Origin of the sequence: Chitinophaga polysaccharea, from assembly GCF_007829335.1 — a bacterium.
In the GTDB taxonomy this organism is placed as follows: domain Bacteria; phylum Bacteroidota; class Bacteroidia; order Chitinophagales; family Chitinophagaceae; genus Chitinophaga; species Chitinophaga polysaccharea_B.
Genome location: NZ_VIWO01000001.1, coordinates 1499460 through 1614802, shown reverse-complemented (window position 1 = coordinate 1614802; position 115343 = coordinate 1499460). Strand labels below are relative to the sequence as shown.

The following is a 115343-nucleotide window of genomic DNA, read 5'->3' as shown; positions in this document are numbered from 1 at the left end:
AGGATCAACAGCGTATACAACAGCAACAGCAGCAGCAACAGGAAAGGGTAAGACAGCAACAACAGGAACAACAGCGTATACAGCAACAACAACAACAACAACAACAACAACAACAACAACAACAACAACAGGAAAGGGTAAGACAGCAACAACAGGAACAACAACGTATACAGCAACAACAACAACAGCAGGAAAGAGTAAGACAACAGCAGCAACAACAACAGGAACAACAGCGGGTGCAAAGGGAACAACAGCAACAGCAACAGCAACAACAACGTCAGCAGGAGCAGCAGCAAAGGCAGCAACAACAGCAAGGTGACAGGCCTTCACGTGTAGGATAACGCTGCAGCTGGCAACATAAAAAAGTCATAATACTTGCCAAATATACATCGTCCGTTGACGTTACCTGATAAAAGACCGTCTCTGTTTATGAGGCGGTCTTTTTTTTATGCGTTATAAAAGAGCGCACTTGTTGTTACTGGTTATATATGTATTGATACAGCTGTGATTTAATCTTGCTAAAACTCATTGTTTCGGGAGAGAGTCCTTTATACATGATACGGAGTTCCAGTGGTGGAAATTGCGGATAGTAAGCTGGTTGCTGGTAACGATCCGGGAACGTCTGATAGCCCAGCCGTTCATAAAAATTAATTCTACGTATGGCCGGTGTCGTTACCGGAGGTTCTACTTCCAATACAATTACCTGTAATTGTTTTTCGAGCAACTGCATTACCTGCGTACCGGCGCCACCGCCCCTGGCGCTGGGGTGAACAGCAAAATGTTCTATAAAGTAAAAATCGGGGAGTTGCCAGTAAAATACGAAGCCGGCAAAAGCGGCATTACTGGTGATGCGCAACATCCGGAGGCGGTCTGCAGCGATTAGTTGCTCCTGCAGGGGCCAGGGTCTTCTTTCCTCCAGTGGAAATGCTTCGTTGTACAGGTCTTTCATGGCATCATCGGCCATGGCAACAGGGGTAAGCTGGATCATGCCGCGAAGTTAGTGATTATCCTTCTTTACAGTGGGCACACATTCAAATGGATCGGGGTTACCGGCAGGAAGGGGCTTATCGGCCGCCCAGCAGAAGTTCATGGGCTGGCTGGTAATGCTCACCAGTTTCACTTCTACCTTACTTCCCTTGCGGCTATTGGAAGCAGTGATACTACGGCTGCTTTTTTCGGAAATGTTATTGATGGTATACTGTTCTGTTTTGAAGATTTCATTGTTATTGCGCATGTACAGCACTTTTACCACCACGTTGTCGAGGGGATACTCTGTTTGATTACGTACCGTAATGGTGAGGTTTTTAATGCCTCCCAGGAAACCGGTATGGTAGTCGCCTGCCGTTGCGGCGATAAACTGTTGCCAGTTGCGGCGGTAGTAGGCACGGCGCTCGATAAATTGTCCGCTTACCCGTTGCTGCAGCTCCTGGTGACTGTTGATCTGCTGGCTCACGGCGCCGGCCTGCTCGAGGCTTTGGCGGAGGGTCCGGTTTTCATTCCATAGCCGCTGGTTTTCAGATAATACTTTACGTACATGCCGCTGTTGCTGGCAGTAGCCCAGGCTGAATATGACGACTAACAGCAGTATAATAGCGGGATAGATATAAGCTTTTTTCATCCCTGAAGCGAGAGAAAAAATAGTGCCAACTGAGTTTTTATTACATTTGTACAAATGGTCACAATGCAATTGATTATTGTAAACAATGAACAGACAGCCCGGCAATTTCTGGAAGTACATGTATTACTGAATAAAGACGTGGAAGGATGGATAAGGCCGCTGGATAAAGATATCAACTCGGTGTTTGACCGGGAACGTAACAAAGCTTTTCGTCACGGGGAATGTGTGAGGTGGATTTTAAAAGATGGTAATGGTCAGTTAATTGGCAGGATGGCCGCATTTGTCAGTAAAAAATATAAGAATAAGGGAGATGAATGTCCGGTAGGTGGTATCGGGTTCTTCGATTGTATTGATAACCAGGAGGCAGCTAACCTGCTTTTTGATACCGGCAAACAATGGCTGCAGGAGCGCGGCATGGAGGCCATGGATGGTCCCATCAACTTTGGAGAACGCAACAACTGGTGGGGATTACTCACGGAAGGCTATTATGAGCCGCTGTATGCCATGAACTTTAACCCTCCTTATTACGTTCGCCTCTTTGAGCAGTATGGATTCCAGGTATTTTTCCACCAGATTTGCTACGGGATGAAAGTAGCGGATACTCTGCAACCCAAGTTTTACGACCGCCATGCCGCCATTGCTGCTGATCCGGCATTTAAGGCGGTACATCTCAGAAAAAACGATTTGCGGAAGTTTGCAGAAGATTTCTGTACAGTATATAATAAAGCCTGGGCCAAACATGGTGGTGGAAAGGATATGGGCAAAGCGCAGGCAATTGCGCTTTTCAAGCAGATGAAGCCATTACTGGATGAAAAAATCGCCTGGTTTGTATACCATCAGGAGGAACCCATTGCTATCTGGCTTAACCTTCCCGATCTCAATCAGTATATTAAACTTATGAACGGGAAATTTGGCCTCTTGCAGAAGCTCAAATTCCTGTATCTGAAACAGATGGGGTATTGCAAAAAAATGACCGGGATTATTTTCGGGGTGGTACCGGAATTCCAGGGCAAGGGCGTGGATGCGTTTACTATTGTGGAAGGAGCCAAATTAATTCAAAGTGGCGCTGTTAAATATGTGGATTATGAAATGCAGTGGATAGGCGATTTTAACCCCAAAATGCAGAATGTGGCGGAAAGCCTGGGAGCTTCCCCCTCCCGGCAATTGACCACTTACCGTTACTTATTTGACCGGAGCAAGCCTTTTCACCGGCATCCAATAATTGGATAATATTTCTGGTGCAGGAGCAAGCTCCTGCATCCTTTTTACACTCAACCCCGTCGCATAATCCACTATTAGTCAATACAGTAATGGATTTCGCTTACCTGCGCTGGTAGCCAGTAGTGGATGAAACACCAATAAATTTATGAATATTCGATACATTTAAATCCCTTTTAGAGTCTAACCTGACATTTCGTTATGACCAACTTATATCCTGAGTGTCCGGAAAATGCGGATCTGGCGCTCATTGAACCCACGTTATTGTTTAGGCAACAGGTAATGAAAGCCATCAGCTACGTTGTTCTGTTTTTTATACTTTACGTGGTCTTATTGTTGGCAGCCGTAGCCCTGGCTGTTGGTTGTATATCAGGGGGGGTGATGTTATTCCGCCATCGTCCTGGCTGGCTTACAGGCATCATAGGACCTGGTCTTATGTTGCTGGGGGGAATGGTATTATTTTTTCTCATTAAATTTCTTTTCAACAAACGGCAGGCTGCAAATCCTTACCGTACACAGATTTTTGCAGATCGTCATCCCCGGTTATTCGACTTCATTGCGCAGCTGGTAAAGGATACGCGCATTCATCTTCCGAAAAAAATATTTGTGGTGCCGGATATGAATACTACGGTATTCTATGATTCCAATTTATTCAGTTTACTCTGGCCGGCTCCGAAAAACCTGGAGATTGGTTTGGGGTTGATCAATAGTGTGAATATCAGTGAATTTAAAATGTTGCTGGCGCATGAATTTGCCCATTTTTCCCAGAGAAGCATAAAGCTCGGCAGCTATATTTATGCACTGAATAAGCGCTTGTATACAATGCTTTATGAAAATGAGCAGTGGGATGAAATAGCCATGCGCTGGAGTAACGGCAGTAGTTTACTGAGTTTTTTCGCGCATATCACCACGCGGTTACTAACGGCGATGCAGTTTGTATTGCGGAAAATATATTCACTGATTAACCGCCGTTACCTGGAGCTGAGCCGGGAAATGGAATTTTATGCCGACCAGGTAGCTGTGAGCCTCACCAGTACGGCCACTGCTGTCAGCAGTTTACGCCGGGTAGAAATGGGAAGTTATTGCCTGGATCATTGTTTTCATAAACTCCCGGAATTGGCGGAGAAGGGCGTACGTTTTTCCAATATTTTCTCCGTACAGCAGGCATTGCTTTGTTATTACAGCCAACAGCATCAGTTGGCGCTGGACCCTGCGGGGCTGCCTGTCATTACTGATCATTACTTTCAATCGTTTCTGAAAAGCCGGGTACAGCTGCGGGAACAATGGACCTCCCACCTTTCGCGGGAAGCCCGGGAGGCGCATTATGTACAGGCTGCCGTATCCTGTAAGCCAACAGGGCATAGTGCCTGGGCGTTATTTAATGAACCGGAAGTCCTGCAGGAGCAGATGACGGAGCTATTGTATCATCAAACCGTACCTATGCCGGCGGATACATTTGACCTGGTTACGCCTGCCGCCTATATTGCGGAGCTGTCACAACACCACCGGCTATACGAATATCCCAAAGCATTTAATGAGTATTATGATAACCGGCCATTTAACGATATAGCAGTAGACGACACTATCTTATTATCCCGGGAAGAGATGGCGCAAACACATCTTGGAGATATATACCATCCGGATATTATTGCCAGGATGCGGGCATTTTACCGGGACCGACAGGATGCCGAAACCTTGCAGGCCATCAGTACCGGCCAGTTCCAGACCCGTTACTTTGAGTTCGACGGGCAGAAATACAGTACTGCCAGGGCCCGGCAACTGGCCCGTATGCTTACCGCGCATGTATGCGCAGAAGCTGATTGGTTGAAAAGCCACGACCGGCTTGCCTTCCGTTACCATTATAGCACTGCGCTGCAAAAAGGCCCTGAAGTGGCGGCTCTTTTGCTCGAAAAATACCGGGAAGTACTGGCTTATCAACAGATGGGGCATCAATTAAATGACCAGGTATTCCGTATTATACATTGCATCAGCCAGTTGTTTAACAGCCAGGAGCAGAACCTGGCCTCACTTCCCCCCCTCTACCAGGAACTGTCGGCCGAATGCTGGAGCTTCCGGCTTCTGACGGAAAACATCCGTCAATCGGCCTTGTATAGTGCCTTCCCGGAAGATATGGAGGAGAAGCTCCGGAAGATCCGGCAGCAGGACTGTAACTTTATAGAAGATATGATTCCCGACTATGGTGCCATGCAGGAGCTACATGAAGTGAGTTCCGAGATGATGGAATATTATAATAATGGAATCATATTATTAAAAAAGTCATATCTGGAATTCATTTTAACTTTAATACCGGGGGAATAGGTTGTCCTGGAAGCGCCGTTGCTGCTGTGCATTTTTCTCTTACTGAATTTGTGCGTATTTTCGGCGCTCGCGAACGCGTAGCAGTCATATGGAGAATTTTATCGTTTCAGCCCGTAAGTACCGTCCACAGAACTTTTCAACGGTTGTAGGACAAGCACATATTACCACCACACTCAAAAATGCCATTCGCAATAACCAGCTGGCGCACGCCTTCCTGTTTTGCGGGCCCAGGGGAGTTGGGAAAACTACCTGTGCGCGTATCCTGGCGAAGACTATTAACTGCGAAAACCTGCAGCCGGATGGAGAAGCCTGTAACGAATGTCATTCCTGTAAGTCGTTTAACGAAGGGAGTTCCTTCAATATCCATGAGCTGGATGCTGCTTCCAACAACTCGGTCGACGATATCCGTACGCTGGTAGAACAAGTACGTTTTGCGCCGCAGGCCGGGAAATACAAGATCTATATCATAGATGAGGTACACATGCTCAGTTCTTCCGCATTCAACGCGTTTCTGAAAACGCTGGAGGAGCCGCCTTCCTATGCTATATTTATCCTGGCTACCACCGAAAAGCACAAAATCCTTCCTACGATCCTGAGCAGATGCCAGATCTTCGATTTCAAGCGTATTACCATACAGGATACCGTAGACCACCTGCAGGAGATCTGTACTAAAGAGCATATCCAGGCAGATACGGATGCCCTGCATTTAGTAGCGCAGAAAACGGATGGCTGTATGCGTGACTCATTGAGTACGTTGGATAAGATTGTGAGCTTCACCAGCGGGCATTTGACTTACCAGAATACGCTGGAGCACCTGAATATACTGGACTACGATTATTTTTTCCGGGTAATGGGCGCTGTTTTACAACAGGATATCGCCAATGCCTTATTAATATATGATGAAATTTTGCAGAAAGGGTTTGAGGGAGATAATTTCCTGAACGGGTGGGCGGAATTTTTACGCAACCTGCTGCTCTGCAAAGACGAAAAGGCGCTCCACCTGGTGGAAGTATCCGGCAACCTGAAAGACCGTTATAAACAGCTTTCCGGTCAACTGAGTCCCGCTTACCTGATTACCGCGCTGCACCTGCTCAACGACACAGAAATCAACTACCGGATGGCGCGCAATAAGCGTCTACATGTGGAAATGGCCTTAATTAAGCTGTGTTACCTGCAGCAAGCTGTTACCCTAGTGAGCGATGATACTACCGGAGAGGTAGCAAAAAAAAAACTAGTCCCTGATGGTACTGCACCACAGAAATTGCGGGCGCCTGGCGCCCAGCCGGTTACTGCCAAAACAATAACGGAAAAACCAGCTACCGTGGCGAGTATCCCGGCGGGGCCTGTGGCAACAGCGCCACCAGTGGCTGCACCGGCACCAGTTAGCCCAGCACCAATCGCAGCAACACCTACGGCTATACCTACTCCTTCACCAGCGCCAACACCTACCCCGGTAGCGACGCCGATCGCAACAACTGCACCGGTAGCAAGTACTCCGGTAACAGCACCTCCGGTAGCGGCTCCCGTGGCCAAACCAGTTGAAAGCACTACTTCCGCCGCCACCTCCAGTAAATTAACTGGACTGGCAGCAATGAAAGAGGCGATGGCGGCCAAGCAACAGGGAAATACGCAGGTACAGTCTACCCCACTGACCATGGGGGCTATCCATGTATATTGGGAAGAATTTATTGATCAGTACCGCCAGGCCAATAAAATGACGGTAGTAAGTAACCTGGCCCTTGCCCAGCTCAAGTTACTGGGTACTGAGGAAGTGGGGATTGTGAGCCGGAATATCGTGCAGTTCAGGTTTATGGAAGAGGAGAAGCTGGTGATTGCAGAATTCCTGAAAAAGAAATTTAACAACCCGGCTATTGTGCTTACCCTGCAGCTGGACGAGAGCCAGCAGGTACAGGATATTGGTCCGGCTCCGCTTTCCAGCCGGGAGCAATTTCAGCAGATGGCTGAAAAATACCCGATTGTAAAAGAGCTGAAAGACAGACTTAATATGGAGCTGGATTTCTAGGGAAATGCATATAATTAAATATTAACGATAGATAGACATTTTTAAACAGTTTACACTTCCTTCTTTGCGTTTTTGCGCAAAAACATGTAGGTTTGAACAAAATTTTGAATAAAACACTATGGCAGAAGTTATCAGAATGCCCCTTTTGAGTGATACGATGACGGAAGGGGTGATTGCGGAATGGCATAAAAAGGTGGGCGATACAGTAAAAGCAGACGATGTTATAGCTGAAGTGGAAACGGATAAAGCAACGATGGAGGTGATGGGTTATGTAGAAGGAACCCTCCTGTACATTGGTGTAGAAAAAGGGAAAGCAGCTAAAGTTAACGGAATTATTGCCATTGTAGGTAAACCGGGAGAAGACTATAGTTCTCTGCTGGAGGACAAAAAAGAAGCGACTGCTGCTGCTCCTGCACCGGCTGCCGCGGCACCTGCACCACAGGCTGCTCCCGCTGCTGCTGCACCAGCTGATGATGCTGCGTTGAAAGAAGCACTGAAGAATGCCACTGTTATCCGTATGCCACTGTTGAGCGATACCATGACAGAAGGTAAAATAGTTGCCTGGAACAAGAAAGTAGGCGACGTAGTAAAAAGTGATGACGTGCTGGCAGAAGTGGAAACCGACAAGGCTACCATGGAAGTAATCGGTTATGCCGACGGTACTTTATTATATATTGGTGTTAAAGAAGGGGATGCTGCCAAAGTTAACGGCATTATCGCCATTGTAGGCAAGGCTGGTACCAGTGTGGATGCGATCCTGGCGGCTGAAAGCGGCGCTCCGGCCGCAACTGCTGCTGCTCCTGCTACCCAGAACGGCACTACCGCGGCACCTGCACCACAGGCTGCTCCTGCTGTTGCCAATAATACAGACGGTCGTGTGAAAGCTTCTCCACTGGCTAAAAAGCTGGCAGAGGAAAAAGGTATCGATATCAGCCAGGTACCTGGTAGTGGTGATGGTGGCCGTATTGTAAAGAAAGATGTGGATAACTTTGTTCCTGCGGCGAAAGCGGCTCCTGCCGCCCAAGCTACTGCTGCTCCTGCAGCTCCGGCCTTCGTACCTGCTGGTCAGGAAGGTTTCACCGATGTTCCGCTGACCAAAATGCGCCAGGTAATTGCCAGACGCCTCAGCGAGAGCAAGTTTAGCGCTCCTCACTTCTATCTGAAGATAGATGTAAACATGGATAAAGCCATGGACGCGCGTAAAGCAATCAACGAAATTTCCCCTGTTAAGATTTCCTTCAATGATATGGTGATCAAGGCATCTGCCATGGCACTGCGTCAGCATCCGGATGTAAACAGCAGCTGGATGGGTGATTATATCCGTCAGAACCAGCATATCCATATCGGTTCTGCCGTAGCGATTGAAGATGGACTGATTGTTCCGGTAATCCGCTTTGCTGATCAGAAAACACTGAGCCAGATTGCTACCGAAGCAAAAAGCCTGTACGACAAAGCCAAGAACAAAAAATTACAACCACAGGAATTCAGCGGTAATACTTTCAGCATCTCCAACCTGGGTATGCTGGGTATCGACGAATTCACTGCGATCATCAATCCGCCGGATTCAGCGATCCTGGCAGTAGGTGGTATCAAGGAAACTGCCGTTGTAGAGAAAGGACAGATCAAAACTGCCAACATCATGAAGCTGACCCTGAGCTGCGACCACAGAAGTGTGGATGGAGCCGTGGGCGCCCGTTTCCTGGCTACCCTGAAAGGGTTCCTGGAAAACCCGGTAACGATGCTGGTATAATCGAAATAATAAGCTATACAGGAAGGCGGAGCATATGCTCCGCCTTTTTTATTCTTTCTCCCCGTCATAGACACGTAAAAATGTTTCACTATCTTTTGAAAGTTCAAAAACATGACATACATTTGGCTTTGTAAATTGTCAAACGCTATAAAAACAACACGTTCATGAACTTACCGGAAGCAAAAGCACAGTTTATTCAAACCTGGGGATCTTTAGGCGCACAATGGGGTATTAACCGCACCATGGCCCAGATTCACGCGTTATTACTGATTATGCCGGATCCGTTGAGTGCAGATGATATCATGGAGCAGCTCAATATTTCCCGGGGAAATACCAATATGAACGTCCGGGAGTTGATTAACTGGGGCCTGGTAGAGCGTATCCTTATTCCCGGTGAAAGGAAGGAGTATTTTGTAGCAGAAAAAGACATCTGGAAAGTAGCCACTTATATTGCCCGCGAAAGAAAGAAACGCGAACTGGATCCCATCATGAAAGTGCTGCAACAGCTGCAGCAGGCCGAAGGCGACCCCAAAGACAAGGAAATGAAAGCCTTCAAAGACTCTATCTCCAATATTACCAAGTTTGCCCAGCAAACCGATAAAACCATCAGTGCGTTTATCAAATCGGAAGAAAGCTGGTTCTACAGCAGCTTGTTGAAACTCATCAAGTAATTTTTTTGTTTCAATATTTCAATTTTTTTTGAAAATTCTGAATTAACAGAAATTAAAATAAGACCCCAAAGAATATTGTTCCGGAGCAACTGCCCCTAAAATAAACACCATGGAAAATAAGCGTATTGTTATTGCCGCGGGTACTAGTTTCATTGGTAAAAGCCTGGCCGCCTGTTTTGGAAAACATAACGACATTATCATTCTTACCCGGCAAGCGCGCCCGGCAATAGGCCGTATCAGCTATATACAATGGGATGGCAAAAACCCCGGCGCATGGTGTGAAGCGCTGGAAAATGCCGACCTGCTTATTAATCTCACAGGAAAAAGTGTCAACTGCCGGTACAATACCACTAATAAACGCATCATCGTGGAGAGCCGGATAAACGCTACGCGGGCGCTGGGAACGGCTGTACAGACATTAAAAAATCCGCCGGCCGTATGGATCAATGCCAGCAGCGCTACCATTTACCGGCATGCGGAAGACCGGCCCATGAATGAATTTAACGGGGAGATAGCAAACGATTTCTCTGTGCAGGTATGTAAACAATGGGAACAGGCATTTAATGATATTATGCTGCCGCGTACACGAAAAATCATTCTTCGTATAGGCATTACCCTGGGCTGGGAAAACGGCGGCGTTATGCAGCCTTATCTACGGCTGGTAAAATTCGGACTGGGCGGCTACCAGGGCCGTGGCAGGCAAATGTATACCTGGATCCATATTACTGATGTATGCCGGATGATGGCGTGGCTATACGAAAACGATCATAGCGAGGGCGTGTATAACTGTACAGCGCCTTTTCCTGTTACCAACCAGACATTTATGAAAACATTGCGGGAAGCTGCTTCTCACCCCTTTGGATTGCCGGCGCCAACACCCCTGCTGAAAATAGGTGCAGCATTGATAGGCACAGAAACGGAATTATTACTCAAAAGCAGGTGGGTACTACCCAGCCGGGCTTTGCAGGAGGGGTTTGTTTTTGCCTTTCCGGCTGTAAAAGCTGCCTGTGAAGATATCCTGGCCCATTTGCCCCGGAGCGCTTACCACTTGTACTTAAATACGTACATTAGCTGTATGGACACCAACAATGATAAAAAATTTACGGTAGTACTGGGCGCCTCGCCCAACCCGGAAAGATATAGTAATATGGCGGTTAACCGGCTTACCGCCAAGGGACACCCGGTGGTGGCTATCGGAAACCGTGCTGCCCAGATAGGCGATATCCCGGTTATTACGGCCCACCCGGCACTGGAACAGGTAGATACGGTTACTTTGTACCTGAATCCTGTCATTCAGCGGGAATATTATGATTATATCCTGCAGTTGCATCCCAAGCGCATTATTTTTAACCCGGGCGCCGAAAACCAGGAACTGGCGGACATTGCCAGGGAACATCAGATAGAACCGGTGGAAGCGTGTACGCTGGTTTTACTAAGCACCGGACAATTTTAATTTCATCTCTCCCAATCTTCTTCTTTTATTAATACCAGCTGTTAAGTAATGCTAACAGCTTTTTCGTATATTCGTATCTACTGCTTTTATCCCCAATGAACGCATCCCATATTGTTTGACCCCGTTAGCGCATGGCATTACTTCATCAGGCAGGCATTATAAGCATTACTCAAGTTGCATGTTCACCCTTTAACTATACATTTATGCAATGGAGAAGATTTAATGGAGAGGTTATCCACCTTCCGGTTAAGGAAGAAGTAAGACAAGCCATTGTTCGCGAAACTGCCAAGGGGTTTCGTCTGAAAGTGTGCATTGGTACTGATTCCCAGGTAAAAGGACTGGATACAGAATTCGCTACGGTGATCGTTTTCCTGAGAGAAGGTCACGGCGGATTTATGTTTATCCACAATGAAAAAACAAAGGACCGCTATTCTATCAAAGAACGCATGCTGGTGGAAGTAGCCAAGAGTATTGAGATTGCGTATGAGCTGTGCGACCTGTTTACAGAATATGATGTAGACATGGAAGTACATGCCGATATCAATACCAATCCTCAGTTCAAGAGCAACCTGGCTTTACGGGAAGCAATGGGCTATATCCTGGGTATGGGCTTCGCTTTTAAAGCAAAACCGGAAGCCTTTGCCAGCAGCAGCTGCGCCAATAAGATAGTGAACTAAGGCAGCCTGTTTTTTGTACCTCTCTCAAATATGATTAATGACGTGTTATCACGTCAAGTGGCTTTTTCTCCCCCTATCGAGCTTAAATCCTTCCTCAAAAGCTGTAACATTTCCACTCCTTTCACCGCTCTACAAACGATCCAATAGTTTCTATCAACCACTATTTATCGTCAATTTCCCTGTATGAAAAACAAATATTACTTCCTCCCTTTACTGCTATGTCTTCTTGCCATAGCCTGCAGCAAAAAATCTACGCCCCCGGAAGGCGTAGAAGGAAAATGGTTGCTTATCAAAGCCGAAGGCGGTATATCCGGAAGTGAGCATGAAATCACCAACCGGCAGGAAGCGATTTTTGCCCATGATACTTTCCGGCTCGTCATCAACGGTCTACAGGTAAGGGCTACTCACTACCGTCTGGAAACGGCACCTGGCGATAATACCTGGAAGCTCATTACCAACGACAGCACCATCACGAATTACATCACCATAAAACCATATGCGCTCGTATTCACCGATGATATAGTCGATGGCATGACGCTGACTTATAAAAGAGAGTAAGCAAATACTCTTTAAAACGAATAAAGGCCCCCCGCTGACAGCGAGGAGCCCTTTGTTTATTTACAGCATGTTTACTAATCTTTCAGCAACCACATCACGCTATTCACATTGTCACTTCCACCAAACTGCCGCTGGACGGCAGCATCCATATTGGCATTGTTGAAACTCAGCTCATTGGCCGGATATAACCACCTTACCGGGAACTGGGTGGTAGGAGTATTCAGGTTGGTAGTTGCATTCAGGATAAATACAGGATAACCGGTGCGTCTGTGTTCATACCAGGCATTATAGTTACTTCCCTGGAGGAAGCCGGCCAGGTATTTTTGCAGGATAATCTGCTGGAGTTGCGTATCCCCACTACCTGTCAGCGCTACTGACGTTATATAAGTCTGGATATAATTATCATCTATTTTCATGTTGTGATGATAATCTTCCAGGTCGGGCGTATAAGCAGCGGTAAATTTCATAGCGCTGGTAATACCTGCCGCATAGTAGGTTTGTGCCGGGGCAGTGGAAATCCAGCCGCGCAACGCCGCTTCTGCCAGCACAAACTGCAATTCAGCATAACTGAAAAGACTTACCGGCTCTGCATTCACCAGGTTTACATACCGGTTGTTCAGGTCTGAATAGTCTTTACCCACCCGCATAGTTTGCAGCGCCGGGAAGGCGTTGGAAGGCTCTGCTCCTACATATGCATCCCAGTCGGTCATCAGTTTACCTGCGGCAATTTTTACCGGGGAAGGTTTGGCGTAATAGAATAGACGGCGGTCCTTCATGGCTTTCAGCGGATCTATTAACGTAGCAGAAAGCATGGTGTAATTTGATTTTACAAAGGAGTTACCGGAACCGGCGGGGACGTCTGACCAGGGGTAGTTCTGACCGGCAGCCGCTGTATAGGTAAGGGCAAAATTATCGGCGTACGAGCGCATTAACGGCCGGTTGGCCACGATGTCGTTGAACCGCGCTATCACCTTTAAATCCGGGTCATTCGTTTTCCTATACAGGTTCATAAGCACATGCAGCTCAAAGCTGTTGGCGAGCCGGCGCCAGTTGTCGGCTTCTCCCGCATAAATGGGATCGCCGGCAAACTTCTTCCCTTCTGCCAACAAGATATTGGCACTATCCAGTTCATTTAATATCCCCAGGAACACGTCCTTCTGTGTATCATATGCCGGTTGAATGATATTGGACGATTCGCCCTTCCCTGCCTGGGAATAAGGAATATCCCCTACCTGCATGGTGGTTTGGAAAAACTGCCAGGCCCTGATAAAGTGTCCAAGGCCACTGTAGGATTTTCTCAACCCGTCGTCTTCTGCGTAAGCAAGCATAGGTGGGATGTTGCGCAGTTGCAGCAGGCGATCGAAATTGGCTCTTCCGAATTTATTGTATTGGAAGCTCTCCTGGCCTTCTCCCCAGGTGAGGTATTTGCCCAGCAGATAGGGCTGCATGAATCCTTTCGTAGAACTGATGCTGGACCTGGTAATATTCAGGATCATGCCGGTGGCCAGCATGCCCGAAGTTACCTGTGAAGTTTGGTTAGGATCCGTATTGATTTTATCGAATTTGGAGCAGCCAGCCAGCAGCGTTATTGCTCCCAGGGGTACTGTTAATATATTTTTCAGTGAATAATTTTTCATGAGCATTGCTTTGACAGTAAAAGATTAGAACCCTACTTTAAAATTGACACCTATCAGACGCTGTGAAGGCGAGTTGAGGTTTTCATCATCTACATCGGGATCAGAGAATTTGAATTTGGTAAAGAGGAACAGGTTCTGGGCAATTAAGGATACAGACGCATTCTTAATCCCCGTTCTTGCCAGGGTAGTTGCCGGGAAACGGTATCCTACGGATAGTTCACGGATTTTAACAAATGATTTTTTCTGGATGCCTCTGTCTCCTCCCCTGAAATTCTGCGCATAATCCTGGTAAGATACTTTGGTATCGTTTTCTGCATACTGACGGGTATCGCTGGTAATGTGGCCGAAGTTGTCGTAAGCAACCGTACCTGACACTACTTTCACACCTTTACCCACATAATTGGTTAAACCATTTACTACTTCGTCGTAGCGGTATTGGTTATCGGATTCAGGATTGGTACCGGAGTCCCACATCTTATCGTATACATAATTGTACATCAGACCGCCGATACGCCCGTCGATATTGAGTCCTATGGTAAAGTTGCGGATCTGGAAAGTATTGATAAGACCGAAGCTGAATTTTGGATCTGTATAACCAAACACCTGTTCGTAATCGCTTTCCACCGGCATACCATTGCTATGAATGATATTACCATTCGGATCTCTCAGCCAGTAGTAATCGGTTAATGCATCCAGTCGGGCATTTTTATTCACCCAGGGCTTTTTAGGAGAATATACATCGTCCAGGTTTACGTAATAACGGTGTTGGTTTGACCAGTTAACAGTAGATACCCATTGGAAGGCTTTTCTCTGGATGACTGTACCGCTGAGGGTTACTTCTATCCCTTTTCTCACGTAAGTTTCACCGGTATTGATGAGGGTATTGTCGAATCCTGATGAGCTGGAAATAGGGACAAATTTCTGTTGGTTATAATAGTATTTATTGAAGTAGGCTACGTCTACATTCAGGCGCTTCTTAAACAGGTAAGCCGCGGTACCGATTTCCCAGGTACGGAAAGAGCTGGGCAGTATGCTGGCGCCCTGTAATTTGCTGGAATAGCTGGCAGAATTGGCGCCATTCCACGCACCCGTAGTGGTGCTATACAGGCGGTTGATATCATAAATATCAGCAGGCGTTTTAAAGGTAGCCCATGAACCTCGTATTTTCCACATATCAGTGAAGGCGGGCATCTTAAATATTTCAGACAATACTACGCTGGAACCAATAGAGGGATAAAAATAGGAGCGGCTTGCTTTAGGTTGGGTAGAGTTCCAGTCGTTACGCCCGGTAGCATCCAGGAACACAATGTTTCTCCAGCTAATAGCAGCCCGGCCAAATAAGCTGTTTACCTGTTTGCTTTTGTAAGACGGGCTAAACGTAGGTGCTTCTACAGATCCGTTCAGCGAAAAATAGGTAGGTGATACCAGCCCGTTTTTGGTGCTGGCTATTAAACCTTCATTTACAAAGTAGTAAATAGTTCCACCAGCCATACCTTCTACATTCCAGTCACCCAGTTTTTTGCTGTAGCTCAATATCGCATCGTTGTTGATACTCCAGCCCCATGTATTATTAATGTTGTATAATCCTTTTGCATTCCATCCGCCGCGGGTAGAATAAATATTGGCAGTAGGGTTGGTTTTTGTTTCTTTATTACTGTATACATCGTAGCCGATACGTACCAGGAGGCTGAGATCTGAGTTAAATTTATAGTTACCTGTGAGGCTTGCATTCGTGGTATTTTGCTGGATAGCGTCCAGTTTTTCGTAGGCAATCAGGTAAGGGTTGTCGTACCAGTTGGTGTACATCCAGTTCTGGGTTTTGTTAGGCACCTTCCAGTAGTCACGGTACTGGCGGATATCGTATTCTGCGCCGGTCCACATGGTGAGCTGGTAAATATATCCCTGGTTGCCGTAACCTGAACCCCAGATTTGTGGCGACATGCGTTTACTTACGCCCATGTGGCCTTCGAGAGTAAATTTTTCTGTAGCCTTCAGTTCTCCGCCGAGGGTGAAGTTGTACATATTCATCTTGGCATTGGGAAACTGGCCTTTGTTGTAGATATGGTTGAGGGAAGCGCGGAAGCTACCATACTTCCCGCTCTGTGCCACATTGATGTTGTTGTTGGTGATGAGTCCCAGCTCCATGAAATTCTTCAGGTTATTTTTACCGATAGAATTCAATGGCCGGTTATCTTCAAATTGTTTGGTTTGCGGATTCCAGTCTCTCGCGGTATTACCTGCGTCCAGCCGGGGTCCCCATACATAGTCATTATCAATTTTCCCGTTCTGACCGCGGCCATAGGAGGATTGGGTTTTAGGAATGGCAAGGAAGCCGCTTTGCAGCATGGTGGTACTGTTTACATTCACCGTTAACCCGGTACCGGATCCTTTTTTGGTGGTGATCAGGAGTACGCCGCCGGTAGCGCGGGAGCCGTACAATGCAGAGGCGGTGGGGCCTTTGAGCACATCGAGGCTTTCGATATCATCGGCGGGTACATCGCGGAGGGTCATGTTGGCATAGGGTACGCCGTCTATTACCAGCAGGGCATCTTCTCCCCTTAGCTCCACTTTAGGTTTGGCGAAGAATTCGGTAGAGTTTTTAATAACGAGGCCGGATACCTGTCCGGTGAGGGAGGTAGCCATATCCACGCCTTTTACGGTTTGGATGGCATCTCCTTTTACTTTTTGCACCGCATATCCGAGGGATTTCTCCTGGCGTTTGATACCGAGGGCAGTTACTACTACCTGGTCGATGTTGATGGCCTGGTCGTTGAGTACTATGTTCACTGCCTGGGAGCCTCTTACGATATATTCTTTAGGTGTATATCCCATAAGGCTGAACACCAGTACATCGCCATCCTTTACGTTGTCGATGGCAAAGCGACCTTCTTTGTCGGTGACGGCTCCTTTACTGCTTCCCTTCACTTGTACTGCCACACCGGGCAGGGCATTACCGAGCGAGTCTCTGACAGTGCCTTTGGTTACCTGTTGTTGTATTACGTCTGCCACATTGGTAGTGATGGTTTTGGTATCGCCGGCTACTTCAGCTTTCAGGACATACAGTTTTCCATTTATTTTTTTGCAGACAAGGCCGAGCGGCGCTATATATTTATTCAGGCTTTCTTCAATATTATCGGCCTGAAAACCGCTGAGGTTCTGCATTACAACGCTTTTATCCCTGAGCAGGGCGGCATTGTAGCTAAAGCGTACATCAAATTTCGCTTCGAGTTCATTGATTACAGTAATCAGTGGCCGGGTTGCCGGGGTGGTGTTGTGAACAGCTGCTTTTGCTATCTGTGCTGTTGACCATTGCAGGCAGCACGACAAAGCAGTCACCATTATCAGTGGGTAACTGATTGAACGCATTCTTTTCATAACTAATTTTGGTTGTCTTTTTTAAAAGCTTTTGTTCTTGATGTAAATACTCTTTTGTTGCAAATCGATTTTTAAATTAAAGGACTGTTCAATGGTGAGGATAGCCTGTCGTAAGTTATCTGTAGGCAGATAACCGGTAAATAACAGGTTTTCCTGGATGGCGTTTTCAAATGCTACATTGTATCCATATTGTTCACCTAATTGATGCATTACCAGCTTCAGTGATTCGTTTTTAAACGCCATCAGGTTGTACTTCCACGAGGTGTGAAACAGGGTGTCTACTTTCTCGGCCGAAAGTACCCGGGTGTTGGCATCGAAACTGGCCATTTCTCCGGGCTTCAGTTGCAGGGCTACCGGTTTGTGTGCATTCGCTGCTTTTACGCTGACACTCCCTGCATTCAATACCACGGCGGTATGGGTTTCTTCCGTATTTACGTTGAAAGCGGTGCCCAGTACTTGTATATCTACTCCGTTGGAAGCATGTACGGTAAAGGGATGCGTGGCCTGTTGCTGTACATTGAAAAAGGCTTCTCCCTGCAGCCATACCTCACGTTTCCCGGCACGGCCGTTTGTGAAAGCTACCCTTACCCGGCTATGTTGTTTGAGCTGGATGGCAGACCCGTCTTTCAGTTGAATCGTTTGTACGTAGTGCGTATTGTTGACAAAATATTGTTGCTGGTCTCTTCTGTTATAAAAAAACAGTACCAGGGACGCGATACCGATCACCGGTACCAGGGCAGCAGCTATCCTGAACCCGTTTCTCTTCCACAGTGGCACAACGGGTGTTTGATCCGTTTGCCGCAGGATGTTGTTCCATACCCTGTCGGCTTCACTGGCAGGCATCAGCAGTTTATTTCCTGTGTCCGACAGGTCTTCCACCGCAGGGAATTCTTCTGCTGAAGGGTTGTTTCCCAGCCACGTTAGCAATTGCAAACGCTCTGCTGGCGTACTTTTCCCTTCCACCATTTTTTTAAACAGGAATTTAATACTGTCCTTATGCTCCTCCATTGTTCCTCGTTGACATACTATTAATACGATTGGGAAATCTCCAAAGACGATCCGGTAAAAAAATTTTTTTTTAGTGGGTGTAGATGTGACAAAAGATGGCCAGTAATATAGAGATATCGGCGTGCTGGTACAGGTAATGCCGTACGAAGCGGGAAGCTTTTACCAGCTGATCCCTGACGGTGTTGATGGAAATGCCCAGCTGGTCGGCAATTTCCTGGTTGGTGAGTCCCTGCACCTTGCTCATCCTGAAAATCAGCTGGCGTTGGGCGGGCAGGCAGGAGATGGCTTTCATTTTGATGGCCTCGAGCTGGCGGGTGTACAGGAGGTCGTCCATAGCGCCCCTGGTATCTTCCGTATACAATTGTAAAAAGTGTTCCCGGAAATGCTGGTCATGTACCGCTTTGCGCAGGTAGTCAAATATATAATTGCGGGCGGTAGTAAAAAGGTAGGCTTTCAGCGATAAGCCGGGATCCAGTTGATCGTGTTTTATCCAGATCTTCATAAATACCTCCTGTACGGCATCTGACGCCACTTCCGGCAGTCCGCACAGTTTGAGGGTATAACCATAAATGGTATCCCGGTATTTTTCATACAATGCCTGGAAGGCTTCCTGATCTCTCTCCAGTATTCCTTTACACAGTATTTCATCTGTAGTATCAGACATGCCAACAAGTATTTGGATAAATAAAGCGTCAATATTAGCAAGACAAGATCAAATATAAATAAATATCGGAGAGAGGGGGAAAATGTATTGTTAGCCTGCAATGGCCCGGAACTGGGCATTTAGTTCGTCGATATAGGTAAGGATCGCATCTCTTCCTGTTTTCTTCACTGTGGAGGTGACAAAGTTGGGAGGGAGGAATTGCCAGGTTTCCCTCATTTTCTGGAGGAATGCTTTCACGTTGCGGCTTACTTCCGCCTGGGTGCTTTTATCGGCTTTGGTAAACACGAGGCTGAAGGGGATGTTCCATTCGCCCAGCTGGTTGATGAAGTCGATATCGATTTTCTGGGGGGCATGGCGACTGTCTATCAGTACGAAAACGCTGACCAGGTTGGGGCGTTTGCGCAGGTAGTTTTCGATCATTTGCTGCCATTGGCGGCGTTGCGACATACTTCTTTTAGCGAAGCCATAGCCCGGAAGATCCACCAGGTACCATGATTTATTGATGATAAAATGGTTAATCATCTGTGTTTTACCGGGTGTACCGGAAGTTTTGGCTAATTTTTCATTGTTGGCCAATACATTAATCAAAGAAGACTTACCAACATTAGACCGGCCGATGAATGCATATTCGGGCCAGGTTGGAGTGGGGCATTTTTCCCAATCGGGGCTGCTGATAAGATATTCTGCTGACTTAATAACCATATTGTTAAATTGCTTTATTGCATTAAAAATTGCCGTATCTCTGTATTTGTATACTGTCACATGACCACATTTCTTTAACTTTGCGCACTATGTCAGAAAATGCAAATGTTCAGAAGATCGTTCCCTTTGAAGGGTCAAAATTAAGCAAGAAGGAGCAGATAGCGACTATGTTTGATGATATTGCTTATCGCTATGACTTTCTCAACCACTTTATGTCGCTCGGAATCGACATTATCTGGCGGAAGAAGGCGCTTCGCTACCTGAAGGCTATTCAGCCCAAATTGATGCTGGACGTGGCAACTGGTACCGGCGACTTTGCCATAATGGCTGAAAAGCACCTGCACCCGGAAAAAATTGTGGGGATAGATATTTCTGAGGGCATGCTGGCACATGGACGGGAAAAAATAGACAAACTGGGTCTTAGCGACAAAATTACCTTGCAAAGCGGCGACAGTGAGACAATAAGTTTTCCTGACCAGACGTTTGATGCCATAACAGTGGCTTTCGGTGTACGTAATTTTGAGCACCTGGAAAAAGGGCTATCAGAAATGTACCGTGTATTGAAGCCGGGAGGTAGATTGGTGATCCTGGAGTTTTCGAATCCTACAGTTTTTCCTATTAAACAATTATATAATTCGTATTTTCGCTATATTACTCCTCTGATCGGGAAATGGATAGCCAAGAGCCAGGCGGCTTACAGTTATCTGCCAGAATCCGTGAAAGCGTTTCCGCAGGGTGAAGCAATGCGAACCATATTAACCAATACCCGTTTTCAGGCCGTTACATGCAAAACGCTTACATTCGGCATATGTTCTATCTACTGCGCTACGCGCTGATATTCATCTTATTGATCGGGATGCTGCCCGCGAAAGCGCAGCAAACCAATCTGAATATGTTGGAACACGATGCAAAACCCTATTACTTTGGCATTACGCTGGCCGCCAACCAGTCGGCTTACAAGCTGGAGCACTCTCCTGCTTTTTTAGCCACCGACTCTATTATGGTGGCCGAACCCATGAAAACAATGGGATTCAACCTGGGATTGCTGGCAAATGCCAGGCTCAGTGAGCATTTTGACCTGCGCTTTAACCCGCAGCTGATCTTTGCCTCCAAAAACCTGTACTACCGTGAAACCTATCCCAAGTCGCAGGACACTGAAAAGAAGATAGAATCCATCCTGCTGAGCTTTCCCTTACAAATTAAGTTTAAATCCGACCGTATCGGCAATATGCGTGTATATACCATTGCCGGCCTTAAATACGATTACGACCTGGCCTCCAATGCCCGCTTACGCCGGGCGGAAGACCTGGTAAAAGTGAAAAAAAGCGACTATGGCTATGAGGTAGGTGCCGGGTTTGAGTTTTACTTCGAAAGCTTCATCTTTGCACCTGAATTTAAAATCAGCAATGGTTTTGGCAACGTACATGTGAAAGACCCTAACCTGCGCTACTCCAACGTAATAGACAGGCTGCAATCCCGCATGATCGTGTTTTCCATACATCTTGAAGGATAATTTTTCTACCTTTGCGGCATGCAAAACTACCTCATCAGGAATATCGCCGTGGTTAACGAAGGACGCACCACGGTACAAGATGTATGGATCAAGAACAGCCGCATTGAAAAAATTGCGCCCAACATCACCATTAGCGGCCAATACACAGAAATTAACGGAGAAGGAAAACACCTGTTGCCGGGCGTTATAGACGACCAGGTACACTTCCGGGAGCCCGGCTTAACACAAAAAGCCACCATTTATACCGAAGCCCGCGCCGCCGTAGCCGGTGGCACCACCAGCTTCATGGAGATGCCCAATACCAAGCCAGCCGCCCTTACACAGGAACTGCTGGAAGATAAATACACCATTGCCCAACAACATTCACTGGCTAACTACTCCTTTTTTATGGGAGCTGCCAATGATAATGTAGAAGAAATCCTGAAAACAAACGCCAAAAAAGAGAGCGTTTGCGGGGTCAAAATATTCATGGGATCCTCTACCGGCAATATGCTGGTGGACAACTACCTTACACTGGAAACCGTTTTTTCCAACAGCGAACTACTGATTGCGACCCACTGCGAAGATGAAAAAATCATCCGTGCCAATATGGAAGCTTTCCAGCGGGAAAAAGGCGACCAGCTCACCGCTGCCGACCACCCGCTGATCCGTAATGTGGAAGCCTGCTTCGAGTCATCGCTGGTAGCCATCCAGTTTGCACAGAAACACGATGCCCGCCTGCATATCCTGCATATCTCCACTGCCCGGGAACTGCAATTATTCGGTAACATGCTGCCCCTGGCTGAAAAGAGGATTACCGCAGAAGTATGCGTACATCACCTCCATTTCACCGCAGATGATTACGCCGAATACGGCAACCTGATCAAATGCAATCCCGCTATTAAAGCACCGGAAAATAAAACCGCGCTCTGGCAGGCACTCCTGGACGACCGGCTGGATATTATTGCCACCGACCATGCCCCGCATACCTGGGAAGAAAAGCAACAGCCTTACCTGCAGGCTCCATCTGGCGTACCATTGGTACAACACAGCCTGCTGCTTATGCTTGAACATGCCCGGCAGGGAGATATCAGCATAGAAAAAGTGGTGGAGAAAATGAGCCATGCACCTGCCATCTGTTTCCAGGTAAAAGAAAGAGGATTTTTGAGAGAAGGCTATTTTGCTGACTGCGTTATCGTAGATCTGCAGGCCCAAACCAGCGTGAATAAAGAGAATATATTCTACAAATGCGCCTGGAGCCCGTTTGAAGGACATACCTTCCCCGCTGCGATCACCCATACCTTTGTAAATGGTCACCTGGCTTATACCAACGGTGTTTTCAACGAAAATATACTGGGTCAACGGTTGGCGTTCAGCCGCTGATAAAAGCAGAAGGCATAAAGCGGAAAGCAAAAAGCCATTGTAGCGAATGATGTAAACGGGTATAAAACCCCATCGATTATCCACTGCAATGACTTTTTGCTTTCCGCTTTTCTTTCTTATGGAATTTTTCTATCCTTGCATCTTCCACCGTATATTCACTAAAACGATGCTGCATGCAACTGGACAAAACATCCTATTACGACCTGTCTATTTTTAATCGCGACGAAGAATTTTCCCTATTCCACCGGCTCGATTTTACCACTACTTCCGGTGGCCGTGAGTACATGCGGCAACTGTTCAGCAACCCGCTGCAAGACATCCAGTCGATTGAAAACAGGCAAAGAGCGCTGCAATACATCCTGGAAAAAGAAAATAGCTGGCCTTCCATTATCTCCAATGGTACCGTAGTAGTGGTGGAAAACTACATGGAAGCACAGATTGAACCTATTTCCAATACCGAAGGATTGGCATTGTATATACAGGCGGTGATCAACAAAACGCTGTATGCACCTGACTTTGGCTTTATTAAATTTTCATTTACCCAACTGGTGAACCTGCTGAAAGGATTCCGTTCCTTCATCAATGTATTCAATGCCGATGATACCCCTAAAATCTTAAAAACCTTACTGGACCGGGCGCAGCATCTATTGAGCAAAAAAGATTTTTACGAGATCCTGAAAGCAGATGAAGAAGGTACCCTGAATTTTATTGGTATACTCCGTTATGATAACTATATCCGGAAGCGGCATAAAAAAGTGATCCTGGAGCTGGTGACCCTCTACCAGCAACTCGATGCTTTTTACGCCATGGCCAAGGCTATCCGGCATTATAAACTGGAGTTTCCCCGTTTTTCTGCCAGCAGCCGCCCGGTGGTCAAAGCCACACAGCTTTATCATATTATTTTACAGGAGCCGGTAGCCTATGATGTGCAGCTGGATGAAGCCTCGCATTTTATGTTCCTGACGGGCGCCAATATGGCTGGTAAAACCACGTTTATCAAGGCGGTAGGAGTAGCCGTTTTCCTGGCGCATATTGGAATGGGCGTTCCGGCGCAGCAAATGGAGCTCAGCTTCTTCCACGGCATCTTCAGCAACATACAGGTACAAGATAATATTTTCAAGGGCGAGAGCTATTTCTACAGCGAAGTACAGCGCATCAAAAATACCATTCTACAAATCAGCAATGGAAAGAACTGGCTGGTATTAATTGATGAGATGTTTAAAGGCACCAACGTAGAAGATGCCCGGAACTGCTCCCTGGCCGTTATCCGGGGATTATTACAGAGCACGAACTGTCTTTTTATTTTATCCACCCATTTGTACGAAATAGCAGAAGATCTGCAATCGGAGCAGCGTATCCAGTTTAAGTATTTTGAATCTACCGTTATTGATGATGACCTGCATTTTACTTACCAGCTGAAAGATGGTATTGCCAAAGAGAAGATCGGCTACCTGATTCTGAAGAGAGAGAAAGTACTGGAGCTGCTGTCGCAAATCCGTTAAGCTACCGTTGCTGCCAAAGTTGTATATTCGCGATCATTGTTAACCCAATATCCATATGATTGTTAAAACCTTTGGCAGCGCCATTCAGGGAGTGAATGCCATCACCATTACCATAGAGGTAAATGTATCTTCACAGGGAAATAAATTATTTATCGTTGGGCTACCGGATAATGCCGTTAAAGAGAGTGAGCAGCGTATTGAGTCGACCATTCAGTGTATGGGGCTGCGCATGCCCCGTACCCGCACGGTGGTGAATATGGCGCCGGCAGACATCCGCAAGGCCGGCGCCGCCTACGATTTACCTATTGCCGCCGGCATTATGGCTGCTTCGGGGCAGCTGCCTGCCGAACAGCTGGATCGGTTCCTGATGATGGGCGAGTTATCGCTCGACGGCACCATCCAGCCTATCAAAGGCGCGTTGCCGATGGCGATACAGGCGCAGCAGGATGGTTTTCAGGGCTGCATACTTCCCCGGCAGAATGCCCGGGAAGCCGCCATGGTACGCGGGCTACAGATATATGGCGTTTCGCACATTGCAGAAGCCATACAGCTTCTCACCACGCCGGGAAGCCTGGCGCCGGTATTACCTGAGCAGGATGATTTTTACCGGAGCCAGGATATTTTCGACGTAGATTTCAGCGATGTAAAAGGGCAGCAATCTATTAAGCGGGCATTGGAAATAGCCGCTGCCGGCGGGCATAATGCTATATTGATAGGTCCTCCCGGCGCCGGTAAAACCATGCTGGCCAAACGATTGCCTACTATCCTCCCGCCACTCACCCTGCAGGAAGCACTCGAAACCACTAAGATCCATTCAGTAGCGGGAAAATTGCCGGCTCATACCGGGCTTATTATTCATCGCCCGTTCCGGTCGCCGCATCATACCATCAGCGATGCCGCGCTGGTAGGCGGTGGCAGCATTCCCCAGCCCGGAGAAATTTCGCTGGCGCATAACGGCGTATTATTCCTGGATGAACTACCGGAATTTAAGCGCAAAGTGCTGGAAGTGATGCGGCAACCCGTGGAAGAAAGAAGGGTGACCATTTCCCGGGCACGCACCGCCATTGATTTTCCCGCCAGTTTTATACTGATTGCTTCTATGAATCCGTGCCCCTGCGGTTATTTCAATCATCCTGAAAAAGAGTGCAGTTGCGCATCGGGGCAGGTACAGGACTACCTGAATAAGGTATCGGGTCCTTTGCTGGATCGTATAGACTTACACGTAGAAGTAACGCCGGTAAAATTTGCCGACCTGAGCTCCACACACCGGGCAGAGAAAAGTACGTATATCCGTGACCGTGTAATTGCCGCAAGGGCTATCCAGGCAGCGCGATTTGCCGCTTATGAAGGCGTGTATTGCAATGCCCAGATGCATAGTTCACTGCTGTCGGAGGTATGTGTGATCAGCGAGCAATGCCGGGAGCAGTTGGGGCGGGCTATGCAGCAGCTGAAGTTGTCGGCACGGGCTTACGACCGGATACTGAAAGTGAGCAGAACAATTGCAGACCTGGAAGGCAGCAACAGTGTAACGTCGGCACATATGGCGGAAGCCATACAGTTCAGGAGCCTTGACCGGGAAGGATGGGGTAACTAAGAGCTAGATATTCAGTTCTTCCTTATAGTTTTCGCTCAGTTTTTTCTGTAGTTCAGCCGGCACGGGGGCATATTCTGCGAAGTGCGACCGGAGCTTTGCCTTGCCTTGTGTAACATTGCGCAGGGCGGCAAACAGCTTATCGATTTCGGCCTGCGGCGTACGGGCTTTAATGACCTGGTATCCATTCAGTGTATCCATGCCTGTTATGATGCTGCGATGGCTTTGCAGTTCGCTCATAATATCGCCCATCATTACATCCGGAGCAGTAGCTTCGAGTTCAAATACCGGTTCCAGCAGTTGGGGGGCAGCATGGTGGAAGGCTTCGCGGAAAGCCATCATGCCGGCTATTTTGAAGGAAATATCGTTGCTATCTACCGGGTGCATTTTACCGTCGTATACGCTTACCCGTATATCGCGTACGTAGGAGCCTGTTAGCGGGCCTTCCTGCATTTTTTCCATGACGCCTTTCAGGATGGAGGGCAGGAAGCGGCTATCTATGGCGCCTCCTACGATACAGTTGTTGAATACCAGTTTTCCTCCCCAGGAAAGGGCAATTTCTTCCGTATCCCGCACTGAGTGCTCTTTATAGGGAGGCATTCCTTCGAACCAGGGTTCAATTTTAAGGAATACTTCCCCGAATTGGCCGGCGCCACCGGATTGTTTTTTATGGCGATAGGAAGCCTGTGCAGGTTTCTGGATGGTTTCGCGATACGGGATCTTCGCTGCGTGGAAAACTACCGGCATTTTATAGATGTTTTCCAGCCGCCATTTGGTAACGAGCAGGTGTAGTTCGCCCTGACCGTGAAGGATCACCTGTTTCAGTTCCCGGTTGAATTCCACTACCAGGGTAGGATCTTCCATGTGAATTTCTGCCAGCACTTCGCTGAGTTTTTCATCATCGGCTTTATTCTTTGCCTCGATGGCCACCCGTACTTTAGGCGCGGGGAAGTCGATGGGAGCTATTTGTCCACCGAAACTCTTTTCCGCCAGGGTATGATTGGTCAGGGTATTTTTCATTTTAAGGGTGCAACCAATATCGCCTGCCTGTAGCCGCTCAACGTTGTTGCGGTTTTTACCGTCGGCAATAAAGAGCTGGCTGATACGCTCAGTGGTGTTGCCCTGTTCGTTGATCAGTTCCATACCGCCTCTTACTTCTCCCGACATTACCTTAAAATAAGTGAGCCTCCCAATGTGAGGCTCCTGTAGTGTTTTGAATACGAATAAAGCGGTAGGACGGGCGGGATCGCAGGGAACGGCTTTGCCGTCGGTGGTCACCTCATCGGGCATTTCCATGGCGGAGGGGGCTACATTATCGATGAAGCCCATCAAGCGGCCACTGCCCATGTTTTTCTTTGCTGACAGACAAAACAGGGGAAACACCTGGTGGCGGAGCATGCCTATTTTGAGGCCTTTGCGGAGTTCATCTTCATCCAGGTTGCCTTTCTCAAAATATTGTTCCATGAGGGTATCATCGTTTTCCGCTGCTTTTTCCACCAGTTCGTTGTGCATTTTTTCGGCGCGTTCTTTTTCGCTGTCGGGGATGGGAAGCTTTTCGGGTTTACCTCCATTTTCGGGAAAGCGATACATGGTCATTTTCAGGAGATCGATAATGGCGTTGAAGCCAGGGCCTTGATTTACCGGGTATTGCATAACGGTAACGGATGATCCAAATGCCTGAACAGCGTCTTCTACGGCTTTATTAAAATTGGCCAGTTCAGCGTCGAGCTGGTTGACGGCGATAATCGTGGGTTTTCGGTACTTATCTACATAGTCCCAAACTATTTCGGTACCTACTTCCATGCCATATTGGGCATTGAGCAGCAGCACTGCGGTGTCGGATACCCGGATGGCGGCAATCACTTCTCCGATGAAGTCTTCCAGGCCGGGGGTATCAATGATGTTTATCTTATAATCTTTCCATTCCGTGTGCAGCAGGGTGGCATATACGGAGTTACCTCGTTCGTGCTCTATATCGTGGTAGTCGGAGATAGTATTATTTTCTTCAATACTACCGCGTTTACTGATGATGCCGGCTTCGAATAACATAGTTTCAGCGAGGGTTGTTTTGCCGCTTTTGGGTGCACCGAGAAGTACGATGTTTTTGATATGTTTTTCATCATACGCTTTCATATGTGGAGATTTATTCAGGTAAAAAATAATCGCCAATGCCTGTAGAAAAGAACTTACTATTAAGTTAACATTTTTTGACCAAAAACGCACACAACTTTCCACACATATGTGACAACATGCAGTACCTTTGCAGCTCAGGAAATTGGATATATGAAACTATTATTGCATTATTTAAAGAGATATAAATGGTTGGTCGTATTAGCCATGGCTTTAGCCAGTATTAACCAACTTTTCTCACTGATGGACCCCATGATTTTTGGGTGGATTATCGACAGGTTTGCTTCTCATCCTAAGACGACCATAAAGGGAGGAAGTATTTTCAGGCCTGAAAACGACTATTTATGGGGCGTATTACTCCTGGTATCGGCCGCCATCGGCGTAGCCATGGTATCCAGGATTGCCAAAGCATTCCAGGATTATTTTGTGAATGTGATTGTGCAAAAATTTGGCGCACAGGTATATACCGACGGGTTGAAGCACTCCCTCCGGTTACCGTACCAACAGTTTGAGGACCAGCGCAGCGGGGAAACACTGGCTATTTTGCAAAAAGTGCGGGTAGACTGCGAAAAGTTTATCACTGCTTTTGTAAACGTGCTCTTTGTATCGCTGATTGGTGTTGTGTTTGTGATGGTATACGCTACTGCGGTGCACTGGACACTCCCCTTCGTGTACCTCACCGGTTGTATTTTACTGACTGTATTGATGAGTGTATTGAGCAGGAAAATTAAGGTGATCCAGAAAACCATTGTAAAAGAAACCACCGCACTGGCGGGTTCCACTACTGAGTCGCTCCGTAACATAGAGCTGGTAAAGAGTTTGGGACTCACCCAGCAGGAAATCAGGCGTTTAAATTCTACTACCCTGAAAATCCTGATGCTGGAATTAAAGAAAGTGCGGAGCATTCGCAGTATCAGCTTTGTGCAGGGTACTTTTGTGAACCTGATGCGTTCGAGCATTTTGTTTTTGCTATTGTTTTACATTTACCGCGACACCGTAAGTATTGGTCAGCTGATGACATTGCAGCTTTATTCCTTCTTTATTTTCGGGCCGTTACAGGAGTTGGGCAATATCATTCTCAACTACCGGGAGGCACAGGTATCGTTGTTGAACTTTGAAAGCATTTTAAATACGCCGGTAGAAGAAATGCCTGCCAATCCAATCAAGGTGAATGGCATTGATGAGCTGCACTTTAAGCAGGTAGGTTTTAAACATCTTACTGCTGCATCCAAAGCGTTGGATCATGTGAATTTCTCCGTAAAAGTAGGAGAAACCATTGCTTTTGTAGGGCCTTCCGGATCGGGTAAAACCACGCTGGTAAAGCTATTGGTAGGGTTATACAAACCTAACGAAGGACATATTTACTACAATGGCGTAGATGCCAATGAGGTGGATATGGAAGACCTGCGTCACCAGGTAGGGTTTGTAACCCAGGATACGCAATTATTTGCCGGTACCATCAAAGAAAACCTGTTATTTGTAAATCCCGGCGCCAGTGACGCAGCGGTGATGGAAGCGCTGGATAAGGCTTCCTGTTATTCGTTGCTGGCAAGGGCCGACAAGGGCCTGGAAACAGTGATCGGGGAAGGCGGTATTAAAATTTCCGGTGGAGAGAAACAGCGTTTATCTATTGCCCGGGCGTTACTGCGCAATCCGCGGCTGATGGTATTCGACGAAGCTACCTCCGCGCTGGATTCCATTACAGAAGAAGAAATTACCACTACTGTAAGGGAGATCACTGCCAGCAAGCAACATATCACCGTGATGATTGCACACCGTTTGAGCACCATCATGCATGCCGACCGCATTTATGTACTGGAAAAAGGGCAGATTGTGGAATCGGGTAAGCATGAAGACCTGGTGGCCGAAAAGGGCTTGTATTACGCTATGTGGAGGCAACAGATCGGCGAACGTAAAACTGCTGCGGTATAACAGTTTAAAATAAATGGTTATTTTTGCAGTATGAGTACACAACAGCCCGGGCGGCCAAACTATTTCGTCAGCATGCTGACGATGAAGTGCCCCAGATGCAGGAAAGGACATATGTTCAGAGATCAGAATCCCTTTCACTTTAAGTTTTCGAAGATCTTTAACATGTACGATAACTGCCCGGTATGTGGACAGAAGTATGAGTTGGAAACAGGTTTCTGGTTTGGTACAGGCTATGTGAGTTACGCATTATCGGTGGCTTTCAGCGTGTTTAACTTAATCTGGTTTTGGCTTTTCTTCGGTCTTACCTGGAGGGATAACAGTATTTTTATCTGGCTGGGTGTAAATGGGGTATTGCTGGTGCTTATCCAGCCATGGCTGATGCGATTATCAAGGGCCATTTATTTATACTTCTTTGTGTATTATGATGACAGTACGGCGCAGTTAAAGCCGGATGAGCATCATCACGATCACGCTGATCACCATCATCATTAAAATATCAAAAGGAGCCAATTGACGTTGGCTCCTTTTTTATTTTTGTTTGTTGATAATTGTTTACCCTTTCCCATCCCAATCTACGATACCAGGCCTGTATAACAGGGATGCCTATACGCTGATACAGCAGGAAGCTGTAAGCTGGTTAATTTTAAAAATAGAAGCTGTCTAAAAAATATTTTTAGCGAATCGCTATTTACCTTGCTTACGTTACAATAACAATCGGCGCAACTGCTCATATACAGCAGGTTTCAGCTTTTCGGGCTGTATAAAAACAATGCCGGGTGGCTGCATGTTGATGCCGTATAGGGTTTCCATTCGTTCATAAAAAAAATCGTCGGGTATTAATACTCCGCTTTCATAACGGGCATATCGTTTACCAGGGATGCCCAGCAGGTTACTCATTTCTTGTTTTGATAGTTCAAGTGTTGTTCTGATTATTTCCACAACTTCTGATGTATTCATTTTTTGCCGGTTAAAAAATTTACAAAAATGTATACTGCTATTAATTTATCAGTACATTTGTATATTAATAATCAACTAGTTACACATAATCAAATTGACTTTCGCCATAGATTTTTGTAAATGGGATTATTAAGATAAAAATAGATTTCCTATACCGGTGATACGCCGGTAAAATGTTGAGAAGTACGAGATCAAAATGACCTCTTACGCATCACGGTTGATCTACTAAGGACTATGTGAAAAGCAACCATTATGATCAGGCAAATAAAGTTGACTGCCTGAAATATACTTGCGAAGATTCGTGAACGGCATTGGGGCCGACAAATTATTATATCTCATTTGTTTCTGTTAAGATTCAAATAAACCAGGGGGCTGTCAATCTGTGGAAAGAGCCGGCAGCCTTACCTGGTGTTTGTCTACGGGTACGACTACCCGCAGACATTTTCAAATGTAGGTATTTTTATGTTGCGAAGCTAAAAAATCTTTCTATAAATAGTTGCATATTAATACAATACGATTTAAACAAAATAATAATTTAATTATCATTCTGATCTTTAGCGTATCAAAATGAGAATTACGAATAATATAATCCTGCATTCTCTTTAATTAGATTAAACTTTTTACTAATTTGGATCCATAATCGGTCTCCTGGCCATCAACCATATCGTTTTATGGATCGCAGACAATTCCTAACCTTATCTCCTGATCGCGCAGTGCGGAATGTTACCTCATTTGCCCGTACCAGAACTGGCCTTGCGCCTTATACCGGCGCCTGGGGATCTTTACAGCAGATACATTTATTGAAACGTACCCTCTTCGGCGTTTCCCCCGGCAATATCAACACTTTCAAAAACCTGTCTATGCAGCAGGCCGTTGATACCCTACTCACTCCACAGGCAGACCCTACCCCTCCGGTGAATAACTATGGGGTTGACGACACCGGCGTAGCGCCCGGTGCTACCTGGGTAAGAGCCGCCAGGGGAGATGAAATGCTGGAAAGAAAAAGAATAGCTTCCTATAAAGCATGGTGGACTGGTCAGATGATTAACCAACCTGCCAGCATACACGAAAAAATGGTGTTGTTCTGGCATAACCATTTTGTAACGGAAACAAGTATGGTGAATGATAGCCGCTTTATTTACCAATACAATCTCACGTTACGCAAACATGCATTGGGTAATTTTAAAGCGCTTACTAAAGCCGTTACCCTGGATCCGGCCATGCTGGTATATCTCAATGGGTACCTCAATTCAAAAGGCGCCGCCGATGAAAACTATGCCCGGGAATTACATGAGCTTTTTACGGTAGGTAAAGGTCCGGATTCTCATTATACGGAAGATGACGTGAGAGCCTCTGCCCGCGTACTCACCGGGTTCCGGGTAGACAGCACCAACATTGTGAGCCTGTTTGATACTACGCAACACGATATCACCAATAAACAGTTTTCCAGCTTTTATTCCAATAAAGTCATCTCCGGAAAAACAGGTCCTGATGGTGCTACAGAGGTAGATGATTTACTCAACATTATTTTTTTACAACCGGAGGTAGCGAAATTTATTTGCCGCAAGCTTTACCGGTTCTTCGTATACTACGATATAGACCAGGCAACAGAAACCAATGTGATTGCGCCATTGGCAGACATTCTCCGTAGCAGTTTTTACGATATTAAAGTAACGCTGAATGCGCTCTTTACCAGTGAGCATTTCTTTGATCCGGCTAATATGGCCTGTCTTATTAAGAGCCCGGCCGATTTCTGCGTAGGCATTTGCCGGGAATATGGGATTGCTATCCCGGGCGACTATACGTCGCAATACAAGGCCTGGGCCTTTATACACGACAGGGCGGCTGCTATGTTGCAAAACTTTGGGGATCCTCCACTGGTAGCCGGATGGGAAGCTTACTACCAGGAGCCCGCCTTTCATGAACTCTGGATCAATACTGATACGTTACCTAAACGCAACCGCCTGAGTGATGGACTAGTGAGCAGTGGCGGCGTAGGTGGACTACGTATAGATACCCTGGCCTTTGCCGCCAGGCTCCCGCATCCGGAAGATCCGGTAGCCCTGATCAGCGACTCGCTGGACCTGCTGTATCGTGTAGGCGTTTCCGATAAGGTGAAAGATTTTCTGAAGAATACGATACTACTCTTTGGTCAAAGCCCGGACAGTAACTATTACTGGACCCAGGCCTGGAATGCCTATATCGCCAACCCCGGAGATGCTACAGCAAAAGACAACGTGCAAGGACGCCTCCAGGCGCTGTATAAATACATTATGGACCTGTCGGAATATCAATTATCCTGATAGCTGAAAAACCTTTTTATGAAAAGAAGAGACTTCCTCAAATATACAGCGCCAGCTGCTATCCTGCCTACCCTGATCAATGGTTTTTCCATTAAAGCCTTTGCCTCGTCGCCCATGCTCACCGCATTGAGTACCGGGGCAAAAGATAACGATCACGTACTGGTAATGATCCAGATGACCGGTGGCAACGATGGCTTGAATATGGTCATTCCACTCGACGTTTATGGTAAATACCAGGCGGCGCGTACTAACATTGCTATCCAGGAAGGCAAGGTGCTTCGCCTCGACAGTTACCTGAAATCCGGCCTCCACCCGGCAATGACCGGCATTCAACAATTATACAATGAGGGAAAGGTAAGCATTGTGCAAAGTGTGGGTTATCCTTCTCCCAACTATTCCCATTTCCGCGCTACTGATATATGGTTAACCGGTTCCGATTCTAATGAGATATTGACAACCGGCTGGGGCGGCCGCTACCTCGATACCCAGTATCCTGGCTTCCCGGATGGTTATCCTAACGCAGATAACCCCGATCCACTGGCCATACAAATTGGTTCTATCGTGTCGCCCGCTTTCCAGGGCGCCGGCGCCAGTATGGGTATTGCCATTACCAGTGCTACCGACTTTTACAACCTGATAGACGGCATTACAGATCCTGTTCCCAATACCAAGTGGGGAAAGGAATTGCAATATATCCGCCTGATTGCGAAGCAAACCAATAGCTACGAGCAATCTATTATGGCGGCAGCCAAGAAAGTGACCACCCAGGGCGCTTATCCGGCCAACAATGGCCTGGCAGAACAGCTGAAGATTGTTGCCCGGTTGATTGCCGGCGGACTGAAAACCAGGCTGTATATGGTGAGCATTGGCGGCTTTGACACCCATGCCAACCAAACGGAAGGCGGCGATACCAGCAAGGGAGGCCATGCCAACCTGCTGGGCGGCCTGTCGGATGCCATTAAAGCCTTTATGGACGACCTGAAAGGCCTCCATGCTTCCCGCCGCGTAGTGGGGATGACCTTCTCTGAATTCGGACGCCGTATTAAGTCCAACTACAGTATGGGCACCGATCACGGTGCTGCCGCGCCGATGATCATTTTCGGAGATTATGTAAACCAGGGCGTGCTGGGTAACTCACCGGCTTTACCAGATACCACTACAGTGATTGACAATATCCCTATGCAGTACGACTTCAGGTCTATATATGCGTCTATCCTGGAACAGTGGTTCTGCGTGGATCAAACGACCTTACAGAATATCCTGCAAAAAGATTACCAGCGTTTGCCACTGATCAGCGGGGTAGCCTGTGGTACCATTACTGGCTTACCGGATCTGAATACCGATAAGAAGCTGATCACCAATTCTCCCAATCCTTTTAATAATTTTACCACCATTACCTATATCACCGGCAGCGGCAACACTATGATCCAGGTATTTGATACCACGGGCCGGCTGATCAGTGTACCTGTTAATAAAGTGCATACACCGGGCACCTATACCTTTACTTTTGATGCCCAGTCCCTGCCCAGCGGTATTTATTATGCCCGGTTCCAAAACGGCCCTGTACAGCAGGTACGGCCTATGCTGAAGGTAAACTGACCTTATAATTAGATTAATAATGGTGCAACGGTGTTGCAAATAAATGGATTTTGCTACCTTTGCCCTTGTGTATAAGCGCTATCTACATAAAATATTAGCGATCCTTCTCCTGGGAGTATTTACTTTAAATACCATCCCGCGGGAGTTTATACATGAATTTACGGGTCACCACGACACGGTAGATGCCGTACATCAGCATGACGGGCTTAGCATTTCGGAGCAGCACCGTCACTGTGATTTTCTGCAGATAGGTATAGAACCCTATGAGCCGTTTGTTACTTATTATATAGCGCCGGTGTGGCAGGTAAACTGGATTTTTTTCCCGCTGCCGATACCTGAAACCACGCATGCTACTTATTACAATCTCACTCCCAGGGCGCCTCCGGCCGTTGCTATGCTTTAAACATGCTTTAAACAGCATGCACGTCATGATAACGAGCACCCTCGTGCTGCGTTAGTTATTCATTATTAGCAATCAGCTCTATATTTTTCAATTATGCATTATTTGCGTGTATTTATACTCGGACTCCTGGGTATAGTGCAGCTGGCGTTGCCAGCTGCCTATGCCGGTATAACGCCTGAAGAGGGATATTCTAATTCTTTATCCGGTAAAGTGGTAGATAAATTAACCCATACGCCCCTGCCGGGAGCCACTGTTTACCTGCCCGACCTGCGTGTGGGCGCGGCTGCGGATGCTCAGGGTAATTATGTGATCAAAAATCTTCCTAAAGGAAAATATGTAGTAGATGTACATTACATCGGCTATGCTGCTTATACAGAACTGGTGGTTATTTCTGGCGCTACCAACAAAGATTTTGTACTGACCGAAACCTTGATAGAAAAGAATGAGATTGTGATCACCGGGGCCAACCTCGCTACGTCAGTAAAGAAAACGCCTACGCCTATCAGCGTGATCCGCCGGGATTACCTCGATGACAACATCTCCACCAATATTATTGATGCCATTGCTAAGGTGCCGGGGGTAACGCAATTGTCTACCGGTCCGGCTATCTCCAAACCTTTTATTCGTGGGTTGGGTTACAACCGGGTGGTAGTAGTGGGCGATGGGATACGCCAGGAAGGCCAGCAATGGGGTGATGAGCATGGAATTGAGATTGATGATTACAATGTAAGCCGGATAGAAGTGCTGAAAGGTCCTGCTTCACTGGTATATGGCTCAGACGCGTTGGCAGGGGTAGTTAACATCGTTCCCCCGGCGCCGTTACCTTTAGGGCAGATAAAAGGCAACCTGGAGGCCAACTACCAGACCAATAACGGCCTGATGGCCTATCATGCCGATATAGCCGGTAATAGCAACGGCATTAGCTGGGGCGCTTATATTACCCAAAAACAGGCGCACGATTACCAGAATAAATATGACGGGTATGTATTTAATTCCCGCTTCAACAATACCAACTATGGCGCTACGCTGGGAATTAATAAGCAGTGGGGATACTCCCATCTGACTTTTTCTTCCTTTAATCAGCACCTCGGACTGGTAGAGGGAGATCGCGACAGTACCGGTAATTTTGTGAAGCCTGTGAATATTGACGGAGCAGCCGAAGAAGGACCAGTTACCAGTAGCGATCACCGGTCATATAGTATGACAGTGCCCAAGCAGCAAATCAACCACCAGAAAATAGTATGGGACAACAACCTGTATCTTAATAATGGTGGCCGTTTAGGGCTGATATTGGGTTACCAGCTGAACCAGCGCCGCGAATATGGCGATGTACTGCAACCGAATACGCCGGGGCTTTACCTGTACCTGCAAACCTTCAACTATGGCGCTAAGTATTACCTGCCGGAGATGAACGGGTGGCAAACCACAGTAGGGGTAAATGGCATGCAGCAAACCAACAAGAACAAAGGAGAAGAGTTCCTGATACCGGCGTACGACTTGTTTGACATTGGAGCGTTTGCCGTTACCAGCAAAACATTCAACAAACTGACGCTGAGTGGCGGGCTACGGTTCGACAACCGCTCCATTAACTCAAAAGCCTTGTTCCTGGGCACGGATGGTAAACCTGCTACCAGCGGAGATAGTAAATTTGATGCGTTCAAGCGTAATTTCTCTAATGTATCCGGTAGTGTGGGGCTGAGTTATGAGGCCAGCGATCACGTGGTGCTGAAGCTGAATGCAGCACGTGGTTTCCGGGCGCCGAATATTGCGGAGTTGTCGGCCAACGGCGTACATGAGGGCACTATCAAATACGAATATGGTAATCAGCAGCTGAAACCAGAGGTGAGCACGCAGGTAGATGCGGGCATCGATTTCAATACCCAGCATTTGTCTTTAACGGCGAGCGTATTTTACAATCATATCAATAATTTTATTTTCTCCCGTAAACTGTTTAATGCAGCGGGTACCGATTCTATCCCGGTGCATGATAACGATGAGGGTTTTGCGGCGTTCCAGTACCAGCAAACCACTGCCAACCTGTATGGCGGCGAAATTATGCTGGACATACATCCGCATCCGATTGACTGGCTGCATTTTGAAAATACGTTTTCTTATGTGCGGGCTACTACTGCTAACAGCAGCGACTCTACGAAATATCTGCCCAATATTCCACCGGCGCGTTGGTTATCTGAGTTAAAGGGTAAGTTTAAGAAAGTAGGTAAGAGTCCGTTACAGAACGCTTATGTGGGTGTGCAGATGGATTTGAATTTTGCACAGAACGATGTGTTTACCGCTTATGCAACAGAAACGCCCACTTCAGGTTATACGTTGTTTAATGCTGGTTTGGGATCTGATTTTGTGAATAAGAAGAATAAAACATTGTTCTCTCTTCACTTTGCGGTGAACAACATTACGGATGTGGCTTACCAGAGTCATTTGAGCAGGTTGAAATATGCTCCTGTAAATGAAGTTACCGGTAGAGCGGGGGTATTTAATGTAGGCCGGAATTACAGTGTGAAGCTGGCTATTCCAATCAATTTTAAATAAACTGTTTTTTTAAAAAGTAGAAAGCTCCCTGCTAAAAGCTGGGGGCTTTTTTTATACTGTCGGCCTGGTGGGTTGATTTCATATAGATTCCCCTGTTATTTTTTATTTTGAAAGAGAAGCTATTGGCTTGTTGGCTATTAAAGCTCACCAGGGTATCCGTTCCCGTTATAACGAGCGTTGGTGTTGGCAGCCCGGTAGTGGCGGAGTCGACGGCCCGCATATAGTTGATGAGTCGTTTTCCCTGTTGTGTAATATGGATGGTTTGCATCCCGTTGCCTGTATTGATAATCCCGGCGGTGATGCCTGCCTGTTCAAATACAGCAGTATCACTGCTGGTGTTTCCGCTTATCAGTTTAAAAGCCACCGGTTTGGGTGTTGTTTTGGCAGTAGTTGCCCGTTGCCCGCCAGTAGTGGCCTCTTCCTTGGTAGTTGTTTGTTGGCAGGCGAATAAGAAAATAGGTATCAGTAGTAAGGATCTTTGCACAATTAATTATTTGAAAAGATAAAGCTATTGATTTTTTATGGATCTGTGTGTATAGGCCCCTTAATATACCGGCTATTTATATATTGTTTATTTAAATAATATTACAATATAACAAAATACATAAGAAGAAAGGTAAACCAGGTGCGAGTCAGGCCAGGCGGGCTTGATAAATAAAATCGTTTTTGCACTATCTATTTACCACTGATATAAATATTTAGTTGAAATAATGAGAGATTTTGTAGTTTAGAGGCCTCGTTATGTAAGTGTGAAGCAAGCGTCCTGCCCGGAGGAAAAACAGTTTCCCTCAGTTTTCAAAAAATTTGGTTTTTGTTTTAAAATTTTTCTGACCACCATTGGTTCAGATTTTGGTTGAAAAAGAAAGGGGCTGTTTTCACAGCCCCATACTTTTTAACGCCAGGTTGACCTTTATAATTAACTAATATTTTCGATGATACCGGCAATGCCTTGTCCACCGCCTACACAGGCAGTCACAATACCGTATTTTTTATTCAGTCGCTTCAGGTCGCCGAGCAGCTGTACCGTGAGTTTAGCGCCGGTACATCCCAGCGGATGCCCCAATGCAATAGCGCCGCCATTGATATTCACGATGTCGGGATTGAGGCCCAACTCCCGGATAACGGCAATAGACTGAGACGCGAATGCCTCGTTGAGTTCTACCAGGTCGATATCCTGTAAAGTTTTTCCTGTACGCTGCAACACTTTAGGAATAGCCGCCACGGGGCCGATGCCCATAATACGGGGATGCACGCCGGCAGACACACATCCTACCAAACGGCCAATAGGCTTTAATCCCAGCTCGTTGACCATGCGTTCGCTCATCACTATCACGAAGGCTGCGCCGTCGGATGTTTGCGAGGAGTTGCCGGCTGTAACAGATCCTCCGGCTGCAAATACAGGTTTCAACTTACCCAGTGCTTCCATAGAAGTATCGGCGCGAGGGCCTTCATCGGTATCTACTGTATAAGTGCGTTTCTGTTTTTTTCCTTTCTCATCCACATACACTTCTTCTACAGCAATGGGTAAAATTCCCGGCTTGAAATAGCCGTTCTGAATAGCATTTAGTGCTTTCTGATGCGATTTAAATGAGAACTCATCCTGGTCCTGGCGGCTTACTTTAAACTCAGAAGCCACTGCTTCAGCGGTGAGTCCCATGCCAATATAATAATCAGGGTTAGTACTGGCCACGGTATAGTTAGGTACTGTTTTCCAACCGGCTACGGGCACCAGGCTCATACTCTCTGTACCGCCGGCAATAATACAATCGGCCATGCCCGACTGTATTTTAGCGGTAGCGATTGCGATTGTTTCCAGGCCGGAAGCACAATAGCGATTTACCGTCATGCCCGGCACATCAATGCCCAACGCTCTTACAGAAATCATACGTCCGATCTGTAACCCCTGCTCCGCTTCCGGTACCGCATTCCCTACAATCAGGTCGTCGACCCGCTTGGGATCCAGTTGTGGTACGGATTTCAGCAACCCGGTAATTACGTCAACCGCCAGATCATCCGGTCTATAAAAACGAAAACCCCCTCTTTTAGATTTGCCCACCGCGGTGCGGTATCCGGCTACTATGTACGCTTCCTGCATGAAAAATAATTTTATAATGAGCTAACGGTTAGATTATCAACATAATGGGTATTTATCCACATTTCAGCCTTTTTACCAAATTTAATTAAATTAAGTACATGAATATTCAGAAAAGATGCGTTAAATTTGCACTCTCGTTTTTAACAAAAGAACGGAAGCTGACTCCCTAGCTCAGTTGGTTAGAGCTACTGACTCTTAATCAGTAGGTCCTGGGTTCGAGCCCCAGGGGGGTCACAGGAAATAGACAAGTCTTCACAGACTTGTCTATTTTTTTACTGCTATTTATATTCCCCTTTTTCTTAATTTAGTAAGTATATACACTATCACCAGGCAACCGCCCGTTACAACTACACCCTTAAACAGTCAGTATCTTGGAACAATATGAAAAGATATATTTATACAAGCGGGTTGTAAGCGCTAAGCTATTTATCGATAAGTTTTACGCCGACAGCATCGATCTTGACGATATTGCTGATCAGGCAAATTTTTCAAAGTTCCATTTCATCAGGCTGTTCAAATCTATCTACGGCCTGACACCCAAAAACTATTTGATTCATCTCCGGATCGAAAAAGCAAAAGAATTGCTGAGAGAAGGACACTCTATTTTAGCCACCGGATTAATGGTGGGCCTGGAAAGCCCCACTTCATTTGCTGGTATGTTTAAGAAGATCACCGGGCAAACCCCTTCTCATTTTCAAAAAAGCGAAACAATTAGAAAAAATAAGATAAACGAACATCCACTACAGTTTATTCCAAACTGTTTTGCCGAAACTCACGGTTGGAAAAAATAGCAATTTTGAAGAGGTTGAAAGCCTCCGGATTCAGCATTTTTACATAAAAAATATGATTACAAAGCTTACGCACACCTGTATTTATGTTCTTAACCAGGACAGTGCATACGATTTCTATGTAAACAAGCTTGGCTTTAAAGTGCATACGGATGCTCCAATGGGCAAGGACGCGAGGTGGTTGACCGTAACGCCCCCCGAGCAACCGGAGTTAGAAATTACCCTTTTTCCTATAATAGAAGGGGCTATGTTCGACAAAGAGACTGTACAAACCATGACATCGCTCATCAGGAAGGGCACCTTCGGGGCCGCCGTATTTACCTGTAAGGATCTTCTGGCTACTTACGAAGAATTAAGAAGTAAAGGCGTAGTTTTCAAAAAGCCGCCTACAAAAGAATTTTACGGCTACGAAGCACTCTTCTTAGACGATTCCGGAAACTGGTTTTCACTGGCACAAATAAATTCCTAGTGTATGAAATCAATATTTGACAAGGAAACAAGGCAGGAGATAGTCCGGAGAATTGATTCCCTTACCAATAACAACAGCCCCCAGTGGGGCAAGATGACGGTTACCCAAATGGTAAGGCATTGCGCCCGCTGTGAAGAATATTATTATGGCAATATAAAAATCAGCCGGTCGTTGATGGGACGCATTTTTGGCAAATTGGCTATTAAGTCAATTTTAAAAGATGAACATTCCAACATCAGAAGAAATTCGCCCACTCCTCCACCGTTTAAGGTAACTGAAAACATCAGCGACCTGGACGGTGAAAAATCAAAATGGAAATTGTTGATTGAGCGTTATGATACATTTAACAGAGCCGAATTCACACATTGGTTTTTTGGTCGAATGACGAAAGAACAACTGGGGCAATTTATTTACAAACATTGCGACTATCATTTAAAACAATTTAATGCGTGAATAGACAGCACGCATGGGAAACCTCTTCCTAACCGGAAGAGGTTTCCCATTTATATCCATTGATGCCGATTACAGACAGAAAGGAACGCCAGGATAGCCGTTAGCGTTGCTGTTAACACCCATAAAAGTATTGGTCAGTATATCATAACGTGCATACTGCGTACCGTTAAAGATGTACAATTGCGGCGTAGGATAATGCCAGGTATCAACATAAGTAGCATTGAAAGTGCTGAAAGGCACACCAGGATAACCGTTTGCAATACTGTTTACTCCCATAAAAGTATTGGTCAGAATGTCGTAACGTGCATATTGTGTACCACTAAACAGATACAACTGCGGCGTAGCATAATGCCAGGTATCCACATAAGCGGCATCAATAGTTGTGAAAGGCACACCGGGATAACCATTGGTAATACTGTTAAGGCCCTGGTAAGTATTGGTCAGAATATCGTAGCGCGCATATTGATTACCTCTAAAGATATACAATTGCGGCGTGGAATAATGCCAGGTATCAACATACGTAGCATCAAATGAGCTGAAAGGCACACCTGGATAGCCATTCGAAATACCATTCAGACTTTTGTAGGTATTAGTTAACACATCATAACGCGCATACTGGTTGTCATGGAAGATGTACAACTGCGGTGTTGCGTAATGCCAGGTATCTACGTAAGTAGCACTATAACAAGAACCTGCTGCTTTAGCATTAACACCCGACTTTAATGTGATGGCTGTTTCGGTAGATAGCGGGTCTTTCATGTTACTTTTCTGACAAGACTGGTTAACGAATGCCAGGGATCCTGCAAGGATCAATACAAACAACTTTTTCATGCTTGAGGGATGGGTTTTAATGAATAAATAAACGTTTTATAGGATTATTAAATGCTACAGTAATAGGCCACATAAGGAATGCGGCATGGTTAACGCTATCATGATTTCAGTATAGCGAAACTAGCTAAAAAATCGAGATGAGAATAAAAGAATTTTTACTGGATAAGCAAAATTCCAACAAAAATATTCAACACAATATTCACAATAAAAACTCAGGTCAGATACTATCTAAAGGTTTTATTTTAGCTCCAAAATTCAGTTGTCTCACACTGGGGGGCTTGTTTTAACCAGATAATTACTGTAAAATTGCAGCACAAGGCAATGGACCTTTCAGAAGGTATCAGTATAGTCTTAAGCAGACTTATATCTAACTTCTTTTTTTGTTGATCCAAACCCTGACCTATTTTTCTCAATAAGATTTTATCACACTATTGAGTTAACCAAAAAACTGAATTTTATAACAGGAATAATGATATGCCATGACACCTTTCCCTATCTTTTTAATAAAGCTATGTACATTAAGAAGACTATTGCATAACCATCAGTTTTTCCTATAAAGCATCTTCAATCAATATAGCAACCTGCTTTATTGATAATATAGGCTTTTCCTGGGAGCTGTTATAAAACTCTTATATGACTACTGCAATGCCTGGGCATTGCAGTAGTCATAAGTCTATACTGGTCTTCCACAATTTTACATCCTGCAAGTGACCAAATAAACATTTCATTCTCTCCAAAATATAAAAGTATGCCAGATACATCTATTCCGACCTATACACGGAACATCCTAAAAATGTTTGTCGCACTTCTCACATTCTTTTCATTACTGCCGGCATCCATCAACGCACAATCCAGCCCACCACAAAGCATTGAGAAAATGATCCCGGTACCACCAAATGCAGCTGCGCTAGGCAAATATGGCGAGGTGCCGGTGGGTCTTTATACTGGTATTCCACAAATCAGTGTTCCCATTTATGAAATCCAGGCAGACGGCATCAACCTACCTATTTCGCTTAGTTATCATGCCGGAGGGGTTAAGGTGGAAGAAGTTGCCTCTAACGTAGGATTGGGATGGTCATTGAATGCAGGAGGAGTTATCACAAGAACCCAAAGAGGAAAAGACGATTTATCAGGAGGGTTCCCTTACTATACCAACGTACAGGGGTTTAATACCCTTCCCCCGGGATCTAATCAGTACGGCACGTCATTGCCCCAAACCATTGAGCGAAGAAATTACCTGTCGAACCTGGAAGGAAGCGCCAGTTATGACCTGGAACCAGATATCTTTTACTTCAATTTTGGGAACTATAGTGGAAAATTTGTCCAATATCCCGATGGAAATTTCTATGCTATTCCACAACAAAATATCAAAATCAAGTGTGAAGGAAGTGGCCGGCACCGGTGGATACTAACTACTCAGGATGGAGCACAATATGTTTTTGGGCTTTCAAAGGATAACACCATAGATGCCATTGAATATTCCGGTCCATATGCCTCCGGTGATGAAAATGAATCATCCTGGTACCTCGCGGAAATCATTACACCAAACGGCAGAAACATACGGTTTAATTACAGCAACGACCATTATTCTTTTAAAACAGTGCCTATCGTTACGAAATATATAGGAGTTTATATGTCTGGATATATCGGAACAACAGCACTCGACCAGGAATACTATACTTATCCTATTAATGAAGTGTCAGGAAAAAGGTTAAAAAGTATTGACTTCAATTATGGGCTGTTAACTTTTGATTCGGGCCTGGTGCGCCGTGACTTATATGGGACGCGGGCTATTACAGGTATTCGTATTCATTCAAAATTGAGTAGCGGCATAAAGGAAATAAAACACGTAAACCTCTATTACAGCTACTTTTCTCCACAAGGTACCAGCGATACCTCATCAGTAACAAGTGTAAGTCCTTATGATATGGAGTTGAACACGCGATATCGCTTAAAGCTTGATAGCGTAAAAGAATTTTCCGCCGACGAGAAAGATGTTCGTCCTCCTTTCTCTTTTATTTACAATACCAGTAAGATTCTTCCTCCACGTTTATCAACCTCCGTAGATCACTGGGGATATTTTAACAATAAAATAAACGACAATAAGCTTCTCCCAAGTAACTACTATATTCAGGTTGGAGGCACCTATGCTTATAATAATTTGTTAGCCAACAGAGAACCGGACGAGCAGTCTATGAAAACGGGCGTACTCACCCAGATCAACTATCCTACAGGAGGGACCACAAAGTTTACCTATGAAAGTAACAGGGCCAATGCCAAAAGATATGTTCCGCCATTTCCAACACCAGATAGTGTGATTATAGCCCCGGAACTTAAAATAGCCTCCTGCTCATTAAACGGATATGGGGATTCAAGTAATAGCGCTACTATTGAAATAAAAAATGATTCAGCAATTGTAAAATTCTATAGTCAAACATTAGATCCCCAGAAAAACTGTTATTGCAATTGTTTCAATATGGATATGGTGAATACTGCTAACAACCACCATTACACCTTCAATGTTCAACCGAGCAGTAGCCCTACAGATTACTTTGTGCAATACAAATTCAATAAAGGAACGTATAAACTATTTTTCTACAAAAAGGAGAATGAGGAAACAACAGATAATAATGGAAATATAGTTAGCTGTAATGGTATTCTAGCCAGGCTGATTGTTAAGGCACAATGGTTGGAAGATGTCAGGATAACCAACCCCGATACAATAGGAAATGTATTGGTGGGAGGGCTACGGGTAACTAAGACAGAAGATTTTGACGGTATTGACACTAATAAAACAGTTGTAAAACTGTATAATTACCAGTTATTCGATGACACTGTTTCTTCCGGCACTTTTGTCTATTTCCCCGTATACTTTTTTAAATTATTTGCCAACAAATATATGCAAGAGCAGGGGCAGGTAACAATCTTTGGCTATAGTGTGCAGGCAATATATGAAAGTACCTCCAGCTACCCACTACAGACCACCGGAGGTGGATACGTTGGGTACTCCAATGTAACGGTCACTAATGCTGACCGGTTGCTCGTTACCCAAAGCAGATCAAGATATACTTATACTTCCCCTGCCGATTTCCCCGATGAGCGTTATGACCGGTATCCTACTCGTCTTCAAGTAGATTACCCAACGGATATCGATATTGCGACGTTCAGTCGTCTATTAAAATCTACTTATCCTCCTTTTGGCTCTATGGATTGGAAAAGAGGACAACTTATACAAAAAGATGACTACCTAACTAAAGATACTGGCTTTATGCTTATTAAGCGGAGCAAAAATACCTATCAACAGTCAAATTACACCTTGGGTAGAAAGCTGGATGCAGTAGGTCTTAAATACTATAAACTATCAGGAGCTGGCTTATCTGTTTCACTCTACCTTTATAATCTATATAATACCCCTACAGATTTCCAATATTTATCCTCTTCAGATGAAATAATCTACGGTGATAACGGACAAGCTGTGACCCAACATAGCGACTATTACTATGAATATCCTGACAACCTTCTTTTAAGCAGAAGAGAAGATATCAACAGTAAAGGGGATACACTTAAGACATACTTCTATTACCCAACTAATAAAAGCGCCCTGACAGGCTTTATTACACCCGGAACAAGCGGTGCGGCAGCACTGGATAGTATGACAAAACGGAATATGATTGAGCCCGTTATATTACAACGAAAATATAATAACGGTAAGCGAACAGCAGTTCTCTTAAACAGCTATAAGTTATGGGGCGCCAATAAAAGTATAGCCGCCACGGACTCAATTAAACAGCAAATCGGCGATTTTGCTATGGAGAATACAGACTGTTTTACCAACTACGATGCCAATGGGAATATTCAGGAAGCATCCAAAGTTGGCAATACAAACTATGTGTTCATCTGGGGATATAAAGGGCAATATCCTGTTGCCAAAATTATAGGCAGCAATTATAATTCCGCCAGCCCACTTGTTAACCAAATCATGCTGGACAATGCAACAGATTACACAGATGACCAGCTGCGTACGGAGCTAAATAAACTCAGATCTGGACTACCAGGGGCATTAATATCTACCTATACCTATACACCACTGGTTGGATTGACCAGCGAAACAGACCCTACTGGTAGAACCACTTACTATCAATATGACGGTTTAGGACGCCTTAAGGTGATTAAAGATCAGGATGGTAAAATACTAAAGCAGTTTGACTATCAATACAACAAGTCTGTAACACAATAAACATTTCTCTTTCTAAAACAAATAACAAGGCCCGAATTTGGCTATCGATAGGTGAAAGACTCACATCAAAAAATGTATGTTTTTCACCTATCAATCATTCAAGGCAGTTGTAGGGAGACTATTTCCGTTCTCCCACTGCCACTCCCCATACTGCACCTAAGAAGTGATTCTTTTATTATCTTTGAATCATGCAAAACCAGGGCACCTACAACACCGGCAGCATTGCTGTTCCTGCTCCGTTTGAGGAAATATTTTCGCATTTTTATTTTGCGGAAAACAACACTGATCAGGCGGCAACTCACACGCTGCTGCCCTCCTATCAAACCATGATGGCATTTAGCTTCGGGGCGCCTATCGTGCTTACTACCCGGGAGAAAGACGAGCTGGTGATGGATACCTGCCTGGTAGCAGGACCTATTAAACAGGCATTTAACTATACGCTGTCGCCCGGCGCATCACTGCTTGTTGCCAATTTTAAAGACGATGCCTTTTCCCGTTTTTTTGGCAGCGCCGCCTTTGCCCAAAATTTTTCTACACATCCCGATACCCTGTTGCAGGACGATTGCTTTACCGTGCTATGGAAAGAGCTGTGTCATATACCAGCTACGCAGGACCGCGTAAATCACTTGTTGGCATTTTGCCAGCCGTACCTGCGTAATCGTCATCCTATCGTGGAACAAATAGCCGGTTTCTACGATCATAGCCTGAGTACCATAAAAGAGATTTCTGAAAAGAACCAGTTGTCGGAAAGATCCGTGCAAATGCATCACAAAAAACACTTTGGTTATTCCGCCAAAGAAATAGCGCGGTATCACCGCTTCCTGAAAGCCATTGAAATGATTGGGGCCAGTACCGGAAGTGACCGAAAAGTAGATTGGTTTGATATCATTGAAGGCTGCGGTTATTATGACCAAAGCCAGCTTATCCACGATTTTAAACACTACCTACATTTAAGCCCCACGCAATACCTAAAGTTTCAGCAAAGCATTTGCAGGCAGCGCGACTGATTTTCGTTTTCTTACAATTCCAGGCGGGCGTCTATCTCCATCTTTGTGTCATCAAATAACAATTAAACGTTCAAATAATGACACAAGCAAATATCCTGATCACCGGCGCCACCGGCAACGTAGGTACACAACTGATAAAAAAACTGGCAGCTTCCAATACTCCTTTTAAGGCCCTGGTACGTAATGGCGATAACAATACAGCGCTCAAAAGCCTGCCACAAGCCACTATTGTAACGGGCGACTTATCCGACCCTACTACCTTACACCACGCCCTGCAAGGCATCGACACAGCATTTTTACTTACCAACTCATCAGCGCAGGCGGAATCGCTGCAAATGAACTTTGTAAATGCAGCCCATCAGGCCGGCGTAAAACATATGGTGAAGCTGTCGCAATTTGCTGCGGAAAAACATTCCCCCGTTCGTTTCCTGCGTTACCATGCTGAGGTGGAAGCACATATCCAATCATTGGGATTCAACTATACTTTTCTCCGACCCAACCTGTATATGCAGGGACTACTAGGTTTCAAAGATGTAATGCAGCAAACGGGAAAATTCTATGCCGCAGTCGGCCATGCCGCCGTCAGCGCTGTAGATGTACGCGATATTGCAGCCGTAGCGGCAGCAGCTTTAACCTCACCGGGGCACGAAAACAAGATCTACAACATTACCGGGAGTGCGGCTATTACGCACTATGAAATGGCCGATATCCTATCACAGGTGCTGGGCACGACAATCACTTTTATTGATGTAGCGCCGGCTCAAATGGAAGAAGCGATAAGAGCGGCAGGATTTCCTGAATGGCAGGTAGGCGGCCTACTGGAAGATTATGCCCACTATTCAAGAGGGGAAGCAGCGGCTGTTTTCAATACCGTACAAGAAGTTACCGGTAAACCAGCTATCGGGTTCCGGCAATTTGCAACGGATTACAAGACCGTATTTGCATAATTACCAAGGTGGCACAGGTGTTGTGAAAAATGCAGCAACTGTGCCGCTATCGATTTCCCTTTGTCAGCTGCATAGCTGCCGGCGTTAAATAAGGATAAAACATACTGGAAAATATATCGCTGTAATGCGCAATAGCTTTACTACCCTTTAGTTTTAATGTCAGTTCGTTGTTGGATAACCAGAAATCGCCGACAATAAAAATCTGGGTAACAAATGCTTTCAATACTTCTTCCGGTAAATCGGCCCTGAATATGCCACTGGCTTTCAGTTTTTCAAAAATAGACAGGAATTCCTTCTCCCGTCTTTGTGTCAACGTCGCATAGTCCTTTTTCACCGCGGGTATCCGCAATCCTATCTCCACAAAATGTAAAAATATAAACCTGTATTTATACCCCAGCTCCAGGGAGGTAGTAACAAAGCTACGGATCATGTGCAGGTCTACCTCCTCCAATGCTTCCACACTGGCTACTATCACGTCAAAATCGGCCGACAGGCGATCGTAGAGCGTTTTAATAATCTCGTCGGTATGTTTAAAGTGATAGTGCAAATTTCCGGGGCTGATTCCCATTTTAGCGGCAATATGCCTGCTGGTAATAGTGTTAACCCCCTGGCTGTTATATAACTCCAAAGCCGTTTTTAGAATGCGCTCTTTAGTATCCATATCCAAATTTAGATGTTTGCTCCGATTTTAAAAATAATTAGTACATTTGTTCTAAATTAAAAAATATGCAAAACGAATCAAACGAACCGGTACAGGACGAAGTGCCTTTACTTAAAAGATTGAGAGGCAGCATATTCCCTATCGCTCCCGGCGATAGCGCACCCATAAAAATATTGAAGACAAGTGGATTCTACCTGTTCACCGTAATGGTACTTGTTGTTACATTACTGTTGGGCGGAGCTATTATGTTTGTTTTGTGAGATGAAAAAATTATTTGACCCCTTATTTATCACGTACGGGGCAACGTGGTGTATTATTCACCTGTGCAGGCATTTACATCAGCCTATCCCGGTATTGAATGATCATCTGACCGACCTGGTAGCAGTACCTGTCATGGCGCATTTGTCGCTTTATTTCATCCGAAGATTTATTGTAGGCAATGCCAACTATACTTATCCGCTGGGCTATTTATTGTTCATGGCTGGTTATACGGCGGTGGTGTTTGAGTGGATCATGCCGCATTTTTCCACCCGTTATACCGGCGACTGGTGGGACGTGGCCGCCTATTTCGGGGGCAGCTTCTTCTACTATTACTTTCACGGGACTCCATCCCTTCATCTATTTAAGAAACCGGTATAAAACAATGGTTGCCGCCTGGCGGCAGCAACCATTGCACCATTATTAAAATGCAGGATCCTGCGGGGTATTGGGATTATCATTCCGTTCTACAAACGGATACGGGAAGAAATTCCTCTTTCTTTCGGCTACAGGCCTGCCAAAGCGACGGCTATCTTCCAGTTCTTGCGCGCCCATAAACAATTCTATCCGGCGATGCTGAAAAATCAGGGTGAGCAGGTCCTGCTCTGAAGCAGCTACAGCCGGCGGCAGGGCAGCTCCTACGCCAAAAGGATCAGCAGCGGGCGTTTTAGTCACTACTTTATTCAACTGCAACAACCCGTTGGGCACATCATGCTGACGGGCATAACATTCTGCCTTTATCAATAATATTTCTCCCGGCAAATAAATAGGTACCGCGGTGACATTGGTCTGGAAAAAACCATTGATATTAAAATGTGGTTTTGCCGTCCTGGTAGCAATATAAAACGGTACACGTTTATCTGACAGGCTAGGCTGCAAGCCTACCGGCAATCCCATGGTAGAGTCTACCACGTTGTAGATATTATTCGTGGCGGTTACCAGGGTATAAATCGGGTTGGTAACCTGGGGATTAAATCCCAATACTGACTTTACCGTAAGATCTACTTTATTGGCTGCCGCCAGGGCGCCGGCATAATCACCGGCATATAAGGCATACCTGGCCTTCAAGGCATACAACGTATTTACAACATCCACACTGGCAGGTACATTCACCAGGAAATTACTGCCTATAGGCGTTGCCGTTACTGCGGTAATTGCATTATCCAACGTAGATGCTGCGAGGGCAAATCCCTGCTGCCCCGTAATAAAACTTACATTATTGGTAGTAGATCCGGGGGTACTGCTTCCCGCCGGCACCTGCTCCCAAAAGCTGGCCTGTACGCCGATTGCCAGTGCTTTAAAAATAGAAGCATAAGCAATGATACCGCTGGCATATCCTTTATCGGTAACAATAGTATTAGTGCGGCGCATGATGCTATCGGCTTCATAACGGATCTTATTGCTCACCGACCACAAGCCGGTAACGATTGCATTGGTATTAAGAATCTTCACGCCGCCGGCGCCTATTTGCGCTTCATCGGTATTACCCGGGTTGGTAACAAAGGTTTCCCCGGTGAGTAAACTGCCGGAAGCCACGCTGGTATATAATATCCCAATCCGGTCTTTTTCGTACCAGGCCTGCAGTCCTACGGCCGCATTGGCTAAAGCATTAGGCGTACTGTAAGCCTGTTCTGACGATGGTCCTGATGGGTCCTGGTAATCTTTCTTACAGGCAGTGATAAAACTAATGGCTACCACACCTAGCAAGCATTGTTTGATATATCGTTTCATGATGGATCTTTTAAAGTGGTTTATAATTTAAGGCGAACAGACAGGTTATAGCTCCGGGGAATAGGTACCGCACCGAAGTCGATACCACGCAGTACAGAACTTTGTCCTGCTGCGTTCAATTCCGGGTCGTATCCTTTGTAATGATCCCAGGAGATTAAATTTCTGCCGCCTAGGCTCACTGTCAGGTCGCTGATACCTTTCAGTTTACCCACGCTATAACTCAATGACAGTTCACGTAGTTTTACGAACGATCCATCATCTATTCTCCATTCCTGGATATTGTAGTTACCGGCAATAAAGCCACGTGGCAGCTGGCCCCGGTCTTCCATTTCGGCGATCTTACCATTATCTACGCCCTGCCGGGTTCGCCAGTCGGCGTTAAATACGTTCACCCCTTGTACTGCATCCACCTGTACATGCAATCCCAGCTTCTTATACTGGAAATCGCTGGTAAGGGTACCGGTGTATTTAGGGTTAGGATCGCCAATTTTTGTATTCAGCGCCGCCGCCGTGGCAGGAGGCAGCCCGGTGGCCGGGTCACGCTCTGCTGTATACGTTAATGGCGTAAGTTGCTTACCGGCTTCGGTGACAGGAATGCCTGCCGGGTTTTTCAGGATATTACCATTGGCATCGCGGGCAAAGAAGGTACCGTAGAAAAACCCGATGGGCTCACCATTGGCAATACCTACCGGCGCACCACCTACAGTGTTATATAGGATCAGCGACTGGCCAATATTTACCGCTTTATTGCGGTTATGGTTATAAATCGCGGTCAGGCTCCAGGTAAAGTCTTTCACTTTTACCGGCACCAGGTTCAACACCACTTCCAGCCCGTTGTTCTGCAGGGTGCCCACATTACTCAGGTAAAAGGAATATCCTTTGGTAGGTGCAATAGCGCGGCTGATCAGCAGATCCTCTACTTTCTTGCGATAGTAGTTAACGGATAAGGATATACGATCATTCAAAAATGACAGATCGGTACCGAATTCCAATTCCTTCTGCCGCTCTGGCTTTACATCCGGGTTGGTGTAGGTAGCGGGCGATTGGAATGCAGACGCACCAATGAACGCGGTAGCCTGGTAGGTATTATAGCGGCCGTAAGCAGGAATACCGGTCAGATTACCGGATTCGCCATAGGCAGCACGCAGTTTAAAGAGCGTCCACCATTTGCTGAGCCCGGATCTTTCCCAATAATCAGTGCCAGACAACACGTAGCTACCACTCAGTTTTGAGTAGAGCTGGTTTCTTTCATTAACACCAAAAACGGAAGAGCCATCCAAACGGAGCGCACCGGTAAGAAACAGCTGGTTCCGGTATTTAAAATTCTGCTGGATAAACTCACCGGAGATAGATACCTCTGTTCGCTGGTCAGCACCAGGAATAATGGTAGTAGCCCTGTCGGATGTTTGTACAAAAGGAGGTAATCCTCTACCCTGCTCCAAGGTATAGTGCATACGCTGGTACTGCAGGGAATATCCCAGTTGGGTCACAGAGGTTAGTTTGTCGCTGATATCCCAGTTATAGGTGGCATTTACATCATGATTAATCATGAAGGAATTGTTGTTACCTGCACTGGCATAACCATTCTGGCTTGGATCGAGATTAGGTCCTCCCCCGTAAAACCCCGGGCTTACGTTGTAGGCAAAGGCTGGCATAAACGTAGTACCTTCCTGGTTATAGTTGTCGATACCCATGCGATAGTCGACCGTGAGGTTCTTGATAGGCCGCAGTTTAATCCCCGCGCCGGCAATAACCCTTCCTACATGTTGCTGTTGTTTGAAATCCTCAATAACGGAAACAGGGTTTACGCGTCCTCTTTCCCCTACCTTCAACAACTGGCCAAATGCGTTTCGCTGTTGGATATCGTAATAGTTACCGATAATAGTGACGGAGTTCATAGGTGAATAGAAAGTATTCCCATCGGGCTTTTCATTCGACTTGCTGTACACATAGTTCAGGCTGGCGTTAAAGCTGATCCAGCTGTTGATCTCCTGGTCGAGATTGACGCGGAAGCTGTACCGGCTGAAATCTGTATTCCTGATGATACCCTGGTTATAGAGATAACTGGCGGATGCATAATATTTTGTTTTGTCTTTACCACCAGCCACAGAAATATTATTATCCGTTCCTACGCCGGTGCGGAAAATAAAGTCCTGGTAATCGTAGCGTTGTACCGGTGTGGTACTGACTACGGCAGGCGTGAGGATATTTTGTGTAGAATCGTTGGGCGAGCCACCAAACTTAGTAGGCGCCTGGTTTACATCCAGTTTCTTCCGGAGCTGGTTAACGGAAAAAGTGGTAGAGAAATTTATTACCGGCACGCCGGCACTCCCTCTTTTGGTAAATATCTGCACTACACCGGCATTCGCGCGGGAGCCATAGATGGCTGCTGCAGCAGCGCCGTTCAGCACTTCTATCCTTTCTATATCGGCAGGGTTGATATCCGCCATACGGTTTTGCCCTACGCTACCTACGAAGTTATCTCCTGTAGACCCGTTGCCGTAACTGGGATCAGCGTTGGTAACGCGGGTGGTGGAGTTGTCGATAATTACCCCATCCACGATGTAGAGCGGTTCCGTAGATCCTGATATGGTACTAATACCACGTAGTTTTACAGAGATGCCCCCGGATGGATCACCGGAGTTTTGAGAGATCTGTGCGCCGGCGGTTTTACCCTGTAATGCGGCCAGCACATTTCCGGTGCCGCCTTTGTTGATTTCATCCGCTTTCACTGTGCTGATGTAGTTGCCCAGTTGACGGCGGGTAGTACCTTCAGAAGTACCGGTTACTACTACCTCGTCCAGCTTGGATACAGAGGTAACCAGCTGTATGTTTTGCGTATAGGCCGTAGTACCTTCTACAATGACCAACACACTTTCGCGGGGCGTAAATCCAATACCGGAAAAAACAAGCGTGTAATTACCTGGTTTCAGGTTAGCATTAATGGTATACCGGCCATCTGGGTTTGTTTGGGCGCCCTGCTGGGTGTTTTTCACTACTACCGTGATACCGGGTAGCGGGGTATGCTGATCATCTGTTACCTGGCCGGAAATTTTTACCTGCCCCCATGCGGCGGCAGCCAGGAAATTAATAGCCAGGCACAGCAACAGGAACCGGCCTTTCGCCACTTTCATTAATAGAAACGTGTTCATAGAAAAATTTTAGCAGATTTATGAATGGTTGATACACACAACAGGATTGCGGGAATAACAGGCAATTGGATGCGATGTGAAGACAATTTCCGTAACAGGTGATCTTTACCATAGCCGCGGTTGATAATTTGCTGGCTGGCAATGTTTCGTTTCGTCATTATTTCAACACCTCAGCAAGGGTAGCAAAATGATAGCCCTTGCTTTTCAATGCAACAATGAGAGCAGGAAGTTTGTTGTAAAATTTATCTGACCGCCTTGGATCGGTCCCTATATGCAGCAATAATAAAAAACCGTTTAATCCTCCAGCGTGGCTACTTTCATACTGTAACACCGATCGATAAATTTCTTCAGAAGAGCGATATTTTTTCCCCATCTCCGGGTAAGTATAATCCGCATTAGACCCGGTACCCGGGGTGAAATTGACCAGCTGCAAACCTGCTGCCGACGCCCAGGCGGCAATACTGTCGTTATACCATTCGAAGGCCGGCAGGAACCAGGGAGCAGTAGTTATTCCCACCTTTTTTATGGCCGCGTAATTGGCGGAAAGGTCATCCACGAACTGTGTTTTCGTCACCAGTAAGCTATCCCGTTGTTGCCAGTCGCAGTACAATAAGTGCTGATCGCCGTGCCCGCCAAGGTAGTGCCCATCGGCTTTCAGCTGTTGAATGAGTGTTTGCATAGATGGATTCCGGTAAAATTTTCCGGTGAAGAAAAAAGCGCCCGGCACTTTCTGCTGACGCAAGGTGTTGCGTATAGCCGTTCCGCCGTCGGCAAATTCATCGCCGGTAAACACGAGTACCAGCTGCTTCCTGGAGCTATCGCCCCGTATAATACCACCATGGTCATATTGCCGCTTTCCGGCGCCTTCGCTGGCTTTGGCGGCCAACAGGTACACCAGGGAAGCGGTACCGTCCATAGTAGGTTCGTTGGTGCTATAATCGCCTGCATCATCATGGTACACGGCCAGGTTGCTCTGGAAGGCCGCATATTCATCTGGTTTTGATAGTTTGATGCCGATCAGGTTTTTGTAGATATTGGTATAAACAGGCCCATCCACAAGGCCACCGTCTACCCGGTAATGGCCAACAACTGAAAAAGACGAGTGCGGGTCTTCCGGTGTATCGCCACCGGCGGGTAACCCTCCAATCATGCTGGTACCCCAGGGATTACATCCCAGCAGCCAGTCAGTATTGGCCTGTTCCAGCGCGGAAAAAGCAGCATCGCCGGAGAGTTGCCGGTACCAGTAGCATTGAATAGCAAAAGCGGTAGTAAGGTTGTTGCTGCACCAGATAAATGGAATGCCGCGGTAGAAAGCATTTTGCCTGGCGCATTTCCACACGCTTTCGATGCCGGTTTTATAATACTGAATCAGCTGTTGCCGGGTAGTTCCTTTACTATGAGTGGCCAGGGCATAATGCCCCAGGTTAATAAACGGATACCATTGGTAGTGATTGGCAGTATCCGCTCCCAGCCAGGGAGTTACCTTTTCCTGTTGGGCATAATCCCAGGCAGCATGCTGATAGGCGGTATCGCTGGTTGTGTTGTATAAGGCTGCAGCCGCCAGCTCCATGTCGTCGGTCCAGTTGTCCTCCGCATAGATGTAAGGAGATAGCACGGAAGCAGTTTGACAAACACCCGGTTGTTGCCGCCCCATTTGCCACGCCGACAACGCCCTTGTTTTCAGCAATTGGGCATAGGCAGGGTCGGCATCTTTCAAGAGGGCGTATCCCAGCGAAAAGGCGCTGGAAAACTTACCGGCGGTAGAAGCCACACCAGTTGTCTTGTTCTTGTATTTACCCAGTCCCTGGGGCTTTCCCGAACAAAAATAAACTGGTCGCTCAAAGCCTTTTCCGTAGAAATCATCTTCGGCGGGCAGGCGCATGCCATGGTGATCGCGGTCATCGGCTACCTGGTTAAACATATAATTTTCCTGCGGATGCATTTTCAGGAGCCAGTCGAGTCCCCACCGGGCCTCATCCAGCACATCTTTCACGTGATTCGCTCCCGGGAGGCCATTGGCTGCATATTTATCTCCAAATACCTGTGGAAAATCGCGATAAGCCATCAGCAGGTGAAGGGTGGCGTTAGCAGAAGTAGTTACATACTGGAGGTAGTCGCTGGCATCATGCCAACCACCTACCACATCTATATGGGTGCTGTCGGGCATAGGGCCGTACATCGTATAGCCGTCGTGGGTATGGCAGGAATCCTTCAGGAAAGGATTGAAGCCGCTTCGTTGCTGTCGCATGTAGCGCAACAGGAAATCGGCCGTGCTGGCATATACATTATCGGCTATACGAAAAACGGGAGAAACGGCGGTACCCGCCTCGAGATAATAGCTACCGGGGCCTTTAAAGGCGCCGAAATCCAACCGGCATGTTTGGGTAAAAGGGCCATAGGCGCCAAACGGCTTACTGGCTTTCCCTGTAAAAACAATTTTATGGGTGGTTGCTTCCCTGAGTTGAAATTGCGAAGGCGCCTGGTCGGCTTTCGTTCCCCATACCGCATTCTTCACGCCGCCGGGCAGATAGCCCAGCTGATTGATGCGTACCCACGACTGCGCATAACTATCGCTGAATGAAAGTAGCCAGCATAACAGGTATAAAACAAATGGGCGGGTATACTTCATATGGATCGTAGTTAAAAAAGGTATTGATAAAAATACCTTTTTCAACTGACAACCGGAAGAAATAATTTCCGGCTACTCTGTCTTCAAACTCTTCACAGGGTTAGCCATGGCCGCTTTGGCCGATTGATAACTGACGGTCAGCAACGCGATCATTAAAGCGCCGAGACCGGTAAATGCGAAGATTTCCCAAACGATAGTAGTATGATTACGGTATTGCTGCAACCAGTTGTTCAGGCAGTACCAGGCCACGGGGATGGCAATCAAACAGGAGATGGTCACCAGCAAGGCAAAATCTTTCGACAACAGCTGCCACAGCTGGAATACAGAGGCGCCCATCACTTTACGGATACCAATTTCCTTGGTGCGTTGTTCAGCTACGAAAGCGGCTAGTCCAAATAGTCCGAGGCAACTGATCATGATGGCGAGCAAGGCGAAGAACGTAGATAGCTTACCGATCCTTTCCTCTTCGCTGAATTTTTTACCGTACTCCTGGTCGGCAAAAGTATAGGCAAAGGGTGCAGCGGGATTATAACGTTGCATTACCTCCTGGATAATAGCCAATGCCTTGCTGGCACTCATGTTGGGATTGATCCGGATATTGATAAAATTTCCTCCTTCCGCCAGGAAATAATAGATCGCAGGTTGCACAGGATCATAGGGAGAAGTCATAATCATATTTTTCACCACTCCCAGCACATGAAAGTCTTTGCCGCCTCTCCGGATAATTTCACCTACGGGATGTTCCAATCCCATGTATTTCACGGCGGCTTCATTGAGGATCATTCCCATGGAGTCGGAAGCGAAATTGGGCGAGAAATCGCGCCCCTGCAGGAGTTGCCATCCTACTGTTTTTCCATAACCGAATTTGGCGCCGATGGTGGCAAAGCTCTGCAGCTGATCTGGCCTTTGTCCCTTCCATTCAAAATCTCCTGATCCTGTCCAGATATCTGTAACCGGTCCCTGGGCCTGGGTGAGCTCTGTAATAACACCTGAGCGTATCAACTCATCGTGGATAATCTGGTAATTCTGGTAAATTTCCGGGGTAGTCATCTGGATAGATAATAAACCGTCGCGCGTGTATCCTACCGGTAAATTTTTGGCATATTGTATTTGCCTGTATACCACTACGGTAGCAATGATCAGGAATACCGACACGGTAAACTGTACAACGATCAGCACCTTCCGCGGCACCGCCGCAAAGCGTCCTACCCGGAAAGTACCTTTTAATACTTTCAGCGGCTGGAAAGAAGAGAGGTAAAGCGCCGGATAGCTACCTGCCAGCAGGCCGGTGACCAAGCTAAACCCGATACCGATGAGCCAGAACCCTGGCTCATCCCACAATATACGAATATGTTTATCGGCTACCTGGTTAAACCAGGGCAGCACCGCCAGCACAATCACTAAGGAAATGGCAAATGAAAACACCGCCACCAGCAATGACTCGCTCAGAAATTGCCAGACCAGCTGCTTGCGCAGAGAGCCGATAGCTTTGCGGATACCTACTTCCCTGGCCCTTTTTTCAGAGCGGGCAGTGCTCAGGTTCATGAAGTTGATACAGGCCAACAGCAACACAAACAGCCCGATAAGGCCAAAGAGTTTCACATAGCGGATTTGCCCGCCTACGTTGATCCCGTTTTCAAAAGTGGAATACAGGTGCCATTTCTTCATGGGGTGCAGGAAGATGTCTGTGGTCACGCCTGACTCCTTTTCGGTGTGCAAGGTTTTAATATCCTTTATTTTTGCAGATACCTTATCCATATCGGCCTGATCGGACAGCTGCACGTAGATGTGCATGGAATTAAAACTCCAGTTGTCTTTCGCATCTTTCACCCAATCCCAGGTATTGATAAACAACTCCCAGGGCACCATGTAGGTCATTTCGTACAGCGTTGTATTTTCGGGGAAGTCTTCATATACACCCGTTACTTTTACTATCAGCTTATTGTTGTTATCAATTTTTACCAGCTGGTCCATAGGGTCTTTGTCCCCGAAGAGCGCACGGGCAAAGGATGCCGACAGCAATATAGAACCGGGCTCCTTTAGCCCATTACGACTGCCTTTCAGCATATTCAATGTAAACAGTTCCGGGCCACCTTTTTCTATGAACATACCCCGGCGGGTAAACTTCTGGTTGCCGGCACTCAGGGTATGAGTACCGTAGGAGACCAGGGCTACGTTCTTAAAATCGCCCGGGTAGGTATTTCTCAACTCTGCAGCCAGGGGGATGGGCATGGAGTTGAAGGCATCGCTGTTTGTACCGGCCGTTTGGCGTTGCCATACATCGGCAATATGATCGTAATGTTGGTGGTATTTATTGAAAGAAAGCTCATTCCATATCCACAATCCAATCAACATGGTTACCGCCATACCGGCCGATAAACCGAAAATATTGATAAACGAAATACTCTTGTTTTTCAACAGGTTTCTGATAGCTATTTTCAGGTAACTCTTTACCATGGCAACTGGATTTTGATGGTTGACGCCTTAAAGACACAAGAAGGCGGCCATAGTTGCAAGGCAGCTACTATAAAGATTCCAGGGGCAAAAAACACGGGCTATTTGTCCGAAAGCGAACAAGATATGGCCATAAATGGACATCTGTTACGCCGGTTGCTGTATAATCACGCACACATCCTCCGTATCTCTCAAGGCAAATTCCAGCGCGCCCCAGGGCTGTAACCTGACCTCATTGGCGTTAGGATGCAACCATTCCGGATGCCGATCCTTTACCTGTTGATACACCGCCTCAATATCATCTGTTTCCAGCCTGACCTGTGGACGGTCTTTTAAGGCCCATTCCCTGTTTTCCACCAGGTGGATTACCAGCGTATCGCGCTTGATGATGCCAAAAGGCTGATCGCCCGTATCATCGCGGTAAGCCAGTTCAAAACCCAGGATATCTACAAAAAGCTGTAAGCCCACGCCCATATCAGTGTAAAAAATAGTCGGGATCAGTTTGGTAAATTGCATACACCCAAATTTTACAGGAAAGTAAATAATAATTCGCCAATTCAGTAGCTTTGATGATATGAAAGATTACAAAAAACATTTTATTCTCGCCGCCCCGCCGGAAGAAGTATACGCCGCCCTCACCAACCCCGCTACCATCCAGTTGTGGACGGGAGAAGTAGCCGAAATGTCGACCGAACCAGGGTCGGAATTTGCACTCTGGGAAGAAAGCATCGTAGGACGCAACCTCGAATTTGAAGAAGGGAAGAAAATAGTGCAGCAATGGTATTTCGGCGAAGAAGAAGACGAAAACCCGTCGATTGTTACGATTAAATTACACCCTTCGCCGAAAGGCACGGACGTAGAGTTGCGGCATACAAATATTCCCGATGAAGCGTATGAAGATATGGTAGCAGGGTGGAATGAACAGTACTTTGGGTCGTTGATTGATTTTTATAAGGATTGAGGGTTTTGTTAGTGGAGATATTAAAGCCCTGCAATGCGGGGCTTTTGAATTTATTACTTACTGAGTCCTGCCTTATCCCCCTTGGACTCAAACCCAGGAGCTACTGATTAAGAGTCAGTAGCTCCCGGTAAGGATGCAAAGCAACCAATTCGAATTGCCATATTTTCAGCATTTCAATGCGTCATTGGAATATGTCAAGGGCAATTTTCATTCGCCGTGAATCTCCCGTCAATTCAATATCTGACTCACTACTTGCAAGATACTCCAGCGCACCATTCATCCAGGCTAACTCAGCTGAAATATCTTTACACAATTGCTTATATCGATTTAAAGTCACCTCGGCCTCTTCTTTTGGATACAAGGTAAATCTACATCCCAATACCAAGTAAACTCCTATGCACGTTTCTAATATATGTCATTTTAAAAGCTCTCTGGCATTTCATCTGGTGGAATGTCATTCTTTCTATGTTCTTTAATCTTATCTATCACGTTTTCCGCTGACAAATCACCGTCAAACAATTCTACTTGTAGCTCCTCAGCCCTAGGCGAATTAAAATAGATATGCTCAACTTTGAAAACTCCTTTGTACTTTGATATAATAATGCGCAGAAATCCTTTATAATATTCGTATAGTTGGAAACACCTAACACCCATTTCCTTATCCGCCTCGGTTGTTTCAATTTCAAAAAAACCTAGTTGCATTAATTCCTCTTCATGCATAACAACCATTTTATTATAATTTCTTTAAAAACATTCTCTGAATATATAATTCAAAAATATTCTTAGGAAATCTGTTCCCAAAACACAATCATTATATCAACTTCTCCTATCTTAGGGAAAATAAAATTTTCACTTACTACTTTAAAATCGAGGTTTTAGACTTCAATATCCAGTATATCTAGTAGAGCCACCACTATTTCAGCCATCCTATTCTATTTCAAATAATAACTTCTTGGGTAAGGAAATCTCCATCCTCCTCTTTCAATTCTAAACATCTGGCAGCCTATGCAAGTCTCGCTTTAATTGATAATGTACTGAGAAAATCGACCAAGTATTCCATCTAACATTTTTTTAAAAAATAGTTGACATATCTACTTCACCTTGATTTATAAAACCAAATCCCTCCCGACATTTTGCCAGTTTACTGAGAATAAAAGAAGGAATGTCGGAAATGTTTAAAAATATACTTGGCCAAGCCAACAATTGATAATTTGCATCTTCATTCATTGAATCATCGACTCTGTCATAGCAAAAGAGACCTCTCCTTGCGTAGTATAAATTATTCTCCAGGTATATTTCATTCAATAATATTCCAAGATTGACATTAACATCGTTTCCCAATAATTCAGGTAAGCTATTAAAGTATTCTGACACTTCATCCAAATTAACATCTGCAATTTGCACAGGAATTCCACCTCCATTAGATTTAAAGAAGGCGATGTGTCCATTGCTATCTAAAGCGTGCCATTATAAATCCAGCCATTCAAATGGCACTGTGATATTAGATATATAACCTTTCAATATTCTCTCTTTACTTCAGCAATTTATTGAGCAAATCTAAATAGTTAGCAATTGTGATTATTTACTTACTTTCTATACGCCTGAAAAGACTAAAATCGCTGTATATATATTGACATTATCTACTCCATAGGCTCACGAAAGAAGCGTTTCCATCAATGTAATAGAAGCAAGTGCCAGATTATACATAACAAAGTATTTTAATCAAATTAAAAAAAACTATACAATCTGAAGTTACCCCAATGGAAATATTTTTTGCTTAAATTCTTGTTTTTTGCAACAAACAAAAGGGTCAATTTAATACGAAATGATCATTACCTATCAAATTATCTCAACCGCAAAAACTAATACTGCAATTTTATTGCCCGCCTGATGCATATAAATATTATAGTCAAACCAATTTGCTTCAGTAAGAATATTATGCAATATTTTCAATCGACTACGAATCCCGACATTTTCAACTCATTAGTAAAAAAATCTGCCAAGCAGCTCGCAATTATCTTTATGGATTCTTCTCCTTCACGATAAAAATATATTGGTGGGTTATCTCCATTATTAGTCGGAAAAAATGCGAACTGATATCCTTGATGAGACCAAAAAACAAATGTTTCATCCGGAAGACTAATTCCTCTTTCACTTAACATATCCTCAAAATCCTCTCTCAGAATAAACAGTTCTTTATAGAAGGCTGATGTTCCGCGCATAAACTGTCCTGCATCTTTACCCATAGAAAAAAGAAATGCTTTATATACGTCAGGCAGACGTACATTAAAATAGCTCTCCAACTTTTGGACCTCCGATTGAGAACAGCCTTTTAGGCTATTATCTCTAGTTCGCAAAAACTGTTCAATTGCATGTATATCCATTATGATTATCATTTATTTTTTACTCCAATACCATTTATAAGTTTGAGGTCAACCTTTTTATAAAACTGTCTTGATTGCTCTATAATACCTGTGCATGAGCCACAAGCAGCTCTTTCAGTAGTTAACTTCAACACTCCTGTCACATTATCAGGATTGGAGTGCTCAGCAACAAATGCTTCCATAAGTTTCGCTTCTGTATCAGAATAGGCATCACGACCAATAAACTTATACTGAAAAAACCTATTATTGGCATTGACTGAATAAATTGTTCCAGGGAGTGATTCATCACCACTAATAGCGATCCAATTTATTCGCCCACCGTTTACTACTCCTTCTAATAAACCGATGTTTTTAGTCCTCTTGACACCATAAATATCTCTAATGAAGTCGATCTTTGTTGATGCTTCCCTAATTTCTAACATCTTTCCGAATCCACCTCCCACTGTTAATCCAAATATGCCTTCACCTATCCCCATTTCCGCCATTGGCATAAGCATATTACGCGAAAGATTACTGAATGTTTTATTAGTGGATAACTTGTGCCATCCTGGCTCACTACCATCTGCATTCCAACCAACAGCTAAAAATGCCTGTTGTGATTGAATTGCACGCTGTCTGTTGCCATAATAACCTAGATTCGGAGTAGCCCCAATACTACTACTACTGCCACCAACAGAAGCACTCATCGTCCTAAACCAGTTTCTTTGAGAAGCAGTTGCTTTATTATAGGCTATCACAGCTGGATGCTCCGAATTTGGGGAAACAGCCGTATTATCTCTCGGAACTCCATTTGTATTTTTTCCAGCTGGTGAATGTTCCAGACCATCTTCATCGATTCCATCTATAGGTCTATTACTCGCAAATTGATATGGCGTTAATTCGGGGTATTTGGGTGATAAAGGATCAACGCTCAAGAACTTAGCTAATCGTGGATCATATATCCTAAACCCATAATCCTGCTGATTCCCTTCTCCCTTCACTTCATTATCATTCTCCTTCCCGTTAAACCCATACCTATAAGAACCAACTCCCCCACTCGCACCACTTCCGCCATTTCCACCGGCATAACTACCATCTGCCAGATAGGCTGTAAACGTATCTCCCACGCCGGAATCAAATCCTTCGATGAACGTGACATCCGTGGAAGCCACATATTCCGAAGGCTGATTATTGGAGCGACTACTAATCGTCAAACTAGCCGGTACCGTATACCCATTTACGTTATCGCTGCCGGCAGCCCATCCACCGGCGGTTAATTTGCCACCACGACCAGGCATCAGGGAGCCAAACGGATAATAATCCTGGGCCGTAGTGATGATGGGATCGAAGTGGTCAACGGTAGTACCGTTTATCGAAATGGGACGCTTGCGGTCAGAAATGGTAGCCAGTACGTTGCCCAGGTGATTACTTAATTCAAAGACCTTATTACCCCTGTTAAAGATAGTATTTATTCCATTTCCTACGCCAGGGAGGGTAACTACTACCGGGGTAGCAACATGCTGCACATTCACATTCTGGTTCAGGATACCCAGCCGGCTACTGCCGTAGATATGTGATTCTGTGAGAGTTAGATCCCCGCTGTTAACCGCAGTGTTGCCGAAAGTATAAATACCCATTACATTGCCGGTAGCATCGCGGACATACCAGGTTTCGGCATTTTTCACTTTTTTGCTGATACGATTGCCCGATACGTCGTATGTGTAAGCGATGGTGGTGCTGTCGGCCTTCTTAACACGTTGTATTTTGCCATATACCGTCCAGGAAATGCTATCCTTGCCTTCGGCTATCAAATTGCCGATAGCATCATATTGATAATTGCCGGGCAGCTGCTTATCCAGGTCGGTGGAATAGTTTTTACTATCTACCTTATCATCTACATAGTCGAGCTGATTGGAATTCAGCTTGTAGCTGTACATCAGCGAGTCCATGGACATGAACTTGCCGCCCAGGGAACCATTACCGTTACGCATATACGATTGTATGTTGCCATTGGCATCGTATGTAACATTTTCTGCGAAGTCCTGCAATTTAGATGGGCTCCAGGTATTAGTGGTGGTATTCAGGCCTTTGGCGGCAGTCATGCTGCTCAGGCGGTTCAGTACATCATATCGATAAGTGTACAGTAGCGGCGTTCCTACAGCAGGTAGGTTTACGCTCATAGCGGCAATGTTGCCATTATACAGCGGTTTGAAGATGCTGGTATCATTCCCTGGTCCTGTGGCAAATTTTGCAGTGTTGCTGATGGCTTTGTAATCGTTATCTCCAAAATAATGTAACCCATATCCAAAGGCATCTCTGGCTACCAGGCTGCCGGTATTGCCATCGCTGCCCATATCAAAGGCAGGAGTTAAGGTGGTGCTGTTTACTCCTTTCAACCAGCCTTGCAGTGTGTAGGCATAATCGAGTCCCTGCACCTGTTGTTGACCAATGACAGACCTGGCCAATGGCCCATGTTTATAGTACTGGTAAAAGGCGTCGTTTTCCCAATAGAAATAGTCGGTGCTGGTTTCTACGTTGGTGATACGGTTTTCTGCATCATATGTATATCGATGATAGAAGGCGTCTGGCATGCCGGCCTGGTATGCCACTTCGTTAACTTTACCCGATACCAGGTCATAATTATATTGTAGCTTCTTGAAGCGGTTATTATTATCTCCCATGGCGCCCAGGCGATAGTCTTGCAGCAGCGTATCCACATTTCCGTGGATATCATAGCTGTAGTAGGTAGCGCTGGCATGACTCAGGGTATTGATATCCTGACCACTATTATATACCGCACTCCACGCCACCCGGTTACGCAGGTTAGATGCCACCAGCAGCGGCGCTACGGGTGAATAGGCCGCGTCATACACCGTTACCGTTACTTCCGTTTTGGTAGATGCTGCAGCCGCTAACCATTGCTGTAAGCTGGTATTATTGCGGCTTACCAGGTTGGTAATGGGGGTGAGAGATTTAAGCTGCCCTACTTCCGTAATTCTGCCCAGGTAGTCGTACAGCGTATAGCTGTATAGGTTATTGATTCTTTGTTGCGCATTCTGCGATACCGCCAGTCGGCCTAAGCGGTCGTACCAAAAGCGGCTTAAACCACCGTCGGGCGACCGCTGCTCTACCACCTGGTTCAGGGTATTGTAGCGATACTCTGTTACCAGGCTATGTGCCGGCACTTTACGCGTGCCATTTGCCCGGGCGGCACTTACGCCATTCAGCCAGGTATCAGAACGATCTAATACCACGCCGGCGGGAGGTACTGTTTTAACCAGGTTACCCGCCTGGTCATAATAATAAAGGGTATAGTGATATTCACTTAAGCCATGCGCCATGGTGAATACTTCCGCTGCAGCGGCTTGCTTACAGCTGGCAATATATGCCTGGTCAAAGTCATTACGCAGGGAATCTACCCGCGATTTATATATCTCAACGGCAGTGTTCAACAGGTAAAAACTGCTATCGGTACAACTGTTTTCAGTAGCTACCGGTACATAGTCAAATACAGGCTTCGACTGGCCACATAACAGCGGGCCTTTGTACAAGGTCATGGCCCCATTTGCTCCACCCTGGCAATAATCGTAGTTGGTGGTAAAGGATGCGGTACCAACAGTGGAATTACTGTTAAATGAGGGATAATTAATCATCTCATTTATACTCAAAGTAAAAGTACTTACCGTTACCGGGAGAGGATCTGCTGACATTGCCACCGTAGTATCGTTACAAGCAGCCTTACCATTTAGGTCGTAGGTAAATAAAGTAGCATTGCGTCCGAAAACGGCGCCTTCTACGATCGAATTATTTCCCGGCCCCAGCACCAATTTTCTCACCCAGCTTCCTGCAGCGGTCTGCTGCAGGCGCCTGGACCACGACAAGGCACCATTGGCAGCCAGCTTAGCCACGTAAATACCGTTATTGGGTTCGTCCAGGTTCGGTGCTAAGAGTACGCTGCCATCGCTGAGTAATTCAGATCCAAGGAAATAAGTATTAGGATAACCAGATTCCAACCCTGTAAGCCGCACTCCCCGGCTTACACTACCGTCAAGTGCAATGTCTACCACTGCTCCGCGACCATTGGATGACCCCATGTCGGTGGCTCCTGTCATGGTTAACCGGTAACCAGTTCCGCCAGGTAATTTATACATCGCGGAGATATCAGACTTTTTATCATCCTGGTTATACAACCGGCCACCCAGGTATTCTCCCGTCCCCTTATTAATTCCGTTCAATGCAAAATCATACCTGCCGCTAACGTAGTACAAGCCGGCCATCACCAGCGTATCACCATCTTCCACCATCGCCTGAGCAATATCGCCATAAATGGATCCCATTTTCCTGATCCATTTCACCGTTCCTGCACTGTTTAACACGCCTACCATCCAGTCACATTGAGCAGAAGTAGCGTTATGCATCCCTGTAAAGGCAATATCTCCATTGCTTAGCTCTATGATATCACGGATTTCATTGCCATCCGTACCACCTGTATAAATGCCTTTATTCCACACTACATTACCGGCAGCGTCCAACCGTACGATGCTGGCATACCCGCCCTGGGTAGGTGTTATGCCGTCGTCTGTAAAGGTGTTGTTCAAAGTACTTCCCGCCGCAATAAAACCTCCGTTGGCCGTTTCATTTACTTTCATAAAGTGATCCCGCTGGCTACCTGCGTCAAAAGTCTTTGTCCACATTACTTCCCCGTTGGCTTTTACCTTCATCAACAGGGCTTTATCATAGGTATTGGTATTGGCGATCAACGTAGCACCAGCTATGATCAAGCCCCCATCCTGCGTGCGTTTGATATCGATGATCTTTGCACCGGCGCCATTCAACAGGGAAATACTCAGTGGCTGTTGCCCCACCACCGTATCTCCGTAGCCGCTTCGCTGACAGCTATCCCGGAAAACCAGGTAATCCACCACCGATAAACTATATCCCAAACGGTTATTCATATAATTGGCAAACAACTCGTTCTTCCGCTGCTGCATAGTATCTGCCTCTGGAATCAGTGGCGTAATGCCCGGATAAGCTGCTGTGAACGTAGCATATAAGCTATCTACCACTTTGCAGGTAGTACAAGGTGCAGGACTATAACATTGAAATGCAGGAGGAATATTCACCACGTGGTCGATATAAGTACAAGCCCCGGAAGCATTGCAGGCATCCAGTAAATCATTGAGTTGGGCCTGGCTGATATTAAGCTGACGGGTTCTCATCAGGTACGCAGAAAATGTTTCCTGCCCGAGGTGTGCCAGGTCGTACTCCCGCTTCATGGTTGTTACCTTGCCGCATTCACAATCTCCTGGTTTGGTAAGCACCGGCATATTGCTGGTAACTGACTGCGCATTATAAGCCGCAGGTGTTTTGATCAACAACCCATTACATACATTCCGATCGGCCGTAATACCATGGGAGGTGTTATAGCTGTTAATTACACTTTCAAACGACCTGCTCTGATTATTCGCATCCGGCGGCGTAGAACTGGCCCCCATGGGATGCGCACTGTCGGATCCATCCTTACATACCTGCAAGAGCAACGCCTTTACATCTTGCCATTGCGCCGGTGTATACTGACAAGGCGCCAGTTGATTCATCCAGGTATTTACATACGAATTGCAATTCTGATCATAGGATTGTTGCTGCGCCTTCTTTGCGGAATCAGTCATAGCTGCTTCAGTGCCTGGATTCAATACATAATCGTATCCACCATTTTGCATAATGGCAGTGGCATTAGGGAAATCAGGCACCATGCCCGCCTGCACCAACGTGGCAGCACTTACTTTGGCGGCGCCCGCCGGACAAATAGCTGTCTCCACCAGGTTATCTATATACTTCCTTTTTTCAGACAGGTAGGCCTCTCTGAAACTACGCCATATCATATTTAAATCTCCGGGGCAAAGCGAGCTCTCATTGAAAACACTTCCAGGACCACTAAAGTTACTGGCACAATTACTATCGTTCTTCTTACATAATACAGCGATGGCGCTGTAAGCGTAGATAGATACCCCATTCTTATAACTGGTCAAATGACTTTCAAAATCTCCTTTATACGCTCCCGCTTTTTCGCTCACCAACGGATCCTGCCTGGACACATTGGTGCCATAAGCGGCAAATACGCCACCCGAACCATTGGTGGGGTTGAGGTAACCACTATCTTTTGCAGCCTGGTAAGTATCTACCGCCCCAAACTTAATATCCCATAGCTGGCTTTCCTTGTGGCGCTCTGATTCCAGTAACTTACAATATTCGGGGTGATAAGGCAACAAAGCATCTGCCCAGGATGGCTGGAACTTCGCGGCAAACTGTGTTGGTAACAGCTGCTGCGGTGTTACCATCTTGTCTATCAATTCATCCAATACCATGGAGGGATTGCCATCCGCATCCCGGTAAATGATCGTGGTGTCTTTATAACGGGGATTTACTGCGCCATTACCATTATAGAAGATGGAGTATTCATACCTTGTACTATCTGCATTGGCATATTGCCCAGAAGGCGCCGTCATATCAGCCAACATTGCCTTACGAATAGATGCCGATTCCGGTATTTTCTGACAGAGCAGGTCGCAGGCGTCAACGGCTTTAGTCCAGGCAGCATTCAGCTCATTACGGTAGTTTGCCGAGTCGGCCAGGTTCCATCCCGCCTGCTGCATATACCGGGTTACAAAACTGCTGTAGGTGCCCAACCCCGCGAGGCAAGACTGGCAGGTAGGTTCACACGTGGTGCCGCCCATCAGCGTACGTTGTTCCTGGATAATTTTATCCAGTGAAGTACATACATTCCCCTTCAGAAAAAGATTGTTGCGGTAGTCGTTCAGGGCAGCCTCGTTAATCCTCAGCGTTTTGGTGATATCGTAGGAGCCTTTCTCCAGCCATAGGCTGAAAGACACCGTTATCGGGGCCGGAGTGTTACAATCGGATATTACTGTTCCTGCATTATAGTTGGTAAATGTTTTAATCACCGGTTGTCCGCCCAACAGTTGATTATAAGAATCGTCGGTGATCTTGATCTCCAGGTCAAATTTCCCGATATAGCAAACATCTACACCATTGCAGTCTTTCTTCTTCAGTACCGGCGGTACCAGGGTGTAAGAGAAAGTATAATACTCCTTCCGCTCCACCAGCTGCGACTTCCTGGTACTCATCTCTAAGTCATGAAAATCAGTTTTTCCCACCCCGCTTAAAGTTTCTGTTACCGGGGAAATAATGTTGGTGGGCAAGTCTTTTAGCCGGCCACTGTCTGCGCCACCTGCCAATGCAGTAGCCACGGTACGTCCGTGCATGTCCTGGTAAGTAACGCTATACTGGCCATTTGCATCCCGTACCATATTTTTGAAGTAGTGCGACTCATCTCCTGCATCTGTTCCAAAAATGGCATCCAGTTCTTTCTGGGCTGCGCTACCATATGTATATACTGTTTCATGGCCGCTTCTCAGCTTATAGTCTACCCCTACTCCGCTCTGGCGGCTAATCCTGCCGGTATTATCAGGAGTATACACCGTTTCTGTGAAAGGGTATCCCTGCGCATCCGGCACAAATCTCTCCAGGCCCTGTGCTGCATTGGGATTCTGCGGGGAATAATAATTAGCAGCGCCTTTGCCGGTACCCATAGGGTTGGCAGCCACCGTTAAAATCTGCGTGGGATCTGTTAGGTTATCGTACTGGTCTTTGTCGTACTCAGCGCCATTGACGGCCGTATTAAAGCCTGGCCGGTACTTCATAATATTTTCCAGTGTAGGCGCCGGTAGTACCTGGATAACAGGTCTTCCCTGGCGGTCGTACATCGTTTCGGCTACCGTGGTAGTTTGTGTGGTATTATCCTTTGTTACCGTTTGCCTGGCTAGCATCGATCCGTCAAAGTACTGCACTACAGCCTTACGTTTACCATCTTCTGCGAAACCGATACTAGATTGCCAGTTAAGTTTACGCTGATGCCCGGTAAAATTGAAGGCCACCATGCCATTGGCAAAATCACTGCTCCAAGAGGTAGCGGTACGGCTATTTTTTTCTTTCACCTGCACTGCCCTTACCCTAACGTACAGTACGCCCCCGTTGTCATATAATAACGGTATAGCGTATACGTTCTGGCTAACACTTACCCTGGAGGCATTATTACGAAACACCAGGTTGCTATTCAGCGGGTTGCCATAACGCTGGTTGACTAAAGCGGTGGAATCTACATATGCCCACTCCAGGTCATATTCGTCGGCGCCGGTTACGGCATCCCAGCGAACGGTCAGCTCGTCGGTAGAATCTGTATTCGGAGCATTTACATAACTGATATTTTTAACGGCATCATTCACAGCATCCAGCTTAAAAACCGGCTTCACGTTCATTTCATTCTCCAGCACTAACATTCCCAATACCGCCGGGTTGCTGACGGTGACGCTGAGTAATTTAACATCTACCCGGTGTGCATCGCTAAATACAAAGCTACTACGGCTATTATACGACGTAGTGGTATCATAGTTAATAGCGAGCGTCCTGTCTACCGTACCTGTAGTTTGATCGGGCTTGGTATAGGTAATTCGCACATTGGCGGTAGCCGTAAAAGCTCCGCCCGGATATACCGGACTATATTCATTCAATTTGAAGGTAACCGCATTTTTAACCGGGTACGATGCTTCCAGCTTAGGTTTTAGCGTAGCGTCAAAATAGGCGCTATCCTGTACCATTACGGAAGCATTCGCTACCAGCTCGCCTTTGCTACCATCCAGCATTTTCTTTACTGTAAGGCCAGTTTGAGCCAGCAGCAGGCCAGGATTAAGCCACTGGCCTGTCAGTATTAACAACAATAATATTATTCCACGTATAGGGCGCATAAATTCTATCTTATAGATTCGGGGATCCAATAAATACTTCATAGTCTTCGTATGCAGCGCTCGGAAGGAGCTTATCTGCCTTGCGGGTAAAAAATTGCTTTTCATCGAACAGGCCCGCATCAATATCGGCGGTACTATAATGACTGAACACTCCTTTTACCATTGCATAGCTGGTGCTGTCGGCATCCGCTGCTGACGGCGCCCCGGGCAAAAGTGCACGCTGGATAGCAAACTGTAACTGATGCACACGTGAAGTTTTACTATCCAGTTTAATTTCCATAAACCGGTAAGGAGCAGCGGCACCAAATCCAAACCGTATGGTGGTGGTATCCTTCTTATCAGTAATATTGCAGGTTTTAATGCCGGCTTGTTTCACCATAGCTCCAATCATCGCCATGGGTGAAGCGTTGAGGCTGTCTTTAGGTGCTGGTTTAGTCACATACATGAGTTTGTCTTCCTTAAACAGGGCGATATTATACCGTGCATTTTTCAGCACCACACTGTTTTGCAAAACAGAAAAACAATTACCTCCTGCCATTCGTATGCTGCCACTTAGCGAGTCGGTGATCACAGTTGGCTGTTCTTCATTGGCATAGGTGTAGCGTATATCAAAGGACAGCTGCCCTTTGCTATATACCGCACCAGCCTTGCTTAGGATGTCCATTGCTTTATCCAGGTTTTCCACTGTTTGTCCTTTGCCCTGAAAGCTGGCTACCAGCAAGCAAATACAACAGAGAATCCATTTCAAACGGTTCATAGTTTCAGGGATTTTCATCTTTAATAAGAGCGCTACGGGTTTCTTTAATAGTTTTTATGCCACGTTCTGTTTCCTTCTTCAGGCGCACCAACGTACCATCATCATCATATTCATAAAAGGTGGCATAATTATTTTCATCCAGTTCTCCCATCAGTCGCAATGAAACGGGATCATAGACAAAAGACTTCATATTGGCATTAAAAGGATGTACGCGGATATCATCGAAGTAAACGGCTGTACTACCCGTGGCATTGAGTGTAATGGTAAAGGTGGTTGCACCCGAAGGGATATCCACCACCATTTCAATCCGTTGCCAGCCCTCGATAATATTCCCCGAGGGCTTACCTACAATATTGCTGGTTCCTGTTTTCACCGTAACATTATTGTTGACATAAGTACTGCAACTACAGTTATTGGCTTCCTTTATCCATGCACCCACCAACATTCGTTTTCCGGCAAAGGGAGAAAACGATGGCAGTATTACCTTACCATCGGCCCGGATACTTTTGAGCGCTACACCGCTAACGCCGCAGGCGAGGCTACCTGTTTTAATGGTAAAGTCGAAATTCTCCTGGTCATCCGTCACTACAAGGGTACCCACCGCCGCGGCCTGTCCTGCTGCTACTTTCAGCGCATAACGACCTGTATGCACCATGGTAGTATCCAGGTTCGATTTATAAGGAGAGAAATCAAAATTCCGGCTGGACGAACAAGCCGTATCTATCTGGTTGTTGGAGAAATAATAATCCTCGAAGCCTTCAAAAATAGATTCCCGGTAACGCCCATTTTGTATAACAGCCACTGGCAGCGCATTGTCGTATCCATATAAACCGGAGTTATACCGGCCTAATGGATCTTTATTTTCCAGCTCCAGCCCCTTCACATTAAAAAGCGTGGTTTGCGCATTCCACACCCAGGTATTGCTGTCATACGCCGGCTTCAATGTACTATCGGCCTGACGATTCCAGAAAGGTGCGAAAGCAGCAAATGTGCCCGCGCTGCGGATATCTGCTTCCATAGACACCATAGAATCTTTCCGTTGGCCGTAATAGGTATATGTGCGGTAAGGACGCCAGTTACCAGCAATGCCCAAACTATACGGATTCACAGCAGTGTCCAGTACTGCGCTGAAACAGGTACCTGACGTATCCGGCCGCTCCAGGGCCGCTGCCTGCTGCCCGGAGAGCAGCAGTACAGCGAGTGTTATATATGTTATGAACTTATTCATAGAGATGATGAGTTGTTATTTGATGATGTAAGCTGGATCTGGTGTAATGGTATAGGTATATGTGTCGGTAACAGATGTTGTGGACCCATCTGCATTCTGATAAGAATCATATGTTGAGGTTGTCTGTTGCGGCAACACCAAAGAAGAACCATTGATAACATAGCTCAAATCTATTGTTTGAGTATTGTCTATAGTTTGGCCAGGACGTAGCAGGAGCGTTCTAATTGCTTCTGCGATGAAAACAGTTAAATTAGTAGCGTTGTATGGAATCGTACATGCTTCATCAGCATATAAACTTAATACCACATCTGCATACTTGGTGATCTTCCCTGTACCGTGTGTACCGCCAGTTTGCCCGGGATTAGTATAGCTTAATTTGATATACATTACACAATTCGCGTTCGCATTCGCATACGCCTGCCCTCCGCTGTTCACCTTCTGCAAGGTCTTAGCATTGGCATCCGCTACGCTGATATAAGAAGAATCGGTTCCTGCCGGTAGTGTATAAGCAATGGTATTTCCAACCAGGTTATTAGGACAGTCATTGCGGGTAAAGTTGTTACTCTGCGGCGTATTATAATAAATACATCTACCCGTGCTATTGGCATACGCTTGTCCCTCCGTATTTAACCTGGTTCTTGCCAGGGCATCGGCAGTGGCCTGATCCACGGTGGAAGAATCTGCGCCGGCTTTTACCCGGTAAAATACTGCTTCGCCTACTCCGGGCGAACATCCGGCTTTCTGGAACCACGCGCTGTCGGCCTTGCTGTAGAAGTAAGTGCAAGGCACTTTCTGCTTCGCGAGGTATTCGCCATTAAAATCAAGATAATCTGCGGCCAACTCATCTGCCATGCGCTGACTTACCACCGACTTAAACTGTCCTGCATCCACGGTGATGGTGACGTTTTGCGTATTGGCGCCACATGTAACTACATAAGTACGACTCAGTGCGGCATTTCTGAAGGTGTCTATAATAATACCTTGCTTCTTCCTGTCGGGTACTTTCCAGGTATCCTTAAATTCCGTAACAGATGCATTGATGATTTGAGAACTGTTATTTAAAACAAAGTCGTACCTATTTCCATTTTGTACCAATGGGTTACGCAACATACTTACGCTGCCGGCGCTTACATTGATATTCTTTCTTCCGGAGCGTATTATTTTAAGAGAAACATCGTTGCCAGTAAGTGGAGATCCATCTTCATTAACAAAGTAAATATCCGGGGTTCCACCTTTCAGTAAATTGGCATCTACGGCCCATGACTTGAACACAATCGGCCAACGGGCTATCTCGGGTGCGCAATCCGTTCCGGCTACTTTCCTTTTGGCATATACCAGCAGCTCATCGCCGGAGATGAAGTAATTATTAACACTTCCATTCAGTCCACTTACTATCCGCCCTTCCTTGATATTAATATGATCCATTACCAAGCCCACATTTTTGTAAGCGCCGCTCATCCCTTCGTATATCCACCCGGCGGGATAAGTAAAATTAAATACGGGATCATTAAACTCATTCTGAATACTGGTCAATACCGGTTCTCCCGTTTCTTCATCGAACAACAGGTTGCGCGTTACCACACGGCTTCCTTTGTCGACCACCACTACACTATCCAGTATGCCATGGCGGGTAATGACTTTGGTAGCTGCTACCGATCTGAAAACGCTTTCATCCCGCTGTGGCAAAGGGATCAACGATATCCAGTCAACAGGCCATATGCCGGCCAGGAAGAAGTCGCTATTGGCGTTTACACTAAAGGCGTTGGTGAGCGATCTTTCTTCTCTCATATCCAACATCAGGTCCATGTCTTTACCTACCAGGCTGGTGGATATCAAGCCTTTAGGGGAAATGGTCAATACTTTATTATCCAGGTGCTTTTCTGTGTTATTCGGATTATCTACTCTGTAAAAATTCTCCGTATAGGCGATCCAGTGATCCGGGTCCGATTCTGCATAACTTGCCTGTGAACGGAGCTTTCCGTTCATATCATTCAACTCAATTTTAAATCCTTGCGATACTGTCACCAGGCGCTGCGCATATATCTTCAGCAAACTACCCAGGGGGTTTCGGAAGTTCTTTTTGGTATCATCGTTGATAGGGGTATGTTCTACCAGTGTTGGAAAATCTTTGGTGGTATAAAAACAGGTTTCGTCATAACCGTTTACAGAGCGATTTTTCTTCGCATTAATCGTTCTTACCCTCACCTTGCTATATCCTACGGTGGGAGCCGGGAAAAACGATTCTCCCAACGGTTCTTCGGTATATCCTATGTTCACCGGCGCCAATACGCTCACCTGCTCGCGGTATTCCAGCGGCAAATGCCACGGATTTTCCTCCCCGCCGAGTACCGGCTCGTAAGCAGCCACTCCGCTACTGATATTGAGGGTATCTCCATTGACTATTTTGGTGGTGGTGTACTGGTATTCCTTTCCATATACAGACTCCCGCTGCCCGGTCATTTTATTCCACCGGTCATAGGTTAATATACTTTTCACACGATGGCCGCCACCATATTTTTTGAAATAGGGATTGTTCAATCGTACCACAGAGCGGTTGAGGTCCACACCACATGCCCAACCTCTCCCTTTGGCGTTCATTTCAAAACCTCGTATAGCCGCAGTAATATCCGGCACCTGGGTTAAAAGCACTTTTACCGCATCTGCCGGATCTGGGTCATCTCCTACATCTGAACCTGGATACGCTTTGGAAGGAAGGTTTAATCTCAGGAACTCGGTTGCTGCTTTTGATAACGGACTGCCCGAACCGTCATTTCCTTGTTTATCCACACCCGACAGCTTTACCCAGATAGTTTGGCCGTTGTTAATAAATCCATAGCCTCCCGCTGTGTCTATACGGGCATAACAAGGTACTGATTCATAACCACCTCCAAATTTGTCTGTGGGCATTTTAACATACATCCTGAAATACACTTTGTCAATACCATCCAGGTACCTGGCATATAATTCTCCTTTTGACTTTACAGCATAGGGTACATTGATGCCTACATATAAATATTCCTGTAACGGAAATGGCCGGTATAACTGCGGTAACAAATCTCCTGTTGATCCCGGTGCATTAGCGCTGAAACCGGCGATCTTGCACATTTGCATCGCCCGCTTGTTCTGCACATAAGCGTAATCATCGCTCTCATAATTAACCTTCAGGCGGCCTCCCGAAGGCATTACAATAGAATCCAGGGTCCAGGCGGCCACGCTGGCAGCAGCCAGGGTACTGTCTTGCAGCGCATACGGATATTCTGCATTGGTAATCAGGTTACCCGCAGTAGATCCGGGATTCTGTAAAGGATCCTTATAATTACCCCAGCGGTCGTACTTGCGCGCAGAATAGGATGGATTCAGCTTGTTGTAATTAAATACATATGCATTCCGGCGATTCTTTTCATCGCCATTATAGCTAAACCAAACCCGTTTCAATGTGAGCTTGCCACTATCGGCATGCTGGGCGTCGAATCCGTTGCTTCCCGGACACAGCTCATACGTGTACTCGAAATGTACGGTCTTCACAGGTGTGGGCACACCAGGTTTAAGGAAATCAGCTTTTGTATAAAGATCTATCTGGCTGAGACGTTTGGCCCCGCCATCGCTCTTTGCGCCGCGGTTATTCATCTGTAACAAGTCTTTACGTTGCTCCAGGCGAAAAACGGCCACCATATTTTTAGATTCTACCGAATTGAGGTACCAGAGTTCCTTCGTGCCGGATACATAGCTTCCTTTATCATCGCGGCTATCCGTTCGCATGCCCTCATTATAGGTGGCGCTGTCGGTATAAGGACTCCGCCACTGATAAGGATTCAGCTGACCAGCCACCTTGGTATAGTTAAACTTAATGGCATTGCCCGGATCATCGTCCGTAATACCATCTCCCTTAATGTCTACATAGTCAGGTGTAAGAATACCTGTCAACAGGTAGGAGTGTGCATACGGAGGTAGGGAATCGCCATTATAATAATGGTCGTTTCCTTTCTTATTAGAGGTAGCATCATCAACGGTTGGCGTATATTTCACCAATCCTTCTGTAGCATTCGCATCCACTTTTTCCACGGAAAAAGTCGCTTCTTTTTGTCCCAGGTTATACACCGGTATACCATATATGTACCGTCTTCCATCGCTATTCAACACATCAATTTCTGAGATATGATCTGCTTTACGGAAGCTGTTCACCCTTTTTTCATAGGAAATATTATTTACAACAAACGAGTCTACATTTTTTTGAAGGAAAAACTTATTAGCAGGGATTACCTGGAAATCTGGGTTAGGCCCCAGTGCAGCCGACCACCAGCTCATCTGCAGCACCGCATCTTTACCAGCATTAAAGTATTTTACAAACAGGTCGTATTGTTTTCCTCCTTCCAGGTTTACCTGGTAGGTGTTTGCTGTGTGGGAATGAAAAGCCATGTTACTGAATATATCCTCTCCATTCAACTTAAACTCAAAACCATCGTCAGTATCAAACTTAAAGAAATAGGCGCCGGATTGTGGTACTTTCAGCTTGCCCGAATACGTGGAGGAGAAATCCTCTCCCAGCTCCATCTCTCCCGGTTTCCTATTAACATTAAAAGAATCGATGATAGGGAAGTTCAGACGGGGCACCACCCTGTTAATAACCGGGTTTCTAAAATCTTTATCATTGAAATAAGTGGCCTGCAAACCATCGCCATCCCCGTAATATTCGTCAACCGCCACTACTTTCTTCATTTTGCCGGGGTAGGTATTTAGCTGGTAGTTCTCAATATATTTAGACAGCCCTACTTCCGCGGCCTCCTTAGCGGTGAGGTAAGTAATGATCTGTGTTCTTTTTTCGCGGGCGGGCTTTACTACATTAGTCTTGTTAAGGAAAATATCACCATCAGGCTTTCCACCCTGGTAAGTAGTCAATTTATTGGTAGAAGTAATGACAGCCGGGGCTAGCTGGTCCTGGCGCAAGCGGGGCGTTACCAGTCGATCTCCGCCCATGGCATCATAGAACGAGGTAGCATTGATTGTTTTTTCACCCGGGTTGCGGAAATAGGCGGCTTCAAAAGTAGTATCTGAACGACGAAATCCTACAGTTGCTGCCAGTGGATTGTCATTTTCCCAGGCGGCAGACCGGGTGAATGCCCGGGTAACATTTACATCTACTCCCGCATGAAAAATAGCGCCCACACCAATGTCGCCACCTATAGAGAAAGATTTGTCGCGGGTGGTCATCTGGTGATCAAATACGTAACCTATATCATTACGGTAAGCCCTAAAACTACCACCAGTGCCCTCTCCACTAATACTAAATATATCGAATGTATAAGAAGGTATAGCAATATTAGGCACTGCAGGCTTCTCGCGGAATGGTATTTCTTTTTCCCGGTTAAAATCCAGGAGAGCATTGAGGTTGCCTTTGCTGGATTGGTAGTTGAGATACCCATAAGCTGGCAGCGTCAACTTTTTATCAGCATCCGCAATATACTGATTGGTAACATAGCCACTCGCAAAGAAACTCGGATGCACCACCGTGAAAACTGCTCCCACTTTAAAAGTGGCCGTTATCAGGCTGCTGGTGTAGGGAATACGTATGGTAGGCGTATAGCCAGGGTAAGCAAAGGAATAGCTGGCGCCGTGGGAGGTACCTGTTCCATATTTGCTCCCCTGTGCATCTACCTCTCCTTTTTTTGAATAAGACCTTACTCCACCGGATACCTGCAAGGCTTTCATTCCCGACCTAGAGTTGTAACTGGCCCCCACAGACAAATTGCCGCTAAAACCTCCGCTCGATTCCGACTCCTTCGAGGAAAATCCAACACCAAGTGTAGGAGAAATAGATAAGCCTTCCTGGGAGTTATTAGTCATCGAAAGCCCCCCTGTAAAAGAGCCTTTCGCCTTGGCACCTGCTGATACAAAGGCATTCACGCTTGTTTCAATTCCCAGGCCTCTATACGAATTCTTAAATACGCCAATACTTGCTCCCAGGCCGAGGTTTATCGGGTTTCCTGCGAATTCAATATCTCCGCCGCCGCTTATACCAACGGTCCTGTTTTCTTTTATAGACACTTCTTTCGTAACAGAGTCTTTACCGTTAAAATCATCGGGAAGCCCTCTCATGTTGCGCGTAATTGTACCGGGATTAATATTCCAGCCGAGGCCTACCCAGCTGGCTTCCTGGTCCATGTTGATACCACTGTTATAACCCAGGGTAATGGGGTATCCGCCTACATCCAGTAACGGAATATTGTAAGTAAAATCTCCCGTAAAGAGATCCACCATATTATCATTACCAGCCCCGTGAAACTGCTCCATTTCCGGTTGCGTAGGGCCTCCCAGGTCATCCGATGCAGCTGCATCGGATGTTGTAGCCTTGTTGGCAACGGCTGTTCCGGCAGATCGGAATGATACCGGCAACACCTTGCTTATCGTAGCAGCGCTATTTGTATGATATACAGGGGGCATGTGCACCGGTAATACGGCGCCTGTTAATTGTAAGGGGATAACGATTTCCAGATAGACTACTGCAAGCATCGCGCCTGCAAATATTTTCTTTCCTCTCGCTGCTAAAGCCAATATCATGTAAATATATTTAGGTATAGGATCAGGATATTATTCAAGATTCAGGGTGATAAATGAATTTCACTTCCCAGTTTTCGGCACGCCCGTTGGTGAACCGGAATACATATAATTTTCCGGTTGACAACCTGCTGCCTCTTTCCAGGGGCAATGCAATCATATTGGTGCCCGGTTCCAGAGCAATGATACCATGGCGTACTACACGGTTATTATCTTCCAGCGACAGTACTTCATAATTCACGTTTGCATCTGCGGCGTCATTCACATAACTACATTTCAGGGTATTGCCGCAGTTGATAACGGTGTTTCGTTCCCGCTTCATCTGCACATAGGCGCTTACATCATCATGTAGCACCCTGCCAGGTTGTTTCATCCTAAACGTCCAGGTACTTGTTTGTGCCGCAAACTGGCGTGCATTATTAGCCGTTATCATCCAGGCATAGGTAATGCCGGTATCCAATACCGGGGCGCCCGCAGGATAGCTCAGGAAAGGCTGATGAAGGTTCGATACCCGGTACACCGGCATATTCGTTTGCACCGCCTCTTCTGCAGACTGATTATCTGTTACCTCTACCAATACCATGTCATAGTTAAGATCGGTGAACAGGTTAAGTGGCGCTGGCGGAATCCAGGTAAACTGCGGCAGTGGTGTTTCCACTACCTCACTGTTTGCAGGCGTATTTAATAACGGAGGACTCATAGGCTCCACGGTAAAGCGGCGGCAGTCTTCCGTAGCGGGGGCCTGGTGATGGCTGTCGTTATTCAGCACCACGCTGTAACAAACATTGTAACTTCCGGGGGGAAGCAACGCATTTTCCCGCCGGTCTGTTACGGGCGACAAATACTCATACTGCACGGGTCCCATGTCTTTCCATTGCAGTTGCTTTGCGCCCGGAGCCAACTGAACATCCCCTGAAATACCTGTCAGCACAGGTTGTCCGCTAATCGCATCCGACAATCTCATCATCACTAACACCCGAACCGGATAAGTATAGGAATTGGTTAGTACCATATTCCATAATTGGGATTGCTGCATAATACCCGTTGGTGGTACCTGTACGGTCATGACCACCTGTGCATGCAGCTTCACCGCTGAAAGGAAACATAATAGCCATGCTCCTGCTAATAGGGATCTGTATTTTGTCATATCTTTTAAAATATCCTGGTATAGGTTAATCTGCCTGTATTGTTAGATACCAGCTGCCTTCCGGCGCCTGGCAAATAGTTTTTATCGCCCTGCAACGCCAGTTCTCCCACACGAGGTATGTTGATTCTCGCATGCACACCATATCCTAACTGTTGTATGTTATAGATCGTTTGCCGGTTGTATTTTAATGATCCTCCGAGTTCCAGCCAGGATGCCGACTTCCAGGATATTTCACCGGTTAATCCATACAACGTATACTCCTGGGTGAGTGCGGCAGAGGCCTGTCCGCCCAGGGTAAACTTATCCAGGAATACAGTATGGCTGGCCAGTATATTCCTGCTGTTGAAATACACAAACTGGCTATCTGTTTGGCGATTGTAAAACCTGGAATAGGTAAGCATGCTATTCATCATAATGCCCCTGTACTTGTAGCTATACACACCCGTTCCTGAAAGCATATAAAACACCTGTTCGGTAAACTGCTCATTATTTAATTTTACCAGCTGGGAAGATGGTTGATATCCAAGTGTGATCACAGGCCAACGGGGAATTCTGACGGATACCTGCAGGCTCTTAAATACCGTATTGGCAGCATAATTGGATGGTTGGTAGAAGGTAGCATAGCTGTTGCGCTGTATAGCTCCTGTGACCAATACCTGCTGCCGAAAAAACGGTTGTTCTGCCTGTATATTCCAGGCTATCTGCCGGGATCCGGTAGTATATAAACTGAACGATTGAAAATTATGCTGCATCACTTTATACATACCGTTAACCCGGGTACCGCTTTTTTCTATCAACGTCCGGAAGGAAGCGGTATAGGCTTCATTGGAATGCCCCGAAAAGTTCACCATGCTCCCGGCGTTGCTTTCTTTACTTTCTTTGCGGACATTATAGGGGAGAGACGATTTCGCTGTTTCCGCTACCAGGTAGGTATGTTCGCCTAATTTCCATTGCCCTTCCAGGGCCATTCCCATTAAATGGTTATCTGTTTCCACTCCTGTAGTCGCGTTGCTGCCATACAATTGTTTCTTCCCGGTATAATAGGTAAGGAATAAGTGATTGTCTTCTTTCATTCCTAATCCGGCCCGCACCAGGGTCATATATTGAGGTGATCTTTGTTCTCTTACAATAAAATTGCGAAACTGGTAATCTACCACGCCGGTAGCTACTGCCAGGTAATAGGAAGGATTATACTCTACCTGTACGCCTGTTATACTGATATTTTTTGCAGTCAGCTCGGAATAATCGGCCATGGTTCTCCCTATCCCAAAGCTCCGGATGGCAAGCAGTGTACGGAACCCTTTAGGTAAAATACTATCTGGTAAGTTCATTGCTTCCAGTGCATCCGACAGTTCTTTATTATTGCGACTATTCCGCAACACATCCATCAGGTTGGCTTTCAGGCGATCTGCTTTTACAACCAGCTGCATGTAGCGCTTTTGTACTTTATCCCACTGCTGCTGCAATGAATCAACGGTATGCTTGTTCTTTTCTTCAACAGCCAGCATGGTCCTGTATAAAGAGTCAGCCTTGTCAATAACCGGTATCTCTGGTGACAGTGAATCGCGCCTGGCCAGCAAAGCCCGCTCCCTGGCTTCAATCAGGCGCTGTATATAGGAAGGCGTATTTGTTAACGCGCGGATACCTGCCATTTGCTCCTGTAGCCGATCCAGGTAGGCCTGCAGCGTATCCATTTCCCGCCTTTGCCTCAGCTTCATCATACTCCAGTTCCGGGCATTATTTATCAGCTGATTCTTAAAGTCCTGGTTATTATACCCCAGCCTTATTCCCGTAAGATTTCTGAACAGGGAAGAATTACCCGCCTGTGTGCTAAAGGATAGCCGCAGCGGATACTGGTTCCTGACAGTAATACTGAGATTGGTTTGAATGGTATGCTGATGTATATCCCGCTCGGCGTAAGGAGTATCCACGTTAGACTGGTAATAAAAATCATACAGCACATTGCCATGCACCTGTAAAAATGGTACGCGCGGTGGCGGCGGTGGTAACGGCTTACGTTCTCTCACCCTCACAGCGGTAACGTTTACGACGTCCGACTGTGCAGCATACTGCGCCACTGGTAAGAACACCAGCGCCTTACATCCACGATGGATCAGTAAATAACCAGTGTCTTGTACCTGCCGTCCATCTAACGACAAACATTGGCCACTGGAAGAAATAGCAATAAACAGGGTTACAACCAGGATAATAAATGCTCTCACAAAAACTATATTACTGTAAAACAATACAACATACCAGGTAGCTGGCAGTGATACATTTCAGGAGGTCAGTTTATTGCTGATAGTGTAATAGGGTATAATTTGTTCATAACAATTATAGACAGAATAAATAAATCAGATTCATCCATAGGGCCAGTCATTGACAATCGCCACACAGCACAGTATCAGGGCAAAGCATTCACAGGCAAGGGGCACTATTAAGGTTAACGGGTTTCTTTCATTGGTATTAGTTTGCGTTAAGATGTTGCTACCTGGACAAGGTATACGAAAAGTCAGCGATGCAATATATTATATTATTTCACCAACTCTTTTCAAATCAATGCACAAGATATAACTACATCCAATAACGCTGTATAACACATTTGTGTAAATTATGCATACTGAATGCATTGTGAAGGTAAAATGGCAGTACGCATTCTATTGGCGTAGCACCTTCGCAGTCAAATGACCCTCTAAATCCCATGGATACTTTCATGTATCGTATAGCCATCTACGTTACCATCACGCGTCGTAAAAAACATCTACCAGCATCTCCCCTTTTTCATTCTTCCATCTTATCCATCCTATCACCTGGTCATCATTACTCTTCACCTGCACCCAATCGCCTTCTATCTTTACCGCGCGGAAGAATACATCCTCTTCTTCATCCGGCGCGTAAGGCACGTTAGCAGCCGACGCCTGGGGTGATTCCTTTAGCGGATTCGTCTTTACATCGAAGCCTATAAACGTAGACTGGAGCATGTTCTCCTCCCAGCTTTGGGCAACGAAGTTAGAGTCGTTACTGCTGATGTATTTTATATTACTGGTTTCTTCATTCACGATTACTTTATACCGGTCATGTTCTTTCTGAATACATCTGAAAACAAGCAGCCAGTTTTCCGGTTTTGATGCATAGGGTAGGAGCAAGCTATCGGAGAAGCCGTCGTTAAAAACGATTTGTTTCCATACACTGCCATCTTCATTTAGCAGCCGGAATGTTCTGATGGTATCTGGTTTCAATGTAATTACGCCTTCGCTGAGCATGGGAAGTCCTGTGTTCACAGGTAATTTGGTGTGGCAGCTGCCCAGCAGGCCACATAGGGCAACGAGCAAATAAATGAGGTGTCTTTTCATAGGTATCGGTTCATATAAAAAGAGGCTAACTAATTGTCAGCCTCTCAAAAAATTTATTCTCTACCCTGGTAGGGAAAGCTGCTATCCAACCATTCAAAGCTCATTTCCGCTTCTACAATTTCGTGCAGGGTAGTACTGGTTAAGCTGCCGGTTTCGTATACGGCGCTAATAATTTTCGCCTGCTTAGGAGTCAGATAGGGAGCGTGTGTACGCAGGAAGTTGCTGCAGTTCTCTTTCATATCGCCGTGCACAATGAGGGAAGGATGCTTCGGGTCCAGGTCTGTTACGGCTTCCAGCATTTGCAGGAATATGAAGTCCTGTAAATTTTTAGCAAGAATACAAGCTTCGTTGGCATCGTGAAATACCTGTACAATAGGCACGTTATCGCCTTCCTGCAAATTAAAATAGAAGGCAAACCAGTCACCGGCGCCGCTGAAGGCAAATGGCACAAACCGGTGTATGGGATCTGCAAACAGGAGGCCTCCGTCCATTTCTTCATCTACAGTGGTGAGCGGCATTATTTCCAGGTCGTTGGCGTATAGCAACAGTGGTGGAGCGGTTTTGATGGAAGGATATACCCTGTCCAGCCAGCCTTCTCCAAACTCGCCCCAGTCCAGCATACCATCTTTATATAGTTGTTTGTACAGCGTTGGATAGGTAAACCCATAGTCCTTTTCCAGTTCCTCCAGCATAGTTGTTCGTTTATGGGCCGAATGTACGGGCAAAATAGCTAAACTTTCGAAAAAAACCTTTCGTCCTGCCTTTTCAATGGATTCATGATGAAGGAAAGCAAACTACCGTCTTTCTTCAGCTCTACCACCCGGAACCCGTGATAGCCTACGCCCCAGCTGCCTCCCACATGACCATCAAATAGGAAAGGGATTTTAGAGTCGGTCAGCATCTTTACGCTGTCCTGGTCGTGATCATGCCCATTGAACACGGCTCTTATATTAGGATATTTCTTTATCAGAGATTGAAATTCGGTACAGTCCAGTCCATTGTCTGTCCATTTTACCGGGGTAATATGAAGGAATATGAAAATATTGGGAGCTGCTTTGTATTGTTCCAATTTACGGGCAAACCATTCCACATCGGGACAAAGGTATTTGCCTTTATCATCGGCGGTATCTCCCAGCAGGATCACTTGTTTACCGATTACGATATCGTGATTGAGCGGATGCCCCCAGGCTTGTTGCCAGGCATCACCTGATACCATGTCGTGGTTACCATGGGTTACATAAAGTTTCGGATGCAGGGTTTTCAGCTTGGCGGCAGCAGGTAATAATAAATCCGGGTTGTTGTGGATAATGTCGCCGTTCAATACAAAAAACTCGCAGGGAAATGTCTGCTGGTATTGGTTAAAGGCCGATTGCAGATCCTGGAAATACTGGTCGTACTGGGTTTTCGGTTCTCCATAGTGCCAGTCGGAGCCTACGGCAAAGCGGAAAACGGTTTCGCTGTCAAAATGCCGGGAAGCAGCGGCAGTGACTATTTTTCCGCAGGCAGAAATTACGATGGCGGCGGATGCGCCTTTTAGAAATGCACGTCTGTTCATCATAAAATAAAAGTAATATTTACGGGTAGTCAATTACTTCACGACCAGATGTTTAACCAAAAGATAAAATTATATATCCCTTTTATAAATTCAAATCTTTCAATCCGTTCAGAAAGAATTGTAATAATATTGTTAAAGTGTCTTAAAAGAAACAAATTTGTCACCCTGCGTAAATGTTTTGATTGTAACTTTGCACCTCGAATAAAAATGGGGTTATGTTTAGAAGCAAGAGTACAGCTGGAACAGGTCCGGATGTGGTTTTAATCGGCGCTGGCATCATGAGCGCTACACTTGGAATGCTCCTCAAAGAGCTCGAGCCCGGGTTAACCATTGCAATTTTTGAACGACTGGATGTGGCGGCTGCTGAAAGTTCCGATGCCTGGAACAATGCAGGCACAGGTCACTCGGCATTTTGCGAGTTGAATTACACGCCACAAAAACAGGATGGATCGGTAGACATTAAAAAAGCGGTGAACATTGCAGAACAGTTTGAAGTATCCCGCCAGTTCTGGTCTTATCTTGTAGAAAACAACATCATTTCCAATCCGCACAACTTTATTCAAAGTATTCCCCATATGAGCTTTGTTTGGGGAGAAGATAATGTGGATTATCTCAAAAAGCGGTTCAAAGCCCTGCAACAATGCCATCTTTTTAAAAGCATGGAATATACGGAAGACCAGGAAAAACTGAAATCCTGGATTCCGCTGGTGATGGAAGGCCGCGACCCTTCCCAGAAAGTAGCGGCTACCCGCATGGAAATAGGTACCGACGTAAACTTCGGCGCATTGAGCCGTGCATTGTTTAACCACCTCGAAAAACTCGAGGGTGTTACGCTGCACTTCAACCACGATGTACGCGACCTCAAAAAAGCCGACGATGGCTCCTGGGTGATCAAGGTGAAAAACCGTGAAACCCGCGACAAGCAAACCATCCAAACAAAATTCGTATTTATTGGCGCCGGCGGCGGTTCCCTCCCGTTACTGGAAAAATCAGACATCCCGGAAGGAAAAGGTTTCGGCGGTTTCCCGGTAAGCGGACAATGGCTGCGCTGCAATAATCCCGAAATAATTGAACAGCACCGTGCTAAAGTATATGGAAAAGCCTCTGTAGGAGCGCCTCCTATGTCGGTGCCCCACCTGGATACCCGTATGATAGACGGACAAAAAGCGCTGCTGTTTGGCCCCTATGCCGGGTTCTCCACTAAATTCCTGAAAAACGGTTCTTTCATGGACCTGCCTTTATCTATCAAGGCCAATAATATCCGCCCAATGGTATCTGCAGGCCTCGATAATATTCCACTCACCAAATACCTCATTGCCCAGGTAAGGCAAAAGCCGGAAGACAGACTGGAAGCCCTGCGCGAATACTTCCCCGAAGCAAAAATGGAAGACTGGGAGCTGGAAATTGCCGGTCAGCGTGTACAGGTAATTAAAAAAGATCCTGAACATGGCGGCATCCTCGAATTCGGTACCGAAGTGGTAAGTGCTGCCGATGGTTCTATCGCCGCACTGCTGGGCGCTTCCCCAGGCGCTTCTACCGCCGTATCTATCATGCTCAACCTCCTGAAACGCTGCTTCAAGGAAGATGTGGAAACAGAAGCATGGCAAGTCAAACTGAAGAAAATGATCCCATCCTATGGCCAGTCCCTCCTGAATAATCCCGCCATGGTAGATGAGCTCCGGACATGGACCACCCAGGTACTGGAACTGCGCGAAATGGAAATGGCTTAATATAACTAAGTACCTGTTCAGCTACACAACTAGCTGAACAGGTGCATTTCGTTAAAAAAGTATAACCTTCCGGCAAAATCCATCCAGCTTTCTTTTCCTTTTTTGCGGATATTAGTATTACAGAGAGATAAAAGCGCTATGCGCTTATTTTTTACCCAGTTAATGCAAACGTTTGCATTATTTATAATATCCACAAAAGTTATGAGAAAAGTATTCCACTTAATCATTGTATTACTTGTCGCCACCCAATTGTTTGCCCAAACCACGCCATCGCATGATCAGCGCATGCAATGGTGGCGCAACGCACGCTTCGGCATGTTCATCCACTGGGGCGATTATGCCGTACCCGGCGGCGTATATAAGGGCCAACAGGTGGGCCGCGGCGGAGAATGGATCATGAATCGCGCAAAAATCCCTGTAGCTACCTATCAGCAATACGCCCGTCAGTTCAATCCCACTAAGTATGATGCAGATGCCTGGGTGAAAACCGCCAAAGACGCGGGCATGAAATACATCGTGATCACCGCCAAACATCACGACGGATTTGCCATGTTTAAATCCAACGCCAGCAAATGGAACATCGTAGATGCCACGCCGTATGGAAAAGATATATTGAAACCACTGGCCGCCGCCTGTAAGAAATACGGCCTCAAACTCGGCTTCTATTACTCACAGGCGCAGGACTGGAACAACCCCGGTGGCGCCGCCGCCCGCAAAATTGCTACGGAAGGCTGGCCCAATCCCGACTCTGCCCGCATAGATGCCTATACGATGGAACACAGCGGTCACTGGGATCCCGCCCAAACCACCGCTTCCATGTCAGAATACATAGATAAGGTAGCCGTGCCACAGGTAAAAGAACTCCTCACCAACTACGGCGAGGTAGCCGTGCTCTGGTGGGATACGCCTACCAACATGACGGATGAATATGCGGAAAAACTGCAGGCTGTATTGGCCCTGCAACCCAATATCATTACAAACGACCGCCTCAAACGTCCCAATTTTCCGGGCGACTATAAAACACCGGAACAAAAAATCCCCTCTCCCGCCGAGCTGGATGGGCGCGACTGGGAAACCTGCATGACCATGAATGGTACATGGGGCTATAAAAGCTACGACCACAAATGGAAAAGCACGGAAACGCTTATACGTAACCTGGTAGATATCGCTTCTAAAAATGGGAACTACCTCCTGAATGTAGGCCCCGATGCTACCGGCGCCTTCCCCGAAGGAAGTCTTACCGCATTGAAAGGCATAGGACAATGGATGAAGGTAAACGGAGAAGCCATCTACGGCACACAGGGCAGCCCGCTGCCCCCTTTGCCCTGGGGCCGCTGTACGCAGAAAAAGAAGGATAACAGTACCATCCTCTATCTCCACATATTCGACTGGCCGGCCGATGGAAAACTACATGTACCCGGTATTAAAGAGAAAGTACGCAATGCCAGGCTGCTGGCAGGCGGACAAACCCTCTCTACCAGTGCCAGTGCAGATGAGCTCATCATTGATCTCCCTGCACAGGCACCTGATAAAATAGCTACGGTGGTAGCGGTAAGCCTGTAGCCCTAACCGGCCAAGCCACCGCTCATGCTGAACATAATTACGCCCAGCACCACTAAGGTGAGCACAACATAGAGATAATCTCTCTCTAACAGGAATGCAATAACAGAAAAGGCTATACGAATAATAGGCGTAGCAATGAGCAATACTACTCCCAGCTGGATAATATTCATTCCCTTGTTTTCCAGCACGCCCTGCCAGATGCCGGGCAAATTGTCCAGCCCTTCACGCACGCCGGTAAAGCTGCCGTAGGAGGGCTGTTCATGCCCATGCCGTACCAGGTAAATAATACCTCCCACCAGCACAATCGCACTGGAGAGTATCACGCCCAGACGCAGCTGTTTGCCAATGAGCTGCTGAATATCTTTGTCCCGGAAATAAGTAGAAAATAATTTTTTCATATGTTATAGTTTTCCGGTGATACCATTATAAATCATCTGCAAAGCGAGAAAACCAATAACAACGCTGAATACAATGCGCAGCCATTTTACGTTGGCACGGGTAAGCAACTTGGAACCAGCAAAGGCCCCGGCCAACACGCCCAATACCACCGGCATACATAAGCCCGGGGAAATATAACCCCGTTGCAGGTATACTACGGCGCTGGCCGCAGCGGTTACCCCAATCATAAAATTGCTGGTGGTAGTAGATACCTTAAAGGGGATACGCATGATATTGTCCATCGCCAGTACTTTCAGGGCGCCGGAACCAATACCCAGCAAACCCGACATCACACCGGCAAAAGTCATCATGAAATAGCCTCCGGGTACACGATGTACCTGGTAGTTAACAGCTCCATTGGCAGAAGGATAACTGCTATTGAGCCGCAGCTGCGCCGCCAGCTTACTTTGGGAACTGTCTTCCGCATACTGCGTTTTCTTACGGAGCGACACCAGGGAAGAAAAAATAAGTACCAGCCCGAAAATAATGGCTACCACATTCGTAGGCATGTACACCGCAATGAGCGCACCCGCCACCGCACCTGTGGTAGTAGCTATTTCCAAGAACATACCCAGCCGGATATTAGTAATACCCTCTTTCACATAGGCAGAGGCAGACCCGGAGGAAGTGGCGATAGACGCTACCAGGGCAGTCCCAATAGCATAACGGATGTCGACGTGGAATCCCAGCGTCAGTAATGGAATAATGACAACGCCGCCTCCTAAACCGGTAAGCGACCCCAGCAGGCCAGCCGTAAAGGCCCCGCACAGCAGAATCAGGGTAAAAAATAAAATCGTCATAAGATGGTCGGTTGGTTTTTGAAACAGCTTTTTTGGAATTACAGTTATTATTGGGTAGCTGTTACTTACAAAAGTAAGCAGAATATGATTCTCGCAATCCGGCAATCTATAAGTAACTTGCAGCCTGGACAATTAATCGAATTTTATGATAAAGGTGGGTGAATACAATCTCCTGAGGGTAAAAAAAGAAGCTGATTTTGGTGTATACCTGGAGGGCATAGACCAGGAAATCCTGCTCCCCAGCAGGTTTGTACCCAGGGAAACAAAAATCGGCGATGAACTGGAAGTGTTTCTCTACCACGATTCTGAAAATCGCCTCATTGCCACCACTCAACGCCCCTACGGTATTGCCGGCGATATTGTACTCCTGAAAGCCGTTAGCGCTACTCAACAAGGCGCCTTCCTCGACTGGGGACTCATGAAAGACCTGTTTGTAGCCCAGTCCCAGCAGCTTACCCGCATGGTACCGGGACAGGAATACCTGGTAAAAATATATATCGATGAACTGACGGGTCGCCTGGCTGCCACCGAAAAAATTGACCGCTTTCTCAGCAACGAAAACCTCACCGTCAAAGAAAAAGACCTGGTAAACCTGGTAGCCTATCGCCGCACCGACATCGGTTATGTGATGATCATCAACAACCAGCATACCGGTATCCTCCACCACAGCGATATTTTCCGCCCCATTGAAATCGGCGATAAAATGACCGGGTTCATACGCCAGATAAAAGACGATAAAATAGATGTGATCGTGGGAAAACCAGGGTTCAGCAAAGTAGAAGATGAGGGGGAAAAGATATTACGCCTGCTCCGGGAAAATGATGGTTACCTGCCCTATCATGATAAATCGACTCCGGAAGAAATCCAGGATTTCTTTGGCATGAGTAAGAAAACATTTAAAATGACGATCGGTAACCTGTATAAACAACGGAAAATTGTTTTTACACAAACAGGCTTCAAAACAGCTGAAGACTAGACATGATGGATCGGGAAACTGATCACGAAGCGCGTGCCTTTGCCCAGGGCACTATCTACAGAAATAGTGCCCTGGTGCTGCAATATGATATTCTGCGTAGCTGTAAGCCCTAATCCCGTTCCCTTGGTTTTACTGGTAAAAAACGGCTCAAATAATTTGGCCAGGTTCTGCTCTGAAATACCGCTACCATTATCGGATATACGAATAAACACCCGGTCATTCTCTTCCCAGGATTGGATACCTAAACGCCCTTCTCCGCTTTTCATCGCTTCAATACCGTTGATAATGATATTCAGGAACGCAATAAGTATTTTATCTTCATCTGCCAATATCAGATGATCAGGCTCGCTCAGTTGCTTTTCTACTGTAATATTATTTAGCTGCAACCGGTCGGCCGCCAGCTGTAACGCCTTTTCCAGCAATACATTCAGCCCCATAGGAACCATATTCAGCTCCGACATGCGGGTAGACTGCAATAGCTCCGTGATCAGCTGATTGATCCGGTGACAATTGCGCTCCATAATATCCAGGTACAATTGCGTATCTTCTGACTCAGCAATAGGTTCTGTTTTAAGCTGTGAAACTGCCAACAATATATTCGTAAGCGGGTTACGTACTTCATGAGCCACCAGGCGGGCTATACGGCCTGTAATAGCAAATTTCTCCTGTTGCTGCTTCTCCCGCTCCTTGCGTTTACGCGCAGTAATATCCTGGATGATGCATAAATACAGCTGTTTCTTCTCATCCAGCAACGACGCATTAATCATGACATCGAGCTGTTGTCCATTCTTGCTGCGGAAAGTATACTCCCGCTGCACCACGCCATCATCGGAGCAAAGCAGGTCCAGGAAGCCTTTTATCTCTCCTTCATCGGCAAACAGACCTTGTAAATGGCTACTATATAATTCGCCTTCTTCATATTTCAATACCCGGAGCGCCGCGGGATTAGCAGCCACTATCTTGTGTTCGCAGTCAGCCAGGATAATCAGGTCATTTGACTTCTCGAAAATGCTGAAATAACGTTTTTCGCTTTTCTCAATCGCAAGCAAATGATTGAACTTGTCTAATGTATAACGGATCGCACGTTCCAGTAACGCGGCGGTAATTTCGCTCTTTACCAGGTAGTCGGAAGCACCAGCTTGCATCGCTTCTTTATCGATTTTATAATCGCCCTTACCGGTAAACAGGATAACGGGCGCTTTATATCCAAGGTTGCGGAAATGATGCAACACATCAATACCGGTATGCGCGCCCAACCGGTAATCAACCAGGTAAAGGTCATACGACCGTGTTTCGATAGCCAGTAGGGCTTCTTTATAAGATGATACCCATTGCAGTGTATATTGATCCGGAGAAATATCCTGTAGTAAGGCATTTACCAGGAAAAAATCATCTTCGTCATCATCTATCATTAAAATGTGCTGCTTACCATTTGTTCCCATAGTATCGAAAAAATTCGGCTATTATTTTAACCACTCATCAATAATTATGCACAAAAAAATCAGGTGTCTATATGTGTACTGGTATCCTTCAACACTACATTCCTTCTTGGCAGGAACCAGGCGGGTACCAGGGTGACTGCTAAAATGATCAGTGAAATATAAAAGCCTTCCCGCAAAGCGAGGTGATGTGCTCTCATATTTGTCAGTCCTTCCAGCACATGCCGGTTGTATGCCGCCTGGGTAACAATAGCCAACACTGCTATGCCAATGGCGCCGCCTACCTGTTGCATCAGTGTACTGATGGAGGAAGCCATAGTCACTTCACTGGGCTTTACCGCGCTGAGTGTGGCAGCGTTCAAAGGCGCCAGCAGCAGCCCCATACCAATCCCCCGTACCGTCATGGTAACAATTACTGCGGTTAAATGACTCCCCTTGTCGAGTTCGGCAAATAAATACATGGATACGGCCAGTAGTAAAATGCCCAGCATGGAAATTTCCCTCGATCCATGTTTATCGGACCAGCGACCGGCAAAAGGCATCAACACGGCCATAAAAACGGAATTAGGCAATATCAGCAGCCCCGAAATACCTTCCGAAAAACCCATTTGTTCCTGCAACAGGAAAGGCATCAAAAACAGCCCGCCGTACAATGCTGCCGCCCGGGAAATGGTGACAAGGATACAACTCACAAATGCATAGTTATTGAAAATGGCCAGGTCCATAATAGGGTCCTGTTTGCGCCGGTCTATCCATATAAAACAAATAAATGCCAGCAATGCTATTCCCAGGGTCAGCAGTATTTCAGGAGAAGTAATGCCTACCACTTCCGCCCTGGCAACACCATATTGCAAACACACCAGGAAGATGGTAAGAGCAGCAAAGCCGGTAAGATCGAAGGGAAGCTTTAATTTGGGTTGCTTGCGCAATACATCCAGGTATTTGTATGCCAGCACTACGGTGATGATACCAATGGGCAGGTTGATATAGAAGATGGAAGGCCAACCGAATTTTTCTGTCAATACACCTCCAAGCGTAGGTCCCATAGCGGGGCCTATCAGGTTGCCGAGCCCCCACCAGCCCAGTACAGCGCCCCGCACGCGGGCAGGAAATACATAGGAAATAATGGCCATCGAAGTAGGCGCCATAGCACCGCCACCCAATGCCTGTACCACCCTGCCCACCAGCAATGAATCGAGGCTGGTCGATAAGGCACACATCAGTGAGCCTAATGTAAAAAGGGAAACGGCCCCCACATAAAGATTAAAAAAACCGATCCTGTTCTTCAGCCAGTTGGTCAACGGCATTAATACTGAAAAGCTGAGCATGTACACTGTAATCACCCATTCAATTTCATCGAGCGTACAGTTAAACTGCTTACTCATCACGGGAAGGGATATATTAACGATACTCGAATCTATCCCGGCCATGGTAGTACCCATAATCACTACAATCAGGATACCGGTACGGTTAATATCTCTCATACTCGGTCTTTCATCATAAAGATCAGCTGTGCTTTAGCAACATAAGGATTCAGTGGGTTACAATTAATCATAAACAAGTAGGTAGCCAGTTCAGACAATTGCCAATCGGTAGTAAGTTCACCGTCTTTAAAACAATATACTTTCTTGAAGTTGAAGTCCACCGGGATATTCAGCGCCGCACACGCATGCATGGCTCTGTCCAGCGGTTCCTGTTCCATACCGGACTGGCCGTAGCCCAGCTCCTGCATGATTTCACTGGCGGTATACAACAACTTGGGATTGTTGAGCTGTGAAATTCTTTCTGTGGAAATCACTTCTTCCAGGTAATCAAAAAGTTTAAGCATGGCCATTCTCATTTAGTTGTGAAAGTTGCTGAAACAGTTCTTTTTCCTTGTCGGAAAGATTTGTTGGTATATGTATAATTGCTTTGATGTATAAATCGCCCGCGGCGCCTTTATTATCGTAGGCTGGCATTCCTTTTCCTTTTAACCGGAATACTTTTCCACTGTCCGTTCCTGCCGGTATATTCATATTCAATGCTGCACCAGGTGTGTTCACAGTTACTTTTCCTCCCAATATAGCGGTGTACAAGGGTAAAGCCAGATCGGTATAAATATCCTGTCCCTTCAGTTCATAATGCGGATGTGGCGCTAATTGTATGCTGATCAGTAAATCACCGTTCTCTCCTCCTTTACGTCCCGGGCTCCCCTTGCCTTTCAGCCGGATTACCTGTCCTTCATACAAGCCAGGTTTCAGTTTAATATTAAGCCGACTGCCATTTACTTCCACCTGCCGGGTGGCCCCCGTGTAAGCATCTTCCAGCGTTACCTCCATGGTTGCCTGCACATCACGGCCCCTGCCGGGTCCCTGCGAAGTTTGCCCCCGTCTTCCGCCCGCAAACCTGCTGCCAAAAAGCTGCTCAAAGAAATCTGAAAAGCCCTCTCCGCCGGCACCACCGCCAAATATGTCTTCCATATTCCCGCTGCTGTAAGTCTGGCCACGGCCGCGACCGCCAAACTGCGACCAGTCATAATCTTCCGGCCGTCCACCATGCTGCTCATAGTATTTATAGTTCTCCCCAAACTGATCATATTTTTTACGCTTCTCTGCATCACTCAACACTTCATAAGCCTCGTTAATTTCTTTAAACTTTTCTTCTGCAGCCTTATCGTCCGGATTCTTATCCGGGTGATATTTCACCGCCAGTTTCCGGTAAGCTTTCTTTATCTGCTCAGCTGTTGCCGCTTTCTCTACTCCCAGTATCTTATAATAATCCTTTACGTCCATAGCATTAAAACAGGTTAATGTGATAACTTGTTTTATGAATTTACGAATTAACCCCGAAAAAAATTGGTGAACAGCCTCCGGAACATCTCCGGCGCTGTTCACCAACCAGTGGTTATCCCACCACAATTATTTTCCTAAATACACATTGGCAGCCAGTTTATCCGAAATATACCTAATGGCTTCCTGTGCCCGCACACTGTTACCCGCCTTATCCAACCGGGGGGAAAAAACAGCGATGGCAAAACGGCCGGGCGCCACTGAAATAATACCGCCCCCAACACCACTCTTACTGGGCAATCCTACTTTATACATCCAGTCGCCGGTGGTTTCATACAACCCGGTAGTGCCCATAATGGCCAGCACCCTTGGTATATACGCTTCTTTCAGCAACCGCTCTTTGGTAACAGGATTTACACCACCGTTGGCCAGCGTACCGGCCATAATGCCCAGGTCGCGGGTGGTAACACCATAAGAACACTGTTTCGTATAAAAATCACAGGCATATAACGGATCATCATACATGTATCCATATGATTTCAGCAACATGGCAATAGCCTGGTTATGCTCATTGGTAGCGGCTTCCGATTTATACAGCTCATCCAGCACCGTGAGGGGCCTCCCCGCAAACCTGCCGAAATAGGCATTTACTTTATCCCAGGCTTCGGCATGCCCGAAATGACTGGTCAATAAGCTGGTGGTAGCCATAGCGCCGGCATTCACCAACGGGTTAGAAGGCTTCTGACCGTTCTGCTCAATGGCCGGAACCGAATTAAAAGGCAATCCCGTTTGCGCGGCGCCTACTTTCTCCAGGATAACGGAATCACCAAATATTTCCATCGCCATGCAAAGGGTAAATACTTTTTCTATCGATTCAATCCCGAATTCATACCGGGTTTCCCCCACCTGGTATACCTGCCCTTCTTTCGTTACCAGCACAATACCGTACATATCGGGATCCACCTTGTCGAGGAAAGGGATATAGTTTGCATTTTTGCCCCCCTTTTCATTTTTGAAAAGTTGAAATGCTTCATTAATGATCGCATTGTAGTCAACCGGTTTGGCGTTTTTCTGGGAGTAACCATTGGTAATTCCCAACACCATTACCAGGAGTAATGCAACTGTCGTTTTCATATGATTGCGTTTTTATACTGTTGATCACATGCACGCATGCGCACGCAAATATAATGTAGCCTTCATACTTAACGAGCACTATCCGCTCTTATATTAATAATAAAAAACAGGCGCCAGGGTTAATAAATGGATGAACAGGCCCGGTACCGATGCTTACTTACTCTGCGGGAGAAATTTCCAATATCTCATAGGTATCCAACAACGCCTGTACTTCGGCCGCCATATGCGACAAGTCACCTATTTCAGCAGGAGTAACCAGCATCATCACATGATCGGCGGGCAGGGGCAAACAAATTGACTTCTCATGCAGCGTAGCATCATGATGATCATCCGCCAGCCTGGTCACCATCTTTTTAAAGCAACTAAATTCTGCAGTGTCCAGGTTAACAACGGTAGTACCAAAAGCAAGCTGGATTCCTTTACAATGAGGGCAGCGGATCACATATCCCGCCGCGCCATGATACAATGTCTGGTAATTACACATGGGCGTATGGTTTGTGCCTCCAGCGGCCGGGAGCCGGCCGCTGTCAGGACTTCATTCATCATTCTTTACTATCTGAGATCTGGTGGCGCAAACAATAGATCGGTTTATATGTATGGCTAAATACACCGTGGTATTATTGACATGTCACAAAAATAAGAATGGAACACTCGCTGCAATGATCGGATCAGGAAAACCAGTTACGCAAAAGGGAAAAGTATGCATACAACAGCGGCATGTTCACATAGTTTTAACTAAAACTATATCAACACGCCGCTGAATATATTATTTAACTATTGTATTAATAGCCTGTATTCTGCACCAGCTTTGGATTGAGGGTCAACTCACTGGCAGGAATAGGATATACCCGGTGAAAGGCATTACCATCTGTTTTAAAGCCCCAGGCACTTTCAAATTTATTAAAACGGATCAGGTCATTCCTGCGCCAGGCCTCCCAGGCCATTTCCCGGGCACGTTCATCCAGCATGCCATCCAGGGTAATACCGGATATCAACGGAGCATGAGCCCTGGCCCGTATTTTATTCACGAGTACATCGGCGGTTTGCAATTCACCTTTTACCGCAGTTGGCGCGGCACCGCGGAGGATCGCCTCTGCTTTCATCAGCATCACATCTGCCAGCCGCATCACCGGCACATCATTGTTGGAGTTACGATCCTGCGCCTCCGTATTTTTATCCGGACAAAATTTAATACCACGTACACCCGACGCCTTGGCCAATTCATCGTTGCCCAGGTCCATAGAAGAATCTACCCGCAGCTTCAGTTCTTTGGAAAAACTCAGCTGCCAACTGATCTTAGCGCCCGGATCAGAACCTGCATAATTGTTATCCAATCCTTTGTTGGTAGTACTGATCATAATGGGAGATCCATCACTATTAAATTGCTTTCCTTCGAGCCAGGTATTGTTACGGATATCTCCCGTTAAATTAAACTTCTCATAAAAGGAAGCAATAGTGCTCATGGCAATACTGGGGCGGAAAAGCAGGGAGTATTTATCTACCAGAGCAGGGTGCAATCCAAACCGGGAAAACTGGTTACCTTTAATCTGATAGGTATCATAAGGAATGGCAAAAATGGTTTCTTTTACCTGTGGTCCGTTATCCGGCGTAAATATGTTGATGAAATTATCATCCAGCGTGTAGGCGCCCCCCGCCAATACGCTGTCTGCCATGGCTACGGCTTCGGTATACATAGGGCGACCAGTATACACTACTGCATTCAGGTACATTTTTTCCAGCAGCGCAAAAGCAAACCACTTCACCGGTTTGGAATAGGTAACCTGTCCCGTTTTTGTATTGAGCAATGGCAGCGATTCTTTCAACTCCTTTTCTATAAAGGTAAACACCGCTTCCCGGGAAGATTGTTCCGGCAGGGAAGTATTGTCGAATGAAGTAATAATGGGCACCTTACCAAAAAGATCCATGAGGAAAAAGTAATACAAGGCACGCATGGTTCTCACTTCCGCCAGGCTGGTTTGCTTGCTCTTACTTTCTGGTGCTTTCTGGAAAAGGGTGAGTATACGGTTACAGGTAGTTACCCCGCTGAAAGCCCACTGCCACACGCTTTTAACGGTGGGATGATCTTTTGTCCACGTATGTTTATGCAGGAAACGATATTGTCCGCCATCCTCATAGTTGCCATCACGGGCAGGTATAATGGCCTCGTCGGTCGACAGTTCTTGCAGACGCCAGTAATCTACCGCATATTTTGAGCTCAGTTGCGTATACATCGGTCCGGAGGCGGCAATAAAACCATCTGCGGTGGTGGGAAAGTTGTCGCTGGTATATTCTGATTCTACCTTTACATCCAGCTTGGTACAAGCAGTGAGGCAGGTAAAATAGATGGCCATTCCCGTTATAATAATATTTTTCATGTTATGCAGATTTACCGTTGTTAAAAAGTTGCGTTCAAACCAAAGAGGAAGGAGCGGGTTTTAGGATAGAAGTTATTATTATCTATACCTGGTGTAAGCCCGCCCATATTGATTTCCGGGTCTATACCCTTATACTTCGTGATCAGCGCCAGGTTGTTACCGGTAGCGTATACACGTAGTTTACGCACATACTTGCCGGGTACGGGGATGGTGTAGCCGATGGTCACGTTGTCGAGGCGCAGATAAGCACCATTTTCCAGGTAGCGGGTAGAAATATAAGGCGCTTTGGCATCTGTAACCGCCTCTCCCAGCGTTATCCGGGGCATGTCGTAGCCAGTGGCTTCCGCGGGGTTATTAAGATTGGCGAGCGTAGCGTTCAGTATTTTATTGCCCGACACGCCACGTATAAAGATGCTGGCATCGAACTGGCGGAAAGTAAAGCTGTTGCTCCAGCCGTAGATGATAGCCGGCTGTGCATCGCCGCTGTAGTAGCGATCTGTGGAACTGGGTTCTTTGGTAATGCCTCCATTGGCGGAACGGAAAGTGGAGTTACCATCTTTATCCTTCCCTTCATACTGCCACAGGTAAAACGCACCCAATGCGTAGCCAGCCTGTATCAGCTGCGATTTATTACCGGATTGTCCTTTACCGCCCAGGTCTGCTGTTTCAATGTATTTCACGGAAAACATATCGTTGGAAAGCGATACTACGCGGTTCTTATTATGCGCGATATTAGCAGACGTGTTCCACGTAAAATTGGCCGTTTTTACCGGCACTACGTTTACCTGTAACTCAATGCCCTTATTACTCATAGCACCCACATTGGCTAACATATTAGGTACAAAGTAAGGAGGAGAAGGCACTTCATAGGAGTAAATAAGGTCGGTAGTGCGCTTGTCGTAGTAGTCGGCGGTAACACTCAGGCGCCCTTTCCATACCGTCAGATCTATACCTATATTGGCCATACCAGTACGTTCCCATTTGAGGTTGGGGTTATCGTTTTGTACAGGTCCTATAGAGCTGATGATCCTGCCATCGGAGTAGAACTTACCGAAAATATCGTTGCGGAATTTGGCGATGAGCGGATCAAAGCCCAGCGAGTTGCCGGTAACGCCATAGCCTGCACGTAGTTTTAGTTCTTCAATCCAGCGTACATTATCCATAAATTTTTCCTTGCTGATCTTCCAGGCGCCGGATACTGCCGGGAAGGTACCCCAGCGGTTGTTGATACCAAAAGCCGAAGAGCCATCCCGTCTAACAGATACCTGCAGGAGGTATTTATCCTCATATAAATAATTTACCCTGCTGTAGAAGGAAATAAAGCGTAAAGTTTGTATCCTGGTAGTACCATAGTTAGGGAGATATCCATCTTTGGCGCCTCCCAGGTTCAGGTTATTCCCCGCAGTAACATCTGATACAAACCCTTGCTGAGAGGTCTGGAATCCGTCGCCGGTACGGTCTTCCTGCCAGGAGTATCCCGCCAGCAGTCGCAGGTCGTGCTTCCCAAACGTTTTATCGTAGTTAAAATAACTTTCCAGCACTTTACGTGAATTGGTAAAAGCGCTGCGGATGGCTTGTCCGTTCGTATTGGGCGACAGGCTGGAAGCCCGGTTATTATAAATATCCCGGTTAATTTGCTGATCCTGCAAAGAGAGGCTCATGGTATACCGCAGCCCTGGTAATAATTTCACCTCAGCGCGTGCGTTACCCAGCATAATTTTTTCTTTGGTACGATCGCTGTTGTTATCGATCAGGGAAACAGGATTGAGGTAACCGCGGGAACGGCTCAGGTCTTCTTTATAGGTACCATCGGGATTAAAAATATTTACCGTAGGTATATAATTCAGCATATTGAGATAAACCTGCTCTGGTGCCCGGTTCTGCGTGCTTAAGCTGTTGCTGATAGACAAGTTTATTTTCAATACATCATTAAAAGCGCGTTGCTCCAGGTTGGCTCTAACGTTTAGCCGTTCCAGTGAGGACGTTTTAATAATACCATTATTCTGGAGGTAGTTGATACTTCCATCAAACAAGGTTTTCTCGTTACCACCGCCAAAAGAAAGGTTGTGACTTTGCGACATGCCGTTGCGGGTTACTTCTTTCTGCCAGTCGGTGTTGGCATTATCTTCATAAGCCGGTGTGAGGCTTTTGTTATTATCCTTCAGGTATTGGCGCAGCTCATTGGCCGACAGCATATCTATTTTATTGGAAATGCGTTCGGATGCAGCATAGGCACTGTAACTGATCCAGCTTTGTCCCTGTTTGGCGCGGCGGGTGGTAATCATAATCACGCCGTTGGCCGCACGGGCGCCATAGATCGCGGTAGACGCGGCATCTTTTAATACATCCATCGAGAGAATATCTGCCGGAGATACCAGCTGTATATTAGCGCCGGGAACCCCATCGATCACATAAAAAGGTTGTTGTGCTTCGCCTTCCCGGAAGGTGGAGGGACCTCTCAGGATCACTGCCGGCGTGGCATTGGGATCGCCGCTACGGGTAACATTCAAGCCGGGAACCTTGCCTTGCAGCAGCTGCTCCGGTGAACTGAATACACCCGTATTAAAGTTTTCGGATGATACATGTGATACCGCGCCGGTGAGATCACCTTTGGTAGTTTGGCCATAACCTACTACCACTACACTGTTGAGCATACTGGCATCAGATTTCAGGCGTATAGTCACCAGCTGTTGCCCATTGAGTACCAGGCGGCCGGGTTTGTAGCCCAGGGAGCTGAATAGCAGGGTATCCCCATGAAGGTCGGCCTGCAGCGTAAAGGCTCCTTCGCCATTGGTAATGCTGCCTTGTGTATTGCCTTTTACCAATACGCTTACACCAGGAAGGCGGGCGCCGGTTTCCTCATCTGTAACTGTACCGGTTACAGGAACAGTGGCTTTCTCTTTCTTAATAATAAATACGCCTTCTGTGGCGGAAAAGGAAAATCCAGTTCCTTTCAGCAGCTGGCGCAATACATCTTCCACAGACTGACCACGGAAGTCCTGCGCCTTTACGGTCAGGTGTTTCAACGAGTTGGCGTCATACATAATATTAGCGCCGCTTTGTTGCCGCAATAGCCCCAGGGCGCTTGTCAGCGGTCCGGCGCCTACATGTAATTCCTGCACTATTGCAGACTTTTGTTGGGCAGAAATGCTTCCGTATAGGGATAGCAAGAGCAGTACAAGACATATTTGTTTGCCAAATACGCTTGTACGCAGATGAGTACTACGTACATTCATAACCGCGATTTTTTAATTAAATCAATTCAGGGAATATTTATTTATGTCTTACAGTAACTTTATTTCCTCCACGGGCTTCTACTATTACCTGGTGATCCGTTAGCTCTTCCAGGATATTAAATACCTGTTGCGGCAGCAACGTTGCTGGCATGGAGCCTGTAATCTGCATATCAGGCACGCTTTCAATGTCAAACTTTACGCGGTAATAATTTTCCAGCAGGTGTAACACCGACCTTAAAGGCATGTTGTCAAAAACGATTTCCCGTCGCATCCAGTCGCTGATATTCAATGGGCTTACCTCCATTCTTAAAAACGTATAGTCGTTCCAGTTAATACGCATAGCCTGGTTAGCAGTGAGCAGTCCCATGAGCTGGTCATGCTTGCTAACGCTTACCTTACCGCTATTAACCGTTATTTCTATAGGTAGTTGCCCGTAGGCCCTTACATGAAAGAAAGTGCCCAGCACCCGCACCTGCAGGCTATCTACATGCACCGTAAAGGGTGATTTTGGGTAGGGAGAAACATCAAAAAAGGCATCTCCATATAACAGCTCAATGTCCCGTTTGTCTTTGAAATGCCCGGGATATTTCAGCCGGCTGTTTCCTTCCAGCCATACCGTGCTGCTGTCGGGCAGCACCAGCTTTTTCATTTCGCCAATACCCGTGCTTAGTTCCAGCCAGGCTACGGGTCGGGAGGTATGTTGCTGGATGATCCACCAGCTGGCAGCTACAACTACCAGGAGTATAGCGGCGGCGGCCACCATACGTTTCCATATAGAATAGGAGCGCGCCGGCTGCCCGGTGCGTTGCCGGATGGTTTGCAGCATTTTACGCCGGAGCTGTTCCTTGTCCCCTGACGTCAGGACGTCCGATGGAGTCCCCTCTGCGGATATCACATCCAGCCAGTGCGTGAGCAACTGCTCTTCGGCTGGTGTAGCCCTATCATCCAGGTACTTACCTATGATGGCTCTTATTTTAGATCGGATCAAGGTGCGGCGTTTAAAAGCTAAGTTGCACAACCGTCCTTTTTTAACTATCGGGAAAGCGGGATTAACATTAAGGTAACATGGAAGGGAATATCAGAGGAACATCAGCAGGCGGTTCAGCAACGGGCGGGCTTTTCTATAGGCATTTCCCAGCTGGTTACGAACCGTTTGTTCTGCCGTACCATGCATAAGGGCAATCTCCCGGATGCTGAGTTCATCAAAATGATACCATTCAAATACCTGGCGTTCCTTTTCGGGTAAATGCCGGAGGTCCTGCTGCAACTGGGTGATGATGTCTTTGTGAATAATAGTATTGAGTGTTAGCTCCGTACGCAGCTCACTATGGGTAATAAATTTTTCGAGATGTTTTTCCTTCAACCCATCATCCCGGAATTTACGCAGGATATGCTTTCTAACGGCGCTAAAGAGGTAATAACGGATATGGGTATGCAACTCCAGCTGGCGCCGGCGTTCCCAGATACTGGTAAACAGGTCTTGTATAATATCCTGTGCGTCTGCATCACTTCCTGTTACCCGGGCTGCATAAGTGTATAATTCCTCCCAGTAAGTATTGAAAATCAGCTCAAACAGTTTAAAATCGTCTGTCCGTAGCCGATCAGTCAGGTCGTCTGGCATTATTTCTGGCATATAACAGTATATGGGCTAAAAATAGAGCAGGTTTTTAAAAGAACAAACTGGGAACAAAAAAAATAGCGAAGTATTAATATAGAAGGGGCTTTCGACGGGTTTAACTAATTGGGTTCCACCTCCCGCCGTTTACAGCGGTGGAAGGCTTTATTCTGCTTTAAATACCAGCTTTTTGGTATTGATACCGCCTACGATACCGTAACCATTGGCCACATTGGTAAATACCCGCACCGGCTGGGAGATAACTGCTTCCCCTGATCTTAATTGTGTAGTCAGCGTATTCAGGTACTGATAAGTATTATAGGTAAGTGCACTTACTTCTAAAGTGATCTGCGTAGTAGCGGCAATCGGGTTATTGGTTTGCAGTACAAAATTGACTTCTTTCCCGTTGAATCGTTCATCGCTCATAATGAGGCTGCTGGAGGCTCCCTGCGCAAAAAAGTCTACCAGGTTATTATTGAAAGCCGGGTCCAGTCGGAATTGCGCAAAACTGCCATCGCTGCCATCGGGGTTTGAAATATATATTCTTATGCGATAATAGTTATTGGCGGTAGGGCAGTCTTTCAGGGTAAACCGGATACGGTTGCTGTTAATCTGTGCCGCCGCCGCACTTGCCAATGGCGCCGCAGGCAGGGTATCCATGGCCGTAACGGCTTGCATACCAGGAACCGCTACCCTTACCTCGTAACGCTTGCCCAGCACAGCTTTGCTTCCCGACACATAATAGGACATTCCTTTTATGGTTTGTACTTCCGGCGATGCAAGCGGCACGCCATCTTCCAGGAGCTGCACACTGGCTCCGCTTACATCCGTATTGTTACCATCGATCAATACATTGCTGGGAACACTGCGTGTAACACGGGTATAGATCACGCTGTCGGGTTGTATCAGCGTGTTCACCACTATTTTATTTCCTTCATAAAGTAATGTCACGTTCTCCCGCTTTTCACAGGCTTGCAGGAAGCATACTAACAGTATCGCACCTACGAAAAAATATATTTTATTCATCTCTTTAAAATTTAACCGCATAAGTAATACTGGGCAGTATAGGCAATAACGTAACCCGGGTCAGGTAGCGCTGCTTTGTAACCGGATCACTCTCCATATAATAAAAAACCGGGTTCTTGCGATTGTATACATTAAATACGCTCAGGTTCCAGCTTTTACGCCAGTGCTTTTTCTGTTTGCTATAGGTAATCCCTACGTCCAGGCGGTGTACATCTGCTCCACGATAGTTGTTCCAGTTATCATAGCGATCTATGACAGGCTGGCCGGTACCCGGATCCCAGGGAGAAGCGTTGCCGGCACCTGCATAGCTGGATACCGGAACAGTTATAGGCGTACCGGAATTGTAGTGCCAGGATGCCGAAAATTCCCAATGCTCGCCCAATTGCTGCATCAACACCACCTCGATATCGTGCCGGCGATCATATTTAAAAGGGAAAATTTCTCCGTAGTTAATACCCGGGAAACGGCGCATAGACCATGAAAGCGTGTACCCGATCCAACCGGTGGTACTACCCTTCTTCTTTTGTAACATCAATTCCGATCCATAACTCCAGCCTTTGCCCACAATTACATTTTCGTCCCAGCGGGTGGTGCCGGTATTTGTAATGTTATTGTTTTCCGCATTTTCAATCATATTATGCATCGATTTGAAATAGCCTTCCAGTGAAAATTCATATTTCAGGTTAGACGACGTTTTAGCGACGCCTAATGCCACCTGCTTGGAAAACATGGGAGCAACCCGCTGGGTAGACGGTACCCAGATATCGGTAGGCAGCGTGGTTCCATTGCTCGACAGTAAGTGGATATACTGGTTCATATGTGTATAAGCCGCCTTTATGGCCCAGTTGTGGGGCAGCACATAGCGGAGCCCCAGGCGGGGCTGCACAGAAGAATAAACCCGACCTTCTACCAGGAAGGCAGAAGCATGTACTCCCAGGTTGGCGTATAGGTTGGGCTTCAGCTGCCAGTCATCTTCTGCATAGAGCGATAATTCGCCTCCTACCACCCGTAGGGAATTATTCAGCGTATCCAGCGGCTGCACCGGCGTGCCTTTATTTTCAAAAGAGGAATTGCCGGGCTTAAAATAATGCATGGTAGTAATAGCTCCGAAACGTATGGCGTGACGCGGATTGGGGCGATAATCGAAATCGACCCGGCCTCCACTGTTTTCCATGCGGGAACTGTATTTCCCAAACAGGTCTGTTGTTTCACCCAGTGCTGGCATAACATAACGGTGCCCATATTGGGTAGCAAAAGTATAACTGGAATAATTGAGCGTGATATTGGAAAACAGGCGTGGCCCATAAATATGGTTCCACCGCAATGCCGCAATGGTATTACCCCACGACATTTTAAACCGCGATGTCACGTCTTTATACGTGTGCAGTCCCGAAATAGCAGAGGTATCGCTGGTGGTTTGCTGCAGTCCCAGGTTGTCCTCTCCCTTGTAAAAGCTGAGAAATACCCGGTCTTTCTGCGAAAAGATATGATTCACTTTGGCATTGATATCATAAAAGAAAGCTTTGAAATTGCCGTTAGGTCCCAGGGTATTATCCGATTGTATGGCTGCATTTAGCAACAGGTCGGGGTAAGAGCGGCGGGCCGATAAGAGGAACGATGTTTTATCTTTTACAATAGGTCCTTCTATATCAAACTTGGCAGCAATCAGTCCAATAGATGCGTTGCCATGTATGGCTTTCATATTGCCTTCTTTGGTGGCAATATCCACCACGGAAGATAAACGCCCGCCGTAGCGGGCGGGAAACGCTCCTTTATACAGGTCGGTAGATTTCACCACGTTGGCATCCATGAGGGAATAAACACCGAAGAAATGAGAGAAGTTAAATATCGGCGCGCCATCCAGCAGTACCAGGTTCTGATCTGGTCCGCCCCCCCGCACATACAAACCACCGGCGCCATCCATTCCTCCACCTACACCTGGCAGCAACTGCAGCGTGCGCATCACATCCACTTCCCCCAGGAAACGGGGCATCGATTCCAGCTCGGCAGTAGAGAGTTTTACTTTACTCATTTGTGTTTGCTCCTGCAGCTTATTTTCCCGGGCGCTGACCACTACTTCTTTCAGGCTGCCGGTTGGCTGTAAGCTGATATTCAGCCACAGGTCACCTTTTGCCGTTACGGGCTGCAAATGCGGCCCATAGCCGATATAAGAAATAAAAAGGCTGTTGGTATCCTTTACGGTGGTTAAGCTGAAAAAGCCATATTGATTGGTAGTAGTGCCCTGTTTGAGTGCAGGGGCGTATACTGTGGCGCCAATGAGACTCTCACCACTAACGGCGTCCCTGATATAGCCACTGATGGTGCGGGTAGTGCGTTGTGCAGGCACCAGCACTACCTGTTCACCCACACGGGTAAAACGTATATCATCGGGAGCAAATAAATCTTCCAGCAACTTCTTCAGACGCTGGTGCTGGGCTGTTAACGTAACTTTCCGGGACAAGTTGACAAGTTCTCTGCTATAGGAAAAATGAATACCGTATTCTTTCTCCAGTATATTACACACCGCCTCAATGGGCTGGTTCCTTACAACTACCGTTACTCTTGTTTGCCAGTCCCACCCAAAAACGTTCAGTGGGACATACAATAATATTAATATCCCCGTCAGCAGTTTTCCGGCTAACGACATAGATAGCTAAATTGAAAGTGTGAAAGACAGTTAAAGCTGTGCGCTTGCCGACACGAGCTATTTTAATTTGTATTGCCGATCATTTATTTTCTCATAGTCGGCACCCAACATGAGCGCCAGTGATCTGATTACATCATCGGCCGATTCGCCGGTAAAGTCAGCACGAACAGGTAATTTCAGGAGGTCCATATTTACCACTTCCACTTTGATATCATATACCTCCGTGATCGTGTGTAATACTTCTTCCAGGGGTGTATCCTTGAATGACAAGGATTTTTTAGTCATATCCGTAACATGGGCCGCTATACGAAAAGCAGGGCGAGCATTATCTTTCTGCAATAACATGCCATCTGTTAATACCACGCTATCTACCCTATCGTGATCTATTACCATCACCTTACCGGTAGTAACATGTACTTTCAGCACTGCGGTACCTGGTTCATAATTGATCATAAAATGGGTACCTAATACTTTCACGTCTGTATGCCCCAATGTAATCACAAAAGGATTCTCAGCGCTGCCGCTCACGTCGAAGGTAGCGGTACCGGTAAGACTTACCTTCCTGTTGCGCTGGTTAAAGCCCCTGGCTACTTCCAGCCTGGAAGCAGCCGACAACCGGACATTGCTGCCATCTGCCAGCCTAGCATTAGTGGGGCCTGCATATACCTGTTGTGGACGCTTACCGATTAAGAACCACCAACCGGCGCCCAGGGCTATCAATAGCACGGCAGCTATTTTCAGCCAGGTAAAACGGGCAGCAGGCTTAACGGCTATCAGCGCCGGTTTTTCTTCAATTTTGCCACTGAGCTGCAACCAGGCTTCATTGGTTTGGGCTTCTACCAACCGCTCATTGGAAGTAGCTGTATCCAGCACCTTTCTCAAAGAGCCCAGTAATGCCACATTCCCCGGATCCTCCGTTACCCATGCTTCCACCCAGGCGCGCTCCTCCGCATCCGCTTCATGCAGCAGATACTTGCAGAGCAAAGTATACAGCGCCTCATCAGGCATTGCCTCATCTGGATAAGATGGTGTCATCAGTTGTTGTAAGTTTTACAGTCAGCGCCCCCTGGGGCAGTTATCTAAAATAAGACGCATGGAAAATACCGATGCCCCTATGCGTCCATCATTATTTTTAAAATAAGAAGCCTGTCAACAGCGGCAGGTATTCTTTCAGCTCCTGGTGCAGGATTTTTAGTGCTTTCCCCATCTGGTTTTCCACTGTCTTTACTGAAATATTCATTGCCTCTGCTATCTCGGCGTATTTCATATGTTGCTGGCGACTTAGTACAAATACCTCCCTGCATCGCTCCGGCAGTCGCTCCAACGCCTGGCGGTACAACCGCTCCAGCTCTTTTACCTCCTCGCCGGCCGCCATAGTGGTGTCTTTCTGCTGGCCGTAACCGGCCTCCTTTTCTGAACGCACCACATCCTTCCGCCATTGACTGATGGCGGTATTGCGAATAGCAGAAAACAAATATGCTTTTACAGGGCCAGTGATCGTGATCGCATCCCGTTTTTCCCACAAACGCAGGAAAACCTGTTGCACAATTTCCTCTCCTACATGGGGATCGCCCGTATAATGAGTGGCAAACGCCAGGCAATGAGCATGGTTTTCTCTAAATAATGCTTCAAATGTATGCAGCTCCAGCATGATAAGCCGCAAATATAGGCATGATTTGCCTGATTTAAATTAATTCCTGCTATCTCTTATATCTTTCCGTAGAAATACGTAAAATGGCCACTGGTAACCACTTGGTAACTGACCGGCATAGGGGGAAAAGCTGTTTTATGCGTCTGCCAATTCGTAAAAATCCCCCAAACCTATTTATCTTTGCCCCGCGATGTACAACCTGATCAAAAAATTCCTTTTCCGCTATCCGCCGGAAAGTATTCACCACAGCGTTATGCGTGGTCTTAAGACAGTATATTCCCTGCCATTGGGCAAAACCGTATTGAATGCCTGCTGTGGCGTTAAAACCAAAGGCCTGGAACGGGAATTGTTCGGACTGAAATTTTCCAACCCCGTAGGACTGGCAGCCGGATTTGATAAAGACGCTAAGTACATTGATGAGCTGGCCTGTCTCGGCTTCGGATTCGTAGAAATTGGGACCGTTACACCGCTCGCCCAACCTGGCAACGAACAGCCCCGCTTATTCCGCCTGCCGGAAGATCAGGCGCTGATCAACCGCATGGGCTTCAATAATGAAGGCGCCGCCGCCGCTGCAAAGAGACTGCAGCGCAAGAAATCTAATATCATCGTAGGTGGCAACATCGGGAAAAATAAAGTGACCCCGAATGAAGAAGCAGTCAGCGACTATGAAAAATGCTTTCATGCGCTCTATGAAGTAGTCGACTACTTTGTAGTAAACGTAAGCTCTCCCAACACCCCCAACCTACGGGCCTTACAGGAGAAAGAGCCTTTAAAACAGCTGCTGCACCACCTGCAGGTACTGAATGCACAAAAGCCCAGGCAGAAACCCATTTTACTGAAAATAGCACCCGATCTGACCACCGAACAACTGGATGATATCATCGAAATTGTGACGGAAACAAAACTGGCCGGTATCGTAGCTACCAACACCACCATCAGCCGGGCGGGACTTAAAACGCCTGACGCCGAAATCAAAGACATCGGCGCCGGGGGACTCAGTGGTTTGCCGGTAAAACGCAAGGCCACAGAAGTGATCCGCTATATCCACACCCATAGCCAGGGCCGCATTCCTATTATCGCTGTAGGCGGTATTTTCACGGCAGCAGATGCCCAGGAAAAGCTGGATGCCGGCGCCTCCCTGGTACAGGTATACACCGGCTTCATTTATGAAGGGCCTGCCATTGTTAAAAAGATCTGCGCAGGACTACGTCCGCAATAAATATAACGGCAGATGAGGGCCATGCCTTCATCTGCCGTCTCTATCTTCCTGCTGGCCGCTTTATGCCAGGTTCATAATTGTTACCGCTACCATCCCCGCAGTTTCCGTACGTAAACGGGTATTTCCCAACGACACCGGCACAAACCCCTGCTCCAGCGCCAGTTTGATTTCATCTGGTGTAAAATCCCCCTCCGGTCCTATCAATATCAGGGTATCTTTTCCCCGCTGCATAATATCCTGCATCGCCTGTTTTTGTTCCGGCAGGCAGTGTGCAATCAGTCTTTGAGGATCGGTATGCTGTTTCACCACCTTGTCAAACGCCTGTGGCTCCTGCAAGTCGGGCAGGTAAAACTGTTGCGATTGCAGCATCGCCGACACCAGGATATTCTGCAAGCGCTCAGCTTTTATTTTTTCTTTCTCCGTACGCTGACTTACCAGCGGAATGATTGTCTGGATACCGATTTCTGTTGCTTTCTCCAGGAACCATTCTATCCGGGAAGTATTTTTAGTAAAAGAGATGGCTATACGCAGGGCTCTTTCAGGGGCTGGCACCAGGGTACGATCCACTATTTTCACTACGCACTTCTTACGGTTGTCGTCCGTGATTTCAGCGGTAAACTTGTGTCCACGGCCATCTGCCAGCAATACACGATCACCGTTTTCATGGCGGAGTACCTGGATACAGTATTTAGATGTATCCTCATTCATTGTATATGTTGCATCGGCGGGTTGTATATCCGCCGCATAAAAAACGGGCAAATCCATAAGCGAAGTTAAGCAGAAAGTTTTTTCGTTTTAGTATGAAAGCGGGCAAACAATAATACAGAAGCCACCAGTAATCCCAGCAACAGCGCCCACCACACGCCTTCTACGCCATATCCAAGGTGTATACCCAACAGGTAGCCCAGCGGAATACCCAACACCCAGTAAGCCAGCAGCGTAATCACGGTAGGAACGCGTACGTCACCCAATCCCCGCAAAATACCCAATCCCACCACCTGCATCCCATCAAACAACTGGAAGAAGGCGGCAATGATCAGCAGCCGGGCAGCAATCTGGATCACCTGCGGATCCTGAATGTAAAAAGAGGGCAGCAAGTTATTGCCTACGGTAAACAATAAGGCGGCGGCTCCCATCAGCACCAACACCATATGGTAGCTGGCGATAGCCGATAAACGGAGCCCATGGAAATCTTTCTTCCCGAAGTTGTTACCACTTTTTATCCCCGCCGCCGCAGAAATACCGCTGGCCATCATGTAAGTCATAGCGGCCAGGCTCAACGCAATCTGGTGAGCAGCCAGTTCAGCTGCACCCATCCAGCCTACCATCACAGCGGCGCCACTGAAAGCACTTACCTCAAAAAGATATTGAAGCGCTACTGGTGTGCCGATACCCAGGATCTTTTTAATGGCAGCTGCCTGCAGGTTTTTAAACCCGAAAGATCGCAGGTAAGGCTTAAACCGGGGCGATCTCAATACATAAACCGACATAGTAATTCCCATGATAAGACGATCCGTAAAAGTGGCAATACCCACGCCTATCACGCCCATACGGGGCATCCCAAATAAGCCGTATACCAGCGTAATACCAATGAGGATATTAATCACGTTACCGATGATGCTGATGTTCATCGCCTGCCGGGTAAATCCGAGTCCTTCTGCAAACTGCTTAAACGACAGGAACAGCATCAGCGGAATAAAGGAAAATCCCAGGAAACGCAGGAAGGGACGGGCTTGTTCCGCTACATCGCCTTCCTGGTGCAACAGCGATAGATAGCCGCTGCCAAAGTAAATGAGGGCCGATAACAGCACTCCCACCACCATATTAATGATCAGGCTGTGGCTCAGCAGGTGGCCGATGGCATTCTTGTTGCCCCGGCCATTTTCCTGTGCTATCAGGGGCGTTAGTCCGTAAGACATGCCGATACCCGCTACCATGAAAACGTTGAACAGCCCATTACCCAGCGATACCGCTGCCAGCGGTACCTTGCCGGTATGACCAATAATGATGCTATCAGATAATGCTACCAGGGTATGTCCTAACTGGGAGATAACAACGGGATAGGCTAAACTGAAATTGTCTTTGTAATGACCTTTGTATTTTAAGTACAGTTGTTTCATTGGTTAATCTTATTATTCTTTAATTATTTAACGTACACAAACGGTTAGTCCCGCTACAGGGCGTGTTATATTTGCGACAGTTAAGGGCTAAAAGCTAAAAAGCCGGCCATCGAATAGATGCCGGCTTTTTAGCAATATCTTTTCCTTGCTAGAAGGGTGCATCTTCAAATCCTTCATCAAAATCCATATCGTTCATCTTGGATCCTTTCTGTATGTACAGCTTCGCCTCATCGTTACCGCCGCCACCTTGCTGGGGTCGGGAGATGCCAGTGAAAGGATTGCCGCCGCCACCGGGGTTTTCCAGGCTACCATCATCTTCAAATCGCTGGAATTCCAGTACGGCTCTCAGTTTGATGGTATCGAGCTGGCCATTACGGTGCTTGGCTATACGAACGTGGGTTTCACCTTTGTTGGATTCACCCATTTCATTGGTATTGATTTCATAATATTCAGGACGGTACAGGAACATTACCATGTCGGCATCCTGCTCAATGGCCCCGGATTCACGGAGGTCACTCAGCTGGGGCATTTTGTTACCGTCTTTACGTTTTTCCACATCACGACTCAACTGCGACAGGGCGATCACCGGTACCTGGAGCTCCTTTGCCAGCCCTTTTAGGTCGCGGGAAATTTTACTGATTTCCTGCTCACGGTTATTGCCTTTTCCATCGGCACTACCACTCATCAGCTGCAGGTAGTCGATGATGATAACGCCTACGCCGTGGTTGTGTACCAGCCTGCGGCATTTGGCGCGCAGCTCGAAGATGTTGAGCGCCGGGGTATCATCGATGAAGATGGGCGCTTTAGCCAGGCGTTCAATACCGTGGGTCATCAGCTTCTTCATCTCATATTCTTCCAGTTTACCACGGGAAATCTTTTCCAGTTTTATTTCAGACTCGGCGGAGAGAATACGCTGTACAATCTGGCCGGAGGACATTTCCAATGAGAATACCGCTGCTCCTCTGGCAAAACGCGGGTGAAGGGCCGCATTACGCGCCAGGTTCAGCGCAAAGGCCGTCTTACCCACAGATGGACGGGCCGCAATGATGATCAGATCCGTAGGCTGCCAGCCATAGGTAACTTTATCGAGCGATGGGAAGCCGGAAGGCACCCCGGTAATATCATCTCCCTTGTTACGCAGGTCCTCAATACGCTTCATGGTATTTACCAGTACGCGGTCGATAGAATCGTAGTTCTTACGGAGGTGGTTATTGGTAACTTCAAACAGCTTTGATTCTGCGCTGTCCAGCAAATCAAATACATCGGCCGTGTCTTCATAAGACTCGGTCAGGATTTCCCCGGAAATGCGGATCAGTTCCCGTTGAATGAATTTCTGGAGAATAATACGGGCATGGGCCTCAATATTGGCGGATGACACCACCATGTTCGTCAGTTTCATGACGGTAAAGGGCCCCCCGATCTGTTCCAGCTGACCCATAGATTTTAGTTCCTCCGTTACCGTGAGGATATCTACCGGCATTGATTTACCCGCTAGCCGGGTCATCGCACTAAAAATGATCTGGTGTGCTTCTACGTAAAAACACTCTCCTTTCAATATCTCGATAACGGTATCAAAAGCACCCTTTTCAAGCATTACGGCTCCCAAAACAGCTTCTTCCAATTCTTTAGCCTGTGGTGGTATCTTGCCATACACCAAGGATGACACATCAATGGACGGTTTTCTGCGCACATTGCGGTCCTTCTTAAGATTGAGATCCATTTATGGTTAGTGTATTAAAAAAAGTTAATAAAAGGTTACTGTCAATGGGCCTTTCCTGTTGTTTTTACAATTGGTATCTGCATTATTCCCGCATTCATTAGGGTTTCTAGCTACTTTAAGAAATTGTAAATTTTTTCAGCCATGCGAACTAAGGTAAAGGCATTTTTTTTAATAATACCCCCCTTTCGTTATTAAATTTATTAAGTCACATACACAGGTTATCCACAAGCAAAATGTCAGTTATCCACTGACACTACCTGGGTTATCCACCAAAACACAGGAAATTCCCAAGCGAAGGTCCGATTATTCACACACATTGTGTAAAAAGATTTTCCACATGGGGTAAGATTCAATGCTGTAGCCGTTTTGGGAGAGCAGAAAGCTGAAAGCATAAAGCAAAAAGCTATTGTGGCAGAGATTTCCGGGGAGGTAAACCGGTAAATATCCGCTTAAAGATCCTCCACAATAGCTTTTTGCTTTATGCTTTCAGCTTTCTGCTCCCTGCTAATAGCTTTTTGCGTTCTGCCTTTAGCTTTCTGCTCATTAGTTGTTAACTTTACGCCACTTATATAAACCGAGCAGATAAATGACGATTTCATACAACTGGCTATGTGATTACTTACCGGTAAAGCCTACACCGGAGGAGCTATCTACTATTTTAACCAGGATAGGCCTGGAAGTAGAAAGCCTGGAAAAATTCGAAGCTGTAAAGGGAAGTCTGGCCGGATTGGTGATCGGAGAAGTGCTGACAGCAGAAAAACACCCGAATGCGGATAAACTGCGACTCACCACCGTGAACACCGGCAACGGGGCCCCCCTGCACATCGTTTGCGGCGCTCCCAACGTAGCAGTGGGACAAAAAGTAGTGGTAGCCCCTATTGGCACCACCATTTACCCTATTGGCGGCGAACCCCTCACCATGAA

Annotated in this window: 83 protein-coding genes and 1 tRNA gene (2 of these 84 cut by a window edge); 35 read left to right on the top strand and 49 right to left on the bottom strand. The window is 46.4% G+C overall.

Going from position 1 to position 115343, the window contains the following annotated elements; genetic code table 11:
• Positions 1 to 341: the 3' portion of a DUF6600 domain-containing protein gene (locus FHW36_RS30430; protein WP_186452344.1), read on the top strand. The gene continues 1366 nt to the left of window position 1, outside the view; only the last 341 of its 1707 coding nucleotides appear in the window; the start codon falls outside the window, past its left edge; the stop codon is at positions 339 to 341.
• Positions 342 to 475: 134 nt separating this feature from the next.
• Here FHW36_RS30430 and FHW36_RS06765 read toward each other — a convergent pair whose 3' ends face one another.
• Both FHW36_RS06765 and FHW36_RS06760 read right to left on the bottom strand, forming a co-directional pair.
• The gene (locus FHW36_RS06765) at positions 476 to 988 is read right to left on the bottom strand and encodes a GNAT family N-acetyltransferase (protein ID WP_145664404.1); all 513 of its coding nucleotides are present in this window, start codon (positions 986 to 988) and stop codon (positions 476 to 478) included.
• 9 nt (positions 989 to 997) lie between these two features.
• Positions 998 to 1618 (bottom strand): hypothetical protein, encoded by a 621-nt coding sequence (locus FHW36_RS06760; protein WP_145664401.1) that lies wholly within the window; start codon positions 1616 to 1618, stop codon positions 998 to 1000.
• Between the two features lie 63 nt (positions 1619 to 1681).
• Between FHW36_RS06760 and FHW36_RS06755 the strand changes: the two genes are divergently transcribed.
• The 8 genes from FHW36_RS06755 to FHW36_RS06720 all read left to right on the top strand — a co-directional run bounded on the left by FHW36_RS06755 (position 1682) and on the right by FHW36_RS06720 (position 12287).
• Entirely contained in the window at positions 1682 to 2848 is a 1167-nt protein-coding gene (locus tag FHW36_RS06755) for a hypothetical protein (protein ID WP_145664398.1), read from the top strand.
• Between the two features lie 189 nt (positions 2849 to 3037).
• A complete protein-coding gene (locus FHW36_RS06750) occupies positions 3038 to 5155 on the top strand; it encodes a M48 family metallopeptidase (protein ID WP_145664395.1) in 2118 nt (705 codons plus the stop codon).
• 88 nt (positions 5156 to 5243) lie between these two features.
• Positions 5244 to 7178: a DNA polymerase III subunit gamma/tau gene (locus FHW36_RS06745; RefSeq protein ID WP_145664392.1), complete on the top strand. Its 1935-nt coding sequence runs from the start codon at positions 5244 to 5246 to the stop codon at positions 7176 to 7178.
• Between the two features lie 118 nt (positions 7179 to 7296).
• On the top strand, positions 7297 to 8928 hold the full coding sequence (locus tag FHW36_RS06740) for a pyruvate dehydrogenase complex dihydrolipoamide acetyltransferase (protein WP_145664389.1): 1632 nt from the start codon (positions 7297 to 7299) through the stop codon (positions 8926 to 8928).
• 164 nt (positions 8929 to 9092) lie between these two features.
• Complete coding sequence (locus tag FHW36_RS06735) at positions 9093 to 9599, top strand: GbsR/MarR family transcriptional regulator (RefSeq protein WP_145664385.1); 507 nt, start codon at positions 9093 to 9095, stop codon at positions 9597 to 9599.
• 109 nt (positions 9600 to 9708) lie between these two features.
• Entirely contained in the window at positions 9709 to 11052 is a 1344-nt protein-coding gene (locus FHW36_RS06730; RefSeq protein ID WP_145664382.1) for a TIGR01777 family oxidoreductase, read from the top strand.
• A 203-nt stretch (positions 11053 to 11255) separates the two neighbouring features.
• Positions 11256 to 11729: a ribonuclease H-like YkuK family protein gene (locus FHW36_RS06725; protein ID WP_145664379.1), complete on the top strand. Its 474-nt coding sequence runs from the start codon at positions 11256 to 11258 to the stop codon at positions 11727 to 11729.
• A gap of 183 nt (positions 11730 to 11912) precedes the next feature.
• On the top strand, positions 11913 to 12287 hold the full coding sequence (locus FHW36_RS06720) for a hypothetical protein (protein WP_145664376.1): 375 nt from the start codon (positions 11913 to 11915) through the stop codon (positions 12285 to 12287).
• A gap of 74 nt (positions 12288 to 12361) precedes the next feature.
• On the opposite strand, the gene FHW36_RS06715 is transcribed toward FHW36_RS06720, so the two are convergent.
• From FHW36_RS06715 to yihA, 5 genes are all read right to left on the bottom strand, one after another.
• Positions 12362 to 13924, bottom strand: coding sequence for a SusD/RagB family nutrient-binding outer membrane lipoprotein (locus FHW36_RS06715; protein WP_145664372.1), 1563 nt, complete (start codon positions 13922 to 13924; stop codon positions 12362 to 12364).
• Positions 13925 to 13948: 24 nt separating this feature from the next.
• Positions 13949 to 17290, bottom strand: a complete 3342-nt coding sequence (locus FHW36_RS06710) for a SusC/RagA family TonB-linked outer membrane protein (RefSeq protein ID WP_186452323.1) — start codon at positions 17288 to 17290, stop codon at positions 13949 to 13951.
• Positions 17291 to 17320: 30 nt separating this feature from the next.
• On the bottom strand, positions 17321 to 18307 hold the full coding sequence (locus FHW36_RS06705) for a FecR family protein (protein WP_145664365.1): 987 nt from the start codon (positions 18305 to 18307) through the stop codon (positions 17321 to 17323).
• Positions 18308 to 18377: 70 nt separating this feature from the next.
• Positions 18378 to 18971, bottom strand: a complete 594-nt coding sequence (locus FHW36_RS06700; protein ID WP_145664363.1) for an RNA polymerase sigma factor — start codon at positions 18969 to 18971, stop codon at positions 18378 to 18380.
• A 90-nt stretch (positions 18972 to 19061) separates the two neighbouring features.
• Positions 19062 to 19673, bottom strand: a complete 612-nt coding sequence (gene yihA / locus FHW36_RS06695; protein WP_145664360.1) for a ribosome biogenesis GTP-binding protein YihA/YsxC — start codon at positions 19671 to 19673, stop codon at positions 19062 to 19064.
• 89 nt (positions 19674 to 19762) lie between these two features.
• Here yihA and ubiE point away from each other — a divergent pair, with 89 nt between their 5' ends.
• The 5 genes from ubiE (at position 19763) to FHW36_RS06670 (ending at position 25644) form a co-directional block, all read left to right on the top strand.
• Positions 19763 to 20509 (top strand): bifunctional demethylmenaquinone methyltransferase/2-methoxy-6-polyprenyl-1,4-benzoquinol methylase UbiE, encoded by a 747-nt coding sequence (gene ubiE, locus FHW36_RS06690; protein ID WP_145664358.1) that lies wholly within the window; start codon positions 19763 to 19765, stop codon positions 20507 to 20509.
• Positions 20482 to 21186: a type IX secretion/gliding motility protein PorT/SprT gene (gene porT, locus FHW36_RS06685; protein WP_246121084.1), complete on the top strand. Its 705-nt coding sequence runs from the start codon at positions 20482 to 20484 to the stop codon at positions 21184 to 21186. Before ubiE ends, porT begins: the two co-directional genes overlap by 28 nt.
• An 18-nt stretch (positions 21187 to 21204) precedes the next feature.
• Positions 21205 to 22548 (top strand): dihydroorotase, encoded by a 1344-nt coding sequence (locus FHW36_RS06680; protein WP_145664355.1) that lies wholly within the window; start codon positions 21205 to 21207, stop codon positions 22546 to 22548.
• Positions 22549 to 22721: 173 nt separating this feature from the next.
• Complete coding sequence (locus tag FHW36_RS06675; protein WP_145664352.1) at positions 22722 to 24050, top strand: MutS-related protein; 1329 nt, start codon at positions 22722 to 22724, stop codon at positions 24048 to 24050.
• 55 nt (positions 24051 to 24105) lie between these two features.
• Positions 24106 to 25644 carry a YifB family Mg chelatase-like AAA ATPase gene (locus FHW36_RS06670; protein ID WP_145664349.1) on the top strand — a complete coding sequence of 513 codons (1539 nt, stop codon included), beginning with the start codon at positions 24106 to 24108 and terminating at the stop codon, positions 25642 to 25644.
• Positions 25645 to 25647: 3 nt separating this feature from the next.
• On the opposite strand, the gene FHW36_RS06665 is transcribed toward FHW36_RS06670, so the two are convergent.
• The gene (locus FHW36_RS06665) at positions 25648 to 27774 is read right to left on the bottom strand and encodes an elongation factor G (RefSeq protein ID WP_145664346.1); all 2127 of its coding nucleotides are present in this window, start codon (positions 27772 to 27774) and stop codon (positions 25648 to 25650) included.
• Positions 27775 to 27924: 150 nt separating this feature from the next.
• Here FHW36_RS06665 and FHW36_RS06660 point away from each other — a divergent pair, with 150 nt between their 5' ends.
• Together FHW36_RS06660 and FHW36_RS06655 are read left to right on the top strand one after the other, a co-directional pair.
• Complete coding sequence (locus FHW36_RS06660; RefSeq protein ID WP_145664335.1) at positions 27925 to 29703, top strand: ABC transporter ATP-binding protein; 1779 nt, start codon at positions 27925 to 27927, stop codon at positions 29701 to 29703.
• A gap of 30 nt (positions 29704 to 29733) precedes the next feature.
• Positions 29734 to 30195 carry a DUF983 domain-containing protein gene (locus FHW36_RS06655; protein WP_145664332.1) on the top strand — a complete coding sequence of 154 codons (462 nt, stop codon included), beginning with the start codon at positions 29734 to 29736 and terminating at the stop codon, positions 30193 to 30195.
• A gap of 210 nt (positions 30196 to 30405) precedes the next feature.
• On the opposite strand, the gene FHW36_RS06650 is transcribed toward FHW36_RS06655, so the two are convergent.
• Entirely contained in the window at positions 30406 to 30660 is a 255-nt protein-coding gene (locus FHW36_RS06650; RefSeq protein WP_145664329.1) for a helix-turn-helix domain-containing protein, read from the bottom strand.
• Positions 30661 to 31331: 671 nt separating this feature from the next.
• Between FHW36_RS06650 and FHW36_RS06645 the strand changes: the two genes are divergently transcribed.
• The 4 genes from FHW36_RS06645 (at position 31332) to FHW36_RS06630 (ending at position 37512) form a co-directional block, all read left to right on the top strand.
• Positions 31332 to 32963, top strand: a complete 1632-nt coding sequence (locus FHW36_RS06645; protein ID WP_145664326.1) for a DUF1800 domain-containing protein — start codon at positions 31332 to 31334, stop codon at positions 32961 to 32963.
• An 18-nt stretch (positions 32964 to 32981) separates the two neighbouring features.
• Positions 32982 to 34562, top strand: a complete 1581-nt coding sequence (locus tag FHW36_RS06640) for a DUF1501 domain-containing protein (RefSeq protein ID WP_145664323.1) — start codon at positions 32982 to 32984, stop codon at positions 34560 to 34562.
• Between the two features lie 43 nt (positions 34563 to 34605).
• Positions 34606 to 34965 (top strand): hypothetical protein, encoded by a 360-nt coding sequence (locus FHW36_RS06635; RefSeq protein ID WP_145664320.1) that lies wholly within the window; start codon positions 34606 to 34608, stop codon positions 34963 to 34965.
• 93 nt (positions 34966 to 35058) lie between these two features.
• Positions 35059 to 37512, top strand: a complete 2454-nt coding sequence (locus tag FHW36_RS06630) for a TonB-dependent receptor (protein ID WP_145664317.1) — start codon at positions 35059 to 35061, stop codon at positions 37510 to 37512.
• A 31-nt stretch (positions 37513 to 37543) separates the two neighbouring features.
• Here FHW36_RS06630 and FHW36_RS06625 read toward each other — a convergent pair whose 3' ends face one another.
• Both FHW36_RS06625 and FHW36_RS06620 read right to left on the bottom strand, forming a co-directional pair.
• Complete coding sequence (locus FHW36_RS06625) at positions 37544 to 37996, bottom strand: hypothetical protein (protein WP_145664314.1); 453 nt, start codon at positions 37994 to 37996, stop codon at positions 37544 to 37546.
• A 432-nt stretch (positions 37997 to 38428) separates the two neighbouring features.
• The gene (locus FHW36_RS06620) at positions 38429 to 39607 is read right to left on the bottom strand and encodes an acetyl-CoA C-acyltransferase (protein ID WP_145664310.1); all 1179 of its coding nucleotides are present in this window, start codon (positions 39605 to 39607) and stop codon (positions 38429 to 38431) included.
• Between the two features lie 160 nt (positions 39608 to 39767).
• Between FHW36_RS06620 and FHW36_RS06615 the strand changes: the two genes are divergently transcribed.
• From FHW36_RS06615 to FHW36_RS06600, 4 genes are all read left to right on the top strand, one after another.
• A tRNA-Lys gene (locus FHW36_RS06615) sits at positions 39768 to 39841 on the top strand.
• A 137-nt stretch (positions 39842 to 39978) separates the two neighbouring features.
• Positions 39979 to 40398, top strand: coding sequence for a helix-turn-helix transcriptional regulator (locus FHW36_RS06610; RefSeq protein ID WP_222429000.1), 420 nt, complete (start codon positions 39979 to 39981; stop codon positions 40396 to 40398).
• A 52-nt stretch (positions 40399 to 40450) separates the two neighbouring features.
• Complete coding sequence (locus FHW36_RS06605) at positions 40451 to 40864, top strand: VOC family protein (RefSeq protein ID WP_145664304.1); 414 nt, start codon at positions 40451 to 40453, stop codon at positions 40862 to 40864.
• Positions 40865 to 40867: 3 nt separating this feature from the next.
• Positions 40868 to 41317, top strand: coding sequence for a DUF1569 domain-containing protein (locus FHW36_RS06600; protein ID WP_145664302.1), 450 nt, complete (start codon positions 40868 to 40870; stop codon positions 41315 to 41317).
• Between the two features lie 69 nt (positions 41318 to 41386).
• Here FHW36_RS06600 and FHW36_RS06595 read toward each other — a convergent pair whose 3' ends face one another.
• The gene (locus tag FHW36_RS06595) at positions 41387 to 42148 is read right to left on the bottom strand and encodes a hypothetical protein (protein ID WP_145664299.1); all 762 of its coding nucleotides are present in this window, start codon (positions 42146 to 42148) and stop codon (positions 41387 to 41389) included.
• Between the two features lie 748 nt (positions 42149 to 42896).
• Here FHW36_RS06595 and FHW36_RS06590 point away from each other — a divergent pair.
• The 3 genes from FHW36_RS06590 (at position 42897) to FHW36_RS06580 (ending at position 48339) form a co-directional block, all read left to right on the top strand.
• Positions 42897 to 46385 carry an RHS repeat domain-containing protein gene (locus FHW36_RS06590; protein WP_145664296.1) on the top strand — a complete coding sequence of 1163 codons (3489 nt, stop codon included), beginning with the start codon at positions 42897 to 42899 and terminating at the stop codon, positions 46383 to 46385.
• Positions 46386 to 46573: 188 nt separating this feature from the next.
• Positions 46574 to 47392 (top strand): helix-turn-helix domain-containing protein, encoded by an 819-nt coding sequence (locus FHW36_RS06585; RefSeq protein ID WP_145664293.1) that lies wholly within the window; start codon positions 46574 to 46576, stop codon positions 47390 to 47392.
• A gap of 77 nt (positions 47393 to 47469) precedes the next feature.
• Positions 47470 to 48339 carry an SDR family oxidoreductase gene (locus FHW36_RS06580; protein ID WP_145664290.1) on the top strand — a complete coding sequence of 290 codons (870 nt, stop codon included), beginning with the start codon at positions 47470 to 47472 and terminating at the stop codon, positions 48337 to 48339.
• Positions 48340 to 48385: 46 nt separating this feature from the next.
• Here FHW36_RS06580 and FHW36_RS06575 read toward each other — a convergent pair whose 3' ends face one another.
• On the bottom strand, positions 48386 to 49000 hold the full coding sequence (locus FHW36_RS06575; RefSeq protein WP_145664287.1) for a TetR/AcrR family transcriptional regulator: 615 nt from the start codon (positions 48998 to 49000) through the stop codon (positions 48386 to 48388).
• Between the two features lie 65 nt (positions 49001 to 49065).
• Here FHW36_RS06575 and FHW36_RS06570 point away from each other — a divergent pair, with 65 nt between their 5' ends.
• Positions 49066 to 49260 (top strand): hypothetical protein, encoded by a 195-nt coding sequence (locus FHW36_RS06570; protein WP_145664284.1) that lies wholly within the window; start codon positions 49066 to 49068, stop codon positions 49258 to 49260.
• 1 nt (position 49261) lies between these two features.
• Entirely contained in the window at positions 49262 to 49639 is a 378-nt protein-coding gene (locus FHW36_RS06565) for a hypothetical protein (protein WP_145664279.1), read from the top strand.
• A 42-nt stretch (positions 49640 to 49681) separates the two neighbouring features.
• Here FHW36_RS06565 and FHW36_RS06560 read toward each other — a convergent pair whose 3' ends face one another.
• The 5 genes from FHW36_RS06560 to FHW36_RS06540 form a co-directional block, all read right to left on the bottom strand.
• The gene (locus FHW36_RS06560) at positions 49682 to 50989 is read right to left on the bottom strand and encodes a RagB/SusD family nutrient uptake outer membrane protein (protein WP_145664270.1); all 1308 of its coding nucleotides are present in this window, start codon (positions 50987 to 50989) and stop codon (positions 49682 to 49684) included.
• A gap of 20 nt (positions 50990 to 51009) precedes the next feature.
• Complete coding sequence (locus FHW36_RS06555) at positions 51010 to 54141, bottom strand: SusC/RagA family TonB-linked outer membrane protein (protein WP_145664260.1); 3132 nt, start codon at positions 54139 to 54141, stop codon at positions 51010 to 51012.
• Positions 54142 to 54298: 157 nt separating this feature from the next.
• The gene (locus FHW36_RS06550) at positions 54299 to 56770 is read right to left on the bottom strand and encodes a glycoside hydrolase family 9 protein (protein WP_145664251.1); all 2472 of its coding nucleotides are present in this window, start codon (positions 56768 to 56770) and stop codon (positions 54299 to 54301) included.
• 72 nt (positions 56771 to 56842) lie between these two features.
• On the bottom strand, positions 56843 to 59227 hold the full coding sequence (locus tag FHW36_RS06545; protein WP_145664224.1) for an ABC transporter permease: 2385 nt from the start codon (positions 59225 to 59227) through the stop codon (positions 56843 to 56845).
• A gap of 144 nt (positions 59228 to 59371) precedes the next feature.
• Positions 59372 to 59740, bottom strand: a complete 369-nt coding sequence (locus FHW36_RS06540; protein ID WP_145664215.1) for a VOC family protein — start codon at positions 59738 to 59740, stop codon at positions 59372 to 59374.
• A gap of 58 nt (positions 59741 to 59798) precedes the next feature.
• On the opposite strand from FHW36_RS06540, the gene FHW36_RS06535 reads away from it, so the two are divergent.
• Entirely contained in the window at positions 59799 to 60185 is a 387-nt protein-coding gene (locus tag FHW36_RS06535) for an SRPBCC domain-containing protein (protein WP_145664204.1), read from the top strand.
• 420 nt (positions 60186 to 60605) lie between these two features.
• Here the strand turns inward: FHW36_RS06535 and FHW36_RS06530 are convergent, their stop codons facing one another.
• From FHW36_RS06530 to FHW36_RS06475, 12 genes are all read right to left on the bottom strand, one after another.
• A complete protein-coding gene (locus tag FHW36_RS06530) occupies positions 60606 to 60905 on the bottom strand; it encodes a hypothetical protein (protein WP_145664197.1) in 300 nt (99 codons plus the stop codon).
• A 351-nt stretch (positions 60906 to 61256) separates the two neighbouring features.
• Entirely contained in the window at positions 61257 to 61589 is a 333-nt protein-coding gene (locus FHW36_RS06525) for a hypothetical protein (protein ID WP_145664194.1), read from the bottom strand.
• Between the two features lie 545 nt (positions 61590 to 62134).
• The gene (locus FHW36_RS06520) at positions 62135 to 62569 is read right to left on the bottom strand and encodes an SMI1/KNR4 family protein (RefSeq protein ID WP_186452322.1); all 435 of its coding nucleotides are present in this window, start codon (positions 62567 to 62569) and stop codon (positions 62135 to 62137) included.
• A gap of 8 nt (positions 62570 to 62577) precedes the next feature.
• Positions 62578 to 71412: an RHS repeat-associated core domain-containing protein gene (locus FHW36_RS06515; protein WP_145664188.1), complete on the bottom strand. Its 8835-nt coding sequence runs from the start codon at positions 71410 to 71412 to the stop codon at positions 62578 to 62580.
• Positions 71381 to 72127 (bottom strand): hypothetical protein, encoded by a 747-nt coding sequence (locus FHW36_RS06510; protein WP_145664185.1) that lies wholly within the window; start codon positions 72125 to 72127, stop codon positions 71381 to 71383. The genes FHW36_RS06515 and FHW36_RS06510 overlap by 32 nt, the downstream gene beginning before the upstream one ends.
• A 4-nt stretch (positions 72128 to 72131) precedes the next feature.
• On the bottom strand, positions 72132 to 73355 hold the full coding sequence (locus FHW36_RS06505) for a hypothetical protein (protein ID WP_145664182.1): 1224 nt from the start codon (positions 73353 to 73355) through the stop codon (positions 72132 to 72134).
• 15 nt (positions 73356 to 73370) lie between these two features.
• On the bottom strand, positions 73371 to 79910 hold the full coding sequence (locus FHW36_RS06500) for a DUF5977 domain-containing protein (RefSeq protein ID WP_145664179.1): 6540 nt from the start codon (positions 79908 to 79910) through the stop codon (positions 73371 to 73373).
• Between the two features lie 34 nt (positions 79911 to 79944).
• Positions 79945 to 81054: a hypothetical protein gene (locus FHW36_RS06495; RefSeq protein WP_145664172.1), complete on the bottom strand. Its 1110-nt coding sequence runs from the start codon at positions 81052 to 81054 to the stop codon at positions 79945 to 79947.
• A gap of 5 nt (positions 81055 to 81059) precedes the next feature.
• Positions 81060 to 83276, bottom strand: coding sequence for a hypothetical protein (locus tag FHW36_RS06490; protein WP_145664169.1), 2217 nt, complete (start codon positions 83274 to 83276; stop codon positions 81060 to 81062).
• A 519-nt stretch (positions 83277 to 83795) separates the two neighbouring features.
• On the bottom strand, positions 83796 to 84407 hold the full coding sequence (locus tag FHW36_RS06485) for a hypothetical protein (RefSeq protein WP_145664166.1): 612 nt from the start codon (positions 84405 to 84407) through the stop codon (positions 83796 to 83798).
• Between the two features lie 53 nt (positions 84408 to 84460).
• Positions 84461 to 85099, bottom strand: coding sequence for an SMI1/KNR4 family protein (locus tag FHW36_RS06480; protein WP_145664163.1), 639 nt, complete (start codon positions 85097 to 85099; stop codon positions 84461 to 84463).
• Positions 85100 to 85137: 38 nt separating this feature from the next.
• Positions 85138 to 85965 (bottom strand): metallophosphoesterase family protein, encoded by an 828-nt coding sequence (locus FHW36_RS06475; RefSeq protein WP_145664160.1) that lies wholly within the window; start codon positions 85963 to 85965, stop codon positions 85138 to 85140.
• 212 nt (positions 85966 to 86177) lie between these two features.
• Here FHW36_RS06475 and FHW36_RS06470 point away from each other — a divergent pair, with 212 nt between their 5' ends.
• Both FHW36_RS06470 and FHW36_RS06465 read left to right on the top strand, forming a co-directional pair.
• A complete protein-coding gene (locus tag FHW36_RS06470; protein ID WP_145664156.1) occupies positions 86178 to 87692 on the top strand; it encodes a malate:quinone oxidoreductase in 1515 nt (504 codons plus the stop codon).
• A gap of 201 nt (positions 87693 to 87893) precedes the next feature.
• The gene (locus FHW36_RS06465; protein WP_145664153.1) at positions 87894 to 89255 is read left to right on the top strand and encodes an alpha-L-fucosidase; all 1362 of its coding nucleotides are present in this window, start codon (positions 87894 to 87896) and stop codon (positions 89253 to 89255) included.
• A 2-nt stretch (positions 89256 to 89257) separates the two neighbouring features.
• Here the strand turns inward: FHW36_RS06465 and FHW36_RS06460 are convergent, their stop codons facing one another.
• Complete coding sequence (locus FHW36_RS06460; RefSeq protein ID WP_145664150.1) at positions 89258 to 89653, bottom strand: DUF1634 domain-containing protein; 396 nt, start codon at positions 89651 to 89653, stop codon at positions 89258 to 89260.
• Between the two features lie 3 nt (positions 89654 to 89656).
• The gene (locus FHW36_RS06455) at positions 89657 to 90493 is read right to left on the bottom strand and encodes a sulfite exporter TauE/SafE family protein (RefSeq protein WP_145664142.1); all 837 of its coding nucleotides are present in this window, start codon (positions 90491 to 90493) and stop codon (positions 89657 to 89659) included.
• Between the two features lie 145 nt (positions 90494 to 90638).
• Between FHW36_RS06455 and FHW36_RS06450 the strand changes: the two genes are divergently transcribed.
• Positions 90639 to 91469: a CvfB family protein gene (locus tag FHW36_RS06450; protein WP_145664138.1), complete on the top strand. Its 831-nt coding sequence runs from the start codon at positions 90639 to 90641 to the stop codon at positions 91467 to 91469.
• Here FHW36_RS06450 and FHW36_RS06445 read toward each other — a convergent pair.
• The 14 genes from FHW36_RS06445 to FHW36_RS06380 all read right to left on the bottom strand — a co-directional run bounded on the left by FHW36_RS06445 (position 91466) and on the right by FHW36_RS06380 (position 109372).
• The gene (locus FHW36_RS06445) at positions 91466 to 92911 is read right to left on the bottom strand and encodes a hybrid sensor histidine kinase/response regulator (protein ID WP_145664136.1); all 1446 of its coding nucleotides are present in this window, start codon (positions 92909 to 92911) and stop codon (positions 91466 to 91468) included. The two genes, FHW36_RS06450 and FHW36_RS06445, sit on opposite strands and share 4 nt — an antisense overlap.
• A 59-nt stretch (positions 92912 to 92970) precedes the next feature.
• Positions 92971 to 94392, bottom strand: a complete 1422-nt coding sequence (locus tag FHW36_RS06440; protein ID WP_145664127.1) for a DHA2 family efflux MFS transporter permease subunit — start codon at positions 94390 to 94392, stop codon at positions 92971 to 92973.
• Positions 94389 to 94736 carry a hypothetical protein gene (locus FHW36_RS06435; RefSeq protein WP_145664119.1) on the bottom strand — a complete coding sequence of 116 codons (348 nt, stop codon included), beginning with the start codon at positions 94734 to 94736 and terminating at the stop codon, positions 94389 to 94391. Before FHW36_RS06435 ends, FHW36_RS06440 begins: the two co-directional genes overlap by 4 nt.
• Complete coding sequence (locus tag FHW36_RS06430) at positions 94729 to 95679, bottom strand: DnaJ C-terminal domain-containing protein (RefSeq protein WP_145664109.1); 951 nt, start codon at positions 95677 to 95679, stop codon at positions 94729 to 94731. The genes FHW36_RS06435 and FHW36_RS06430 overlap by 8 nt, the downstream gene beginning before the upstream one ends.
• Positions 95680 to 95805: 126 nt before the next feature.
• Positions 95806 to 96810, bottom strand: a complete 1005-nt coding sequence (gene glsA, locus FHW36_RS06425; protein WP_222428999.1) for a glutaminase A — start codon at positions 96808 to 96810, stop codon at positions 95806 to 95808.
• Positions 96811 to 96967: 157 nt separating this feature from the next.
• Entirely contained in the window at positions 96968 to 97294 is a 327-nt protein-coding gene (locus tag FHW36_RS06420; protein WP_145664100.1) for a DUF6686 family protein, read from the bottom strand.
• Positions 97295 to 97592: 298 nt separating this feature from the next.
• Positions 97593 to 99185 carry a RagB/SusD family nutrient uptake outer membrane protein gene (locus FHW36_RS06415; RefSeq protein WP_145664095.1) on the bottom strand — a complete coding sequence of 531 codons (1593 nt, stop codon included), beginning with the start codon at positions 99183 to 99185 and terminating at the stop codon, positions 97593 to 97595.
• A gap of 20 nt (positions 99186 to 99205) precedes the next feature.
• Positions 99206 to 102421, bottom strand: coding sequence for a TonB-dependent receptor (locus FHW36_RS06410; protein ID WP_145664089.1), 3216 nt, complete (start codon positions 102419 to 102421; stop codon positions 99206 to 99208).
• Positions 102422 to 102458: 37 nt separating this feature from the next.
• Entirely contained in the window at positions 102459 to 103409 is a 951-nt protein-coding gene (locus FHW36_RS06405) for a FecR family protein (protein ID WP_145664086.1), read from the bottom strand.
• Between the two features lie 90 nt (positions 103410 to 103499).
• Complete coding sequence (locus FHW36_RS06400) at positions 103500 to 104054, bottom strand: RNA polymerase sigma factor (RefSeq protein WP_145664080.1); 555 nt, start codon at positions 104052 to 104054, stop codon at positions 103500 to 103502.
• Between the two features lie 147 nt (positions 104055 to 104201).
• Entirely contained in the window at positions 104202 to 105062 is an 861-nt protein-coding gene (locus FHW36_RS06395) for a DUF4249 domain-containing protein (RefSeq protein WP_186452321.1), read from the bottom strand.
• 4 nt (positions 105063 to 105066) lie between these two features.
• Complete coding sequence (locus FHW36_RS06390; RefSeq protein ID WP_145664075.1) at positions 105067 to 107709, bottom strand: TonB-dependent receptor; 2643 nt, start codon at positions 107707 to 107709, stop codon at positions 105067 to 105069.
• A gap of 57 nt (positions 107710 to 107766) precedes the next feature.
• Positions 107767 to 108744 carry a FecR family protein gene (locus FHW36_RS06385; protein WP_145664072.1) on the bottom strand — a complete coding sequence of 326 codons (978 nt, stop codon included), beginning with the start codon at positions 108742 to 108744 and terminating at the stop codon, positions 107767 to 107769.
• Between the two features lie 97 nt (positions 108745 to 108841).
• Positions 108842 to 109372, bottom strand: a complete 531-nt coding sequence (locus FHW36_RS06380; RefSeq protein ID WP_186452320.1) for an RNA polymerase sigma-70 factor — start codon at positions 109370 to 109372, stop codon at positions 108842 to 108844.
• Positions 109373 to 109550: 178 nt separating this feature from the next.
• On the opposite strand from FHW36_RS06380, the gene FHW36_RS06375 reads away from it, so the two are divergent.
• Complete coding sequence (locus tag FHW36_RS06375) at positions 109551 to 110579, top strand: quinone-dependent dihydroorotate dehydrogenase (RefSeq protein WP_145664063.1); 1029 nt, start codon at positions 109551 to 109553, stop codon at positions 110577 to 110579.
• A 60-nt stretch (positions 110580 to 110639) separates the two neighbouring features.
• On the opposite strand, the gene FHW36_RS06370 is transcribed toward FHW36_RS06375, so the two are convergent.
• The 3 genes from FHW36_RS06370 to dnaB form a co-directional block, all read right to left on the bottom strand.
• Positions 110640 to 111344 carry a 16S rRNA (uracil(1498)-N(3))-methyltransferase gene (locus FHW36_RS06370; protein WP_145664054.1) on the bottom strand — a complete coding sequence of 235 codons (705 nt, stop codon included), beginning with the start codon at positions 111342 to 111344 and terminating at the stop codon, positions 110640 to 110642.
• 8 nt (positions 111345 to 111352) lie between these two features.
• Positions 111353 to 112699, bottom strand: coding sequence for an MATE family efflux transporter (locus tag FHW36_RS06365; RefSeq protein ID WP_145664047.1), 1347 nt, complete (start codon positions 112697 to 112699; stop codon positions 111353 to 111355).
• 148 nt (positions 112700 to 112847) lie between these two features.
• Positions 112848 to 114419, bottom strand: a complete 1572-nt coding sequence (gene dnaB, locus FHW36_RS06360; RefSeq protein WP_145664040.1) for a replicative DNA helicase — start codon at positions 114417 to 114419, stop codon at positions 112848 to 112850.
• 586 nt (positions 114420 to 115005) lie between these two features.
• Here dnaB and pheT point away from each other — a divergent pair.
• A protein-coding gene (gene pheT, locus FHW36_RS06355) for a phenylalanine--tRNA ligase subunit beta (protein ID WP_145664031.1) crosses the window boundary here: on the top strand, positions 115006 to 115343 show its 5' portion. 2092 nt of this gene lie beyond the right edge of the window; the window shows 338 of its 2430 coding nt (coding positions 1-338); its start codon is at positions 115006 to 115008; its stop codon lies beyond the right edge, outside the window.

Bases quoted from the DNA above. Each gene is read 5' to 3' on its own strand.
- FHW36_RS06765 (WP_145664404.1), bottom strand. From the start codon at position 988: ATGATCCAGCTTACCCCTGTTGCCATGGCCGATGATGCCATGAAAGAC.
- FHW36_RS06760 (WP_145664401.1), bottom strand. From the start codon at position 1,618: ATGAAAAAAGCTTATATCTATCCCGCTATTATACTGCTGTTAGTCGTC.
- FHW36_RS06755 (WP_145664398.1), top strand. From the start codon at position 1,682: ATGCAATTGATTATTGTAAACAATGAACAGACAGCCCGGCAATTTCTG.
- FHW36_RS06750 (WP_145664395.1), top strand. From the start codon at position 3,038: ATGACCAACTTATATCCTGAGTGTCCGGAAAATGCGGATCTGGCGCTC.
- FHW36_RS06745 (WP_145664392.1), top strand. From the start codon at position 5,244: ATGGAGAATTTTATCGTTTCAGCCCGTAAGTACCGTCCACAGAACTTT.
- FHW36_RS06740 (WP_145664389.1), top strand. From the start codon at position 7,297: ATGGCAGAAGTTATCAGAATGCCCCTTTTGAGTGATACGATGACGGAA.
- FHW36_RS06735 (WP_145664385.1), top strand. From the start codon at position 9,093: ATGAACTTACCGGAAGCAAAAGCACAGTTTATTCAAACCTGGGGATCT.
- FHW36_RS06730 (WP_145664382.1), top strand. From the start codon at position 9,709: ATGGAAAATAAGCGTATTGTTATTGCCGCGGGTACTAGTTTCATTGGT.
- FHW36_RS06725 (WP_145664379.1), top strand. From the start codon at position 11,256: ATGCAATGGAGAAGATTTAATGGAGAGGTTATCCACCTTCCGGTTAAG.
- FHW36_RS06720 (WP_145664376.1), top strand. From the start codon at position 11,913: ATGAAAAACAAATATTACTTCCTCCCTTTACTGCTATGTCTTCTTGCC.
- FHW36_RS06715 (WP_145664372.1), bottom strand. From the start codon at position 13,924: ATGAAAAATTATTCACTGAAAAATATATTAACAGTACCCCTGGGAGCA.
- FHW36_RS06710 (WP_186452323.1), bottom strand. From the start codon at position 17,290: ATGCGTTCAATCAGTTACCCACTGATAATGGTGACTGCTTTGTCGTGC.
- FHW36_RS06705 (WP_145664365.1), bottom strand. From the start codon at position 18,307: ATGGAGGAGCATAAGGACAGTATTAAATTCCTGTTTAAAAAAATGGTG.
- FHW36_RS06700 (WP_145664363.1), bottom strand. From the start codon at position 18,971: ATGTCTGATACTACAGATGAAATACTGTGTAAAGGAATACTGGAGAGA.
- yihA (WP_145664360.1), bottom strand. From the start codon at position 19,673: ATGGTTATTAAGTCAGCAGAATATCTTATCAGCAGCCCCGATTGGGAA.
- ubiE (WP_145664358.1), top strand. From the start codon at position 19,763: ATGTCAGAAAATGCAAATGTTCAGAAGATCGTTCCCTTTGAAGGGTCA.
- porT (WP_246121084.1), top strand. From the start codon at position 20,482: ATGTTCTATCTACTGCGCTACGCGCTGATATTCATCTTATTGATCGGG.
- FHW36_RS06680 (WP_145664355.1), top strand. From the start codon at position 21,205: ATGCAAAACTACCTCATCAGGAATATCGCCGTGGTTAACGAAGGACGC.
- FHW36_RS06675 (WP_145664352.1), top strand. From the start codon at position 22,722: ATGCAACTGGACAAAACATCCTATTACGACCTGTCTATTTTTAATCGC.
- FHW36_RS06670 (WP_145664349.1), top strand. From the start codon at position 24,106: ATGATTGTTAAAACCTTTGGCAGCGCCATTCAGGGAGTGAATGCCATC.
- FHW36_RS06665 (WP_145664346.1), bottom strand. From the start codon at position 27,774: ATGAAAGCGTATGATGAAAAACATATCAAAAACATCGTACTTCTCGGT.
- FHW36_RS06660 (WP_145664335.1), top strand. From the start codon at position 27,925: ATGAAACTATTATTGCATTATTTAAAGAGATATAAATGGTTGGTCGTA.
- FHW36_RS06655 (WP_145664332.1), top strand. From the start codon at position 29,734: ATGAGTACACAACAGCCCGGGCGGCCAAACTATTTCGTCAGCATGCTG.
- FHW36_RS06650 (WP_145664329.1), bottom strand. From the start codon at position 30,660: ATGAATACATCAGAAGTTGTGGAAATAATCAGAACAACACTTGAACTA.
- FHW36_RS06645 (WP_145664326.1), top strand. From the start codon at position 31,332: ATGGATCGCAGACAATTCCTAACCTTATCTCCTGATCGCGCAGTGCGG.
- FHW36_RS06640 (WP_145664323.1), top strand. From the start codon at position 32,982: ATGAAAAGAAGAGACTTCCTCAAATATACAGCGCCAGCTGCTATCCTG.
- FHW36_RS06635 (WP_145664320.1), top strand. From the start codon at position 34,606: ATGGATTTTGCTACCTTTGCCCTTGTGTATAAGCGCTATCTACATAAA.
- FHW36_RS06630 (WP_145664317.1), top strand. From the start codon at position 35,059: ATGCATTATTTGCGTGTATTTATACTCGGACTCCTGGGTATAGTGCAG.
- FHW36_RS06620 (WP_145664310.1), bottom strand. From the start codon at position 39,607: ATGCAGGAAGCGTACATAGTAGCCGGATACCGCACCGCGGTGGGCAAA.
- FHW36_RS06605 (WP_145664304.1), top strand. From the start codon at position 40,451: ATGATTACAAAGCTTACGCACACCTGTATTTATGTTCTTAACCAGGAC.
- FHW36_RS06600 (WP_145664302.1), top strand. From the start codon at position 40,868: ATGAAATCAATATTTGACAAGGAAACAAGGCAGGAGATAGTCCGGAGA.
- FHW36_RS06595 (WP_145664299.1), bottom strand. From the start codon at position 42,148: ATGAAAAAGTTGTTTGTATTGATCCTTGCAGGATCCCTGGCATTCGTT.
- FHW36_RS06590 (WP_145664296.1), top strand. From the start codon at position 42,897: ATGCCAGATACATCTATTCCGACCTATACACGGAACATCCTAAAAATG.
- FHW36_RS06585 (WP_145664293.1), top strand. From the start codon at position 46,574: ATGCAAAACCAGGGCACCTACAACACCGGCAGCATTGCTGTTCCTGCT.
- FHW36_RS06580 (WP_145664290.1), top strand. From the start codon at position 47,470: ATGACACAAGCAAATATCCTGATCACCGGCGCCACCGGCAACGTAGGT.
- FHW36_RS06575 (WP_145664287.1), bottom strand. From the start codon at position 49,000: ATGGATACTAAAGAGCGCATTCTAAAAACGGCTTTGGAGTTATATAAC.
- FHW36_RS06570 (WP_145664284.1), top strand. From the start codon at position 49,066: ATGCAAAACGAATCAAACGAACCGGTACAGGACGAAGTGCCTTTACTT.
- FHW36_RS06565 (WP_145664279.1), top strand. From the start codon at position 49,262: ATGAAAAAATTATTTGACCCCTTATTTATCACGTACGGGGCAACGTGG.
- FHW36_RS06560 (WP_145664270.1), bottom strand. From the start codon at position 50,989: ATGAAACGATATATCAAACAATGCTTGCTAGGTGTGGTAGCCATTAGT.
- FHW36_RS06555 (WP_145664260.1), bottom strand. From the start codon at position 54,141: ATGAACACGTTTCTATTAATGAAAGTGGCGAAAGGCCGGTTCCTGTTG.
- FHW36_RS06550 (WP_145664251.1), bottom strand. From the start codon at position 56,770: ATGAAGTATACCCGCCCATTTGTTTTATACCTGTTATGCTGGCTACTT.
- FHW36_RS06545 (WP_145664224.1), bottom strand. From the start codon at position 59,227: ATGGTAAAGAGTTACCTGAAAATAGCTATCAGAAACCTGTTGAAAAAC.
- FHW36_RS06540 (WP_145664215.1), bottom strand. From the start codon at position 59,740: ATGCAATTTACCAAACTGATCCCGACTATTTTTTACACTGATATGGGC.
- FHW36_RS06535 (WP_145664204.1), top strand. From the start codon at position 59,799: ATGAAAGATTACAAAAAACATTTTATTCTCGCCGCCCCGCCGGAAGAA.
- FHW36_RS06530 (WP_145664197.1), bottom strand. From the start codon at position 60,905: ATGCATGAAGAGGAATTAATGCAACTAGGTTTTTTTGAAATTGAAACA.
- FHW36_RS06520 (WP_186452322.1), bottom strand. From the start codon at position 62,569: ATGGATATACATGCAATTGAACAGTTTTTGCGAACTAGAGATAATAGC.
- FHW36_RS06515 (WP_145664188.1), bottom strand. From the start codon at position 71,412: ATGAAGTATTTATTGGATCCCCGAATCTATAAGATAGAATTTATGCGC.
- FHW36_RS06510 (WP_145664185.1), bottom strand. From the start codon at position 72,127: ATGAACCGTTTGAAATGGATTCTCTGTTGTATTTGCTTGCTGGTAGCC.
- FHW36_RS06505 (WP_145664182.1), bottom strand. From the start codon at position 73,355: ATGAATAAGTTCATAACATATATAACACTCGCTGTACTGCTGCTCTCC.
- FHW36_RS06500 (WP_145664179.1), bottom strand. From the start codon at position 79,910: ATGATATTGGCTTTAGCAGCGAGAGGAAAGAAAATATTTGCAGGCGCG.
- FHW36_RS06495 (WP_145664172.1), bottom strand. From the start codon at position 81,054: ATGACAAAATACAGATCCCTATTAGCAGGAGCATGGCTATTATGTTTC.
- FHW36_RS06485 (WP_145664166.1), bottom strand. From the start codon at position 84,407: ATGAAAAGACACCTCATTTATTTGCTCGTTGCCCTATGTGGCCTGCTG.
- FHW36_RS06480 (WP_145664163.1), bottom strand. From the start codon at position 85,099: ATGCTGGAGGAACTGGAAAAGGACTATGGGTTTACCTATCCAACGCTG.
- FHW36_RS06475 (WP_145664160.1), bottom strand. From the start codon at position 85,965: ATGATGAACAGACGTGCATTTCTAAAAGGCGCATCCGCCGCCATCGTA.
- FHW36_RS06470 (WP_145664156.1), top strand. From the start codon at position 86,178: ATGTTTAGAAGCAAGAGTACAGCTGGAACAGGTCCGGATGTGGTTTTA.
- FHW36_RS06465 (WP_145664153.1), top strand. From the start codon at position 87,894: ATGAGAAAAGTATTCCACTTAATCATTGTATTACTTGTCGCCACCCAA.
- FHW36_RS06460 (WP_145664150.1), bottom strand. From the start codon at position 89,653: ATGAAAAAATTATTTTCTACTTATTTCCGGGACAAAGATATTCAGCAG.
- FHW36_RS06455 (WP_145664142.1), bottom strand. From the start codon at position 90,493: ATGACGATTTTATTTTTTACCCTGATTCTGCTGTGCGGGGCCTTTACG.
- FHW36_RS06450 (WP_145664138.1), top strand. From the start codon at position 90,639: ATGATAAAGGTGGGTGAATACAATCTCCTGAGGGTAAAAAAAGAAGCT.
- FHW36_RS06445 (WP_145664136.1), bottom strand. From the start codon at position 92,911: ATGGGAACAAATGGTAAGCAGCACATTTTAATGATAGATGATGACGAA.
- FHW36_RS06440 (WP_145664127.1), bottom strand. From the start codon at position 94,392: ATGAGAGATATTAACCGTACCGGTATCCTGATTGTAGTGATTATGGGT.
- FHW36_RS06435 (WP_145664119.1), bottom strand. From the start codon at position 94,736: ATGCTTAAACTTTTTGATTACCTGGAAGAAGTGATTTCCACAGAAAGA.
- FHW36_RS06430 (WP_145664109.1), bottom strand. From the start codon at position 95,679: ATGGACGTAAAGGATTATTATAAGATACTGGGAGTAGAGAAAGCGGCA.
- glsA (WP_222428999.1), bottom strand. From the start codon at position 96,810: ATGAAAACGACAGTTGCATTACTCCTGGTAATGGTGTTGGGAATTACC.
- FHW36_RS06420 (WP_145664100.1), bottom strand. From the start codon at position 97,294: ATGTGTAATTACCAGACATTGTATCATGGCGCGGCGGGATATGTGATC.
- FHW36_RS06415 (WP_145664095.1), bottom strand. From the start codon at position 99,185: ATGAAAAATATTATTATAACGGGAATGGCCATCTATTTTACCTGCCTC.
- FHW36_RS06410 (WP_145664089.1), bottom strand. From the start codon at position 102,421: ATGAATGTACGTAGTACTCATCTGCGTACAAGCGTATTTGGCAAACAA.
- FHW36_RS06400 (WP_145664080.1), bottom strand. From the start codon at position 104,054: ATGCCAGAAATAATGCCAGACGACCTGACTGATCGGCTACGGACAGAC.
- FHW36_RS06395 (WP_186452321.1), bottom strand. From the start codon at position 105,062: ATGAATAAAATATATTTTTTCGTAGGTGCGATACTGTTAGTATGCTTC.
- FHW36_RS06390 (WP_145664075.1), bottom strand. From the start codon at position 107,709: ATGTCGTTAGCCGGAAAACTGCTGACGGGGATATTAATATTATTGTAT.
- FHW36_RS06385 (WP_145664072.1), bottom strand. From the start codon at position 108,744: ATGACACCATCTTATCCAGATGAGGCAATGCCTGATGAGGCGCTGTAT.
- FHW36_RS06375 (WP_145664063.1), top strand. From the start codon at position 109,551: ATGTACAACCTGATCAAAAAATTCCTTTTCCGCTATCCGCCGGAAAGT.
- FHW36_RS06370 (WP_145664054.1), bottom strand. From the start codon at position 111,344: ATGGATTTGCCCGTTTTTTATGCGGCGGATATACAACCCGCCGATGCA.
- FHW36_RS06365 (WP_145664047.1), bottom strand. From the start codon at position 112,699: ATGAAACAACTGTACTTAAAATACAAAGGTCATTACAAAGACAATTTC.
- dnaB (WP_145664040.1), bottom strand. From the start codon at position 114,419: ATGGATCTCAATCTTAAGAAGGACCGCAATGTGCGCAGAAAACCGTCC.